The organism is Nocardioides sp. BGA-UO-ETr-FS32, from assembly GCF_059567905.1.
Map to the genome: position 1 here is coordinate 678758 of NZ_JCAQOX010000015.1, position 112608 is coordinate 791365.

110 protein-coding genes and 1 tRNA gene (2 of these 111 only partly in view) are annotated in these 112608 nt (G+C 69.9%); 58 read left to right on the forward strand and 53 right to left on the reverse strand.

The window, feature by feature from the left end; translation table 11 throughout:
* The 4 genes in view from AC57BS_RS16775 to AC57BS_RS16790 are tightly spaced (at most 5 nt apart) and all read left to right on the forward strand, a layout consistent with a single transcriptional unit that may run on beyond the window.
* A protein-coding gene (locus AC57BS_RS16775; RefSeq protein WP_496412576.1) for a DUF58 domain-containing protein crosses the window boundary here: on the forward strand, positions 1 to 360 show its 3' portion. It extends 915 nt beyond the left edge of the window; the window shows 360 of its 1275 coding nt (coding positions 916-1275); its start codon lies off the left edge, out of view; its stop codon occupies positions 358 to 360.
* The gene (locus tag AC57BS_RS16780) at positions 360 to 866 is read left to right on the forward strand and encodes a hypothetical protein (RefSeq protein WP_496412577.1); all 507 of its coding nucleotides are present in this window, start codon (positions 360 to 362) and stop codon (positions 864 to 866) included. The genes AC57BS_RS16775 and AC57BS_RS16780 overlap by 1 nt, the downstream gene beginning before the upstream one ends.
* Positions 863 to 1195 carry an MGMT family protein gene (locus AC57BS_RS16785; RefSeq protein ID WP_496412578.1) on the forward strand — a complete coding sequence of 111 codons (333 nt, stop codon included), beginning with the start codon at positions 863 to 865 and terminating at the stop codon, positions 1193 to 1195. Before AC57BS_RS16780 ends, AC57BS_RS16785 begins: the two co-directional genes overlap by 4 nt.
* Before the next feature lie 5 nt (positions 1196 to 1200).
* A complete protein-coding gene (locus tag AC57BS_RS16790) occupies positions 1201 to 1878 on the forward strand; it encodes a lysophospholipid acyltransferase family protein (RefSeq protein ID WP_496412579.1) in 678 nt (225 codons plus the stop codon).
* Between the two features lie 14 nt (positions 1879 to 1892).
* Here the strand turns inward: AC57BS_RS16790 and AC57BS_RS16795 are convergent, their stop codons facing one another.
* The 3 genes from AC57BS_RS16795 to AC57BS_RS16805 are packed head-to-tail and all read right to left on the reverse strand — an operon-like array spanning position 1893 to position 5562.
* Entirely contained in the window at positions 1893 to 3299 is a 1407-nt protein-coding gene (locus AC57BS_RS16795) for a YlbE family protein (protein ID WP_496412580.1), read from the reverse strand.
* A complete protein-coding gene (locus tag AC57BS_RS16800; RefSeq protein WP_496412581.1) occupies positions 3296 to 4807 on the reverse strand; it encodes an AllF/FdrA family protein in 1512 nt (503 codons plus the stop codon). Before AC57BS_RS16800 ends, AC57BS_RS16795 begins: the two co-directional genes overlap by 4 nt.
* The gene (locus AC57BS_RS16805) at positions 4804 to 5562 is read right to left on the reverse strand and encodes an oxamate carbamoyltransferase subunit AllH family protein (RefSeq protein ID WP_496412582.1); all 759 of its coding nucleotides are present in this window, start codon (positions 5560 to 5562) and stop codon (positions 4804 to 4806) included. Before AC57BS_RS16805 ends, AC57BS_RS16800 begins: the two co-directional genes overlap by 4 nt.
* An 81-nt stretch (positions 5563 to 5643) precedes the next feature.
* Here AC57BS_RS16805 and AC57BS_RS16810 point away from each other — a divergent pair, with 81 nt between their 5' ends.
* From AC57BS_RS16810 to AC57BS_RS16820, 3 genes are all read left to right on the forward strand, one after another.
* Complete coding sequence (locus tag AC57BS_RS16810) at positions 5644 to 6903, forward strand: PucR family transcriptional regulator (protein ID WP_496412583.1); 1260 nt, start codon at positions 5644 to 5646, stop codon at positions 6901 to 6903.
* A 74-nt stretch (positions 6904 to 6977) separates the two neighbouring features.
* Positions 6978 to 7994 (forward strand): MerR family transcriptional regulator, encoded by a 1017-nt coding sequence (locus tag AC57BS_RS16815; protein ID WP_496412584.1) that lies wholly within the window; start codon positions 6978 to 6980, stop codon positions 7992 to 7994.
* Between the two features lie 124 nt (positions 7995 to 8118).
* Positions 8119 to 8985 carry a glycerophosphodiester phosphodiesterase gene (locus tag AC57BS_RS16820; protein ID WP_496412585.1) on the forward strand — a complete coding sequence of 289 codons (867 nt, stop codon included), beginning with the start codon at positions 8119 to 8121 and terminating at the stop codon, positions 8983 to 8985.
* 124 nt (positions 8986 to 9109) lie between these two features.
* On the opposite strand, the gene AC57BS_RS16825 is transcribed toward AC57BS_RS16820, so the two are convergent.
* A complete protein-coding gene (locus tag AC57BS_RS16825) occupies positions 9110 to 9850 on the reverse strand; it encodes a GNAT family N-acetyltransferase (RefSeq protein WP_496412586.1) in 741 nt (246 codons plus the stop codon).
* On the opposite strand from AC57BS_RS16825, the gene AC57BS_RS16830 reads away from it, so the two are divergent.
* The 13 genes from AC57BS_RS16830 to AC57BS_RS16890 all read left to right on the forward strand — a co-directional run bounded on the left by AC57BS_RS16830 (position 9735) and on the right by AC57BS_RS16890 (position 26202).
* Positions 9735 to 11159 (forward strand): uracil-xanthine permease family protein, encoded by a 1425-nt coding sequence (locus tag AC57BS_RS16830; protein ID WP_496412587.1) that lies wholly within the window; start codon positions 9735 to 9737, stop codon positions 11157 to 11159. The two genes, AC57BS_RS16825 and AC57BS_RS16830, sit on opposite strands and share 116 nt — an antisense overlap.
* Positions 11156 to 12010 (forward strand): FAD binding domain-containing protein, encoded by an 855-nt coding sequence (locus AC57BS_RS16835; RefSeq protein ID WP_496412588.1) that lies wholly within the window; start codon positions 11156 to 11158, stop codon positions 12008 to 12010. The genes AC57BS_RS16830 and AC57BS_RS16835 overlap by 4 nt, the downstream gene beginning before the upstream one ends.
* A complete protein-coding gene (locus AC57BS_RS16840; protein ID WP_496412589.1) occupies positions 12007 to 12516 on the forward strand; it encodes a (2Fe-2S)-binding protein in 510 nt (169 codons plus the stop codon). The genes AC57BS_RS16835 and AC57BS_RS16840 overlap by 4 nt, the downstream gene beginning before the upstream one ends.
* Positions 12513 to 14921 (forward strand): aerobic carbon-monoxide dehydrogenase large subunit, encoded by a 2409-nt coding sequence (cutA, locus tag AC57BS_RS16845; RefSeq protein ID WP_496412590.1) that lies wholly within the window; start codon positions 12513 to 12515, stop codon positions 14919 to 14921. The genes AC57BS_RS16840 and cutA overlap by 4 nt, the downstream gene beginning before the upstream one ends.
* On the forward strand, positions 14918 to 15553 hold the full coding sequence (locus AC57BS_RS16850) for an SRPBCC family protein (RefSeq protein WP_496412591.1): 636 nt from the start codon (positions 14918 to 14920) through the stop codon (positions 15551 to 15553). The genes cutA and AC57BS_RS16850 overlap by 4 nt, the downstream gene beginning before the upstream one ends.
* Positions 15550 to 16944: an amidase gene (locus AC57BS_RS16855; RefSeq protein WP_496412592.1), complete on the forward strand. Its 1395-nt coding sequence runs from the start codon at positions 15550 to 15552 to the stop codon at positions 16942 to 16944. The genes AC57BS_RS16850 and AC57BS_RS16855 overlap by 4 nt, the downstream gene beginning before the upstream one ends.
* A 458-nt stretch (positions 16945 to 17402) precedes the next feature.
* On the forward strand, positions 17403 to 17960 hold the full coding sequence (locus AC57BS_RS16860; RefSeq protein WP_496412593.1) for a hypothetical protein: 558 nt from the start codon (positions 17403 to 17405) through the stop codon (positions 17958 to 17960).
* Positions 17961 to 18042: 82 nt separating this feature from the next.
* The gene (locus AC57BS_RS16865; protein WP_496412594.1) at positions 18043 to 20199 is read left to right on the forward strand and encodes a hydantoinase/oxoprolinase family protein; all 2157 of its coding nucleotides are present in this window, start codon (positions 18043 to 18045) and stop codon (positions 20197 to 20199) included.
* Positions 20196 to 22208: a hydantoinase B/oxoprolinase family protein gene (locus AC57BS_RS16870; protein ID WP_496412595.1), complete on the forward strand. Its 2013-nt coding sequence runs from the start codon at positions 20196 to 20198 to the stop codon at positions 22206 to 22208. The genes AC57BS_RS16865 and AC57BS_RS16870 overlap by 4 nt, the downstream gene beginning before the upstream one ends.
* A gap of 5 nt (positions 22209 to 22213) precedes the next feature.
* Positions 22214 to 22894, forward strand: coding sequence for an SDR family oxidoreductase (locus AC57BS_RS16875; RefSeq protein ID WP_496412596.1), 681 nt, complete (start codon positions 22214 to 22216; stop codon positions 22892 to 22894).
* 119 nt (positions 22895 to 23013) lie between these two features.
* Positions 23014 to 24345, forward strand: a complete 1332-nt coding sequence (locus tag AC57BS_RS16880; protein ID WP_496412597.1) for a lanthionine synthetase LanC family protein — start codon at positions 23014 to 23016, stop codon at positions 24343 to 24345.
* Between the two features lie 58 nt (positions 24346 to 24403).
* Positions 24404 to 25330 carry a hypothetical protein gene (locus tag AC57BS_RS16885; protein ID WP_496412598.1) on the forward strand — a complete coding sequence of 309 codons (927 nt, stop codon included), beginning with the start codon at positions 24404 to 24406 and terminating at the stop codon, positions 25328 to 25330.
* Between the two features lie 179 nt (positions 25331 to 25509).
* On the forward strand, positions 25510 to 26202 hold the full coding sequence (locus tag AC57BS_RS16890; protein WP_496412599.1) for an HNH endonuclease family protein: 693 nt from the start codon (positions 25510 to 25512) through the stop codon (positions 26200 to 26202).
* A gap of 25 nt (positions 26203 to 26227) precedes the next feature.
* Here AC57BS_RS16890 and AC57BS_RS16895 read toward each other — a convergent pair whose 3' ends face one another.
* Complete coding sequence (locus AC57BS_RS16895; protein ID WP_496412600.1) at positions 26228 to 26725, reverse strand: AAA family ATPase; 498 nt, start codon at positions 26723 to 26725, stop codon at positions 26228 to 26230.
* 90 nt (positions 26726 to 26815) lie between these two features.
* Here AC57BS_RS16895 and AC57BS_RS16900 point away from each other — a divergent pair, with 90 nt between their 5' ends.
* The 4 genes from AC57BS_RS16900 (at position 26816) to AC57BS_RS16915 (ending at position 35429) form a co-directional block, all read left to right on the forward strand.
* Positions 26816 to 27751, forward strand: a complete 936-nt coding sequence (locus AC57BS_RS16900) for a carbamate kinase (RefSeq protein ID WP_496412601.1) — start codon at positions 26816 to 26818, stop codon at positions 27749 to 27751.
* A 23-nt stretch (positions 27752 to 27774) separates the two neighbouring features.
* Positions 27775 to 28881 (forward strand): barbiturase, encoded by a 1107-nt coding sequence (gene bar, locus AC57BS_RS16905; protein ID WP_496412602.1) that lies wholly within the window; start codon positions 27775 to 27777, stop codon positions 28879 to 28881.
* A gap of 69 nt (positions 28882 to 28950) precedes the next feature.
* Positions 28951 to 32184, forward strand: coding sequence for an ATP-dependent helicase (locus AC57BS_RS16910; protein WP_496412603.1), 3234 nt, complete (start codon positions 28951 to 28953; stop codon positions 32182 to 32184).
* A complete protein-coding gene (locus AC57BS_RS16915; protein ID WP_496412604.1) occupies positions 32181 to 35429 on the forward strand; it encodes an ATP-dependent helicase in 3249 nt (1082 codons plus the stop codon). The genes AC57BS_RS16910 and AC57BS_RS16915 overlap by 4 nt, the downstream gene beginning before the upstream one ends.
* Before the next feature lie 261 nt (positions 35430 to 35690).
* Here the strand turns inward: AC57BS_RS16915 and deoD are convergent, their stop codons facing one another.
* Complete coding sequence (gene deoD, locus AC57BS_RS16920; protein ID WP_496412605.1) at positions 35691 to 36401, reverse strand: purine-nucleoside phosphorylase; 711 nt, start codon at positions 36399 to 36401, stop codon at positions 35691 to 35693.
* 33 nt (positions 36402 to 36434) lie between these two features.
* On the opposite strand from deoD, the gene nudC reads away from it, so the two are divergent.
* The gene (gene nudC, locus AC57BS_RS16925) at positions 36435 to 37358 is read left to right on the forward strand and encodes an NAD(+) diphosphatase (protein ID WP_496412606.1); all 924 of its coding nucleotides are present in this window, start codon (positions 36435 to 36437) and stop codon (positions 37356 to 37358) included.
* Positions 37359 to 37385: 27 nt separating this feature from the next.
* On the opposite strand, the gene AC57BS_RS16930 is transcribed toward nudC, so the two are convergent.
* From AC57BS_RS16930 to AC57BS_RS16940, 3 genes are read right to left on the reverse strand one after another with little or no spacing between them, the layout of a single operon-like run.
* Entirely contained in the window at positions 37386 to 37865 is a 480-nt protein-coding gene (locus AC57BS_RS16930; RefSeq protein ID WP_496412607.1) for an NUDIX hydrolase, read from the reverse strand.
* Between the two features lie 11 nt (positions 37866 to 37876).
* The gene (locus AC57BS_RS16935; protein ID WP_496412608.1) at positions 37877 to 38344 is read right to left on the reverse strand and encodes a ScoMcrA-related endonuclease; all 468 of its coding nucleotides are present in this window, start codon (positions 38342 to 38344) and stop codon (positions 37877 to 37879) included.
* 32 nt (positions 38345 to 38376) lie between these two features.
* On the reverse strand, positions 38377 to 38619 hold the full coding sequence (locus AC57BS_RS16940) for a mycoredoxin (protein ID WP_129456424.1): 243 nt from the start codon (positions 38617 to 38619) through the stop codon (positions 38377 to 38379).
* Between the two features lie 85 nt (positions 38620 to 38704).
* Between AC57BS_RS16940 and AC57BS_RS16945 the strand changes: the two genes are divergently transcribed.
* The 5 genes from AC57BS_RS16945 to AC57BS_RS16965 all read left to right on the forward strand — a co-directional run bounded on the left by AC57BS_RS16945 (position 38705) and on the right by AC57BS_RS16965 (position 42135).
* A complete protein-coding gene (locus AC57BS_RS16945) occupies positions 38705 to 40771 on the forward strand; it encodes an ATP-dependent DNA helicase UvrD2 (RefSeq protein ID WP_496412609.1) in 2067 nt (688 codons plus the stop codon).
* Positions 40772 to 40891: 120 nt separating this feature from the next.
* Positions 40892 to 41077 (forward strand): hypothetical protein, encoded by a 186-nt coding sequence (locus AC57BS_RS16950; protein ID WP_496412610.1) that lies wholly within the window; start codon positions 40892 to 40894, stop codon positions 41075 to 41077.
* A 122-nt stretch (positions 41078 to 41199) separates the two neighbouring features.
* A complete protein-coding gene (locus tag AC57BS_RS16955; RefSeq protein WP_496412611.1) occupies positions 41200 to 41550 on the forward strand; it encodes a WhiB family transcriptional regulator in 351 nt (116 codons plus the stop codon).
* The gene (locus AC57BS_RS16960; RefSeq protein ID WP_496412612.1) at positions 41445 to 41825 is read left to right on the forward strand and encodes a putative WhiB-interacting protein; all 381 of its coding nucleotides are present in this window, start codon (positions 41445 to 41447) and stop codon (positions 41823 to 41825) included. The genes AC57BS_RS16955 and AC57BS_RS16960 overlap by 106 nt, the downstream gene beginning before the upstream one ends.
* 142 nt (positions 41826 to 41967) lie before the next feature.
* Positions 41968 to 42135 carry a hypothetical protein gene (locus AC57BS_RS16965; RefSeq protein ID WP_496412613.1) on the forward strand — a complete coding sequence of 56 codons (168 nt, stop codon included), beginning with the start codon at positions 41968 to 41970 and terminating at the stop codon, positions 42133 to 42135.
* A gap of 7 nt (positions 42136 to 42142) precedes the next feature.
* Here AC57BS_RS16965 and AC57BS_RS16970 read toward each other — a convergent pair whose 3' ends face one another.
* A complete protein-coding gene (locus AC57BS_RS16970; protein ID WP_496412614.1) occupies positions 42143 to 42658 on the reverse strand; it encodes a hypothetical protein in 516 nt (171 codons plus the stop codon).
* Positions 42659 to 42772: 114 nt separating this feature from the next.
* The gene (locus AC57BS_RS16975) at positions 42773 to 42931 is read right to left on the reverse strand and encodes a DUF5679 domain-containing protein (RefSeq protein WP_090969683.1); all 159 of its coding nucleotides are present in this window, start codon (positions 42929 to 42931) and stop codon (positions 42773 to 42775) included.
* Positions 42932 to 43121: 190 nt separating this feature from the next.
* Here AC57BS_RS16975 and AC57BS_RS16980 point away from each other — a divergent pair, with 190 nt between their 5' ends.
* The 3 genes from AC57BS_RS16980 to AC57BS_RS16990 all read left to right on the forward strand — a co-directional run bounded on the left by AC57BS_RS16980 (position 43122) and on the right by AC57BS_RS16990 (position 45907).
* Positions 43122 to 43976 (forward strand): enoyl-CoA hydratase/isomerase family protein, encoded by an 855-nt coding sequence (locus AC57BS_RS16980; RefSeq protein ID WP_496412615.1) that lies wholly within the window; start codon positions 43122 to 43124, stop codon positions 43974 to 43976.
* Between the two features lie 280 nt (positions 43977 to 44256).
* On the forward strand, positions 44257 to 45318 hold the full coding sequence (locus AC57BS_RS16985) for a PHP domain-containing protein (protein ID WP_496412616.1): 1062 nt from the start codon (positions 44257 to 44259) through the stop codon (positions 45316 to 45318).
* 49 nt (positions 45319 to 45367) lie between these two features.
* The gene (locus tag AC57BS_RS16990) at positions 45368 to 45907 is read left to right on the forward strand and encodes a M48 metallopeptidase family protein (protein WP_496412617.1); all 540 of its coding nucleotides are present in this window, start codon (positions 45368 to 45370) and stop codon (positions 45905 to 45907) included.
* On the opposite strand, the gene AC57BS_RS16995 is transcribed toward AC57BS_RS16990, so the two are convergent.
* Complete coding sequence (locus AC57BS_RS16995; RefSeq protein WP_496412618.1) at positions 45844 to 46455, reverse strand: NUDIX hydrolase; 612 nt, start codon at positions 46453 to 46455, stop codon at positions 45844 to 45846. The genes AC57BS_RS16990 and AC57BS_RS16995 overlap by 64 nt on opposite strands.
* Positions 46452 to 47795, reverse strand: coding sequence for a zinc-dependent metalloprotease (locus AC57BS_RS17000; RefSeq protein WP_496412619.1), 1344 nt, complete (start codon positions 47793 to 47795; stop codon positions 46452 to 46454). Before AC57BS_RS17000 ends, AC57BS_RS16995 begins: the two co-directional genes overlap by 4 nt.
* 60 nt (positions 47796 to 47855) lie before the next feature.
* On the opposite strand from AC57BS_RS17000, the gene AC57BS_RS17005 reads away from it, so the two are divergent.
* The 8 genes from AC57BS_RS17005 (at position 47856) to AC57BS_RS17040 (ending at position 55181) form a co-directional block, all read left to right on the forward strand.
* The gene (locus tag AC57BS_RS17005; RefSeq protein ID WP_496412620.1) at positions 47856 to 48317 is read left to right on the forward strand and encodes a molybdenum cofactor biosynthesis protein MoaE; all 462 of its coding nucleotides are present in this window, start codon (positions 47856 to 47858) and stop codon (positions 48315 to 48317) included.
* A 42-nt stretch (positions 48318 to 48359) separates the two neighbouring features.
* Positions 48360 to 48620 (forward strand): hypothetical protein, encoded by a 261-nt coding sequence (locus tag AC57BS_RS17010; RefSeq protein WP_496412621.1) that lies wholly within the window; start codon positions 48360 to 48362, stop codon positions 48618 to 48620.
* A 69-nt stretch (positions 48621 to 48689) separates the two neighbouring features.
* Positions 48690 to 49742, forward strand: coding sequence for a YlbL family protein (locus AC57BS_RS17015; RefSeq protein ID WP_496412622.1), 1053 nt, complete (start codon positions 48690 to 48692; stop codon positions 49740 to 49742).
* Positions 49739 to 50326, forward strand: a complete 588-nt coding sequence (locus AC57BS_RS17020) for a PPA1309 family protein (protein ID WP_496412623.1) — start codon at positions 49739 to 49741, stop codon at positions 50324 to 50326. The genes AC57BS_RS17015 and AC57BS_RS17020 overlap by 4 nt, the downstream gene beginning before the upstream one ends.
* A complete protein-coding gene (locus AC57BS_RS17025; protein WP_496412624.1) occupies positions 50323 to 53355 on the forward strand; it encodes a UPF0182 family membrane protein in 3033 nt (1010 codons plus the stop codon). Before AC57BS_RS17020 ends, AC57BS_RS17025 begins: the two co-directional genes overlap by 4 nt.
* Positions 53356 to 53497: 142 nt before the next feature.
* A tRNA-Met gene (locus tag AC57BS_RS17030) sits at positions 53498 to 53571 on the forward strand.
* A gap of 182 nt (positions 53572 to 53753) precedes the next feature.
* A complete protein-coding gene (locus AC57BS_RS17035) occupies positions 53754 to 53978 on the forward strand; it encodes a helix-turn-helix transcriptional regulator (protein ID WP_496412625.1) in 225 nt (74 codons plus the stop codon).
* Positions 53979 to 53981: 3 nt separating this feature from the next.
* A complete protein-coding gene (locus tag AC57BS_RS17040) occupies positions 53982 to 55181 on the forward strand; it encodes a tyrosine-type recombinase/integrase (RefSeq protein ID WP_496412626.1) in 1200 nt (399 codons plus the stop codon).
* 38 nt (positions 55182 to 55219) lie between these two features.
* Here AC57BS_RS17040 and AC57BS_RS17045 read toward each other — a convergent pair whose 3' ends face one another.
* From AC57BS_RS17045 to AC57BS_RS17060, 4 genes are all read right to left on the reverse strand, one after another.
* On the reverse strand, positions 55220 to 56527 hold the full coding sequence (locus AC57BS_RS17045; RefSeq protein WP_496412627.1) for a hypothetical protein: 1308 nt from the start codon (positions 56525 to 56527) through the stop codon (positions 55220 to 55222).
* Positions 56527 to 56826, reverse strand: a complete 300-nt coding sequence (locus tag AC57BS_RS17050; protein ID WP_496412628.1) for a hypothetical protein — start codon at positions 56824 to 56826, stop codon at positions 56527 to 56529. The genes AC57BS_RS17045 and AC57BS_RS17050 overlap by 1 nt, the downstream gene beginning before the upstream one ends.
* Positions 56827 to 56942: 116 nt before the next feature.
* Positions 56943 to 57479 carry a hypothetical protein gene (locus AC57BS_RS17055; RefSeq protein WP_496412629.1) on the reverse strand — a complete coding sequence of 179 codons (537 nt, stop codon included), beginning with the start codon at positions 57477 to 57479 and terminating at the stop codon, positions 56943 to 56945.
* 12 nt (positions 57480 to 57491) lie between these two features.
* Entirely contained in the window at positions 57492 to 57905 is a 414-nt protein-coding gene (locus AC57BS_RS17060; RefSeq protein ID WP_496412630.1) for a single-stranded DNA-binding protein, read from the reverse strand.
* 163 nt (positions 57906 to 58068) lie between these two features.
* Between AC57BS_RS17060 and AC57BS_RS17065 the strand changes: the two genes are divergently transcribed.
* On the forward strand, positions 58069 to 58932 hold the full coding sequence (locus AC57BS_RS17065) for a hypothetical protein (protein WP_496412631.1): 864 nt from the start codon (positions 58069 to 58071) through the stop codon (positions 58930 to 58932).
* Positions 58933 to 58951: 19 nt separating this feature from the next.
* Here the strand turns inward: AC57BS_RS17065 and AC57BS_RS17070 are convergent, their stop codons facing one another.
* From AC57BS_RS17070 to AC57BS_RS17110, 9 genes are all read right to left on the reverse strand, one after another.
* Positions 58952 to 60670 (reverse strand): type IV secretory system conjugative DNA transfer family protein, encoded by a 1719-nt coding sequence (locus AC57BS_RS17070; protein ID WP_496412632.1) that lies wholly within the window; start codon positions 60668 to 60670, stop codon positions 58952 to 58954.
* The gene (locus AC57BS_RS17075) at positions 60667 to 61131 is read right to left on the reverse strand and encodes a hypothetical protein (protein WP_496412633.1); all 465 of its coding nucleotides are present in this window, start codon (positions 61129 to 61131) and stop codon (positions 60667 to 60669) included. Before AC57BS_RS17075 ends, AC57BS_RS17070 begins: the two co-directional genes overlap by 4 nt.
* Positions 61128 to 62207: an ArdC-like ssDNA-binding domain-containing protein gene (locus AC57BS_RS17080; RefSeq protein WP_496412634.1), complete on the reverse strand. Its 1080-nt coding sequence runs from the start codon at positions 62205 to 62207 to the stop codon at positions 61128 to 61130. Before AC57BS_RS17080 ends, AC57BS_RS17075 begins: the two co-directional genes overlap by 4 nt.
* Positions 62204 to 63517 (reverse strand): putative type IV secretion/conjugal transfer ATPase, encoded by a 1314-nt coding sequence (locus AC57BS_RS17085; RefSeq protein WP_496412635.1) that lies wholly within the window; start codon positions 63515 to 63517, stop codon positions 62204 to 62206. The genes AC57BS_RS17080 and AC57BS_RS17085 overlap by 4 nt, the downstream gene beginning before the upstream one ends.
* 179 nt (positions 63518 to 63696) lie before the next feature.
* Positions 63697 to 64104, reverse strand: a complete 408-nt coding sequence (locus AC57BS_RS17090; protein ID WP_496412636.1) for a hypothetical protein — start codon at positions 64102 to 64104, stop codon at positions 63697 to 63699.
* Between the two features lie 403 nt (positions 64105 to 64507).
* Positions 64508 to 65917, reverse strand: coding sequence for a chromate efflux transporter (chrA, locus tag AC57BS_RS17095; RefSeq protein WP_496412637.1), 1410 nt, complete (start codon positions 65915 to 65917; stop codon positions 64508 to 64510).
* On the reverse strand, positions 65914 to 66345 hold the full coding sequence (locus tag AC57BS_RS17100; protein WP_496412638.1) for a chromate resistance protein ChrB domain-containing protein: 432 nt from the start codon (positions 66343 to 66345) through the stop codon (positions 65914 to 65916). Before AC57BS_RS17100 ends, chrA begins: the two co-directional genes overlap by 4 nt.
* Entirely contained in the window at positions 66342 to 66851 is a 510-nt protein-coding gene (locus AC57BS_RS17105; RefSeq protein ID WP_496412639.1) for a Chromate resistance protein ChrB, read from the reverse strand. Before AC57BS_RS17105 ends, AC57BS_RS17100 begins: the two co-directional genes overlap by 4 nt.
* Before the next feature lie 57 nt (positions 66852 to 66908).
* A complete protein-coding gene (locus AC57BS_RS17110) occupies positions 66909 to 67337 on the reverse strand; it encodes a hypothetical protein (RefSeq protein WP_496412640.1) in 429 nt (142 codons plus the stop codon).
* Between the two features lie 49 nt (positions 67338 to 67386).
* Here AC57BS_RS17110 and AC57BS_RS17115 point away from each other — a divergent pair, with 49 nt between their 5' ends.
* From AC57BS_RS17115 to AC57BS_RS17130, 4 genes are all read left to right on the forward strand, one after another.
* On the forward strand, positions 67387 to 67755 hold the full coding sequence (locus tag AC57BS_RS17115) for an ArsR/SmtB family transcription factor (protein ID WP_496412641.1): 369 nt from the start codon (positions 67387 to 67389) through the stop codon (positions 67753 to 67755).
* A 116-nt stretch (positions 67756 to 67871) separates the two neighbouring features.
* Entirely contained in the window at positions 67872 to 68843 is a 972-nt protein-coding gene (locus AC57BS_RS17120) for a cation diffusion facilitator family transporter (RefSeq protein WP_496412642.1), read from the forward strand.
* A complete protein-coding gene (locus AC57BS_RS17125) occupies positions 68840 to 69043 on the forward strand; it encodes a hypothetical protein (protein ID WP_496412643.1) in 204 nt (67 codons plus the stop codon). Before AC57BS_RS17120 ends, AC57BS_RS17125 begins: the two co-directional genes overlap by 4 nt.
* A 49-nt stretch (positions 69044 to 69092) precedes the next feature.
* The gene (locus tag AC57BS_RS17130; protein WP_496412644.1) at positions 69093 to 70166 is read left to right on the forward strand and encodes a HupE/UreJ family protein; all 1074 of its coding nucleotides are present in this window, start codon (positions 69093 to 69095) and stop codon (positions 70164 to 70166) included.
* A gap of 26 nt (positions 70167 to 70192) precedes the next feature.
* Here AC57BS_RS17130 and AC57BS_RS17135 read toward each other — a convergent pair whose 3' ends face one another.
* The 10 genes from AC57BS_RS17135 to AC57BS_RS17180 are packed head-to-tail and all read right to left on the reverse strand — an operon-like array spanning position 70193 to position 78524.
* On the reverse strand, positions 70193 to 71644 hold the full coding sequence (locus tag AC57BS_RS17135) for an SCO6880 family protein (RefSeq protein ID WP_496412645.1): 1452 nt from the start codon (positions 71642 to 71644) through the stop codon (positions 70193 to 70195).
* 6 nt (positions 71645 to 71650) lie between these two features.
* A complete protein-coding gene (locus tag AC57BS_RS17140; RefSeq protein WP_496412646.1) occupies positions 71651 to 72961 on the reverse strand; it encodes a TrbL/VirB6 family protein in 1311 nt (436 codons plus the stop codon).
* A 10-nt stretch (positions 72962 to 72971) separates the two neighbouring features.
* On the reverse strand, positions 72972 to 73277 hold the full coding sequence (locus AC57BS_RS17145; protein WP_496412647.1) for a DUF6112 family protein: 306 nt from the start codon (positions 73275 to 73277) through the stop codon (positions 72972 to 72974).
* 34 nt (positions 73278 to 73311) lie between these two features.
* Positions 73312 to 73647, reverse strand: coding sequence for a DUF6112 family protein (locus AC57BS_RS17150; protein ID WP_496412648.1), 336 nt, complete (start codon positions 73645 to 73647; stop codon positions 73312 to 73314).
* Between the two features lie 32 nt (positions 73648 to 73679).
* On the reverse strand, positions 73680 to 74798 hold the full coding sequence (locus AC57BS_RS17155; RefSeq protein WP_496412649.1) for a C40 family peptidase: 1119 nt from the start codon (positions 74796 to 74798) through the stop codon (positions 73680 to 73682).
* Positions 74799 to 74804: 6 nt separating this feature from the next.
* The gene (locus AC57BS_RS17160; protein WP_496412650.1) at positions 74805 to 75470 is read right to left on the reverse strand and encodes a hypothetical protein; all 666 of its coding nucleotides are present in this window, start codon (positions 75468 to 75470) and stop codon (positions 74805 to 74807) included.
* Between the two features lie 46 nt (positions 75471 to 75516).
* Complete coding sequence (locus AC57BS_RS17165) at positions 75517 to 76476, reverse strand: ParB N-terminal domain-containing protein (protein ID WP_496412651.1); 960 nt, start codon at positions 76474 to 76476, stop codon at positions 75517 to 75519.
* Entirely contained in the window at positions 76469 to 77221 is a 753-nt protein-coding gene (locus AC57BS_RS17170) for a serine/arginine repetitive matrix protein 2 (RefSeq protein ID WP_496412652.1), read from the reverse strand. The genes AC57BS_RS17165 and AC57BS_RS17170 overlap by 8 nt, the downstream gene beginning before the upstream one ends.
* A gap of 53 nt (positions 77222 to 77274) precedes the next feature.
* Positions 77275 to 77619 (reverse strand): hypothetical protein, encoded by a 345-nt coding sequence (locus AC57BS_RS17175; RefSeq protein ID WP_496412653.1) that lies wholly within the window; start codon positions 77617 to 77619, stop codon positions 77275 to 77277.
* Positions 77616 to 78524: a bifunctional DNA primase/polymerase gene (locus AC57BS_RS17180; protein WP_496412654.1), complete on the reverse strand. Its 909-nt coding sequence runs from the start codon at positions 78522 to 78524 to the stop codon at positions 77616 to 77618. Before AC57BS_RS17180 ends, AC57BS_RS17175 begins: the two co-directional genes overlap by 4 nt.
* A gap of 401 nt (positions 78525 to 78925) precedes the next feature.
* Here AC57BS_RS17180 and AC57BS_RS17185 point away from each other — a divergent pair, with 401 nt between their 5' ends.
* From AC57BS_RS17185 to AC57BS_RS17195, 3 genes are all read left to right on the forward strand, one after another.
* A complete protein-coding gene (locus AC57BS_RS17185) occupies positions 78926 to 79057 on the forward strand; it encodes a hypothetical protein (RefSeq protein WP_496412655.1) in 132 nt (43 codons plus the stop codon).
* 69 nt (positions 79058 to 79126) lie between these two features.
* The gene (locus AC57BS_RS17190; RefSeq protein WP_496412656.1) at positions 79127 to 79810 is read left to right on the forward strand and encodes a TY-Chap2 family putative peptide chaperone; all 684 of its coding nucleotides are present in this window, start codon (positions 79127 to 79129) and stop codon (positions 79808 to 79810) included.
* Positions 79807 to 80805, forward strand: coding sequence for a PGN_0703 family putative restriction endonuclease (locus AC57BS_RS17195; RefSeq protein WP_496412657.1), 999 nt, complete (start codon positions 79807 to 79809; stop codon positions 80803 to 80805). Before AC57BS_RS17190 ends, AC57BS_RS17195 begins: the two co-directional genes overlap by 4 nt.
* Positions 80806 to 80845: 40 nt before the next feature.
* Here AC57BS_RS17195 and AC57BS_RS17200 read toward each other — a convergent pair whose 3' ends face one another.
* The 12 genes from AC57BS_RS17200 to AC57BS_RS17255 form a co-directional block, all read right to left on the reverse strand.
* Positions 80846 to 83233 (reverse strand): AfsR/SARP family transcriptional regulator, encoded by a 2388-nt coding sequence (locus tag AC57BS_RS17200; protein ID WP_496412658.1) that lies wholly within the window; start codon positions 83231 to 83233, stop codon positions 80846 to 80848.
* A gap of 629 nt (positions 83234 to 83862) precedes the next feature.
* Positions 83863 to 84285: a TadE/TadG family type IV pilus assembly protein gene (locus AC57BS_RS17205; protein ID WP_496412659.1), complete on the reverse strand. Its 423-nt coding sequence runs from the start codon at positions 84283 to 84285 to the stop codon at positions 83863 to 83865.
* Positions 84282 to 84704 carry a TadE/TadG family type IV pilus assembly protein gene (locus AC57BS_RS17210; protein WP_496412660.1) on the reverse strand — a complete coding sequence of 141 codons (423 nt, stop codon included), beginning with the start codon at positions 84702 to 84704 and terminating at the stop codon, positions 84282 to 84284. The genes AC57BS_RS17205 and AC57BS_RS17210 overlap by 4 nt, the downstream gene beginning before the upstream one ends.
* Positions 84701 to 85135, reverse strand: a complete 435-nt coding sequence (locus AC57BS_RS17215; protein WP_496412661.1) for a TadE family protein — start codon at positions 85133 to 85135, stop codon at positions 84701 to 84703. Before AC57BS_RS17215 ends, AC57BS_RS17210 begins: the two co-directional genes overlap by 4 nt.
* A complete protein-coding gene (locus tag AC57BS_RS17220; protein WP_496412662.1) occupies positions 85104 to 85298 on the reverse strand; it encodes a hypothetical protein in 195 nt (64 codons plus the stop codon). The genes AC57BS_RS17215 and AC57BS_RS17220 overlap by 32 nt, the downstream gene beginning before the upstream one ends.
* A gap of 29 nt (positions 85299 to 85327) precedes the next feature.
* Positions 85328 to 86230, reverse strand: coding sequence for a type II secretion system F family protein (locus AC57BS_RS17225; protein ID WP_496412663.1), 903 nt, complete (start codon positions 86228 to 86230; stop codon positions 85328 to 85330).
* Positions 86227 to 87087, reverse strand: a complete 861-nt coding sequence (locus AC57BS_RS17230) for a type II secretion system F family protein (RefSeq protein WP_496412664.1) — start codon at positions 87085 to 87087, stop codon at positions 86227 to 86229. The genes AC57BS_RS17225 and AC57BS_RS17230 overlap by 4 nt, the downstream gene beginning before the upstream one ends.
* Positions 87084 to 88556, reverse strand: coding sequence for a TadA family conjugal transfer-associated ATPase (locus tag AC57BS_RS17235; RefSeq protein WP_496412665.1), 1473 nt, complete (start codon positions 88554 to 88556; stop codon positions 87084 to 87086). Before AC57BS_RS17235 ends, AC57BS_RS17230 begins: the two co-directional genes overlap by 4 nt.
* Positions 88553 to 89176, reverse strand: a complete 624-nt coding sequence (locus AC57BS_RS17240; protein WP_496412666.1) for a MinD/ParA family ATP-binding protein — start codon at positions 89174 to 89176, stop codon at positions 88553 to 88555. The genes AC57BS_RS17235 and AC57BS_RS17240 overlap by 4 nt, the downstream gene beginning before the upstream one ends.
* A 140-nt stretch (positions 89177 to 89316) precedes the next feature.
* Positions 89317 to 89994 carry an SAF domain-containing protein gene (locus AC57BS_RS17245; protein WP_496412667.1) on the reverse strand — a complete coding sequence of 226 codons (678 nt, stop codon included), beginning with the start codon at positions 89992 to 89994 and terminating at the stop codon, positions 89317 to 89319.
* 26 nt (positions 89995 to 90020) lie between these two features.
* Positions 90021 to 90980 carry a hypothetical protein gene (locus AC57BS_RS17250; protein WP_496412668.1) on the reverse strand — a complete coding sequence of 320 codons (960 nt, stop codon included), beginning with the start codon at positions 90978 to 90980 and terminating at the stop codon, positions 90021 to 90023.
* Positions 90965 to 91375, reverse strand: coding sequence for a hypothetical protein (locus AC57BS_RS17255; protein ID WP_496412669.1), 411 nt, complete (start codon positions 91373 to 91375; stop codon positions 90965 to 90967). The genes AC57BS_RS17250 and AC57BS_RS17255 overlap by 16 nt, the downstream gene beginning before the upstream one ends.
* A gap of 578 nt (positions 91376 to 91953) precedes the next feature.
* Between AC57BS_RS17255 and mobF the strand changes: the two genes are divergently transcribed.
* Both mobF and AC57BS_RS17265 read left to right on the forward strand, forming a co-directional pair.
* A complete protein-coding gene (mobF, locus tag AC57BS_RS17260; RefSeq protein WP_496412670.1) occupies positions 91954 to 95478 on the forward strand; it encodes a MobF family relaxase in 3525 nt (1174 codons plus the stop codon).
* Between the two features lie 97 nt (positions 95479 to 95575).
* Positions 95576 to 95914 (forward strand): hypothetical protein, encoded by a 339-nt coding sequence (locus tag AC57BS_RS17265; RefSeq protein ID WP_496412671.1) that lies wholly within the window; start codon positions 95576 to 95578, stop codon positions 95912 to 95914.
* A 35-nt stretch (positions 95915 to 95949) separates the two neighbouring features.
* Here AC57BS_RS17265 and AC57BS_RS17270 read toward each other — a convergent pair whose 3' ends face one another.
* Together AC57BS_RS17270 and AC57BS_RS17275 are read right to left on the reverse strand one after the other, a co-directional pair.
* Positions 95950 to 96363, reverse strand: a complete 414-nt coding sequence (locus AC57BS_RS17270; RefSeq protein WP_496412672.1) for a very short patch repair endonuclease — start codon at positions 96361 to 96363, stop codon at positions 95950 to 95952.
* 2 nt (positions 96364 to 96365) lie between these two features.
* Entirely contained in the window at positions 96366 to 97241 is an 876-nt protein-coding gene (locus AC57BS_RS17275; RefSeq protein WP_496412673.1) for an NgoMIV family type II restriction endonuclease, read from the reverse strand.
* A 146-nt stretch (positions 97242 to 97387) separates the two neighbouring features.
* On the opposite strand from AC57BS_RS17275, the gene AC57BS_RS17280 reads away from it, so the two are divergent.
* Positions 97388 to 98521 carry a DNA cytosine methyltransferase gene (locus tag AC57BS_RS17280; protein WP_496412674.1) on the forward strand — a complete coding sequence of 378 codons (1134 nt, stop codon included), beginning with the start codon at positions 97388 to 97390 and terminating at the stop codon, positions 98519 to 98521.
* 38 nt (positions 98522 to 98559) lie between these two features.
* Here the strand turns inward: AC57BS_RS17280 and AC57BS_RS17285 are convergent, their stop codons facing one another.
* Positions 98560 to 99498, reverse strand: a complete 939-nt coding sequence (locus tag AC57BS_RS17285) for a NaeI family type II restriction endonuclease (protein WP_496412675.1) — start codon at positions 99496 to 99498, stop codon at positions 98560 to 98562.
* A 136-nt stretch (positions 99499 to 99634) separates the two neighbouring features.
* Between AC57BS_RS17285 and AC57BS_RS17290 the strand changes: the two genes are divergently transcribed.
* Positions 99635 to 99862 carry a hypothetical protein gene (locus AC57BS_RS17290; RefSeq protein ID WP_496412676.1) on the forward strand — a complete coding sequence of 76 codons (228 nt, stop codon included), beginning with the start codon at positions 99635 to 99637 and terminating at the stop codon, positions 99860 to 99862.
* Positions 99863 to 100049: 187 nt separating this feature from the next.
* On the opposite strand, the gene AC57BS_RS17295 is transcribed toward AC57BS_RS17290, so the two are convergent.
* Positions 100050 to 101342, reverse strand: a complete 1293-nt coding sequence (locus AC57BS_RS17295; protein WP_496412677.1) for a sigma-70 family RNA polymerase sigma factor — start codon at positions 101340 to 101342, stop codon at positions 100050 to 100052.
* Between the two features lie 91 nt (positions 101343 to 101433).
* On the opposite strand from AC57BS_RS17295, the gene AC57BS_RS17300 reads away from it, so the two are divergent.
* Genes AC57BS_RS17300 through AC57BS_RS17320 form a run of 5 tightly spaced genes read left to right on the forward strand, consistent with a single transcriptional unit; the run spans position 101434 to position 111047 of the window.
* Positions 101434 to 103050 (forward strand): nuclease-related domain-containing DEAD/DEAH box helicase, encoded by a 1617-nt coding sequence (locus AC57BS_RS17300; RefSeq protein WP_496412678.1) that lies wholly within the window; start codon positions 101434 to 101436, stop codon positions 103048 to 103050.
* Positions 103047 to 106289, forward strand: coding sequence for a helicase-related protein (locus tag AC57BS_RS17305; protein ID WP_496412679.1), 3243 nt, complete (start codon positions 103047 to 103049; stop codon positions 106287 to 106289). Before AC57BS_RS17300 ends, AC57BS_RS17305 begins: the two co-directional genes overlap by 4 nt.
* Complete coding sequence (drmB, locus tag AC57BS_RS17310) at positions 106289 to 108163, forward strand: DrmB family protein (protein WP_496412680.1); 1875 nt, start codon at positions 106289 to 106291, stop codon at positions 108161 to 108163. Before AC57BS_RS17305 ends, drmB begins: the two co-directional genes overlap by 1 nt.
* Positions 108160 to 109260, forward strand: coding sequence for a DEAD/DEAH box helicase (locus AC57BS_RS17315; RefSeq protein WP_496412681.1), 1101 nt, complete (start codon positions 108160 to 108162; stop codon positions 109258 to 109260). Before drmB ends, AC57BS_RS17315 begins: the two co-directional genes overlap by 4 nt.
* Positions 109257 to 111047 carry a hypothetical protein gene (locus AC57BS_RS17320; protein WP_496412682.1) on the forward strand — a complete coding sequence of 597 codons (1791 nt, stop codon included), beginning with the start codon at positions 109257 to 109259 and terminating at the stop codon, positions 111045 to 111047. Before AC57BS_RS17315 ends, AC57BS_RS17320 begins: the two co-directional genes overlap by 4 nt.
* 335 nt (positions 111048 to 111382) lie before the next feature.
* On the opposite strand, the gene AC57BS_RS17325 is transcribed toward AC57BS_RS17320, so the two are convergent.
* On the reverse strand, positions 111383 to 112608 hold the 3' portion of the coding sequence (locus AC57BS_RS17325; protein ID WP_496412683.1) for a ScoMcrA-related endonuclease. Its footprint extends 19 nt past the window's final position; only the last 1226 of its 1245 coding nucleotides appear in the window; its start codon lies off the right edge, out of view; its stop codon occupies positions 111383 to 111385.

The following is a 112608-nucleotide window of genomic DNA, read 5'->3' on the forward strand; positions in this document are numbered from 1 at the left end:
CGCACCGAGGCCCGCAGCGTGCCGCCCGAGCGGCTCGACCTCGGCGCGGGCGCCGGCAGCGTCGTCTACGTGCTGTCGCCGATGCTCTTCACGCCGCTGGTCACCGCGACCGCCAGTCTCCAGCGCAGGGGGGCCTCGGTGATCGTGGTCGACACCCTCGGCGAGGCCATGTCCGCGGGTGCCGACCGCCTCGCGCTGCCCTCCCTGGCCGCGCGGATGCAGCGCATCGAGCGCGACGACCGCCTGCAGCGGCTGGCCGGTCTCGGCACCCCGGTCGTGCCGTGGCGCGGTCCCGGCACGCTCGACACGGTGCTCCACCTGCTCGCGCGTCGCGCCCAGGTGCCCAAGGTGCGTGCCTGATGCGCCTCCTCCCGTCCGGTGTGGCCCCCTCGGCCCTGGCGCTGCGGGCACTGGTCCTCGCGCTGCCGTGCCTCGCCCTGGCGCTCGCGCTGCCGGAGGTGCCGCACTGGTTCGTGCTCCTCGGCGTGCCGGTGAGCGCGGCGGCGTGGGCGCGTACGCCCGACCACGCGGTCGGCGTCGTGCCGCTCGTGCTCGTCGGCGGGTGGTGGGCGGCCCACGACGTGCTGGACTGGCGGGTGCCGGTCGTGGCGGTGCTGCTGGTCGCGGCCCACCTGGCCGCGATCCTCGCGGCGTACGGACCCACGACGCTCGCCGTCGACCCGCGCCTGGCCCGCCTGTGGCTGGCGCGCTGGCTCCTGGCGCTCGTACCCGTCCCCCTCACGTGGCTGGCGCTGCGCGGCCTCGACCCCGCGTGGGCGCCACCGGGGACCTGGCTCGCCACCGGGGCCCTGCTCGTCGCGCTGCTGCTGGTGACCGCGCGCCTGACCCGGTCGGAGGCGCGGTGACCACCGAGAAGGAGCGCGAGCTGTACGCCGAGCTGGTGCTGCGGTGTGCCGAGTCGGTCCCGCGGGGCCGGGTGACGACGTACGGCGCCATCGCCGACGTGGTCGGGGAGCGGCTCGGCCGCGGCGGACCGCGCCTGGTCGGCAACGTGATGGCCACCCACGGCGCGGCCGTGCCGTGGTGGCGGGTGGTCCGTGCGGACGGCTCGCTGCCGCCCTCGCACGACGAGGAGGCGCGGCAGGCCTACCTGGAGGAGGGCACGCCGCTGCGGCCGAACGGGTCCGTGGATCTGACACGCGCGTTCTCGGCGCCGCGCCTCGGGGCACAATGATGCCCATGCTCTACACGGTCGCGCACGGCGTCATCCCTCCGCTCGTCCGTGCCGTGTGGCGCCCGACGGTCGAGGGCCTGCACCACGTGCCGAGGACCGGGCCGGTCATCGTGGCCAGCAACCACCTGTCGTTCTTCGACAGCGTGGTCATCCCGGTGGTCGTGCCGCGCAAGGTCGTCTTCCTCGCCAAGTCCGACTACTTCACGGGCACGGGCGTGAGAGGGGCCGCACAGCGGGCGTGGTTCGAGGGGCTCGGCATGCTCCCCGTCGACCGCGACGACACCAAGGCCGCGATCGCGAGCCTCGACACGGCGCTGGAGGTGCTGCGGCGCGGGGAGGCGTTCGGCATCTATCCCGAGGGCACCCGCTCGCGCGACGGCCGGCTCTACCGCGGTCGCACCGGCGTCGCGCACCTCGCGATGACCGCCGGCTGCCCGGTCCTGCCGGTGGGGCTGCAGGGCACCGAGGACATCCAGCCCGTCGGCTCGAACCGGCCTCGGCTGCGCGGCGTCGACGTGACCGTGCGCTTCGGCGAGCCGATCACCGTCGCCGGCGAGTACGACGGCGTCCCGACCGGCCGCGCCCGGCGCGACCTCACCGACCGGATCATGACGGCGATCGCCGGCCTGACCGGCCAGGAGCAGGCCGGCACCTACAACGAGCGCGCCGCCTCCTCGACCTGAAGCGCGGGCACCGCTCAGCGAGGGACCCGAGCCGCGAGCGCGGCCAGCGCCTTCGGGAAGATCTCCGCCGGCGGGGTCACCAGGCCGGCGCCCACCTGACCCACACCGGCGACCGCGCCGGCCATGCCGGTGTTGATCTGCGGCAGGATCCCCGTACGGCACACCTTGGTCACGTCGATGCCGGTGGGCGTGCCCTGGAACTCCAGCACGGGCACCGACCAGCGCGGGTTCTCCGCGAGGGTGATCTCGTGCATCCGGCGCGTGGTGGCGAGCGCGTCGGGCACCGAGCCGCCGACGAGGCGGACGATCGCCGGCGCGGTCGCCATCGCGAACCCGCCGATGCCCGCCGTCTCGGTGATTGCGGAGTCGCCGATGTCGGGGTTGGCGTCGTCGGGGCCGAAGTCGCCGAGGAAGAGGCCCTCGGCGACCTGCGCCGGGCCGGTGAACCACTCGTCGCCGGTGCCGGAGACCTGGATGCCGAAGTCGGTGCCGTTGCGCGCCATCGCCACGACCATGGTCGAGCCCGGGACGTCGCGCCCGGCGTCGAGGGCGAGCTTGCAGGCGGGCATCGCGAGGTTGAGGAAGAAGTGGTCGTTGCCGCCGACGAAGCGCAGCACGTCCGCGACGTCCTTGGCGGCGAAGCCGCCGTCCTCGGCACTGGTGACCATCGCGGGGGAGAGGTCGCGCAGCAGCATCAGCGTGCCGGCACGGTTGCGGTTGTGCGCCTCGTCGCCCATCTGGAGCATCTGGGTGAGGATGCCGGTGACGTCGGTGGCCTCCGGGGTGCCGCGCACGGCCGCCTGCAGGAGCGGGCCGAGCACGTCGCCCATCCAGCGCAGCCGGGTCAGCACCTCGTCGTTGTAGGCGCCGTAGCGCAGCACCTTGCCGAGGCCCTCGTTGAGGGAGCAGTACGTCCGGCGGCCGGTCGTGCGGTCCTCGAGGACCCACATCCACATCGACGGCGTGACCACGCCCGCCATCGGACCGACGGCGCTGCGGTGGTGGCACGGCTCGAGGCTGACGTTGCGGCCGGACTCGAACAGCGCGACGGCGTCCTCGGGGTCGTCGACGAGGCCCTCCAGGGCGGCACCACCCATCAGTGCGCCGCGCAGGGGACCGGAGGCCCGCTCCCACCCGATCGGCGGACCGGCGTGGAGGAACTGGCCCTTCTCGAGGCCGAGGACCTCGCTCGCCGGTGCGACGTCGACGAGGTGGGCGGTGACGCCGAGCATCGCCTCGACGGCCGTGCGGTTGGCCTCGACGCGGCGCGGGTCGGTGGCGACCGCGGCGAGGTCGGCCTCGGTGCCCGGCATCGGGGGGCGCCAGTCGACGCGCTCGACGTCGACGGCCTGACCGGCCACGGCATCGGCGAACATGTCGGCGCCGCAGGTGACGACGGTGGGGGCGGTGGTCTGGCTCATCGGGTGCTCCCAGCGGATCGGTTCAGCAGGTCGAGGGCGCGGCGGGTGGCGCTCGCGTTGGACAGGTGCACCTCGGCGCCCGCGGCGACGAGGGCGTCGCGCTGGGCGACGAGGCCCTGCGGGTCGAGGTCGGTGCCGACGAGGCTGACGACGACCGGGATCGGCCGGTCCGCGCGGGCCGCCTCGATGGCGGGGGCCAGGAGGGAGGCCGGGTCGGGCTCGGCGCCGTGGCCGAGCACGAGGTCGAGGAGGATCACCCCGGTCGACGGGTCGGCGGCGGCACGGGCGACCTGCTCGTTGCGCAGGGTCGGGTCGATCATCGGGTGGGCGCGGCCCTGGGTGAGCGCGTCGTCGCCGAAGTCGACGAACGTGTGGGTGTCGGCGAGCAGGTCCCCGGGGTCGAGGGCGAGGTCGTCGGACAGCGGGATGTTGCTGCGCACCGGGCCGAGCGCCTCGGTCGCCAGCAGCATCGACTCGTCGCAGAGCGTCCCGCCGACGAAGAGGCCGCGCAGCAGCGGTCCGGTGGCAACGGCCGTGTCGTCGGCTCCGTGCACCGGCCAGGCGGGTGCGTCGTGCCCGAGCCGCGCGAGCACGGCCTCGGCGACGGCGGTGAGGTCGCGCTGGCCGCGGCCGAGCAGGCCGAGCTCGACCGGCGTCGCGAGTGCGGCGGTGTCGCGCGCGAGGGCCTCGGCCACCTCGGGTGCGGGCGGCTTGGAGACCACGACGACGAGGTCCACGTCCGGGTCGGCGTCGAGGCGGCGCAGTGCCTCGCGGGTCGCGAGGCCCCCGACCGACGCGGACAGGTCGCGTCCGCCGACGCCGAGCGCCTGGCGTACGCCGACCCCCTCCGTGCCCTGCGCGGCCAGGTGCTCGCCCGCGTGGTGCAGCAGCGCGAGCAGCTGCTGGCAGCCGGTGCCGGACGCGGCGACGATGCCGATCCGGCCGGGGCGAACCGTGTTGGCGAAGCCCAGCCCGATGCCGTCGATGACCGCGGTGCCGCAGTCGGGACCCATCACGAGCGCACCGCGGGAGGCGGCGTACGTCTTGAGCGCCACCTCCTCGGTGAGCGGCACGTTGTCGCTGAAGACCATCACGTCGTGGCCGGACTCGAGCGCGTCCATCGCCTCGACGGTGGCGCTGGCCCCGGGCACCGACACCAGTGCGAGGGCGTCGGGGCTCGTCCGCCGCAGCGCGCTCCCGGTGGTCCGGGGCGGCGCCTCGGTGGTGTCGCCGGAGGAAGGCCGGGTGGGGGCGAGCGCCGCGTCGACGGCCTGCAGCGCCTGAGCGACGTCGGCGTCGTCGTCGAGGCGCAGCGCCACGACCATGTCGTTGGGGGAGGAGGCGGGCACGTCGAAGCCCATCGACTCGAGCACCTCGAGGTTGAGCCCGGTGGCCATCGCGACCTGCGCGGCGACGACGCCCGGCGTGGCCTGCACGGCCCGGCTCACCTGGAGCAGGGTCACCGAGTCGGCGTACGCGCCGCTGCGGAGCTCGACGTGGTCCTTCATGCTGCCCTCCCGGGGCGGTCGGTGGAGTGGTCGTGGGGGTTGTCCTGGTCGGTCAGCGAGGCCAGCGCGAGCTGCGCGCCGGTGAGCAGGCCCGCTCCCGAGGTGGCGCCGACGGCCAGCAGCGCGTCGGTGGCCGCTGTCGTCGGACCGGCGAGCCAGTCCGCGAGCTGGGGCAGCACCTCGCCGCGCAGGGCGCAGTCCAGCAGGGTCGCGGACAGCAGGGTGGTGACGCCCAGCCGGCGGCGTACGGCCGAGGCCAGCACGGGCTCCGGCCGACCGGCGGCCGCGCGGGTGGCGAGCCAGCCCGCCAGCACGTCGTCACCGAGCGGGGTCAGGCCGGGGCCGCGGCCGAGCAGGCCGTCGAGGTGGGCCGTGGTCAGGCGGCCGTCGGCGGGCAGGTCGAGCCCGGACGTCGCCGGGTGGGGTGCGGTCGCCCGGCTGCCGGGACGGGGCGTGGGGGCGGTGACGTCGACGAGCCGTCCGATGCGCGTCTCGCGGCCGCCGACGACGAGGGTGCCGTTGCGCACCTCGACGCGCGGGTCGCGCCCGGCGACCTCCGTGAGGTCGGGCAGCCTCGACCAGAGCGCGCAGGGCACCCGGGTGGCGGTGGCGGAGACCAGACCGAGGCACCAGCCGTCGAGGTCGACGTAGATCGCCGTGCCGCTGGCGTGGAGGACGGACCGGGGACCGTCGGCGGCGGCGAGCAGCCGCTCGCGGACCCGCTGTGGTGCCGCAACGGGAAGTGGTCCGGACATCACTCCCCAGACGCTAGCGGGCCGTGGGAGACTCGCGAATGTGAGAACTTGTCGGAGCAAGGGGCTGATGTGCGCCAAGACTTGATAAGCGACCCTGAGGCGGTCGCCGCTCTCGAGCGGGCCGACGCGCTGCACACCGCGCTGACACACATCGTCCTCGAGGGCGGGGACCTGGCGGCGATCGCGGAGGCGGTGGGTGCGTCCATGGGCTGCGGCGTCGTCTTCACCTCGACCGACGGGCGCGAGCGCGCGGCCCACCTCGACGAGGCCCAGCGCGAGTCGCTGGCCGCCGCCGACCTGCTCGACCCGAGCGGCCGGGTGCGCGTCGAGCGGATCGACGCAGACGGCACCGCGGTGGGCGAGGGCGAGGCGCTCGTACGCCGGGTGGTGGCCGCGGGCGTCGACCTGGCGCGGCTCGTGGCGCTGCGCCCGGACGGGAAGATCCACTCGTCCGACGCGCACGCGCTGGAGCGCGCGGCCATCGTCGCGGCGCTGCTCGTCACGCGCGTCGAGGCGATCACCGCCGTGGAGAACAAGTACCGCGGCGACTTCCTCCGCGACGTCTTCCTCGGCCGCGCGGGCGAGGAGGAGTACGTCGCCGAGCACGCGCAGGCCTTCGGCTGGCACCTCGACCGGCCGGTGATGGTGGTGGTCGCGGTGCTCGACCCGGACGCGATGGCAGCCCTCGGTCCCGACCCGGAGGACAGGCGCGCCTGGCAGGACCGCTTCGCCAACGCGTGGCGGCAGGTCTCGGCGACGGTGGACCCGAGCATCGCCTCGGTGGCGTTCAGCCGCGAGGTGGTGACGCTCGTGCCCGTCGACCTCGAGGCGGGTGCCGCCGATCCGCACGTCGCGGTCGACCGGATCATCGCGGCCGTGCGGGGCGACCGCGGCGGCGGCCGGATCGCGTTCTCGGCCGGCGTGAGCCGCGTGTCCCACGGTCTCGGTGACCTGCCGGAGGCGTTCCGGCAGGCCCAGCGGGCCGTCGAGATCGGCCGGCGGGTCCACGGCGGCGGCTCGGTGACCCGCTTCGACCAGCTCGGCCTGCACCGGCTGCTCGCCCTCGTGCCGGACGGCGCCGAGCTGACCTCGTTCGCCGCCGACGTGCTCGGTCCGCTCGCGGAGCGCACGCCCGAGGCGGCCGACCTGCGCGAGACGCTCCAGGTGCTGCTCGACACCAACTTCAACGTGGCCGAGGCGGCGCGCGCCCAGTTCTTCCACTACAACACGATGCGCTACCGCGTCGGCAAGCTGCAGAGGATCCTCGGGCCGGTCGCGACCGACCCGCACCTGCGCCTCGACGTCGCGGTCGCGCTGCGGGCGCTCGAGATCGTCGGCTGACCCGCTTGACCTTGTCCCCACGGGAGGGCCCACGGTCGTCGGACCGGTGAGAGTCACCGGAGAGGATGGCGACGATGACCAGCACCCGTGACCTGATGACGATCGGCGACTTCGCCCGCGCCGCGGGCCTGACGCCGAAGGCGTTGCGGCTCTACGACGAGCTCGGGCTGTTGCGCCCGGTCGAGGTCGACGAGCACTCGGGCTACCGCCGGTACGCCCCTTCCCAGCTCGAGCGTGCCCGCCTGGTGGCGACGCTGCGACTGGTGGGCATGCCGCTGGCCCGGATCGAGCAGGTGCTGGACGGCTCCCGGGCCGAGGCGGCGCAGGCCGTCTCGGCGTACTGGGTCCAGGTCGAGGCCGACACCGCGACCCGCCGCGACATCGTCACCGCCCTCGTCCACCACCTGAGGAACGAGGCACCCGCCATGACCACATCCACCCACACCCTGCACGCGACCTTCGGCACCAGCCACCAGCGGGGCGGCCGCGACCGCCAGCAGGACGCGTACGTCGCGACACCCGAGCTGGTGGCCGTCGCCGACGGCTTCGGCGACCGCGACGACCTGGCCGCCCTTGCGCTGACGGCGTTCGGGGCGGGCGGGCTCGAGGGCGCCGTCGGAGAGGTCGCCGCCGACGTCACGGCCGGCCTGCCCGACGCGCCGTCCTCCGGCACCACCCTGACCGCGGTCGTCCTCGACGGCGACACCGCACGGGTCACGCACGTCGGCGACGGGCGGGTGTGGCTGGTGCGCGACGACACGCTGCGGCAGGTCACGCACGACCACACGGTGGTCGCGGCGCTGATCGAGGCGGGCCAGCTCAGCGCCGACGAGGCCTGGTCGCACGAGCACCGCAGCCTGCTCAACCGGGCCCTGACGCCGGGGGTCGTGGCCGACGAGGTCATCGTCGACCTGCGGCCCGGCGACCGGCTGGTGCTCACCACCGACGGCGTGCACTCGTACGTCGACGACCTCGCCCCGCTGCTCCTCACGGACGACGGGCCGCAGGACGTCGCCGACGCCGTGGCAGCGGCCGTCGTCGCGGCCGGTGAGCCGGACAACCACACCGTCGTGGTGGTCGACCTGTCCTGAGCGGGCATCCGTCCGACACGGTCGGTTGGGCCTCCCGTCACCGAGTGTTGGCATCGGCCGCGCACGGTGGGCGGGAGCGCCCGGCCGCCCCGGCCGGGCCCGTCACCCCTCGGGAGAACACCAGATGCGCCGTACGACGCGACTCCTCGCAGCACCCGCCCTCGCTCTCGCCCTGCTTGGCTCCGCGGCCGCCCTCGCGGCGCCCGGCGCCTCGGCCGCCCCGGCGCCGTCGATCGACGTGACCGCCCACCGCGGCTCCTCGGGCGCGGCGCCCGAGAACACGCTCGCCGCGATCCGGCTCGCCCTCGCGCAGAAGTCCGACGTGGTCGAGAACGACATCCAGCGCACCCTCGACGGCGAGCTGGTGATCATGCACGACGTCACCCTCACCCGGACGACCGACGTCGAGCAGGTCTTCCCGGACCGCGCGCCGTGGAACGTCCGCGACTTCACGCTCGCCGATATCAAGCAGCTGGACGCCGGCTCGTGGTTCGCGCCGGAGTTCGCGGGGGAGCGGGTGCCGACGCTGGCCGAGTGGGTCGGCGCGGTCGGGGACCGGGCCGGCATGCTGCTCGAGCCCAAGGCGCCCGAGCTCTACCCCGGCATCGAGATCGACCTCGACAAGGAGCTGCGCTCCCTCCCGGCGTTCAACCGCGCGCTGCAGCGCGACCAGGTCGTCGTCCAGTCCTTCAACCACCCGTGGCTGCGGACCTACAAGGACCGGGCGCCCGACGTCACCGTCGGGCTGCTGTACGGCAGCCGGCCGACCGAGGCCGCCATCGCCGACGCGGCGACCTGGGCGGAGCAGGTGAACCCCGCGCTCGGCGCGATCGACGAAGCCACCGTCGACCAGATCCACGCCCAGGGCATGGAGGCGCACGTCTGGACCGTGAACGCCGGCCGGGACATGCGCCGCGCGATCAGCTGGGACGTCGACGGCATCATCACCAACTACCCGCAGGTGCTGCGCGACATCCTGCGCAGGGGCTGAGCGCTCAGCCGGACGGCGTACGGCTGCCGGCCCGCCGGGGTGGCGGCGGGTTGCGTGGCGGAGGGGTTCGGGGCTGCGATGTGCCGCCACCTCGGACGGCGTACGCGGCTGGCCGGCTGCAGATTCAGAGGCGCTTCTCGTAGAACACCCGCGTGAAGCCGTGCTCGCTGGTCCGGGCGGTCTCGACGTAGCCGATCCGCTCGTAGAGCGCCTGGTTCTCCATCATCGTCACGTGGGTGTAGAGCCTGATGCGGTCGCGCCCGAGCTCCACCGCCCGCCGTTCGGCCAGCTCCAGGAGCAGGCGCCCGATGCCATGTCCGTGGTGCGCGGGAAGGACGGCGACGTTCTCGAGGAGCAGACAGTCGTCCTCCTCGGCCAGGAGCACGAAACCGACGACGTCGCCGTCGAGCAGGGCGACCCACGCCTCGGTCTCCTCCACCGCAGCGGCGTAGTCGGTGTCCATCGGGCCGGGCCGGAGGCCGCCCATGCGCTCGAGGTAGGGGGCGTACGCCGCTGCGGCGAGGTCGGCCATGACCGGGGCGTCGGCACGGGTCGCGCGGCGGAGATCCACGGCGGGGAGCGTACGAGCGCTGCCCCGACGGCGACAGGGCTCTGCCCGACCCGCTGAAGAACTTGTCATCGACTGCGGCGTTCCTTCGGCAGATGTCGCCAGTGAGGGTGTGAGATGGGCCGCACTAGTTTGTGGCTTCTCGGGTACACACCCCCCTTGCGAATCTGGAGGCCTGCACATGTCGATGTTCAAGTGGGACGTGGTCGATCCCGCACCGGGGCAGGCGGTACTGCCGATGCAGCGCCTGCCGTGGGGCAAGACGATCGGGCTCGGTGCCCAGCACGTGGTCGCCATGTTCGGCGCCACCTTCGTCTTCCCCCTGGTGATGGGGCTCGACGCCAACCTCGCCATCATGTTCTCGGGCTTCTGCACGATCCTGTTCCTGCTGATCGTCCAGAACCGCGTGCCGAGCTACCTCGGCACGAGCGCCTCGTTCGTGGCCTCCGTCGCGGCGATCCGCGCGCTCGACGAGGGCAACGACTCGTCGTACGTCACCGGCGCCATCCTCGTCGGCGGCCTCGTGCTCGCGGCCGTGGGTGTGCTCATCCACTTCGCCGGCGCCGAGCTCATCCACCGGATCCTGCCGCCCGCGGTGACCGGCGCGGTCGTCATGCTCATCGGCTTCAACCTGGCCCCGGTCGTGGCCGGCATCTACTGGCCCCAGGACCAGTGGGTGGCGCTGGCCACCGCGGCGTTCATGGTGTTCGCCGCGGTCGCCCTGCCGGGCTTCTGGTCGCGCATCGCGGTCTTCCTCGCGCTGGTCTTCGGCTACCTGCTGTCGTGGGTCCTCGACGTGGTCTTCGGTCCCATCACGTCCGTCCTCGGCGGTGCCACCGAGGCCACCGAGCACGACCGCGTCTCGTGGGCCGGCGTCCAGGCCGCCGACTGGATCGGCCTGCCGAGCGGCACGCTGGCCGACGGCGTCTCCGTCGTCCACGGCCCGTCGTTCTCGCTGACCGCGATCCTGCTCGTCCTGCCCGGCGTCATCGCGCTCGTCGCGGAGAACACCGGGCACGTCAAGGCCGTGGCCGAGATGACCGGCGAGGACCTCGACCCCTACATGGGTCGCGCGATCGGCGCCGACGGCATCGCGACCGCCTTCGCCAGCGCGTTCGGCGGCTCGCCGACCACGACGTACGCCGAGAACATCGGCGTCATGGGTGCCACGCGGGTCTACTCCTCGGCGGCCTACTACGTCGCCGCGTTCGTGGCCATCCTGCTCGGCCTCTGCCCGAAGTTCGGTGCGGTCGTGAACGCGACCCCGGGAGGCGTCCTGGGCGGCATCACGGTTGTGCTCTACGGAATGATCGGACTGGTGGGCGCGAAGATCTGGGTCGAGAACAACATCGACTTCGGCAACCCCGTCAACATGGTCGGCCTCGCCGCCGGCATCATCGCCGGCATCGGCGGCGTGACGCTCACCTTCGGCGACGACTTCGAGCTCGGCGGCATCGCCCTCGGCACGATCCTGGTCATCGTCTTCTTCCACATGGTCAAGGGCCGTGGCGGCGACGGCGCCGGCACCGTCACCCGCAACCTCAGCCACCCCGACTACGACGGCGGCGTCGACGACGCGGCCTCCGGAGGCACGCACAACCGATGAAGCCCGCACCCTTCGCCTACCTGCGCCCGGCCACCCTGGAGGACGCCCTCGCGGCGCTCGCGGGGCAGCAGGGGGCGAAGGTGCTGGCCGGCGGCCAGTCGCTCGTCCCGCTGCTCTCGATGCGACTGGCCGCACCCTCGATGCTCGTCGACATCAACGCCCTGCCGGACCTCGGCCACGTCCGCGTGGCAGGGGACGGCGTACGGATCGGCGCCCTCGCCCGGCACGCCGAGGTGCTCGCCTCGGCCGAGGCGGCCGCGAGCCAGCCGCTCCTCGCGATGGCGCTCGGCCACGTCGCGCACCCGACGATCCGCAACCGGGGGACCACCGTCGGCTCCCTGGTGCACGCCGACGCGGCGGCCGAGATGCCGATGGTGCTGCGCCTGCTGGAGGGATCGGTCGACGTCGCGTCGGTGCGCGGGCGCCGTACGATCCCCGCCGCCGAGCTCTTCGCGGGGCCGCTGGAGTCCACGCTGGCCCACGACGAGATCGCCGTCGAGGCGTTCTTCCCGGCCCTCGCGCCGGGCGCGGGCGTCGCGTTCCAGGAGATCGCCCGCCGCCACGGCGACTACGCCCTGGTCGGGGTCGCGGCGCACGTCGAGACCGACGGGGGAGAGGTCACCCGCGCCCGGGTCGGCTTCGTGTCGGTGAGCGACGTCCCCGTCGTCGTCGACGTCACCGATGCCGCCCAGGACCCAGGAGGCGACCCGGCCGGTGCTGCGCTCGCCGAGCTCGAGCCGGCCGGAGACATCCACGCCACCGCCGCCTACCGCGCCCACCTGGTCACGGTGCTGACGCCGCGGGTCCTGGCGGACGCGGTCCACCACGCCCGGGAGAGGAAGCCCGCATGAGCACCAACGCCGAGGAGCTCCACGACGTACGTCTGCACGTCAACGGGTCCGTCCACGAGGTCCGGGTGCCCGCGCGCCGGCTGCTGTCCGACGCGCTGCGCCACGACTGCGGCCTCACCGGCACCCACGTCGGCTGCGAGCACGGCGTGTGCGGTGCCTGCACGATCCTCGTCGACGGCAAGCCGATGCGCTCGTGCCTGATGCTCGCCGTGTCGGCCGTCGACGCGGAGATCACCACCGTCGAGGGTCTCACCGAGGACGACGGGACGCCGCAGGGCCGGCTCAGCCCGGTGCAGCAGGCGTTCTCCGACTGCCACGGCCTCCAGTGCGGCTTCTGCACCCCGGGCTTCCTGACCACCATCACCGCCGGCCTCGCCGAGAACCCCGAGCCCACCGAGGAGGAGGCCCGCGAGATGATCGGCGGCAACCTCTGCCGCTGCACGGGCTACCAGAACATCGTGAAGTCGGTGCTGCGGGCGGCCGAGATCGAGCGGGAGCGCGCATGACCACCAAGCTCTTCGGCACCAAGGTGTCGCGCGTGGAGGACCAGCGCTTCCTGCGCGGTCAGGGCCGCTACGTCGACGACCTCCTCACCGACGACCCGCGGCTGCTGCACGCTGCGGTGCTGCGCTCGCCGCACGCCCACGCCCGCATCGTCGACATCGACGTCGCCGACGTGCTCGACCTCGACGGCGTGGTCGCGGTGTGGACCTGGGAGGACCTGACCGGTCCGATGGCCGAGCCGCTGCCGCTGCTCATCCCGCACCCGACGCTCACCCACGGCCGCACCCAGTACGCCCTGGCGCGCGAGGAGGTCAACTACGTCGGCGAGGCGATCGCCTTCGTGGTGGCCGTCGACCGCTACGTCGCCGAGGACGCGGTGGCGCGCATCCGCGTCGACTACGAGTACCTCGAGCCGGTCGTCGGGATCGACGCGGCGCGCGCGGCGGAGCGTACGGTCCACGACGACGTGCCCGACAACGTCGGCGCCCGGATGGAGCAGGAGAACGGCGACGCCCGCGCAGCCATCGCGACGGCGCCGCACACGCTCACCCTCGAGCTCGACATCGAGCGCTCGGCCTGCACACCCATGGAGGGGCGCGGCACCGTGGCGCGGTGGGACCCCGACACCTCACGCCTGACGGTGTGGTCCTCGACGCAGACGTCGACCGGCGTGCGCGGCTGCGTGGCCGCCAAGCTCGGCCTCGACCTCGCCAAGGTCGACGTGATCACCCCCGACGTCGGCGGCGGGTTCGGCGTCAAGGTGGTGCACCCGTGGCCCGAGGAGCTGCTGGTCCCGCTGGCGGCGAAGACGCTCGGGCGACCGGTGAAGTACACCGAGGACCGGCGCGAGCACTTCATCTCGTCCGCCCACGAACGCGCCCAGCAGCACCACGTCGAGGTCGGCTTCGACGACGAGGGCCGGGTGCTCGGCCTCAACGTCGAGTTCTGGCACGACCACGGCGCCTACACGCCGTACGGGCTCATCGTCCCGATCATCACCTCGACGCAGCTGCTCGGCCCCTACAAGCCGCAGAACTACCGCGTCGTCTTCGAGTCGCTCTACACCAACACCGTCATCGTCACCCCCTACCGCGGCGCCGGCCGACCCCAGGGCTGCTTCGTGATGGAGCGGACGATGGACGCGATCGCGGCCTACCTCGGCAAGGACCGCACCGAGGTCCGCTCGGCCAACTTCATCCAGCCCGACGAGTTCCCCTACGAGCACGGCCTGATCTTCCAGGACGGTCGCGAGCTGACCTACGACTCCGGCGACTACCCGGCGTCGCTGGCCAAGCTCAAGGAGCTGGTCGGCTGGGACGAGTTCGAGGAGCTCCGCGCCGAGATGGCCGCCCAGGGACGCCGTGTCGGCATCGGCCTGGCCTGCTACGTCGAGGGCACCGGCGTCGGCCCCTACGAGGGCGCGCACGTGCACATCGAGACCTCCGGCAAGGTCAAGGTGGCCACCGGCCTCACCACCCAGGGCCAGGGCCACCAGACGGCCTTCGCGCAGATCGTCGCCGACACCCTCGGCGTGCGCTTCGAGGACGTCGAGGTGACCACCGGCGACACCCGCAGGATGCCCTACGCCGTGGGCACCTTCGCCTCGCGTGCGGCCGTCATGAGCGGCTCCGCCATCCACCTCGCGTCGCTGCGCGCCAGGGAGAAGGCGTTGCGCATCGCGGCCGAGGCGCTCGAGGCCTCCGAGGACGACCTCGAGATCAGCGACGGCGTGGTGTCGGTGAAGGGCACCGACGCGAGCATCGACCTCGGCACGGTCGCCGTGCTGTCCAACCCGCTGCGCTACGCCTTCGACGAGGCCTCCAAGGCCGCCACCCAGTTCTCCGTCGGCGACCCCGGCAAGCCGCCGGTCGCCGAGGACGACGAGCCCGGCCTCGAGGGCAAGGACTTCTACTCCCCGCCGCGCTCGACCTTCGCCAACGGCATGCACGCCGTGATCGTCGAGACCGACCCCGACACCGCCGAGATCACGATCCTCAAGTACGCCGTGGTGCACGACTGCGGCCACCTGATCAACCCGATGATCGTCGAGGGCCAGATCCACGGCGGCGTCGCGCAGGGCGTGGGCGGTGCGCTCTACGAGCGGATGGTCTACGACGAGTCCGGGCAGCTGCTCAACGCCTCGTTCATGGACTTCCTCATGCCCTACGTCACCGAGGTCCCGACCTCGATCGACATCGACCACCTCGAGACGCCGTCGCCGCTCAACCCGCTCGGCATCAAGGGCGCGGGCGAGGCGGGCGTCATCCCGTCGGCGGCGGTCTTCGCGGCCGCGATCGAGGACGCCGAGGGCTTCCCGATCACGGCGATGCCGATCTCGCCGTCCGAGCTCTTCGAGCTGCGCCTCGCGCACGCCGACGACCACACCGAACTGGAGACCCTGACATGAAGTTCACCGGAGAGAACACGCTGGCCGCGCCCGTCGAGCAGGCGTGGGACGCGCTGCTCGACCCGGCCGTCCTGGTCCGCACGATCCCGGGCTGCGAGCGCCTGGAGGCGACGGGGGACAACGCGTACGCCATGACGGTCACCGCGGGCGTCGCGTCGATCAAGGGGACGTACGCCGGCTCGTGCCTGCTCACCGACCTCGTCGAGCACGAGTCGCTGGTGATGAAGCTCGACGGTGCCGGCGCACCGGGCACCATCGGCGCCACGGTCAACGTGCGGTTCGCCCCCGAGGGGTCCTCGACGCGCATCTCCTACGACGCCGACGCGGTCGTCGGCGGGATGATCGGCGGCGTCGGCCAGCGGATGCTGACCAGCGTCTCGCGGCGGATGGCGGGCGAGTTCTTCGGCAACGTCGACGGCGTGCTGGCCGGCGGTGGGGCCGCTGCCGCCGAGCCGGGTCACGTGACGGGCGCTGCTGCGCCCCCCTCGACCAGCGAAGGCACGGTCTTCACCGCCCCAGCGAAGGTGTCCGCCGCGGGCTCGCGCCAGGACTTCCTCACCGGCGTGGCCGTCGGTGCGGGCCTCGTGGTGCTCGGCGTCATCGTCGGAGGCGTCTTCGGTCGTCGGCGATGAGCGAGCTGACGGTCGACTCCACCGCCCGGGACCAGGCCGCCGCCGTGCGCGCCCGGGAGATCTCGGCGACCGAGCTCCTCGAGCTGCACCTCGACCGGATCGAGGAGCGCAACCCCGAGCTCAACGCGATCGTCTCCCTCGACGCCGAGCGCGCGCGGGCGTGGGCGGCCGTCGCCGACCAGGCGTACGCCTCGGGCGAGGAGGTGGGCCCGCTGCACGGCCTGCCGTTCGCGGTGAAGGACACCCACGCGCTCAAGGGGTGGCGCACGACGTACGGCTCCCCGATCTTCGCCGACGCGGTGGCCGACCACGACGACCTCCTCGTGGAGCGGGTCCGCGCGGCCGGGGCGGTGTTCGTCGGCAAGACCAACGTGCCGGAGTTCGCGGCCGGCTCGCACACGTTCAACACCGTCTTCGGCGTCACCCGCAACCCGGTCGACCCGACGCGATCCGCGGGCGGGTCCAGCGGGGGAGCGGCGTGCGCGCTGGCCTCCGGGATGGTGCCCCTGGCAGACGGGTCCGACATGGGCGGGTCGCTGCGCAACCCCGCGTCGTTCTGCGGTGTGGTCGGGATGCGGCCGTCGCTGGGCCGGGTGCCGGAGTGGCCGCTCTACAACCAGTGGGAGTCGACGTCCGTCGGCGGCCCGATGGCCCGCAACGTGGGCGACCTCGCGCTGCTGCTGTCTGTCATCGCCGGTCCCGACCCCCGCACCCCCCAGGCGCTCGGCGACCCGGGCGCCTCGTTCGCGCCCCCGCTGGTCCCTGCTCCGCTCGCCGGGCTGCGGGTCGCGACGTCGGTGGACCTCGGCGGCGCCCTCGTCGTCGACCACGAGGTCGCAGGCGTCGTACGCGCCACCGCCGCGCGCCTGTCCGACGCCGGTGCGGCCGTCACGGAGGCCCACCCCGACCTCGCGCTGGCCGACGACACCTTCCGCACGCTCCGGGCGTGGCACTTCCAGGCCAAGCTCGGCCGCCTCCTCGCCGAACACCCGACCTCCTTCAAGCCGTCCCTCGAGGCCAACATCCGCGCCGGCGAGCCGCTGACGGGCGCCGACGTCGCCCGGGCGTACGCCCAGCGCACGTCGCTGTCGGAGACGATGCGGCTGTTCTTCGGCGACCACGACGTGCTGCTGCTGCCGACCTCGCAGGTGCCGCCGTTCCCGGTGGAGCAGGAGTTCCCCGAGACGATCAACGGCCAGGAGATGCCCGACTACCTCGCGTGGATGCGCTCGGCCTACTTCATCACCGTCACCGGGTGTCCGGCGATCTCGGTCCCGGCCGGGCGCACGGCCGACGGCCTGCCGGTCGGGGTCCAGCTCGTCGCCCGACACGGCGCCGACCGCCGGCTGCTCGAGGTCGCCGCGGCCGTGGAGCAGCTGCTCGCCGGCTGACGCCTGTGCACACACCTGTGGACAGACCTGTGCAGGAAGCCGTTCTGCTGGGGACGACGGGCGCTCTCCTGTGCACGACACGCCGAGTGCGCAGAACCCGCGGAAACCAGTGCCGAAGGTCCCTTGCGGACGGTGTGGCCGAGGGCATAGAACTGGTACTACGCAGCCCCGCAAGGGGAGGCGGGATGGCTCCGACAAGGAGGGTCCACACGACGCGAACCGGTCCGCCGGGGACCGTTGCGGGCACCGGGTGATGCGGTGACCGGGACCCCGAAGGGCGGAGCGATCGACCGGGACATCACCTGATCGGTCACCCCGAGGATCTGGTCGCTACGGCGACCTACCTCAACCAGAAGGGCCCTTGGCGCTCATACCGCCGAGGGCCCTTCGCCTTTCCCGGGGGCCCTCCGGGCGTGTCCGCACGGCGAGGGCGCGGCGGCGCCTGCCAGCATGCGCGCATGACCGAGATCTCGGAGCGGGGCGTGGACCACGCGACCGCGTTGCCCGCCAGCGCGTGGATGTTCGCCTGGTCGTGCGTCGCCGTGCAGGTCCTCGAGCTCGCGCGGCGAGGTGCCCAGTCCCCGGACGACTGGCCGCTGTCGATGCTCCTGGGCGTGGCCCTGGTGACCTTCTTCTCCCACGGTGTGCTGCGGGCCAGATGGGTGCGGTTCTGGCTGGTCGTCGTGCTCGTCGCCGTGGCGCTCGTCGCGGAGCTCGTCGCGTTCGTCGACACCCCGAGCGGCTGGACGGCCGCCGCCCTCGCGCTGTCGGTCGTCCAGGCGGTCCTGCTGCACCGCTACACCCGCAGCACGTGGTTCGAGCAGCAGCGTGCGCGCGTGCCCGGTGGGCCGTCCCTCACTCCGATCCTCCTCGTCGCCGCACTGGTCGGGGCCCTCGGCGGCGTCCTGGGCGCGGAGGAGAGCATGGCGCCGACCCAGGAGATGTACCAGGACCCGTTCTCCGACCCGTTCACCGACCCGTTCACCGGTCCGGCCGGCGACCTCGGATTCGAGTGAGACATGTCTTGCCGATGAATCGCTGATTCGTCGGCAATCTCTGCCGTGGTCGCTCGTGCGGCCACTCGGTTGAATCTCCTCCATGAGCAATCGGCGGATCAGGATCGGGATCGACACCGGCGGCACCTTCACCGACGTCGTGGCCTTCGACGAGGACTCGGGCGAGCTGGTCACGACCAAGACCCCCAGCACCCCGGGCAACCCCGCCGACGGCTTCATCGCCGGCATCGAGAAGATCCTCGGCATCGTCGGGGCCGGGGGAGCCGACATCACCGCCGTGTCCCACGGCACCACCGTGGCGACCAACAAGCTCCTCGAGGGCAAGGTCGAGGCGCTCGGCTTCATCACGACCGAGGGCTACGAGTTCATGCTCGAGATCGCCCGGCAGTCGGTGCCCGACGGCTACGGCAACTCCTACTTCTGGGTCAAGCCGGACCGCATCGTCCCGGCCGACCGGGTCCGTACGGTCGGGGGCCGCCTCGACTTCACGGGAGCCGAGATCAGGCCCTTCGACGAGGAGTCCGCGGTCGCCGCCGCGCGGTGGTTCCGCGACCAGGGGATCACCACCCTCGGCGTGTGCCTGCTGCACGCCTACGCCAACGACGAGCACGAGCTCCGCATGCGCGACATCCTGCGCCGCGAGCACCCCGAGGCGGTCGTCTCCATCTCCAGCGAGGTGCTGCGCGAGTACCGCGAGTACGAGCGGGCGATGACGACGCTGGTCGACGCGGCCGTGAAGCCCAACGTCAGCCGCTACGTCACCAACATCTCCGAGCGGTTGCTGAACTTCACCGGCAGCGCTGATGCTCTCGGGGGGTCGACGGGGGGCGGAGCCCCCCGCTCCGTCCCGTTCTACGTCATGAAGTCCAACGGCGGCGTGCTCTCGGCCGACGAGGTCGTCCACCAGCCGATCACCACGGTGCTCTCCGGCCCGGCCGCCGGCGCCCTCGGTGCGGCGCTGATCGCCAAGGTCGCCGGCTTCCCACGGATCCTCACCTGCGACGGCGGCGGCACCTCGACCGACGTCTCCGTCGTGCTCGACGGCGAGCCGACCCTCACCACCGAGGGCACCGTCGGCGCCTACCCCAGCAAGATCCCGATGATCGACGTCGTCACCGTCGGCGCGGGCGGCGGCTCCATCGCCTGGCTCTCACCCGAGGGCACCCTCAAGGTCGGTCCCCACTCGGCGGGCGCCGACCCCGGCCCGCTCTGCTACGCCAAGGGCGGCACCCAGCCGACGATCACCGACGCCCACGTCACCCTCGGCCGGATCCCACCCCACCTGCTCGGCGGCGAGATCCCGCTCGACGTGGAGGCTGCACGCGCGGGCATCGCCGACCTCGCCGACCAGCTCGGTGTCGACTTCGAGCGCTGCGCCACCGGCATCCTCGAGATCTCCGCCTGGAACCAGGCCAACGCGCTGCGCCAGGTCAGCGTCAAGCGCGGCCTCGACGTGCGCGACTTCATGCTGACGACCTTCGGCGGCTCGGGCTCGCTGCTCGCCTGCCGGCTCGTCGACATCCTCGACCTCGCCGGCGTGGTCGTGCCCCCCAACCCCGGCAACGTGAGCGCCTTCGGGCTGCTGACCGTCGACGTCAAGAACGACTACGTCCAGACCCACGTCGCCAAGGAGTCCGCGCTCGACCACGCGGCCGTCCAGTCGATCCTCGACACCCTCACCGACCGGGCCCGCGAGGCGCTCGGCAAGGAGGGCTTCACCGCGGACCAGCACGAGTTCCACCGCACGATCGACGTGCGCTACGTCGGCCAGGCCTACGAGGTGCGCGTCGCCGCACCCGAGGGCGTCGTCGACGAGGCGTACGTCGCCCGTGTGGCCGACACCTTCCACGCCGAGCACCGCCAGCTCTACGGCTACGACTTCCGCGGCGACGCGACCCAGCAGGTCGAGTGGGTCAACCTGCGCGTCACCGGCATCGGCCCCATCACCCGCCCGGAGATCCCGACGCTCGAGAAGTCGGGTCTCGACACGGACCTCGTTCCTCGGTCCTGCTCGACCACGGAGAGGAAGGTCTGCTTCGACGCCGACCAGGGCTACGTCGACACCCCGATCATCTGGCGCGGCGACCTCGGCGCCGGCGACACCTTCAGCGGCCCCGCCATCGTGGAGGAGTTCGGCTCCACCATCCCCGTCCACCCCGGATTCGAGGTCGTGGTCGACGACTGGGCCAACCTCGTCATCCGCAAGACCGGCACCACCACCCAGGAGGGGGCTCGATGAGCACCGACGTCAGCACCCGACCCGTGGACCCGGCGTACGTCACCGCGAAGCCGGTCAACCCGGCCGGCCTGCCCACGGCGTACGAGCACGGCGGGCGCCTCACGCCCGAGGGCTCGAGCGTCGACCCGATCCTCGTCGAGATCGTCCAGGGAACCCTGGCCAGCGTCGAGATGGAGGTCGAGACCGCCATCGGCCGGACGAGCCGCTCGCCGATGATCCGCGACGCCCACGACTTCCGCGCCGGCATCCACGACCGCCAGCTGCGCAAGCTCACCGGCCGCTCCTACAGCGCGCTCGTGCACCCGATCGTGCGCGACTTCCCGCTGGAGGAGATGCGTGAGGGCGACGTCTTCTTCCACAACGACGTCTACGAGTCCGAGGGCGGCATCGGCCACCTGCCCGACCTCTGCGTCACCGTGCCGGTCTTCCACGAGGGCGAGGTCGTCGCGTTCGTGCAGGCCTTCGGCCACCACGACGACATCGGCGGCGCGTGCCCCGGCTCGATGCCGAGCGGTGCGACCAGCGTCTACGAGGAGGGCCTCGCGGTCCCGCCGATCAAGCTGTGGGACGCGGGCGTGCCCAACAAGGCGGCGCTGCGCATCATGACCCGCAACTCGCGGATGCCCGACAGCCTCGCCGCCGACCTCGACGCCGAGTGCTCGGCCTGCCTGATGGGCGCGCGCCGGCTCAGCGAGCTGTTCGAGCGCTACGGCCGCGAGGCGATCGAGACGTCGTTCGACGCGATCCTCGACGCGACCACCGAGACCTACCGCCGCGAGATCCTCTCGAAGATCCCCGACGGCACCTACGTCTGGGAGGACTACGCCGAGCACGACGGCGTCGACGAGCCGCAGCTGCACACGCAGCGGATCACCCTCACCAAGGTCAGCGACGCCCCGGCCGACCCCGACAACGGTCGCCCTGCCGGCCCGCGGCTGATCATCGACTTCACCGGCACCAGCGCGCAGGCCAAGGGCCCGATCAACCACTGCGGCGACTACGTCGGCGGCAACTTCCTCAAGAAGTGGCTCGCCCCGATCCTGCGCAACCTCGCCGACACCCCCGAGCGGATGGCCGAGCTCGACGTCAACGAGGGCATCGTGCCGCTGATCGAGATGCGGTTCCCCGAGAAAGGCACGCTGCTCACCCCGATCCACCCGGGCCCGACCAACGCCCGCACGTTCGTGATCCTGCGGCTGCTCGGCGTGCTCGCCGGCGTCGTGGCCAAGGCCGTCGACGGCAAGATGCCGGCCGACCAGGAGACGATCCGCTACACCGGCGTCTACGGCAAGGACCTCGAGGGCAACGACTACCTCATGCGCGAGGTGCTCGGCGGTGGCTCCGGCGGTCGCTACTACGCCGACGGCGAGGACACCATCCACGTGGTGCCCGACTCCCGCAACCTCCCGACCGAGTTCACCGAGTCGCGCTTCCCGTTCATCGTCGAGCGCCTCGGCCTCGCGGTCGACTCCGGCGGCGCGGGGCAGTTCCGCGGCGGACTCGGCTATGAGAAGCAGATCCGGATGCTCAAGGACGGGCACTTCATGTCCATCGCCGACCGCTCGATCCTGGCCTGCTGGGGCGTACGCGGTGGCAAGGCGGGTGCCCCCTTCCAGGTCGTCATCGACCCGGGCGGTCCCGACGAGCGCGAGGTCGACGCCCTCGCCGACGCCGAGGTCGTCAAGGCCGGCCAGCTCATCCGGATCCGTACGACCGGTGGTGGCGGCTGGGGCGACCCGCTGGCCCGCGACCCCGAGCTCGTCGTGCGCGACGTGGTGTGGGGCAAGGTCTCGGCCGAGGCAGCGCTGCGCGACTACGGCGTGGTGCTGACCGGGCTCTCCAGTTCGGGGGGCGACGGGGGAGACCTCGGCTTCGACGCGGCGGCGACCGAGTCGGAGCGCACGGGCCGGGCGGCGTGGAGCCGTGAGGACGACGCGTTCTTCGACCGGGGACCGGGCTACGCCGCCCTCGCCGACGGTGCCGCGTTCGCCGAGGTCGACAGGATCTGAGCCGGATGACGGTGCAGCGCATCGCAGTCCTCGGCGGCCACGGCAAGACCGGCCGGGCGGTCTGCGGCGCGCTCACCGACCGGGGCGTCGACGCCCTGCCGCTCGGGCGGGCCGACTGGTCGGACCTCGCATCGGCGGTCGCGGGCTGCGACGCGGCGTACGTCATCGCGCCCAACCTGCACCCCGACGAGCCGGCGTACGTCGCCTCCGCGCTGACGGCCCTCGCGGCTGCGGGCGTCGGTCGCGTGGTCTACCACTCCGTCGCCTCGCCCTACGCGCCCGCGATGCCGCACCACGTCGGCAAGGCCGTCTCCGAGGACCTGGTCCGCCGCAGCGGACCGGCGTGGACGATCCTGCAGCCCGGGGCGTACCTCCAGAACCTCGACCTCACCGGTCCGCTCGACCTGCCCTACTCGCCCGACGTGCGCTTCGGCTTCCTCGACCTCGCCGACCTCGGCCGGGCCGCCGCGGTCGTGCTCACCGAGGACGGGCACGAGGGAGCGACGTACGAGGTCGCGACCCGCGTCGCGACGGTCCGCGAGCTGGCCGACGAGGCGGGCGTGCCGGTGCGTCGGGTGGCCGACCCGGGCACGCATCCCTGGATGTCGGCGATGTTCGCCTACTACGACGAGCACGGGCTGCCGGTGGGCACACGGGTCCTCCAGGACCTGCTCAGGCGGACCTGACCCTCCGTTGTTGCGACCACCGGTCAACCGGTGGTCGCGTGGGTTACCGGCCGTTGCAACGGGCTGGAACCCGATGAAAAGGACAGGAACCTGCGCCGCCGCGCTGCCATGATCGCCCCATGACGACTCCCGGGACGTACGCCGACCTCGGCGAGGCCGCCTGGCGCTGGGTCCTCGACCAGGTCCGGTGGGACGACGCCGGCCCGTGGATCCCGGAGTCCGTGCCCCACGAGGGTGGCCCGCCCGAGGACCGCGACGGCATGCACAGCGGAATCGGCGGCCTCGCGCACGTGCTGGCGGAGGTCCGCGAGACCCGCGCGTGGACGGACGAGGAGCAACGCCTCGCCGACGGCATCGCCGTGCGGATCAGCCGCCACCTGACCACCACGACGGAGTACTCCTACTTCGACGGGCTGGTCAGCGACCTCGGTGTCCTGTCCGCACTCGGTGTCGACGGGGCGGAGGAGGCGATCGGACGGCTTGACGAGCTCGCGACCGACGACGGCTGGGAGCAGCCGTGGCTGGAGTCGCCGCCGTTCGCTCCCCACAGCCGGATCAACGACGCCACGCTCGGCACTGCCGGCAACCTGCTCGGCGCGGTCTGGGCGCACCGGCACGGCGTCGCGGGCGCTGACGCCCTAGCCACCAGGGCAGCACACATCCTGCTGGCCGAGGCCGAGCCCACGGAGGCGGGCACCAACTGGCGGTTCTTCCCGCGACGCTTCGCCACCGACGTCCCTCCCGCGCGACGCGATCGCCAGATGCCGAACTGGTCGCACGGACTCGCTGGCATCGCCGCCGCCCTCGCGGTCGCCGGCACCGAGCTCGACCGCCCCGACCTCGTCGAGGCCGCCCGCAGCGGGGCCGAGCACCTGGTCACCCTGGGCGACACCCGTGCGGGCGGCTTCGTCGTGCCGCACGTGATCCCGCGCCAGCCCGACATGGACGAGGTCACGTTCACGTGGTGCCACGGCCCGACCGGCACGTCGCTGCTGTTCACCGCGCTCGAGCACGCCGGGGTCGCCGAGGTCGCGGGGGAGACGCCGGAGCGGTGGCATCGCAGGTGCCTCCACAGCATCCGCACGTCCGGGATCCCGGAGCGACTACGGCCGGGCTTCTGGGACAACGACGGCCGGTGCTGCGGCACCGCCGGTGTCGGCGACGTGTTCCTCGACGCGTGGCAGCGGCTCGGCGTCGACGACGACCTCGCCTTCGCACAGGTGCTCGGTGACGCCCTGGTCGGGCGCGCGGTCGTGGACGACGACGGCGCCCGCTGGCGCTTCACCGAGCACCGCAACGAGGACCCGCTGCTCCCGCCCGGCGTCGGCTGGATGCAGGGCGCCGCCGGCATCGCCGCGTACCTCCTGCGGCTCGGACGCGTGCTCCGCGAGGGACGTACGACGCCCGCAGTCGCGCGGCTCGACACCTGGTGGAACCTGCCCGGAGCGTGAGCGTCACGATCCGGCAACAGCCGTTGCGCGGCACGGCGGGTCGTCCGATGCTTCCGGGATGGGACGGGGGATCGTGCTGGGGCTGCTGCTCGCGGGTGCGCTGTCGGGGTGCGGTGACGCCGCGACTGGTGACGGCGTCGCGGACGGACCGGCACCGCCGGCCGCCTCGCCGACGGCGGCGCTCCCGGCGTACGGGCCGGTCCGCACCGTCACGACCGTGCTGGACGACGGCGACGGCCCGGTGATGTGCCTGGCCGGCATGCTGTGGTCGACCCCTCCGCAGTGCGACGGTCCCGCCGTCGGTGGCTGGGACTGGGCCGACCACCCGGAGCACGAGTCAGCGGGTGGTGCCCGCTGGGGCGAGTTCGTGCTGGTGGGCGACTGGGACGGGACGACGCTCACGCCGACCGAGGTGCGGGTCGCCGGCCCGCAAGACGGACCGGGCATCGAGGACCACCCGTTCCTCACCTCGTGCGAGGAGCCCGAGGGTGGCTGGGTGGTGGTGGATCCTGCGATCACGAACAATGCCGCCAAGGGAGCTGCCAACCGGGTGGCGGAGGCGCTCCCCGACTACGGGCTGGTCTGGGGCGACCAGTCGATCAACCCGTACTGGCAGGAGCTGGAGGACCTGCAGGACTCCGGCGGGACGCCGTCGCTGGAGGCGCAGCAGGCCATGAACGACCCGGCTCTCACGATCCTCAACGTCGGCGTCACCGACGACCTGGCCGGCGCCGAGGCTGCGATCCGCGAGGTCTGGGGCGGACCGCTCTGCGTCTCTCGCGTGGCCAACACGTTCGAGCGGCTGCGGGAGGTCGCGCTGGAGCTGCAGGACCTTCCGGGCAGCCTCGGCGCGCAGTTCGGCTCGATCAGCAACCGTGTCGATCTCCCTGTGCTCCACGACGACGGATCGATCCAGGCGTGGGTCGACGAGGAGTACGGCGACGGTGTGGTCGAGGTGACCTCGGCGCTCACCCCCGTCGGCTGACCCGGCCTGTCGGACAGGACGAACCTCGCGTCGACCCGCCGCACCCGGCGTACGACTGCGACCCGTCGCGACTTCCTCCTGTTCGACATGCCGCAGCGCGTCGTACCCCTGCCGGACAGGTGGTGGCAGTAGGAAGTGCGCAGCGCAGGCATCGGGCCTGCCACTCGCAGGAGATCACCATGTCTCGTTCTCGGATGCACCCCACCCTGCCCGCCGCCGTACGTCGGTGGTCCGCCATGCTCGCGGCCACGGTCGTGGGCACCCTGGTGCTGCTCGTCCCGGCGCCCGCCCAGGCGGCCACCTTCAGCGGCACGCTCGTCCAGGCCGTCGCGGCCGTCCCGACCGCGGCGGAGGCCAACACCGGCTACGACCGCACCCTCTTCCGCCACTGGGTCGACGCCAACGGCGACTGCCAGAACGCGCGAGCCGAGGTCCTGGTCAGCGAGGCCGAGTCCGACACCCCGCTCACCTACACGACCTCGAGCAAGTGCACGGTGTCGACCGGCCGGTGGTTCTCCTACTACGACCGCGTGTCGTGGACCCTGGCGTCCGACGTCGACATCGACCACATGGTGCCCCTGGCCGAGGCCTGGGGCTCCGGCGCGAGCGGCTGGACCGCTGCCCGGCGCGAGGCGTACGCCAACGACCTCGGCGACTACCGGACGCTCGTCGGCGTCACCGACAACGTCAACCAGTCCAAGAGCGACCAGGACCCGGCCACCTGGCTGCCGACCTACGACAAGTGCCGCTACGTCGCGGAGTGGGTCGCGGTGAAGATCCGCTGGGGTCTCTCGGCCGACTCGGCGGAGAAGAGCGTGCTCAACAGCTACGCGTCGAGCTGCTCGACGACCGTCACGGTCACCACCGCGTAGACCACCGCACGTGCGGCGGATGCGCCTACGGCTCGACCAACCCCGCCCTGCGCTCGATCTCGTCGACCACCTCGGCGAGCGGGCGGGTCGCGTCGACCGGCGTGCCCGCCGGTACGTCCTCCCCGGTGCGGTGCACGCGCAGGACCAGGTCCCGCTCGTCCGGCCGCGCGCCCCACTCGTCCGCCGGTCGAGCGTCCAGGCGGGAGAGGAGGGTCGCGCGGTCCACCTCGAGCACCAGGACCTCGTCGAAGAGGTCCACGAACAGCGGGAAGTTCCGCGACCCGCCGCAGAAGAACGTCACGGGTGCCGTCCGGTCGGCGACGAGCTCGCGGACGCGGTCGACGTCCCACACGTGGTGCTCGTGCCGCACCCCGGGGAGCGGCACCCCGGTGACCGGATCACCCTGGTAGGCCAGCTCGCGGTCCCCGTGGACGACGTGGTGGCCGCGGCGCTCGAGCTCGGTGGCCACGGTGGTCTTGCCGGTGCAGGAGACCCCCTCGACGAGGTAGTTGCGCACGCCCACGGAGCCAGTATCAACTATTGCCATCGATACCGGCCGTCGTTGGCCGAATCTGCCGTGGGGGCGTGTGAGTGCCGACACTAGGTTTGCGCCATGAGGGTCCTGCTCGCACTCGGCGGCAACGCCATGACGAATGCCGACGGTCGTGCGCGCCCCGAGGACCAGATCGAGGCGGCCGGCGTGGCGATGGCGGCGGTCGCGGGCCTGCTCGAGCACGACCACGACGTCGTCATCACCCACGGCAACGGTCCCCAGGTCGGCAACCTGCTCGTCAAGAACGAGCTCGCGGCAGCGGTCGTGCCCCCCGTCCCGCTCGACTGGTGCGGTGCGCAGACGCAGGCCACGCTCGGCTTCGTCCTGCTCGACGCCCTCGACCGGGAGCTGGCGGCGCGATCGGTCGACCGACGCTGCGCCGCCCTCGTGACCCGGACGCTCGTCGACGCCGACGACGAGGGGTTCACCACCCCCACCAAGCCGATCGGCCGCCACCTGCCCGAGGCCGAGGCCCGCGTGCTGATGGACCACGGCGAGACCTGGGAGGACCGCGGCGAGAAGGGCTGGCGTCGGGTCGTCGCCTCGCCCGAGCCGCGCGAGATCATCGACGCCCCGGCCGTGCTCGCCCTGATCGAGGCCGGCTTCGTGGTCGTCGCCAACGGTGGCGGAGGCATCCCGCACGTACGCCGCCCAGACGGCTCCCTGGCCGGGGTGGAGGCCGTCATCGACAAGGACCTCGGCGCTGCCCTGCTCGCGCAGACCACCGAGGCCGACGTCCTGGTGATCGCCACCGACGTGCCCAACGCGGTGATCCGCTGGGGCGAGCCCGACGCCGAGCCCCTCGGCACCGTCACCGTCGACCAGCTCCGCGCGTACGCCGCCGAGGGCCACTTCGCCTCCGGCTCGATGGGCCCCAAGGTCGACGCGGTGTGCCGCTTCGTCGAGGCCACCGGCAAGCGCGGCGTCATCACCAGCCTCGACCAGATCACCGCCGCCGTCGCCGGTGACGCCGGCACCGTCGTCGTACCCGCCTGACACCCACCCCGAAAGGAACCCAGATGCCCAGCGCCATTGAGGTCCGCAAGGTCCCCATCCACTCCGTGGCCGACGCCTCGGAGCTGACGAAGCTCATCGACGAGGGCGTCATCGCCGCCGACCGGGTCTTCGCGATCATCGGCAAGACCGAGGGCAACGGCGGTGTCAACGACTACACCCGCATCATCGCCGACCGCGCCTTCCGCGAGGCGCTGGTGGCCAAGGGCGCCGACCCCGAGCAGGTCAAGGGTGTGCCGATCGTCTGGTCGGGCGGCACCGACGGCGTGATCAGCCCGCACGCCACGATCTTCGCCACCACCGACGTCCCCGAGGACGACCCGTCGCGCGAGGAGATGCGGCTCACCGCCGGCTTCGCGATGAGCGAGGCGATCCTGCCCGAGGAGATCGGCTACACCGCGATGATCGAGAAGGTCGCCGCCGGAGTGAAGGTCGCGATGGAGCGCGCCGGCATCACCGACCCCGCCGACGTGCACTACGTGCAGACCAAGACCCCGCTGCTGACCATCCACACCATCCGCGACGCCAAGTCGCGTGGCAAGAAGGTGTGGACCGAGCACACCCACGAGTCGATGGACCTCTCCAACGGCGTCACGGGCCTTGGCATCGCCGTCGCGCTCGGTGAGATCGAGATGCCGACCGACGCCGACGTCATGCACAACCGCGAGCTCTTCTCCTCGGTGGCCTCGTGCTCGTCCGGCGTCGAGCTCGACCAGGCCCAGATCGTCGTGGTCGGCAACGCCAAGGGTGTCGGTGGCCGCTACCGCATCGGCCACTCGGTGATGAAGGACGCCCTCGACGCCGACGGCATCTGGGAGGCCATCCGCTCCGCCGGCCTCGACCTGCCCGAGCGCCCGCGCACCAGCGACCTCGACGGCAAGCTGGTCAACGTCTTCCTCAAGTGCGAGGCCAGCCAGGACGGCATGGTCCGCGGCCGGCGCAACGCGATGCTCGACGACTCCGACGTGCACTGGCACCGCCAGATCAAGGCCTGCGTCGGCGGCGTGACCGCGGCCGTCACCGGCGACCCGGCGGTCTTCGTGTCGGTCTCCGCGGCCCACCAGGGCCCCGAGGGCGGCGGCCCGGTCGCCGCGATCGTCGACCTCGGCTGACGACACGCCCGTACGCTCCCGCGCGAGGCCGGCAGACGACTGTCGGTCCCGCGTGATGGGGTTGGCCCCGTGAGCACGCCGACCACCCGCTACCGCCTGGTGCAGCCCGACCGTGAGGTCGTGGTGCCCGAGCTCGACGAGCACCAGCAGCGCGTCGTCGACCACGAGGGCGGTCCACTGCTCGTGCTCGCCGGTCCCGGGACCGGCAAGACCACGACCCTCGTCGAGGCGATCGTCGACCGCATCGAGCGGCGCGGCGCCTCGCCCGACGCGGTGCTCGCGCTCACCTTCTCCCGCAAGGCCGCCGAGCAGCTGCGCGACCGGGTCACGGCCCGGGTCGCGCGCACGACGTCGGCGGCGTCGTGCTCCACCTTCCACTCCTTCGCCTACGCCCTGGTGAGGAAGTACGCCCCCGCCGAGCTCTACGAGGGGGCGATCCGGCTGCTGTCGGCGCCCGAGGCCGACGTCGTCCTGCGCGAGCTGCTGCGCGACAACCCCGAGTCGGTGGTCTGGCCCGAGCAGCTGCGCCGCGCCGCCGGCACCCGCGGCTTCGTCCGCGAGGTGCAGGCCGTGCTGGCGCGGGCCCGGGAGAAGGGCCTCGACCCGGCCGGCCTCCGTGCCCTCGGCATCGAGCACGACCTCCCCGAGCTGGTCGCCGCCGGCCTCTTCCTCGAGCAGTACCTCACCGTCCTCGACAACCTCGGCGCCACCGACTACTCCGACCTGATCCGTCGCGCCGTCATCGAGGCGGAGACCCACCGCGACGAGCTGCGTGCCCGCTGGAGCCATGTCTTCGTGGACGAATACCAGGACACCGACCCCGGTCAGGTGGCCCTGCTCCGCGCGCTCGCGGGCGACGGGCGCAACCTCACCGTCGTGGGCGACCCCCACCAGTCGATCTACGGCTTCCGTGGCGCCGACGTGCGCGGCATCCTCGACTTCCCCGCGAGCTTCCCCACGGCCGCCGGCTCGCCCGCTCCGGTCGTGGTCCTGCAGCGCACCCGTCGCTTCGGTCCGCGGATCCTGCTGGCCGCGGGCCGGGTGGCGAGCCGCCTCACCCTCACCGGCAGCATCACCCCCGACGCCCGCGAGGCGTTCCTCGCGCCCGAGGCGGTGCCCGGTCCGCAGGGCGAGGGTCGCGTCGAGGTCGTCACCTACGACACCGAGCGCGCCGAGGCCGAGCGGCTGGCCGACCTGCTGCGCCGTGCCCACCTCGAGGACGGCATCGCGTGGGACCGGATGGCGGTCCTGGTGCGCTCCGGCCGCGCCAGCATCCCGCCGTTGCGCCGCGCGCTGGCCGCCGCGGGCGTCCCGGTCGAGGTGGCCTCCGACGACCTGCCGCTGGTCCGCGACCCCGCCGTGGTGCCGCTCCTCGACGGCCTGCGCGCGGTGGTCAACCTCGACAACGACGACCCCGACTCGCCCGACTTCCTCGACCCCGGGCGCGTCGAGTCGCTGCTGCTGTCGCCGCTCGGCGGGCTCGACGCGTCCGACCTGCGCGCCCTCGTACGCCGCCTCCGCACGCGCGAGAAGGGCGCCGCCGACGCCTCCGACCGCCGGACCTCGCGCGAGCTGCTCCGCCTCGCCGTCGTCGAGCCGGGCTTCCTCGAGGGCCTCGACGGGCCCGATGTCGAGCGCGCGGCCGCCCTCGCCACCCTGCTGGGCGAGGGTGCGCGGATGCTGGCCGAGCGGGCCGGTGTCGAGGACGTCCTCTGGCACCTGTGGTCCGGCACGACGTGGCCCCAGCGACTGCGACGCCAGGTCGACGGCGGGGGAGCGGGTGCCCGGCGCGCCCACCGCGACCTCGACGCGATCGTGGCGCTGTTCGACCTCGCGTCCCGCGCGGTCGACCAGCGCGACCACGTCGGCGTCGCCGCCTTCTTCGCCAGCGTCGTCGCCCAGCAGCTGCCCGCCGACACCCTCGCCGAGCAAGGGGTGCGGGGCGCCGCCGTACGCCTCCTGACCGCACACCGCTCCAAGGGGCTCGAGTGGGACCTCGTGGTGGTCGCCCACGCGCAGCAGGAGGGCTGGCCCGACCTGCGCCGCCGGACCACCCTGCTCGGCGCCGACCGCATCGGGGTGGACGCCTCCGGGCACCCCGACCTCGTCCCGCCCGTGACCACGCGGGCGCTGCTGATGGAGGAGCGCCGGCTCTTCTACGTCGCGTGCACCCGCGCCCGACGGCGCCTCGTCGTCAGCGCGGTGCGCTCGCCCGACGACGACGGCGAGCAACCCTCGCGCTTCCTCGAGGAGCTCGGCGTCACCATCGACCACCAGGACGGCCGGCCGCCGCGCCCGCTGTCGCTGGGTGGACTGGTCGCCGAGATGCGCCGCACGGCGGCCGACCCCGCGACCTCGCCGGCCCTGCGCGAGGCGGCCGCCCGTCGGCTCGCCGCGCTGGCCGCCGAGGAGGTCGACGGCCGCCCGCTCGTCCCGGCGGCCGACCCCTCCAGCTGGTGGGGCACCCGCAGCACCACCCGCTCCGTGGAGCCGATCCGCGACCCTGACGGCCCCGTGCCGATCTCGGCCAGCATGCTCGAGTCGATCCTCGTGTGCCCCGCGCAGTGGTTCTTCGAGCGCGAGGCCGGCGGGGTCTCGGCGGTCCACCAGTCCGCCAACCTCGGCCAGGTCCTCCACGCCCTCGCCGAGCGCGTCGCGATCGGCGAGCTGCCGGCCGAGGTCGAGCCCCTCATGGCCGAGGTCGAGGCCGTGTGGGACCGGCTCGCCTTCCGTACGCCGTGGTCCCGCCAGCGTGAGCTCGCCCGCATCCGCAAGGCCGTGGCCCGCTTCGTGCAGTGGCACCTCGACAACCCGCGGGAGTTCCTCGGAGCCGAGCAGCGCTTCCAGAGCGTCGTCGACGTCGACGGGCGACCGGTGCGGCTCACCGGGTTCGCCGACCGCCTCGAGATCGACGACGCCGGTCGCGTGGTCGTCGTCGACTTCAAGAGCGCACGCACCGCCCCCACCGGCCCCGCCGTCGCCGGCAACCTCCAGCTCGCCCTCTACCAGTACGCCGTCGACTCTGGTGCTCTCGACGACCCGGCCGACCGGTCGTTCACCTCCGGGGGTGCCGAGCTGGTCCAGCTCGGCATCGACGACGACTCCGCGACGGCCAAGGTCCAGGCCCAACCGCCCCACGCCGACGACGGTGCCGAGCGGCTCGCACTCCGCGCCGGACTGGCGCGGGCCGCCGACCTCGTCCGCGCCGAGACCTTCCCCGCCACGACGGGGGCCCACTGCCGGGACTGCCCGTTCACGGCGATCTGCCCGGCCAAGGGCGCAGGGAGCGTGACCGTCCAGTGACCCAGCCAGCCCAGCCCACGCAGTCGGCCCCGCGGTTCCGGCCGGTCCGGCTCGACACCCCCGAGGACCTCCGCGCCCTCATGGGCGCCACGCACGCCGCCAGCGACGAGCAGTGGGCCGCGATCACCTCCCCGCTGCGACCCACGGTGGTGGTGGCCGGCGCCGGCAGCGGCAAGACCACCCTGATGGCGCAGCGCGTCGTGTGGCTCGTCGCCACCGGCAAGGTGCGGCCCGAGGAGGTCCTCGGCCTGACCTTCACGACCAAGGCCGCGGCCGAGCTCCGCCAGCGCGTCACCGCGGCGCTGGGCGCGGCCGGGCTGCTCGACCGGTCGGTCGTCGCCGAGGGCGAGGACGTGCTCGAGCCCACCGTCGCCACCTACCACGCCTACGCCGCCAACCTCCTCACCGACCACGGCCTCCGGATCGGCCACGAGCCCGACACCCGCGTCGTCTCCGACGCCTCGCGCTACCAGCTCGGCGCCCGGGTCATCGAGCGGTTCACCGGCCACATCGAGCTGCTGACCGACCACCCGGCGACCGCGATCCAGAACCTCCTGGCCCTCGACGGCGCGATGAGCGAGCACCTCGTCGACGCCGACGACGTGCGGCGCGTGGACGAGGAGGCTCGTCGTGGCTTCGAGCGGGCCGTCGCCGAGGAGCAGGCCGGCAAGGCCCGCAAGACCTACCTCGAGCCGCCGGCCAAGGCGATCAACGCGATCGACCGGCGCGCCGAGCTGCTGCAGCTCGTCACCGGCTACCGGCGCCTCAAGGCCGACCTGGGGCTGATGGACTTCGGCGACCAGATCGCGCTCGCGGCCCGGCTCGTGGAGGACCAGCCCGAGGTCGGCGAGCTCGAGCGGGCGCGCTTCAAGGTGGTCCTCCTGGATGAATACCAGGACACCTCCGTCGCGCAGGCCACGATGCTGGCGCGACTCTTCTCCGGTCCCGACCCCGACCACGGGCTCGGCCACCCGGTGATGGCCGTCGGCGACCCCAACCAGGCGATCTACGGCTGGCGCGGAGCGTCGGTCTCCAACATCCTCAACTTCGCCGACACGTTCCCGGCCGCCGACGGCGAGCCGGGGCGGCTGCCGCTCACGGTCAACCGCCGCTCCGACCGCCACATCCTCGACGTCGCCAACCGGCTCGCCGAGCCGCTGCTCGCTGCCTACGGCGACAAGGTGGCCCGGCTGCGCGCCGCCGACGGTGCCGCCGACGGGCACGTCGAGGCCCACGTCTTCGAGCGCTCGGCCGACGAGCTGGCGTGGCTGGCGACCGAGGTGCAGCGGGTCCACGAGGCTGGGACCGCGTGGTCCGAGATCGGGGTGCTGAGCCGCGACAACGCGCAGGCCGAGGAGGTCTACGACGCGCTCACCGCCGCGGGGGTCCCCGTCGAGATCGTGGGCCTCTCAGGACTCATCAGGCTGCCCGAGGTCGCCGAGGTCGTGGCGACCCTGACACTGATGCACGACGTGACGGCCAACTCCTCGATGCTCACCCTGCTGACCGGTCCGCGCTGGGCGATCGGTCCGCGCGACCTGCGCCTGCTGGCCGAGCGCGCCGCCGAGATCGCCGGCGTGCGCGGCCGCAAGGAGACCGCCTCGATCGCCGACCAGCTGCTCCAGATCGCCGACGGCATCGACGCCTCCGAGCTGCCGGCGCTCAGCGACGCCGTCGAGTCGCCGGGCGAGGCGGCCTACTCGCCCGAGGCGCTCGACCGGTTCGGCCTGCTCGGCGCCGAGCTGCGCCGGCTGCGCGCCCACGTGGGCGACCCGCTCCTCGACGTCGTACGCCGCATCATCGACACCACCGGCGTCGACGTCGAGCTCGCCTCGGCGACCTCGCCTGCCGCCGCCGCGCGCCGCGACAACCTCGACCGCTTCGTCAAGGCGGTCGCGGAGTTCCAGTCGGTCGATGGCGACGTCACCCTGCCCGCGCTGCTGGCCTACCTCACCGCCGAGGACGACCAGGGCAACGGCCTCGACGTGGCCACCCCCACTGCCGCCGACTCGGTCAAGCTGCTCACCGTCCACCGCGCGAAGGGCCTCGAGTGGTCGTCGGTCTTCTGCGTGGGAGTGGGGGAGACCCGGTTCCCGAGCAACCGCTCCCGCACCCTTTGGACGTCCTCCCCGGCGGTGCTGCCGGCTCCGCTGCGCGGCGACCGGGCCGACCAGCCGCAGCTCGCCGGTCACGACAAGTCAGCCCTCGACGCCTACCGCGCCGCGACCAAGGCGCACGACGCCGAGGAGGAGCTCCGGCTCGGCTACGTCGCCTTCACCCGGGCGGCACACCACCTCAGCGTGACGTCCTACGTCTGGGGCCAGCGCTCCACGCCCTTCGGCGCCTCCGACTACCAGGGAGTGGTGCGCGACCAGCTCGAGGACTGGGGCCGGCCGGTGGAAAGGTGGCTGGAGAAGCCGCCGCCCAAGTCGCCCAACCCCAACGACGACGTCGACACCTCACGCCCGTGGCCCGTGCCCGGCACCGGCGAGGAGGCGCGCCGACGCCTGGCCGCCGCCGACCTCGTACGCTCCGTCGATCCCACCGCTCCCGACGACGAGCTCGACGTGGTCGAGGCCGCCCGGGTGGCCGAGTGGGACGACGACCTGGCCCAGCTGCTCGCCGAGGCCCGTGCCGAGCGAGCCACCACCCTCGACCTCCCGCTGCCCGGCAGCCTGTCCGTCACGTCGCTGGCCCGGCTGCGTGACGACCCTGACGGGTTCGCCGCCGAGCTCGCCCGGCCGATGCCGCGACCGCCCGCGCCGGCCGCCCGCTTCGGCACCGCGTTCCACGCCTGGGTCGAGCACCGGTTCGGCCAGCAGGCCCTGATCGAGCCCGACGAGCTCCCCGGTCGCGCCGACGCGGGCATCGACGACGAGGCCGACCTCGGCGAGGTGGTCAAGCGGTTCGAGGACGGCCCCTTCGGCGACCGTGCCCCCCACGCGGTCGAGGCACCGTTCGCGCTCGTGCTCGCCGGCCAGGTCGTCCGCGGCCGCATCGACGCGGTCTACGCCGAGCCGGAGTCCGCGGGCGGGGGCTTCCTCGTGGTCGACTGGAAGACCAGCCGCCACGAGACCGCCGACCCGCTCCAGCTCGCCCTCTACCGCCTCGCCTGGTCCGAGCTCACCGGCACGCCCCTGGAGCACGTACGCGCCGCGTTCCACTACGTCCGCACCGGCCGCACCGTCGAGCCGGCCGACCTTCCCGACCGCGCCGAGCTCGAGCGGTTGCTCTCCGAGGTCTGAGCCCCCGGTCCTGGTTCGCCGGGCGGTGCCCCAGCCACGTTCCGTACGCCGCGAAGGTGGCTCCCGCACCGCCCGGGGGCGTGTCGTACGCCGGCTCGCGCGCCAGCGGTGGGTGAGACATGTTCCGAGCCCGCAGAACCTGCGCCACTCACCGCCGGGAGCGTGTCGTACGCCGGCGCGCGGGCCAGCGGTGCCCAGCCACGTTCCGTACGCGCGAACGTGGCTCCCGCACCGCCCGCAGGCGCAGCGCCTCTCGGTCGATCAGCCCAGCGCGGCGGCGAGCGCGATCTCGACCATCTCGCCGAAGGTCTGCTCGCGCTCCTGCGAGGTCGTCTCCGCGCCGGCGACGATGTGGTCGGAGACCGTGCAGATCGCCAGTGCGCGCCGGCCGTGCTTGGCGGCGAGGGTGTAGAGCGCGCTCGCCTCCATCTCCACGGCCAGCACGCCGTACTTCACCATCTCGCCCAGCAGCTCGGGGCGGGAGGGGTAGAACGAGTCGCTCGAGAAGATCAGCCCGACGTGGAACGGCGAGCCGCCCTCCCGCGCCTCGGCGGCCTCGACGGCACCGCGCAGGAGGCCGAAGTCGGCGACGGGCGCGTAATCGATGCCGTGGAAGGTGATCCGGTTCATCGAGGAGTCGGTGCACGCACCGGAGGCGATGATGACGTCTCGCACGCCGACCGAATCGGTGACCGTCCCGCACGACCCGACCCGTACGACCGACCGCACGTCGTAGTCGGTGAACAGCTCGTTGACGTAGATCGCCATCGACGGCTGGCCCATGCCGGAGCCCTGCACGGAGACGGGATGCCCGTTCCAGGTGCCGGTGAAGCCGTACATCCCCCGGACCTCGCTGTAGCAGCGGGCGTCGGTGAGGAAGGTCTCCGCGATCCACCTCGCCCGGAGCGGGTCGCCGGGCAGCAGGACGGTGGGGGCGATGTCGCCGGGCTGGGCGCCGATGTGCGTGCTCACGGGGCGCGACGCTACCGGCTAGCGTTGCGCGTCGTGAGCACCGAGCGCCCCCTCCCGCACGTCGCCCTCTCCGCCCACGCCCACAACCGGATGGGCCTGCGGCGCACCGACGAGGCCTGGCTGGCGGCCTGCATGGCCGACCCGGCGACCCGGGTGCTGGTGGTGGCTGGCAACCGGCTGCGCCCGGTCGACGGCGCCGTCGAGTGGGTCGCCCCGGACCAGGCCCCTGACGGGACGCTCGTCCTGCTCGGGGAGGCGGACGACGTCGTGCACCTCGCCGTCATCGTGGCTCCCGGGAAGGCAGCGGGTGCTCCCGAGGAGTGGGTCCCGCTGCGCTCGGTGCTGGCGGTGCTGGCGGAGCACGCTCCGCACCAGGCGCCGCTGCTGATGCACGCCATCGGGCTGGCGGAGTGGCACCACGCCACCCGCTTCTGCCCGCGCTGCGGCGGCACCCTCGTCAGCCGCGCCGCCGGCCACGAGCTGCGCTGCACGCAGTGCGACCGCGCCCAGTTCCCGCGCACGGATCCGGCGGTGATCATGGCGATCACCCACGGCGAGGGCGACGACGAGGCCATCCTGCTGGGTCGCAACACGGCGTGGCCAGCCGGCCGCTGGTCCACGCTCGCCGGGTTCTGCGAGCCGGGGGAGACCCTCGAGGACGCCGTGCGCCGCGAGGTCCAGGAGGAGGTCGGCGTACGGGTGGGCGAGGTCCGTTATTTCGGCAGCCAGCCGTGGCCGCTCCCGGCGAGCCTGATGCTCGGCTTCACCGGCCGGGCCCTGACGACGGAGATCGACGTCGACGGCGCCGAGATCGAGGAGGCCCGCTGGTGGACGCGCTCCGACCTCGAGGCGGCCGCCCGCGCCGGTGAGCTCGTCGTGCCGCGCGGCATCTCGATCTCGTCCTCGCTCATCGAGACCTGGTACGGCCGGCCCCTCGACGGTCCCGGCTGGGACTGAGCGGGGCCACTCCGAGCCAGCTCAGAGTCAGGGTGCGGTCGGGTCGCTGATGTCGACCGGCGCGGACGGGAGCCCGTCGCGCAGGAGCGCCGCGAGCAGGTCGCCCAGCGTCGGGGGGAAGACGGTCTCCGTCGTGGAGCGCAGGTCGTCCACGCTCCACCACCGGAACCCCAGCAAGCTACGGACCTCGTAGTCGGTCAGCTGCGCCGGCTCGGCGTCGAAGTGCGCCACCCGGTGCAGGAGCCAGTCCTCGTGGACCTCCACGGTCCGGCCGTCGAAGCGGTAGGTGTGCTCGCGCGTCCACACGTGGTCCCCGGGCGGCAGCACGGCCAGGCCCGTCTCCTCGTACGCCTCGCGTCGCGCCGCCTCGTCCGGCGACTCGCCGGGGTCGACGCCCCCGCCGACGGGGTACCAGCTGCGCAGACCCGTGCGCGGGTCCGCCGCGTGGACCAGGAGCACGCGGTCGTGCTCGTCGAGCAGCAGGAGCTTGACGCTGGCCCGGGGCACGCGGCAGCAGGTCAGTCGCAGCTGTCGCAGATGCCCGTGGCGGGCACCGCGATGAAGCAGCGCGGGCACAGCGTGTCCGGCTTGTCGCTGGCGGCGACGCGCGTCGGCCGCGGGGTACCCGTGCTGCGGGCCGTCGTGCTGCGCGTCGAGGTCGAGCGCGTACGCGGGGTGCTGGCCCGCGTGCCGGGCACCCGCTCGCTCGGGGGCGAGTCGTCGCGGATGTCGAAGCCCAGCCGCGTCAGCGCCTTGCTCGCGCCCGCGGAGCCGCCGGGGATGTCGGCCGGCGTGAGCGTACGACCGGTCGCGAGGCCGTGGGCGATGCCGGCGATCGCCGCGGCGTCGTACTCCCTGCCGCGGTGGAGCAGGACGTGCGTGGAGACGCCGCCGCGCACCAGCATGTAGTTGGCCCCGCCTGCCGCGTCCCAGGTCTCGATGGCGGTGAGGACGTGGTCGCGGTCGATCGAGTTCAGCAGTGACACGACGTCAGGCTAACCCCGGAGCATCCAGCCGCTCACGCGAGGGCGGCCAGCTTGTCCTTGACCTGCGCCACGGACGGGTTGGTGAGCGTGCTCCCGTCGGCGAACAGCAGCGTCGGCACGGTCTGGTTGCCGCCGTTGGCCTGCTCGACGGTGAACGCCGCCTCCGGCTCCTGCTCGATGTCGACCATCGAGAACGCGATGCCCTCGCGGTCGAGCTGGCTCTTGAGGCGGTGGCAGTAACCGCACCAGGGCGTGGTGAACATCGTGAAGGTCATGGGATGGAGTGTCCCCTCCGGCGTCTAGGGTGAAGAACAAGGGTCAGACAGCCCTCTCAACCACGATCCCCCAGGAGTTGTTCCGTTGCTCGAAGCGCTGGACCCCGAGCAGCGACAGGTCGCCGAGGCGCTGCGCGGACCGGTGCGCGTCCTGGCCGGGGCGGGCACCGGCAAGACCCGTGCCATCACCCACCGCATCGCCCACGGGGTGGCGCAGGGCGTCTACGCGCCGACCGAGGTCCTCGCGCTCTCCTTCACGACCCGGGCAGCGGGCGAGATGCGCGAGCGGCTGCGCTCCCTCGGCGCCCCCGGCGTGCAGGCCCGTACGTTCCACTCCGCCGCCCTGCGCCAGCTGCGGTTCTTCTGGCCCCGGGTGCACCAGCGCGAGCTGCCCGAGCTCACCGAGTCCAAGCTCGGCATGCTCGCCCTCGCCGCCCGGCGCCAGCGCCTCGGCGTCGACCAGGCCACGCTGCGCGACCTCGCGAGCGAGATCGAGTGGGCCAAGGTCTCCAACGTCAGCCCCGACTCCTACGCCGCGATCGCGCGCACCCGCGGTCGGGCCGTCTCCGGGATGGATCCGGAGGTCGTCGCCCGCGCCTTCGACGCCTACGAGGAGGTCAAGCGCGGACAGGGCCGCATGGACATGGAGGACGTGCTGCTCTTCGGTGCCGGCCTCCTCGCCGACAACGAGGCCGTCGCCGCCCAGGTCCGCCGACAGTACAAGTGGTTCGTCGTCGACGAGTTCCAGGACGTCTCCCCGCTCCAGCAGGCGCTGCTCGACCTCTGGCTCGGCGGTCGCGACGAGCTGTGCGTCGTCGGCGACCCCGCCCAGACGATCTACTCCTTCGCCGGCGCCGACGCCCGCTACCTGCGTGAGTTCACCCAACGCTTCCCGGCCGCGACCAGCGTCGAGCTCGTCCGCAACTACCGCTCGACCCCCGAGGTCGTCGCCGCGGCCAACCAGCTGCTCGCCGGCACCCCCAGCAAGGGCGTCGACCTCGTCGCCCAGCGTCCCTCCGGCGCCCGGATCACCTGGCGCGAGGCTCCCGACGAGGTCGCGGAGGCCGACGCCGTCGCCGAGCGGGTGGCCGCACTGCGCGCCTCCGGCACCCCCGCGAGCCGGATGGCGGTGCTGCTGCGCATCAACGCCCAGTCCGAGCGCTTCGAGGAGGCGCTGGCGGCCCGCGGCCTGCCCTACGTCGTACGCGGCGCCAAGCGCTTCTTCGACCGCGCCGAGGTGCGGCAGGCGATCACCCTCGTCCGCGGCGCCGCGCGCAGCGGCGAGGCGTCGGGCGCCGTCGCGGACGCGGTCGTGGCGGTGCTGTCACAGATGGGCCACTCGACCGAGCCCCCGGAGGGCAGGGGAGAGGTCCGCAACCGATGGGAGTCGCTGCAGGCGCTCGTCGACCTTGCGACCGAGTTCGGCCGCGAGCGACCCGAGGCGGGTGTCGGCGACTTCGTCGACGACCTCGACCGTCGGGCGAGCGAGCAGCACGCACCGGTGGCCGACGCGGTCACCCTCGCCACCATCCACTCCGCCAAGGGCCTGGAGTGGGACGCCGTGTTCGTCGCTGGCATGCACGAGAAGATGATGCCGATCTCGCAGGCGCAGACGCCGGCCGAGATCGAGGAGGAGCGTCGTCTGCTCTACGTCGCGATGACCCGGGCCCGCGACGAGCTCGCCGTGTCGTGGGCGACGGCCCGCGAGCCCGGTGGTCGGTCCAACCGCGGCAGCTCGCCCTTCGTCGCGCCCCTGCTCGACGGGGTGCCGGGGGTGTCCGGCCAGCGTCGCGAGCGCAGCCGCCGCAACCGCGCCGCCATGCACTGCCGCGAGTGCGGCACGGCGCTGTCCACGGCCGTCGAGAAGAAGACCGGCCGGTGCGCCGACTGCCCGGCCTCCTACGACGAGGCACTCTTCGAGCGCCTGCGCGCGTGGCGGCTCGCCCGCGCCACCGAGGACAGCGTCCCCGCCTTCGTGGTGTTCACCGACGCCACCCTCCAGCTCATCGCCGAGCACGTCCCCAGCGACGAGAAGGGCCTGCGCGCGATCAGCGGCGTGGGTCCCGGGAAGATCGCGAAGTACGGCGACGACGTGCTCGCGCTGGTCGCCGGGGAGGCCGTCGGAGCCGTCTCCGAGAAGAATTCTCCGTAATACCCATAAAATGGTTTGCCCCTGACGATGTGAGGGGTCTAACGTTCCCTTCACAACAACCCATGCGCATGGGATCGCTGACAACGATCCGCGCCCGATGCCCCGAAGGAGGTGGCCCCCATGGAGAACTACACGAAGACGATGACGGCTTGGACGCCGTCCTTCGGCATGTCCACGCTCGGCCGCCCCTGCGCGCACACGCGCGCCTTCGGTGCCGGTGTGGTGGCTGTCCAGGGCGACGCCGCCGCCATCGTTCGCATCAAGGGCGATTTCCCGGGTCCTCCCGCCTGGAGTCCGTCGACATAGGTCACGCACCTACACCGGCAGCCTCCAGGCCGCGGAACCCGAACCCCGGGATCCGCGGCCTTTCTGTTTGTCCCAAGCGTCATCACACCCGCGATCAGGTCAACGAGAAGGAGGTGAAACACATGACCATCAGCGTTCTCGACCGCACCCGAGCTGCCGACAAGACCGAGGTGGAGCCCCGGGCCCCGCTCGGAGCACTGCACGACGCAGCTGCCGGAGTGGATGAGGAGTTGCTGCCCTGCCGCGTCAACGACGCAGAGCTGTGGTTTGCCGAGTCCCCCGCGGACGTGGAGGCCGCCAAGGCCCTCTGCATCGACTGCCCCGTGCAGGCGATGTGCCTCGACGGAGCCCTCGAACGGCGTGAGCCGTGGGGCGTCTGGGGAGGCGAGCTCTTCCTCCAGGGCGTGGTGATCCCGCGCAAGCGGCCGCGAGGCCGGCCCCGCAAGTCCGACCAGACCGTCCAGGTCGCCTAGACCGGACAGCACCCAGTCGAACGGGGCCCGCGCAGGCGCCACCGCTCAGTCAACTCCGAGGAAACACAGGAAATACACCGATGAAGACCTACCGAAATGGACGCAACGACATGAATCTCATGCATGAAGAACTCGCTCGCGCGCAAATGTCCGCGCGCCTGGGAGAGGCGCACGAACTACGGCGCGGCCACCACTTGGCCATGGCCCGCCGGATGAGCCGCAAGGCCGAGCAGGCCGCGCAGCAGGCGCGTCTCGCCCTCGCTCGCGCGATCTGATCCACCCCTCGGGGGAGGCTCTCACCCTGATCGCGGGTGAGCACACAACAGTGAGCCGGTACGACGTCACGATGACGACGTACCGGCTCACTGTTGTTCCGGGACCACTGCCGGCTGCCTGCGGGCGGAGTAGCCTCGAGGGGTGAGCGAGCTCGTGACCTGCGACTTCTGCGGCACCGAGGCGCCGGAGGACCGGACGCTGACCTGGAGCACCGCGGTCGAGCGTGGGCGCAAGCAGGTGTTCTGCGACACCTGCTCGCGCGACAACCTGCGAGCGATGGAGGGCAAGCTCGACAGCGAGTGGTGGTGACCCGCGCTCAGGCGGTCTCGAACCACGCGCACCCGCAGTAGGGGTGCCGCTCCCACCGGCGGGCGGTCGGCAGGGGATCGTGGTCGTAGCGCCACGACATGAGCCAGGAGTGCGGCGGCTCACTGCGCGCCCAGGCGCCCAGGTCGCGGGCCGCGGCGCCCGCCGCCAGGGCGAGCAGTGGTCGCGGCGGCTCGCCCGGGCAGGCCGGCGGACCCGCGTCCAGGACCGCCGCGGCGACACATCGCGCGCACGGCCCGACGCCCGGCAGGGACCACGGGCCCACCTCGACGGCGTACGGCTGCACCGCCACCAGCAGGTGGGGGAGCGAGGCGACGCTCCAGTCGTCCACGACCGGGGACACCAGTCGGCCGGGGCTGACGGCGACGCCCACGGGAGCCGCGTCGTCGACGACGACACCTGCCGCCGCGAGCGACGCGACGACGACGTCGTGCCAGGCGGCGGGGCAGTCGAGCTGCGCCCGGACCGGGGCGCGGTCGGAGGTGGCGTACGCGGGAGGTCTCACGCCTCCGACGGTGCCACGGGCGGTGCCGCGGTCGAGCGTCGTCCACAGGACAAATGCGAGCGGCGGCGCCACCCGGGTGGGTGACGCCGCCGCTCGGTGCTCACGGGGTGAGGCTCACGCCTTGCCGAGGATGCGGTTCAGGTTGGTACCACAGACCGGGCAGACGCCCTTGGCCATCTTGGTGCCCTTGTCGTTGACCTTGATCTCGCCCTCCGCCTCGCGCTTCTCCTTGCACTTGACGCAGTAGAACTCGCCGCTCCAGGTCTCCGCCATGACGGCCTCCTTGCTTGTTTCTTCGTGGTCGTCGCGACGGGGTAGTCGAAGGGGAAGCCCGCCGGGGAACCCTGGCCTGCCAGCGCTCCATCCGCGACCCTACGCCACGCTCGGCCCACGCTCACGCACCACACGCGCTGAGCGTGAAACCGCCTGACGCCACGCTCAGCCGCCTCAGTACCCTCGGGCCATGCCCGACCACACCTCAGACCACACTGCAGAGCCCACCCCGGCGCCCACCCCGGCGCCCACCCCGGAGCTCCGTCACCTCCGTCTCGAGCGCCCGTCCGAGGGGGTCGTCCTGCTCACGCTCGACAACCCCGGGATGCGCAACGCGATGAGCGACGAGATGACCGCGTCGTGGGTCGCGGCCATCGACGAGCTGGCCGCCGACCGAACGGTGCGCGCCGTCGTCGTGACCGGCGAGGGGAGCGCCTTCTGCTCCGGGGGCAACACCTCGTGGATCGCCAGCGAGCCCGACGCGAGCGTCGACCACCTGCGCTCGCGGATGCTGCCGTTCTACCGCGCCTGGCTCTCGATCCGTCGCCTCGAGGTGCCGACGATCGCGGCGGTCAACGGGCACGCCATCGGAGCGGGCCTGTGCCTGGCGCTCGCGTGCGACATCCGGTACGCCGAGGCCGGGGCGAAGCTCGGCCTGCCGTTCAACAAGCTCGGCATGCACGCCGGCATGGCCGGGACGTGGCTGCTGCCCGACGTGGTCGGCCCCGCGCACGCGCGCGACCTGCTGCTCACCGGGCGCGTGGTGGAGGCCGACGAGGCCCTGCGCCTGGGCCTCGTCTCGCGTGTCATCGACCCCGACGCGTTCCTCGACGAGGTGCTCGACACCGCGGCCGGCATCGCGGCGACCGCACCCATCGCGGCCCGCCTCACCAAGGTCGCGCTCGCGGACGGCGGTCACGCCGACTTCGAGTCGGCCCTGCAGTGGGAGGCGCTGGCACAGCCGATGACGCTCGCGACCGCCGACCTCCAGGAGGGCATCGCCGCCGCCCGCGACAAGCGGGCGCCGCGGTTCCGCGGGGAGTGAGACGAGGAATGAGAAGGGGCCCCGCAGCCTTCGACGCCTGCCTTCCCCTGCTGACGTCGAGGAGCCGTGGGGCCCTTCTGCTGCGCAACGCTAGGGCCGACGCGGGGAGCGGTCAACGAATCGGCGTCCACCCCTGTGGACAGGGCTGTGGACAGCATGTGCACGCCGCCGCGGTGGTCGTGGAGGACGACGCCCGGTGTGGGGAGGGTCCTGTGGGCGACACGCCCGGCCGCAGCGACGTACTGTGCGGGTGACCAGCGGGTTCGACGACCCTCAGGGTGTGGAGGAGAAGAAGTTGGGTGAGGAGTCGGCATCCGCGGCGCGCGGACCGGTCGCCACGCTGCGGCGCATCGCGTTCCTGATGGAGCGCCAGCGCGAGGAGACTCGCCGGATCGAGGCGTTCCGCAACGCTGCGCGCACCATCCTGCCGCTGCCCGAGGACGAGGTACGCCGCCGTGCGGAGGCCGGCACGCTGACCGAGCTGCCCGGCATCGGGCCCAGCACCGCCGCCGTGATCACCGACGCCTGCAACGGCGTCGTCCCGGACCGCCTGGTCAGGCTCGAGGCGACGTCCGGACCCCTCGCCCGCGGCGGCGAGCAGCTGCGGTCGCTGCTGCGCGGCGACCTCCACTCGCACTCAGACTGGTCCGACGGCGGCTCGCCGCTGGAGGAGATGGCGATGACCGCCGTGGAGCTCGGCCACGACTACCTCGTGCTGACCGACCACAGCCCGCGACTGCGGGTGGCCAACGGCCTGAGCGCCGAGCGGCTGGCCCGCCAGCTCGGGGTCGTGGACGCGGTCAACGAGCACCTGGGCGGGTCCTTCACCCTGCTCAAGGGGATCGAGGTCGACATCCTCGACGACGGCTCGCTCGACCAGACCCCGGAGATGCTCGGCAGGCTCGACGTCCGCGTGGCCTCGGTGCACTCCAAGCTCAAGATGGACGAGGGTCCGATGACGAGGCGGATGGTCGGCGCGGTGCGCAACCCGCACACCAACGTGCTCGGCCACTGCACGGGCCGCCTCGTCACCGGCAACCGGGGCACCCGCCCGCAGAGCCGCTTCGACGCGAGGGCGGTCTTCACGGCGTGCGCCGAGGAGGGCGTCGCGGTGGAGATCAACTCGCGTCCGGAGCGTCGCGACCCACCCACCCGGCTGCTCGAGCTCGCCCGCGACCTCGGCTGCCTGTTCTCCATCGACTCCGACGCCCACGCTCCGGGGCAGCTCGACATGCTCGACCACGGCGCCGCGCGCGCCACCGAGGCCGGCATCGACCCCGACCGGATCGTCAACACGTGGGAGCGGGACCGCCTGCTGGAGTGGGCCTCGGCCCGGCTCTGACCCGCGCGTCCCGCTGCCGCCGTCGGTGGGGGCGGCTAGGTTCGAGCACATGAGCACGCCGGCCGCCCCGCCCGAGGTGGAGGTGCGCCGCTCGCGCCGTCGCCGGCGTACGGTCTCGGCCTATCGCGACGGAGACCGGATCGTGGTGCTCATCCCCGCGACCATGAGCAAGCGCGACGAGGCGACCTGGGTCGCCGACATGGTCGCGCGCGTCCAGCGGCAGGAGAAGCGCAAGCTGCGCTCGGACGACGACCTGGTGGCCCGCGCCGCCAAGCTCAACGACCTCTACTTCGGCGGGCTGGCCGTGCCGGCGTCGGTGCGCTGGGTGACCAACCAGAACGCCCGCTGGGGGTCCTGCACGCCTGGCGACCGCACGATCCGCCTGAGCGACCGGCTGCAGCAGGTGCCGGCCTGGGTCGTCGACTACGTCCTCGTCCACGAGCTCGCCCACCTGCTGGAGGCCGGGCACACCCCGGCCTTCTGGGCGTGGGTCGACCGCTATCCCCGGGCCGAGAAGGCCAAGGGCTACCTCGAGGGATACTCCGCCGGCGCCCGCCTCGAGCCGCCACCCGGGGTGGAGCCCGACTGACGGCTCCGCACCCGCGCCACCGCGGCGTCGATGAGGACGTACATGTCGTCGAAGGTCGCCGGCAGCGCGTCGACGGGCCACCAGCGCACGTCGAGCGACTCCTCGCTCGTGGTGTGAGCCGTGTCGGGCTCGGCCGTGGCCAGGAAGCGTACGTCGAGGTGGTGGACCGTGCCGCGGTCGGAGCAGAACTCCACGGCGTGCTCGTCGAGCGACAGGGGCTCCTCGTCGAAGTCGAACGACGTCAGGCCCGACTCCTCGACGAGCTCGCGCCGTGCCCCCGCGGCCAGCGACCGGTCGCCGGGCTCGAGGTGGCCGCCGAAGGCCAGCCAGGCGTCGGCCTTGCGGTGGTGGTTGAGGAGCACCGCGCGTGCGTCGGGGGAGACGACGATCGCACCGGCCGTGAGGTGGTCGGGGAAGCACGCCTTGGCCAGGCCGTCCGCGTGCGCGGCGAGGTGGGCGACGTAGCGGTCGCGTAGCGCGGCCTGCTGGGGCGTCGGTGCGACCCAGCTGGACAACGCGGCGACCGCGCTCGCGTGGAGGGCGCTCACTCCGTCGGAGGTGAGTCGGGGCCGGGGTCGGAGCCACCGTCGAGCAGGTCGCGCAGACCGGCGTCGAACTCCTCGTCCGACAGCTCCCCGGGGGCCACCGAGTCCTCGCGGAAGCCCAGCGGGTCGTCGAGGTCGGCGGCGGTCGGGAGCAGCTGCGGCGACATCCACACGCCGTCGCGGGCCTCCGTGCCCTGGCGGGTGCGCAGCGAGCCCCACAGGGTGGCGGCGTCGCGCAGTCGCCGCGGCCGCAGCTCGAGACCGACCAGCGTGGCGAAGGTCTGCTCGGCCGGGCCGCCCGCCGCGCGCCGGCGGCGTACGGTCTCCTGCAGCTTGGCCGCGGCCGGCATCCGCTCGGCAGTGGCCTGGCTGACCACCTCGTCGACCCAGCCCTCGACCAGCGCCAGCGTGACCTCGAGCTTCTCCAGCGCGGCCTTCTGCGCGGCGGAGGGCTCGGGGTCGAAGAGGCCGCCGGCGAGGGCGTCCTGCATCGCAGCCGGGTTGGTCATGTCGACCTCGCGCAGCTTGGCCTCCATGCCGGAGGTGTCGAAGTCCATGCCCGCGCCGTACTCGGCGACCGCCCCGATGAGGTGGTCGCGCAGCCACGGCACGCCCGCGAAGAGGCGCTGGTGGGCGGCCTCGCGCAGCGCGAGGTAGAGGAGCACGTCGTCGGTGGAGACGTCGGGGAGCTCGTCGGCGAAGGCGGTGACGTTGGTGGGCAGCAGCGCCGCCTTGCCGATCGGGCCGAGCGGCAGGCCGATGTCGGAGGCGCTGAGCACGTCACCGGCGAGCGCGCCGAGGCCGCTGCCCACCTGGGAGGCGACCATCGCGCCGCTGGCCTTGCCGAGCATCGCCATCAGCGGGCCGGCGAGCTGCCGCATCTCCTCGGGCATCGCCTGGCCGAGGGCGTCGGTGGCGGACCCGGCGATCGGCTCGACGAGCACCTTCCAGACCGGGATGGTCTCCACGATCCACTCGGCACGCGACCACGCGGCCGTGGTCGTCACGCCGGAGGGGAACTCGGTGGTGGTGTCGAGCCAGTGGTCGGCGAGGCGTACGGCGTCGGCGACGGCGCTCGACTGCGCCGGGCTGACGGCCGGGTCCGGCTCCTGCGCGGCGGAGCGGCGGGCCAGGTCGGTCACGGAGTCCCAGTTGACGGGCCCGTCGTGGGGCGCGAACAGCGACTGCATCTGCGCCATCAGCGCGTTGAGGTCGGGCATGCCGCCGCCGGCACCGAACCCGCCCATCTGGGAGAAGATCTGCTCGAAGGGCGTGCCCTTGAAGGGGTTGTTGTCATCCGGACCCTGACCGGACTGTCCGGGGCTTCCGGGGGTGTCACTCATGCCACCAACCGTACTCAGTCCGCCCAGCACCGGCACCCCTGCTCTCCTAGACTCGTCGGTGTGACCGATCCCGTCCCCGACTCCTCCTCCGAGCCCGCCCCGGATCCCGTACGCCTCGTCGCCATCCGGGACACCCCGCTCGACGTCACCGAGGTCGTCGAGGCGCTCGGCGACGACGGGGCCGGCGGCCTGACCCTGTTCATCGGCCAGGTCCGCGACCACGACGGCGGCAAGGGCGTGACCGCGCTGGACTACTCCGCCCACCCGACCGCGCTCGCGCGCCTCGAGGAGGTCTGCCGGCGCGTGGCGCAGGAGCACGACGTACGCGGGGTGGCGGCGGTGCACCGCGTCGGCGAGCTGCGGATCGGTGACCTCGCGGTCATCGTCGCCACGACGGCCGCGCACCGCGGTGACGCGTTCACCGCCTCCCGCGCGCTGATCGACACGCTCAAGGCCGAGGTGCCCATCTGGAAGCACCAGGTCTTCGACGACCGGACCGAGGAGTGGGTCGGCACGCCGTAGGGCCTCCCCGCTCCGGCGCACGGGGGCGCCTACGCTCGCCGGGTGGAGATCCTGCTCTGGCTCGTCCCCTCCGCCGTCGTGACGGCGGCGGCGATGGTGTGGGTGTCGTGGGCCGGGCGCGACGGCCGCGGCGAGGTCGACCGCGACGTCGCCGTCCAACGTCTCGGCAAGGCCCTCGGCAAGGACCTGCCGGCCGGCACGCGGCGTACGTCCGCTCCGGTCCGCGACCGCAGCACGGGCATCGCCGTACGCCCCAGCCACGGCGGCGGCGCCGACCGCGGTGCGTCCCGACGCGCCGGCTGAGGACCGGGACGACAGGTCGGGGGTCGGCTGGGTGCCGGCGAGTTGCCGTCGTTTGAGAGAGTTGCGCCCATGAGTCAGCGGACCAGGGCGGGGTTGCTCGCACTGTGCCTGCTGGCAGTGCTGTGGGCGACCGCCGTGTTCGTGCCGCTGCCCTACGTGACCTACTACCCCGGACCGACCGTCGACATCCTCGCCGAGTCCGACGGTGGCGAGATCGTCCAGGTCAGCGGACGCGAGGCCTTCTACGACGACGGCGAGCTGCGGATGACGACGGTCTACGTCAGCACCCCGCAGGAGGACGTCACCCTTCCCGAGCTGCTGCGCGCCTACTTCGACCCCGACGCGGCCGTGTGGCCACGGTCCTCGATCTATGCGCCCGACGAGACCGACGAGTCGAGCGACCGCGAGTCCGAGGCCGCGATGGTCTCCTCCCAGGACACCGCGGTGGCGGCCGCCCTGACGGAGCTCGGCGAGGAGGTCGACCCCGTCGTGGAGGTCGTCAGCGTCACGCCCGGGCTCCCGGCCGACGGCCGGCTCGAGGTGCGCGACCGGCTGCTCCGGGTCGGCGACACCGAGATCACCGACGCCCAGGACGTCGTCGACGCCGTGGACGCGACCGACGAGGGCGAGGCGCTCACCTTCCTCGTACGCCGTGGCAAGAAGGACCTGAGCGTCGACATCACGCCCGAGGAGGTCGACGGGGACCTCCGCATCGGCATCTCCCCGGGGATCGGCTTCGACTTCCCCTTCCGGGTCAGCGTCGACATCTCCGACAACATCGGCGGCCCGAGCGCCGGTCTGATGATGTCGCTGGCCATCTACGACACGCTGACCCCCGGATCGATCACGGGCGGCGCCGACATCGCCGGCACCGGCACGATCACCCCGGCGGGGGAGGTCGGCCCGATCGGCGGCATCCAGCAGAAGATCGCGGCCGCGCGCGACGCCGGCGCCGGGCTGTTCTTCGTGCCCGCCGACAACTGCGACGGCATCGGGGGAGTGGACCCCGGAGACATGCGACTGGCGAAGGCCACCACGATGCACCGTGCGGTCGAGACCCTGGCCGACTGGGTCGCCGACCCCGACACCGAGATCCCGACCTGTGAGGACGCCGCGTCATGACCGAGCTGCCCGACCAGCCGCTGCCCGAGGACCCGGCCCTGGCCGCGGCCGTCCTCGAGATCGAGGCGCACGTGGCCCGGGACGGCTGGGACCAGCCGGCCCGCCTCTATGCCCTCGTCGACACCGCGACCCTCGTCGCGCAGGAGCCGGCGCTCGCGGCGGTGATGTCGATCGACGGCCCCGGCGACGAGGGGTCGTTCACGCCGATCGAGCAGGACGGGCTGCCGCCCGGGCAGGCCCTCGAGGAGGCGCTCCACACGATCGCCTGGCCCGACAGCGTCTCCGGGTGCGCGGCCGTCATCGAGCGCCTGGTGCTGCCGCCCGGCACCGACGACGACATCCCGGACGACCCGACCGCCGCCGAGCTCTATGCCCGCGAGCACCCCGACCGCCAGGAGGTACGCATGGTCGCCGGCGTGACCCGCGCCGGGGCGTCCTACTGCGCCCTCCGGCTGCGCGCCCACGACGACGAGCAGTCGGTGGTCAACGGCACCGAGCTGGTGCCCGGCCTGCTCGAGCTCCTCCATGCGACGTTGCACGACACCCAGACCAGCCCCGACGAGAACCCCTTGAGCAGGCGATGAGCAATCCCTTCGATCGACCCAGCGGACCCGACGGACCGAGCGGTCCCCAGCGCCCCGGCGGTCCCCGCGGTCCCGGTGGCCCCGGTGGCGGCGGTGCCCGACCCGTCGTCGCCTCGCGCCGACCGGGCGCGCTGGTCATCACCGCGATCATCCTGGTGGTCGCCTTCATGCTGCTCAGCGGGTTCGCGTCCTTCTGGACCGAGCGCCTGTGGTTCGACTCGGTCGGCTTCCAGGATGTCTTCACCACCCTCCTCCTCACGCGCATCGGCCTGTTCCTCGTCTTCGCCGGCCTGATGATCGCCACGGTCGCGACGTCGATGTCGCTGGCCTACCGCTTCCGGCCGGTGCTGTGGCCCGGCATGCCCGGGATGCCCGACGACGGGATGGACCGCTACCGCGAGCTCCTCGCGCCCCGCATGGGGTGGGTCATCGCGGGCGCGTCGCTGCTGATGGGCCTGTTCGCGGGTGCGTCGGCGTCTGGCCAGTGGCGCAGCTACTCCCTGTGGCGCCACTCGCAGTCCTTCGGCACCACCGACCCCTACTTCGAGATGGATGCCGGGTTCTACGTCTTCGAGCTGCCGTTCTGGCACTACATCGTCGACTACGTCATGGCGCTCGCCGTGGTCGGTCTCATCGCCTCGATCCTGATGCACTACCTCTTCGGCGGGATCCGGCTCTCGGCGCGCCCCGGTGAGCGCCTCACCAGCGCCGCCCAGGTCCAGGTCTCGGCGCTGCTGGCGGTCTTCGTGCTCGCCAAGGCCGTCGACTACTGGCTCGACCGCTTCGACCTGGTCACCAACTCCGGCTCGATCTTCACCGGCATGGGCTACACCGACGAGAAGGCGGTGCTCCCGGCCAAGGAGATCCTCGCCGGCATCGCCATCGTGTGCGCCCTGCTCTTCCTCGCCAACATCTGGCGACGCACCTGGCTGCTGCCGTCGGTGGGCGTCGCGCTCTTCGCGCTCTCGGCGATCATCCTCGGGCTGATCGTGCCGACCGTCGTCCAGGCGATCCGCGTCAACCCCAACGTCCCGGACCGCGAGGGCGACTACATCAAGGCCAACATCGACGCCACGCGTGCGGCCTACCAGCTCGACCAGATCGACGTCCGCAACGTCGGCGGCACGGCCGTGGCCAACGACGGCCGCCTCGAGGCGCTCGACGGGTTGACCGACGGCATCCCGCTCGTCGACCCGCAGATCGTCAGCGAGATCTTCGAGCAGCAGCAGCAGGTCCGCGCCTACTACTCGGTGCCCAACGTGCTCGACGTCGACCGCTACGAGATCGACGGCACCGACCGCGCCGTCGTGCTCGGCGTGCGCGAGCTCGACCAGAGCGGACTCGCGGAGAACGACCAGAACTGGTCCAACCTCCACACCGCCTACACGCACGGCAACGGCGTCATCGCGGCCTTCGCCAACCAGCGTCCCGAGGACGACTCCACCCAGCAGACCGGCATCCAGTGGGCCGAGGGCGCGGAGGCCGACGAGGACACCCTGTCCCGTCTCGCCGGCGAGGACGGCTACGAGACGAGGGTCTACTTCGGCGAGCAGAGCCCGTCCTACAGCATCGTCGGACTCGACCCCGACGGCGGGCCCGTGGAGTTCGACCTGCCGCAGGGCGACCGCAGCGAGGAGGACGTCGCCACGACGTACAACGGCGACGCGGGCGTGGAGATCGGCAACGTGTTCACGCAGCTGCTCTACGCCGTGCGCTTCGGCGAGCCCAACCTGCTCCTGTCGAGCCGCGTGCACGAGAACTCCAAGATCCTCTACGACCGCAACCCGCGCCAGATGGTGGAGAAGGTCGCCCCGTGGCTGACCGTCGACTCCGACCCCTACCCCGCCGTGGTCGACGGCCGGATCCAGTGGATCCTCGACGGCTACACCGTCACCGACAAGTACCCCCTGTCGCAGCGCGAGTCGCTGGAGGAGATGACCGACGACTCCCTTCAGGAGAACACCGGCTTCCAGACGCTGCCGACCGACGAGGTCAACTACCTCCGCAACTCGGTCAAGGCGACGGTCGACGCCTACGACGGCACCGTCTCGCTGTACGAGTGGGACGAGGAGGACCCGATCCTCAAGGCGTGGAGGCAGGTCTTCCCCGGCGTCGTGCAGCCCAAGGGCGACATCCCCGAGGCGCTCGCGGAGCACCTCCGTTATCCGGAGGACCTGTTCAAGGCGCAGCGCTTCCAGTTCCAGCGCTACCACGAGACCTCGGCGTCGGCCTGGTTCGAGGGGTCGAGCCGCTGGGAGGTGCCCAGCGACCCGCAGCGCACGACCCGGCTCCAGCCGCCGTACCGACTCTTCACCGACACCGGTGACGGTGACACGTGGTCGCTGACCTCGGTCTACGTGCCGCGCGACAAGGAGAACAACCTGGCGGCCTACATGGCGGTCAACAGCGACGCGACGAGTCCCGACTACGGCAAGGTCTCGGTGCTGGAGCTGCCCAACGAGCCCACGGGTGGACCGCTGCAGATCGCCAACACGTTCGCCACCAACGAGGACGTCAGCCAGGCGCTGCTGCCCTACACCACGGGCGACGCGGACCGGGTGCCGGGCAACCTGCTGACGGTGCCGATCGGCGACTCGTTCATGTACGTCCAGCCGGTCTACACGCGACGCGCGGGCGAGTCGAACTTCCCGATCCTGCGCTTCGTGCTCGTGTCCTACGAGAACCGCGTCGGCATCGGCACCACGCTGGTGGGCGCCATCGAGGACGCGCTGACGGCCGACGGGTCGACGGACGGCACGGGCGAGACGCCCACCGAGACGCCCACCGAGACGCCCACCGAGACGCCCACGGAGACGCCGACGGAGGAGCCGACCGAGGAGCCGACGAACACCCCGGGCGAGAACCCGACGCCCGGCGGTGACGCCGACGTCAGCGAGCTGCTCCGCCAGGCCGAGGCCAAGTTCGCCGAGGCCGACGAGGCCCAGCAGGCCGGCGACACGGTGCGGTGGGCCCGCCTGATGGAGGAGGGGCGCGAGCTCGTCGAGCAGGCGGTGCGCCAGCTCGGCTGACCACAGCTCAACGAACTGCGGCCGTACGACGCACCGGGACAGTCCGGAGCCGTCGTACGGCCGCAGTTCTTCTGCGACGGGGCTGCCGGGGCACCCCGATTTGGGCTCTGCCGACCCACCCCTGTAATGTTCTGTTCACCGACGCGGGGTGGAGCAGCTCGGTAGCTCGCTGGGCTCATAACCCAGAGGTCGCAGGTTCAAATCCTGCCCCCGCTACAAAGTTCAGGCGTGGGATCCAGTCGGATCCCACGCCTGAAAGCATTTCGATTTGATCCACCCTCCAGGAACCCTCCACTTTCGGTGCGGGGATGTGGCTCCGCGCCGCGTCCGTCTGAGCCGGTCCCGACTGCTGCCGGTCCTTGCCGATGCCTGCGGTGCCGGATGCGCACCTGAAGTGCATGAGCACCCATCACCTCGAAGGTCTCGACCAGCTCATCAGCATCGACGAGCTGTCCGACTACCTCGGCGTGCCGGTCAAGACGATCTACGACTGGCGGCTGACGGGTCACGGCCCCTGCGCGATCCGGGTCGGTCGGCACCTGAAGTACGCGATCCCGGACGTTCGCGAGTGGCTGGCAACCCAGCGCGAGAGCGCGCCAGGACGGGCTGCGTCCGGGGAGTGACCAATGGCTAGGCCCCGCACGCCGATCGGAACCTTCGGCGACATCGACTTCACGACGCTCGGGCCCGGGCGGGTGCGAGCGCGGACCCGGGTACGCGACTTCGACGGCCAGGTCCGTCGCGTCGAGGCGACGGCGTCGAGCAGGAAGCTCGCTGAGCATCGGCTCAAGGAGAAGCTCGCGCAGAGGGCAACCCATGGCGGCGGCAGCCGCCAACTGACCCCAGACAGCTCGTTCAAGGAGCTCGTGGAGGTCTGGCTCGCCGACTTGGACCTCGAAGGTGGGTTGGCGCCGAGCACCAGGGCCCTCTACGAACGGAACATGCGCCAACTGGTGATGCCGGCGTTCGAGCACTACACCCTCCGCGAGGTCACCATCGGCCGGATCGAGCCGTTCCTCAAGTCGTTGGCCGCGAACAAGAGTTACAGCTATGCGAAGCAAGCGAAGACCGTCCTGAACCTCGCGCTCGGGCTGGCCGCCCGTTACGAGGCGATTCCGAAGAACCCCGTCCGAGAGGCGAAGCGAATGAAGAAGCCGCCGTCTGAGGCGGTCTCGCTCACGCACGACCAGGTCGAGGCGATACGGGCGGCGGCCCGGACCTGGCGTCGCGGCCCCGGTGTTCCCGGCCCACCGCCTGACGGTCAGCTCGAGCAGATCATCGAAGTCATGCTGGGGACGTCCGCCCGCATCGGTGAAGTGCTCGCCATCCGGAAGTGCGACATCGACGTCACCCGCACACCGGCGACGGTCCTCATCTGCGGCACCATCGTCTCTCCGAAGGGACGGCCGACCGTGCGCCAGCCGCACCCGAAGACGACTACCTCGACCAGACTCGTTTCCGTCCCGAGCTTCACGGCGGCTGTTCTGCGGGAGCGGCTCGTCGTCGTTGCTGACGAACCGCCCGACCACCTTCTCTTCTTCAGCCGCAACCGCACGCCTTTGACGACGAACAACGTCCGTAGGCGGCTGCGCAGCGTCCTGAGCGAGGTCGGCATCACGGGCGTCACGCCGCACGCGTTCCGCCGAACCGTCGCCACGGTGGTCGATCGCGCTGGGGGAGCCGAACTGGCTGCGGAGATGCTCGGTCACAGCTCGTCGGAGATCACGAAGAAGCACTACATCGAGCCTGACCGGACCGTGAATCCGCTGACCGCGGAGATTCTCGAATCGCTGGCGCCCCGGCGACGCGTTGACGAGCTGGAGTAGGGCCTTCCGTCGTCGCGGCTGACGCCGGAACGGTCGGCTCACATCCGGGGAACGTCTGGCGCGTTCCCTTTGGTCGGCCGGTGGATGAGCGCGGCATGGAGATTTACTCGGCTCGAGCCCGGCGACGCCACCGCAGGCTCTGCCCGAGGCCGCAGATGTTCACGTGCGGTTCTGATGACCTCGAGGTCGGTGGCGCGGGCGACGGGCACGAAGCGCTCGCGAACCGGGTGGACCAGCCGCCCCTCGCCGCTCACCAGGCGAGGCACCGTCACCCGTTCGACGAAAGCGCCGCGCTCGACACCGGCTTCGAGGACGTCGCTGATGCGTTCGTCGATGCGACGGAACAGTGTCTGGAAGCCACCGAGCATCCTCGGCTCGATCACGGTGTCGGCCGGTAACGCCTTCATGCGGCTGACCGCGTTCGCGCCCTCCGCCGTGGCCCCTGCGCCATTGCCGAGTCTTCCACCGAGGTTGCGGAGCTCGCGCTGGATTCGCGAGTACGTCGCAGTGCGGGCTCGCCATCGCTCGGCGAGTTCGGGATCGACCCGCTCTGCGTACGGGATGAGTTGTGAGGTGAGCAGGCGCTGAGAGTCGACGATCAGGCGCAGGTTCATGGCGTTCGGGAACGACTTCATCCGGACCAGGAGGTTGTGCTCGGCCTGGAGCACTCCGAGGACTCCCGGCTTGGCCGGTCCACGGATCGGCTTGGTCCGCGGGCGCCAGCCGATCTGGTCGACGCTGTAGTCGGGCTGCCCCAGGCTGACGTCGAGCGCCGTAGCGAGTGCTGCCCACCCCAGCCGATCGCAGCCAGCGAGCGACTCCCAGTCGGGCGTGTTCCGGTAGCGACGATCGAGCACGACCAGTGCCTGGCTGATCGCCGCGACGTCGCCCGCGATGGTTCGGGCCTGGGCTGCCGTGAGGCGAACCGCAACGTCGGGCGCCGTGTCGTGCTCGGCGAGTGCCGCGGCCCGTGCCGCCAAGCGCCAGTGCTCGACCACGTCGTTCGAGCTCGGCGTCGCCAGTTCGGTACTGGAAGCGGCCGAAATCGTTGCCTGATCGCGAGCGAGTTCGAGGGCGCGTGCCAGCTCGCTCACCGCTGCGCCGTGCTCGCTCGTCGCCCGGAAGGGGTCCGCCGGCTTCTGCGGGATGTTCAGGAACGTGAGCGGCTGTGCCACACGGATGGCTTGCGCGCACCAGACGACGAGCGCACGCCGGAAGCGCAGGATCTGTTGCCCGACCTCAGCCCGCTCGGCGGATGAGTCTGCGGCGAGCCGGTGCATCACCCGGTGCTGGCGCAGGAGCGCTGCCAACTCCGTACGCATCTGGGCACCGTTCTCGCCGTACATCAGCCGATGTCCAGGTCGTGCGCGTCGACGAGCATCGCCAGGATGAGCTCGACCGACAGGGGGTCGACTCCGTAGTTCTCGAGCTCCTCGACGGCGTTGCTCGCGACGGCGAGCAGGATGTCGCGGTCGTCGGTGAGGTCCTCGGTGTCAAGTGCCGGGCAGTCGTCGCCGTGGACGCGGTCGAGTTCCAGGAGCACGCGCTCGTACGCAGACGACGCAGCGATAGTCAGAGCCTGGTCGGCGAGTGCGGCGACGTACGACCTGGCTTGGGCGAGGGTCTGTGCGTGGGGGAGAAGCATGTTCCCTCCTTCAGGGGTCGGGAATCGACCGTGTGCCGGTGAGCGCTCTTAGGCGCCTTGCGGCGCGAATGCTGTGGACGGACGGGGGCGCGACTTGGCCATGGGAGGGTTCCGGCTCACCCAACGAGCTGCTGATTCGTGATGGCCTCGATCCGGCGACGGCGCAGAACGTCTTCGCGGACGAAGTCGGCGAAGTCCTTGTCGCGGTCGCGGATCTCGATCTCTCCTCCGGCGTCAGCCGGGAGCTCGCCGGGCCACGTGGTCTGCCTAGTCGGGCGGTCGCGGTCGAGCCGAGTGCCGCAGATCGAGACCCAGTCCCGCAGTCGGCTGCGAGCTTCAGCGAACTCCCGCATCCAGCTGATGGGTGCCGACGGCGACGCCGACTCGTGGTAGCAGCTGAGCCAGTGGCAGTGCAGTGCCGAGAGTTCCCAGACGAGCTCGTCGTGGCGGTGCCAGGACGGCGGCACGATGTTCGGCGGGAGCCCGAACGTGCTCTTGAGCCACTGGACCCACTGATCCAGGTCGTGCCACTCGATCTCGGCCTGCTCCGCGTCCAGCAGGTTCCAGTTGATCGGAACCGGCGGTCGCTCCAGGAGATCGTTCACACTGCGGTAGCCGTCAGGGTCGTCGGGCTCGTCCAGGTACGGACTCATGGCCGAGTCCGGTCAGAGGCCGACGGCGGGCGGCTGCGGCACGGCTGTCAGGGACCGGTCGGCAGCGTGCCGGCCGCGCTGGACGAGGTAGTCGGTCTTGTTGACGTTGTGGCCGATCTTGCGGGCGACGAACTCCTCCTTGATGACGCTGCCCTCCCGGCCGTCCACCTCGTACTCGTGGACGTAGCCGCTGGCCACGAACGAGTCGCCCTTGCGGAAGCGGGCGTAGGTCTCGCGGGCGGTGCTCTCGAAGGCGACCATGTCGTGGAAGGTCGGGTCGAGCTTCGTGAAGCTCCCGTCGACCTCCTTGCGCCACTGTTCGATGCCGACGCGCATGCGACAGCACTCGGCTCCGGCCTTGGTGAAGTGCAGTTCGGGTGCTGAGGCGATGAAGCCGACCAGGCTCATCTGGGTGGGAATGGACATTTCCTCTCCTTCCGTCGTTACGGGCGCGGGCGGACCGCCTTCGACGACTAGGTGCTCGGCGGGCGCCGATGCCCTGCCTGGTCGCGAGCGGGGGAGAGGCCGGACGCCAGCTGGCTGCCTAGACTCGCGGCGTGCACAGAGATCTGGATTTGGGGCTGGCGGCGTGATGCCAGGTCGCTGGAACTACCTGGTTTCCGAGACGCTATTCGCGTCCGAATTGGTGACCACGGGTGTTCGCCGGCTCTGCACTGTGCCCGTTCGTGACGACGAATGGCCTGTCGGCCACGACCAGATGTACCCGCTTCACGTTGGCATGCACTCATACGCCAGCGGACTGGAACGCCTGTGCAAGTTGACTATTGCGTGTCACGGGTTCGCCGCTACGGGCGTATTCCCGCCGCTGAGGGGCTTCGGTCACCGCATCGGCGAGCTGCTGGACGCGGTAGAAGGCTTGGACTTCAGCGCCGTCCCTGGCGACCACAAGGCACCGCCCCGCAGTCCGCTCGATGATCTTGATCCTGCCTTGACCGAGACGCTTGAGCGGTTCGCCAATGGCGCCGGGCGATATGAGCATCTGGACTCGCTCTGGAACAGCGAAGCGGACGTGGCAACGCTGGACGCGTGGAAAGACCTGTGCGTTGCGGCGGCACCGTCAGAGCGCGTGCGGCACGTCTTGTCGCTTCGGCAGGCTGTCATGACGGCCGTTCGCGCGGAATGTACGCGCGCCAACCTTGAAGCATCAGGGTTCGCGATCCTCGATCCGATCGATTCATTCATCTCCGAACGGTCGACGGCTGTGGCGCTCAAGCTGCTTGAGAAGGCGAGTTGGGTCGCGATGACGCTTGACGCTGTTACCTATTACACGCGTCAGGAGCTGCCGCTACTTGGCGAGGCGGTGCAGGACCTGCGTACGTCCCCGGAATCCTTCTTCCAGTATTCGGTCGCCCAGATCGAGGACGAGCAAGCGACGTTGGAGGAGCTCGAGGCCTACTTCGCGAGCCACGAAGAGCCGGACGACGACTGGTAGGGCGCGGCTCACCACGAGCTCACGTGCGGTCGGTCCAGGCGCGCAGGCGCGTCACGATGGGAGGCGCGCTGCGGAGGAGAATCAAACCGGTTCCGAAGGGCAACGTCCTGATCCGTTCCGGCGGCAGGACCGCCACCCGACGCGCTGAGCGTTGGAGCGAGCGACTGCCGTAGTCGCTGATCGTGACGGTGTCTGAGCGCTCGTCGCGTTCGCCGATGAGTACGGAGAGCTCTTGGAGATCCTTCGACGCGGACGCCCCGCCGAGGATGACCTTCACGATCGAGGCGTCCCAGATCGTGCTGGCGGCGTGGTCACCCCATTTGCTGCGCGCCTGTGAGAGCGACTGGAGGACGGGCATCGTCGTGATGCCGGTGCCGCCGCCCTCCGCCATCAGAACTGGCAGGGAGGGGAGCGGGGCGAGGTTGCCGATCTCGTCGAGCGCCAGAAGAAGCGGGGGATCAACCCGGGCGCCGGTGGAGCCGGCCGCGAGGTGCCGAGCGACTTCAGTGAGATCCTCCAAGAAGGCCGCCACAAGGGGCCACGAAGCTCCAGCACCTGCGCCGGTCGCCAGCAAGTACAGGGTCCCGTTCTGCAGGAGGAAGTCGCGCGGATCGAAGGCGTCGTCTGGGCCGGGACTGACGGCTTTGAGCACGGCCGGATCGGCCAGGCACGCGAGAGCTTGGCTCACCGCCATCCAGATCGAGTCTCGGGTACGCGGGTCAGCGTTGATCATCCCGTCGAGTGCATCCGCCCAACCGGGCGCAGCTTGGGGTCGGCTGGCGAGGACGCCGACCGCATCGGTCGCGGCCGAGGGGGACAGTGACCAATCGAAGAGAGCGCGGGTAGGTAGGTGCTCGATGGCAGCCGCGTGGAGCAATGACTGGAGTGCTGACCGGGCCTTGCCTTCCCAGAAGCCACCGGACTCGACGCCGCCGGCAGAGAGTCCGGTCGTCGATGCGAGACCGGCTGCTCGGATCATCGCCGTGAGTGGCTGCTCGCAGCCGCGGATGGGGGACCAGCGGACCCCGCTCCCGTCGACGATCGGGAGTCCTGCGGTCAGGTGCTGCGGGTCGAAGACCGCTACGGGTCCACGTTCCTTGCGGGCGCTGATGGTGGCGATGATGTTGTCGGGACGGGTGGACGTCGTGACGACGGCACCCGGTGCGTCGAGGATCGCGTTGATGACGAGGTGCAAGCCCTTGCCGGAGCGGGGCGGTCCGATGACCAGGATCGAGTCCTCGACCGACGCCCAGATCTCTCGGCCGCAGCTGCGCCCGAGCAGGTAGCCCACATCCTCCGGCCGCGGCCGGTTGATCGAGGGACGGAGGGTCTCGCCTCGGCGTACGAGCGCTCGCTTCGACGCGACAAGGTCGATGTCGTGGCGGGTGGCGATGCCCTCGGTCTTGTGAGGATCGTTCTTGGCGCGGTGGCGTAGTCGCGCGACGACGGTCCAGGCAAGCCACGCAGCGCTACCGACCAGCGTGAGCAGGGCTGCGACGACGAGCCAGTAGGCCGAGGCCGACAGGTCGGGCGTACCCAGCGCGGAACCGGGGTGTCCAGGGTCAGTGAGGACCCGAAGCCCGCTGGCCATACCTCCGCGGGGACCCGGCTCTCCGGCCAGGATCGTGGCGACCTCTCCGGCGACTCCGAGGGCGAGCCCAAAGCCGAAGAGCGCGATCAGACCCATCAGTGCAAGGTTGACGAGTTCGTCGTTCGCGCCGCGAGCACTCGGGTTCATGCCTCCGCCTCGACTGGCGCGATTGTCAGCGAGGTAAGACCCAGGAGAACCAGCCCGTGGCGTGTTGCGGACACCAGCGCCGGTGGGAGGTTGATGGCTGCATTGCCGTTGGCGTCGGCTTCCTGGTGTGCCACGACGTAGGCGAGAGCGACCTGTTCACCTGGGCGGAAACCGGCGCCGGCAAGTGCCGGTGATGCTGGCTCCGGTTCGGCCTCCAAAGCATCCGGCGCCGCGTCATCTCTGGGAGTCTCGATGTCCGAGTACGTCGTGCCGTCAGCCTCGTGGACTTCGACACGCACCGCAGAGCCGAGGCTCGCAGTGATCTCATCGAGGACCGAGCGGAGGTCGACGCGAGACAACTTTCGATCTTCGGCATGCGGCTGGCCGTCGACTGTGACGTCGAGCCGACCCTCCGTGTCGATGTCGAAGCGGACGGTGGTGAGGACGACTGGGACGTTCATAGTCCGAGGACCGATCCGTCGCGGCGCGCGCCGGTGATGATAGGCGCCGTCCTACCTCGGTGACTGAGTGCCTCTCGATAGAGACCGGGAGGGTTGCCGTCGCCCACCTTCTGGGTGTCGAGCTTGTCGAGGATCCCGAGTGCGGTGGTCCTCACCCGTTCGGCCGTCGACTGGACGACCTCGATCGGCGTCTTGCCGGGGACGCTCGCCGCCCATGTCGAGACGTAGGGGACGGTGTACGACGAGGTGTCGAGCCCGTGCGCTGCACCGACCATCAGGGCGATCGACTCCGCTTCGACCTCAGCAGTTCCGCGGTGCATGGTTGCGTCAGCGGCGAGGTCCGTGGAGATCACGTTCTCCCGAGGAGCGTGCAGGAGGACGTGTCCGAGCTCGTGGGCGAGGGTCTTCACCTGGGCGGCGTCGTCCATGTCCATGCGAATCGAGACTTCGCGGGCGAGGAAGTCGGTCAGGCCATTGGCGCCACCGATCGCAGCCGCGGACGAGACGAGCCGAAGCTCGAACCCGAGCGCGGTGATCTGATCGGCGAGACCGTCCCAGAGGCCCACTGGCGCCTGGCCGTGCAACAGGTTCGGGCGGGGTAGCTCGGGCACGGGATCGCCAACCGTCTGCGAGACGTCCCAGACGTGGGTGTGCTTGAGGCCGACGAGTTTCGATCTCACCGTCTCCCCGGAACCTGGCTCTTCTCCGCGCGACAGACGACGCCACGACGCCGCATCCGACGGGTTCGCGGAGGCGAACCTGGCGGTGACCGGCGCGAGGATCCCGTACCCGTGCTGGCCCTTCTCGACGTGGCGTCCGAGCGAGAGCCACTGGTGGAAACCGGCCACGTACGTCGGCGTCGGTTCGGGCACGCGTCCCTCTTGGAACGCGGAGTAGTGCTGGGCGTAGATCAGCATCGTGTTGTTGAAGCTGCGGGAGCGGAACTGCGCGGCGAAGGTCAGCGCTCGCTTCCAGTCTTCGCCAGTGACCAGCGCGGCGACGGACTCTGTCAGCTGCTGTTGTAGCGCTTCGAGCTTGGCCTCGCGGGCTGCTCGGGCGCGGACCTGAGTGGTCATGACGACGGCCCTCCTGTCATCCGTCCGGTCGTGTCGAAGAGCTCGAGCTCGGCGGGATGCATCTGGTGCTGCACAACGAACGAGCGGTGCTTGATCCGCCACAAGCCTTGGCCGGTGCCGAGCGTGGGGATGAGGGACTGTTCGGTGCCAGTGAGCCCGAGTGCGGCGGCGGTGGCGCCGAGTTGGTCCGACTCTTGGCGGTAGACGATCCGGGTCTCGGCGTTAGCCAGCAGGGAGGACGCGAGGGCACGCATTGCTGAGCCTTGGTCGCCGACGGTGTCCAGGTCGGTGAGCTTGTGGAAGATCAGCATGTTCGCGATGCCGTAGTGGCGTGCCAGCCGCCAGTGTGCGTCCATCCGTCGGAGCAGGGCGGGGTGCGACATGAGCCGCCAGGCCTCGTCGTACACGACCCAGCGCTGGCCGCCGGCGGGGTCCAGGAGCGCTGACTCCATCCACGCCGACGCGCAGGTCATCAGGACCGAGATCAGGGTCGCGTTCTCGGTGACGCGGGAGAGGTCGAGGGAGATCATCGGGAGCGTCGGGTCGAAGGTGACCGTGGACGGCCCGTCGAAGAGCCCAGCGAGGTCGCCGGCGACGAGCCGACGGAGGGCGTGCCCGACGAGTCGCCCGTCCTCGGTGAGGCGGCCATCCGGGTCATCGGCGCGGTCGGGTGTGAGCAGTCTCTCGACGACCATCGGGAGGACGGGTACCTCGGCGTTCTTAACCGTGCGGTCGATCGCGATGTCGACTGCGGTGTGTTCCAGCGGGGTGAGGCGTCGGTCGAGCACGGTTTCGGTGAGCGCACCGACGAGGTCTCGACGGCGCGAGGCGATCTGGCTGGCCCATTGCGCGTCGTCGAGACCGGAGGGGCGGTGACCCTCGTCGAGCGGGTTGAGCCGGTTGGGCATCCCGTGGCCGAGCGCGATGGCACGGCCACCCACGGCTTCCGCTACCGCCGTGTGCTCGCCCTTGGGGTCACCGGGCACGTATACGCGGCGGCCGAACGGGATGGATCGCGTGTAAAGACTCTTGGCGAGGCAGGATTTCCCGGAGCCGACGATGCCGGCGAGGACGAGGTTCGGTGCGGTGATGAGACCGCGGGCGTAGAGGATCCAGGGGTCGTAGACGAAGGAGCTGCCCGAGTACAGGTCCTGGCCGACGAAGACGCCCTCGCTGCCCAGACCGCCTTCGGCGAGGAACGGGTAGGCGCCCGCCAGGGTTGCTGACGTGTCCTGATGGCGTGGTACGCGGAATCGGCCCGGCGTCCGGAGGGCGGCGGGTCCCGCTTCGCCGGCGCGGGGGAGTGTCACCGTTGCCCGCTTCTCGGCGGAGAGCTGCTCAGCCTTGCGCTTCGCTTCGGTACGCCGAGCTTCGCGATCGGCGGACAGGAGCTCTCGCGCGGCCGCCTTGCGAAGCTTGCGATCGTGACGCCGTTCCCGGCCTGGCGAGACGAGGACAGCGGAATGCAGGCGCCCGTCCTGCCACGCGGTCACAGCGACATCCCTGGCTGACTCGATGAGCGCTGGACCGGCGCGAGCGACGGGTAGTCGTGGATGTCGTACGCGATTGTCGCCTCGATCTCGTGCGCCCGGTCCACGCATTCAGCAACCTGATGGATCATCTCGGCGGCGCGGTGAAGCTCCCAGGACTCTCGGTACGACGCTGCGCGCCCGGCGTTGGCATCGCCGTTCATCCACGCCTGCTTGCGAGTTGGCCCGTCGTGGAACTGACCGAGCTGGTGTAGCGACTGGCTCAGCGATGCGAGCGCGGAGCTGACGGCGCCGAGTACGGGATAGATCGACGCCGGGTCCTTGATTGAGCGCGTCGCGTGGGCGAGGCCACGGACTGCTTCCCGGAGCTCGTCAGCGTCGGCGGCCGGGTCGTTGAAGGTCGGCATCGGTGGCTCCTCGTCGATGGTTTGTCATCGATGAGGTGCGCGTGGTGGTCCGCCGTGTCGCCGCGGCTGCTGTCGCCAGCCGACCTACCCTGTCGTAGTGGCCGACCTGACTGTGCCCTGCCCGAACTGCGACACCCTGATGCGCTGGGAGACCTCGCACGAGCGCTGTGACGGCTGCGGCTACATCCGGCCCTGTTGTGAGGGCGCTCCCTCCAACTGAGCCATTGGCTGATCGGGCGACGGATCCTGCTGTCGTGTGTGCCGTAGTCGTGCTGGGGAAATGAGCAGATCCCGCAGGCGTCTCGGGTCACCTGCGGGATCTGGAGCAGATCGTGCCAACGCGCCCGCGTCGCTGTCAGCCGAATTCGGAAATCGTTGCTCCGAAATCTCAACCCTCGCCGGGTCAGAACGCTGCCTGGGCCCCGAAGACGACCAGACCCAGGGCAGCGCAGAGTCCGAGAGTGCGTAGCGGGCTCCACTTGAGCCGGAACATCACGATGAGTGCAACCGCGGTGATCGCGAATGCCAGCGGGTCCCAGGAACTCAGCACCGGCACGTCCAGGTGCAGCGGTCCTGCGTTGATGTCCTGGGTGCGGTCGAAGAGGTTGTGGAGGGCGAAGAAGACCGCCAGGTTCGCGATCACCCCGACGACCGCGGCGGTGATGCCCGTCAATGCTGCCGACAGCGCGCGGTTGCCGCGGAGTCGCTCGACGTACGGCGCGCCGAGGAGCACGAACAGAAAGCAGGGTACGAACGTGACCCAGGTGACCAGGAGGGAGGCGAGGATGGCGGCAACCCAGGGGTCGAAGCTGCCGGGGTTGCGGTAGGCGCCGACGAATGCGACGAACTGCACCACCATGATCAGTGGCCCGGGGGTGGTCTCGGCGAGCGCGAGGCCGCGGACCATCTCGCCCGGGGCCAGCCAGCCGTAGACGTTGACCGCCTGCTGGGCGACGTAGGCGAGGACGGCGTACGCGCCACCGAAGGTGACCACTGCGGCGCCGGAGAAGAACAGGCCCTGGTCGACGAACACGCTCGTCGAGCTGACGAACACCGCGACGGCCGCGACGGGGGCGAACCAGAGCACCAGGCCGAGGGCGATGATGCCGAACGAGCGGCGCTTGGTGGGCAGCTCGTGGTGCAGCATCTCGTCGCTGATCAGTGGCGCCGGACCGTCGTCCGCGCTGCCGTGGCCCTGGGTGGCGGCGAGCTCGGGGATGCGCCGACTCAACAGCCAGCCGAGGAAGCCGGCGGCGAAGACCACGATCGGGAAGGGCACCGCGAAGAACGTCAGCGCGACGAAGGCACTGACCGCCAGGGTCAGGAGCGCGGCATGGTTGAGGGCGCGTTTCGCGACACGGTGCACAGCTTGTACGACGATCGCGATGACCGCGGGCGCGACGCCGGCGAACAGCGCGGAGACCAGGTCTGTCTCGCCGAACTTCACATAGATCGCCGACAGGATGCCCAGGGCGAGCACGCCGGGCAGCACGAACAGGCTGCCGGCGATGAGGCCGCCGCGGGTGCCGTTGAGCAGCCAGCCGGTGTAGATGGCCAGTTGTTGGGCCTCGGGGCCGGGCAGCAGCATGCAGTAGTTCAACGCGTGGAGGAATCGCTGCTGGCCGATCCAGCGCTTCTCGTCGACGAGCTTGTGTTGCATCACCGCGATCTGGCCGGCAGGGCCGCCGAAGGTCTGCAGCGAGATCGAGAACCACGCCTTCGTGGCGTCGCCGAGCGGGATGACGTCGCCGCCGGTGGGGTGGGGGGCGGGGGTCGACGGCACCGGCTCGGCGGTGGGGTCGGGTCTGGTCATGAGGGTTCCTTTCCCAGGAGGAGCTCGCGGCGGAAGAACTCGTAGAGGCCGTCGAACAGCGGCCCGGTGATCTCGAGGACCCGAGGGTCGTCGGCGACCATGGACAGTCCGCGCAGGACGGTGTCCAGGCCGGGTGCCTCGGGGGCGTCGAAGCGGGAGTCGTCGATGTCGGCCTCGTGCACGATCTCGGCGATCCGCCACAGCACCGGGTCGGCGAGGTCGTGGCGTCGCAGCAGGGTCTCGAAGGTGCAGTCGTTGCCGTGGTGGCCGAACTCGACCCCGCGCATGTCGAAAGGAATCGCATCGGCCGGTACGTCGTCGGGGCCGGCGACGAAGGCGAACTCGGCCTCGGGGTCGATGAACCGGCGGATCAGCCAGGCGGAAGCCGACCGGTCGATGTGAATGCTGGCCCGGGTTGCCCACCTCATCGGCTCACCCCCGCCTCGGCTTCGGCGTTCGCGGCAACGCTGAGAGCGAGGGCGTCGATCGCAGCCACCGCGGCCTCGCGCCCGGGAGCCCGGAAGTAGTCCCGGCGCCGAACGCCGCGCAGTTCTGCCCGGAGGCTCTTGAGTGCTCGGCGCTGCTCGACGGGGGAGCCGGAGATCGCGGTCGCGGCGCGGGCCGCGAGTTCGGCGTACTCGCGGTTGCGTTCCTCGGACATCGCCCGAGCGATCTGTCGCTCGTCACCGGGCGCGGTGGGCTGGGCGTGCCAGAGCATCGCCGTGCCGCCGGCGCCGAGTACCTCCTCGGTGATCCACTCCAGCTGCTCGCGGGTGCGGGCGTCCTCGGGAAGCGCGACCAGCCCGTCCGAAAGCTGGGCAACTCCCAGGCGCCGGAGCTTGCGCCAGACGGACGCCCTCGGAGTGGAGGGTTCGCGGGGGAGCCGGTAGGTCAGGAGCACCCAGCGCCCGGGCGACTCCTTCGATGCAACCATGGTTGCAATGGAATCATGCGCGCTCGGCTGGTTGTCCAGTGGGCAGCCTGATCTGGGCTAGCGAACCGTCAGCACGGCCAGGACGGCGCCCGAATCGCGTTCCTTGATCTCCACGCGACCTGGTCTGTCGATGACCAACTGCGTATGGGCGGTCCCGGTCGAGAAGTCGATTCGCTGCGCGGGGGAAGAGTGCACGCGCAACTGTCCGGGCCGGTCGGATGTGATCTCGATGAGCAGGGGCTCGCCGACATCGAGGTCGATGGCCTCCGCTTCGGGAAGAAGCTCGTGACCACTGATGGTCACCGTCAACAGCGGGCTGACGGTGATGGGTTCCGAGGTGGTTGGCGTCGCGTCGTTCGGGGCGGAGGGTGTGACGGCGCTGGTGCCCGCGCTGGCGGGGGGCGCCGTCGGGCTCTCGCTCTCATCGGCGGCGCAGCCGGCGAGCGCCGCGCTCACGGCCAGCAGGAGGAGAGCTGAACGGACCATCCTCCGATTGTTGCGCGGTCGTCCTTCGCGCATATGTCAAGATATGCGTATGCGCGCATATCTGGGTGAGCTGCCCGCCCAGGAGCAGGTCGATCTGGCGGTCGAGGTGTTCCGGATGCTGGCCGACGCCACCCGGCTGCGCCTGCTCTGGGCACTGCTCGACGGTGAGGCTCCGGTGCTGCGGTTGGCCGAGCAGGTCGGCAAGCCGCAGGCGGCGGTCTCTCAGCACCTGGGCAAGTTGCGGATGGCGCGGCTGGTCACCACACGACGGCAGGGATCGCAGGTCTTCTACCAACTGGCCAACGATCACGTCCGCCACCTCGTCGTTGATGGCATCCACCACGCCGAGCACGCGGGTCCCGGAACGCCGGCCCACCACGCCGCCGCGCAGGCCGCTGCAACGGAGCACGTCTCATGAGCGAGCGCCGACCGTACAGCGATGGTCACGGGCACGAGCACGGACATGGGCGCGGGCATGCCCCCGCGGGGCACGATCACGGGCATGCCTCCGGGGTCCGCGGATGGGTGCGGGAGGTGTTCAGCCCCCATAGCCACGACGCTGCGGACTCGGTCGACTCCGCGCTCGAGGCGAGCGCCGAGGGGATTCGAGCGGTCAAGATCAGCCTGGTCGTCCTCGCCGTGACCGCGCTGGCGCAGGCCTTGCTGGTGACGGTGACCGGGTCGGTGGCGCTGCTGGCCGACACCATCCACAACTTCGCTGACGCGCTCACCGCGGTGCCGCTGTGGATCGCCTTCGTGATCGGTCGTCGCAAGCCGACCCGCACCTACACCTACGGTTACGGCCGTGCCGAAGACCTCGCCGGCATCTTCATCGTCGTGATGATCGCCATCTCCGCCGTGGTTGCCGGCTACGAGGCGATCCACCGGCTGATCGACCCCGCGGACGTCGACTATCCCTGGGTCGTCGCCGCAGCGGGGCTGGTCGGCTTCCTCGGCAACGAGACCGTGGCCGCCTACCGGATCCGGGTCGGTCACCGCATCGGCTCCGCCGCGCTGGTAGCGGATGGCCATCACGCCCGCACCGACGGATTCACCTCACTCGCCGTACTGATCGGCGCGCTCGGCGTGATCGCCGGTTTCCCGCTCGCGGACCCGATCATCGCGCTGCTGATCACAATCGCGATCCTGATGGTGCTGCGCACCGCAGCGCGCGACATTTACCGCCGGCTCATGGACGCCGTGGACCCGGCACTCACCGAGACCGCCCTGTCCACACTGCAGGAGACCCCGGGGGTTGCCGCCATCGAGTCCGTCCGGCTCCGCTGGGTCGGCCACCAGATCCGAGCCGAGGCCGGCATCGTCGTCGATCACCAGCTCGACCTGCTCACCGCGCACCAGATCGCCCACGAGGCGCAGCACCGACTGATCCACCGTGTGCCCAAGCTCGTTGACGCCACAGTGCACGTGAGCCCCGCACCCGCCCACGGGCGAGACCACCACGAGCTGGTCGACCATCACCCACGACCTGAAGCGGTGACCCAGTGAACGCAGCCCACCTCATCGCCTGGCACATGGGCGGCCTCCACCCGATCGAGACCGTCCTCGTCCTGCTGCTGGCCGTCGGCCCGTTCCTGATCATCGGGGTCGTTGTCCTGCTACGACGGCGCAGGGACTCGAGCCAATCGCACGAGGCAGACGACGGATCGGGCGGCGCCGTTCACCAGCCCGACGACGCAAGGCGGTGAACTCGCGGTTACCCTTCCCGCGCACCCACCTACCCCGCCGGAGACACCTGTGCCTGCCCGACGCGCCCTGCTGACCCGCGCCGTCCCGCTCCTCGCCCTTCCCGCGATCCTCGCGTCCGCCTCGCCGGCGTACGCCCACGGCATCGGGGATGACGCTTCTGACAAGTCCATCCTCGAGTTCGTGCCGATCGGCATCGAGCACATGCTTCTCGGCTGGGACCACCTGCTGTTCGTCGCCGGCGTGGTTCTCATTGCCGCCGAAGCCAGGCTGGCCGCCAAGCTGATCACCCTCTTCGTCCTTGGCCACTCGACGACGCTCATCGTGGCCACGCTCGCCGGATGGCGCGTCAGCCCCGAAGCCGTCGACGTGGTCATCGCGCTCAGCGTTGTCTTCGTGGCCGGGGTCGGCATCTTCGGTCGACCGAAGAACTTCCGCTGGTTCGGCGCCGCCGTACTCGGCTTCGGACTGATCCACGGACTCGGCCTGTCGACACGGTTCCAGGACCTCGGCATCCCCGAGGACGGCGAACTCTGGCGCGTCATCGCGTTCAACGTAGGCATCGAGATCGGCCAGCTCGCTGCCATCGCCGTCCTGGCCGGCGTGCTTTTCCTCGCCACCAAGTTCATCGAAGCGGACAAGCAGCCGCGCGCGGCTCAGCTCGCCTGCGCCCCGATCTTCATCGGCGGTTCGGTCGCCGCCAGCCTCATCGCACTCAACGCCTTCACCGACGTCGATGTTGACGAGACCAAGCTGGCGGCCGAGTACGCCGGCACCACAGGATCCTGCACCGTCGACGACCGCAACGAACCACTCCCTGGAGCCGGTGGGCACACCTCGAAGGACTTCTACGAGCCCGACGAGGAGACCCCGCTCGGCGACTTCGGCCACTCCATCGGCGACGGCTACATCGCCCTGATCTACCCCACGACTCTGCAGGACCCTGCCCTCGAGGAACTCCGCACCTTCGTCACCGGACCCGACGGCGAGGGAGTGCTCGCCGGCTCCGCACCCCAGGCCGGCGAAAAGATCATCGCCATCACCGCGAAGAAGCAGCTCACCTGCAGCGACGTCGACGTGGCGGCACTGGCCGAGTTCAAGGCCGACTGGTTCGCCTCGCTCTAGAGAACTACCTGGCTGACGGCCTTGCCCTACAGCGGCCGGGACAGCGGGAGTGCTGCAGCCGCAAACGCCTGCGCCTGCTGACCCCACAATCGCCGGGTTTCGCATGACGCCTGGATCGCGGCCTGCTCGATCGAAGCGACAGCACGCTCGAGGTCGTCGGGATCGCTCGCGCTCACGGTGACGAAGCCAGTTGCCCGCAGCAGGCCATGACCAGCTGTCAGGTCCGCCTCCTGTTGAAGAACGTCCTGATACTCAGCCGTCTGCTGGGCGTCCTCGATCTGGCCGACCTTCTGGCGCTGGGCGGCGTCTGAGATGTACTCGGTTTTCTTCTTCCGAATGTCCCGCGCGGCGCGGTCGGTTCGCATCGGGGTGTAGAGCAGCGTGAACGTCCTGCGAATCCCGGACGACAACAGCAGCGGTGCGAGGAATCCCGGGAAGACCAGCGAGCGAGGCCATTCGCTGATCCAGAGGACGCAGTGGTGCGCTGAGTCACTGCGCAGGCTGCCCCAGGACTCGGTGACGGCGACCGGGCCGGCGGTTGCCAGGTCGCGGCCGACGGCGCCGTGCCGCTCCAGGGCGCCCGCCACAGCTGGGTCGTACGCCGATCGAAGGATCAGGGCGACGTCGCCAGGGGTGAGCCAGTCACAGGGGGAGAGGTCAGCGGACCGAAGGGCAGCGAGCATCGTTGCCATCTCCTGGCGGAGTACGGCGGCAGCGCCGCGGTTCCCGCCACCTGCGGCCCGGATTGCGCGGCCAGCGGTCTTGATGTCGAGCGAGATCGAGATGGTGCTGGCGTGGCGCTCGCCGGCCGGGCCGGCGCGGTCGACGAGCTCCCCGTACGTCGTCGATGCCCACGTCTCGGCGCGGTTTCCATGCTGCTCCCACCAGTCCGCCAGTCCCTTGCCGGAGTCGGGGAGCGTGCGCTCCATGACCTGGACCGAGGCCAGGCGTCCGGATCGGCAGGCGGTCGCGAGCACGCGTCCCCAGCTGACCACCCGACGTTCCTGCTCAGCAGGGTCGAGCAGCACGAAGGCGGGGTGGGAGACACCCACGATTGCGGTCACGGTGGCCGCGTGGGGGTCGTGGACCATGACTGCCCCGGTCTCCGGATCGACCCACTGCCTGAGCCGTGCGGCGTCGCCCGGGAGCGCTAGCGTTCCCGCCGGGCGCGGCTTGACCACCCGGCGGCGATACAACAGTTGACCTCCGGCGGAGCGCCAGAGCCAGCGTGCTCCGATGGGTCCCCATTCGATGATCTTTCGGCCACCGACGCCGACGAATCCGAGTACGACGAAGACGAGGATGATCGGGAAGGTCATCACGACCTCGCCCAGATAGAGGCCCAGGATCAGGGTGCCGGCGGCAAGGCTCGCCATCACCAGCTGCGGACCTGACAATCCGAGGAGGATCCCGCGCTTGGTGAGCCGGGAGAACTTGATGGGTGTCAGCGACGGTTCGGCACTGCTCGACGTACTCACTGCCGATCACTTCCGTCCTGCGGACTCGGCAAGCGTCGAGTCCGCGACCGGCGGCGGGACCGTGGACGCCGCCGCCGAATCGTGGGCCTGGGCTTGGTCGGTCGCCTGGGCGGCAACGAAGCCTCCGAGACGCGGCCCGGCCGCCGCCGCTTCCTTCGCCACGACCGCGCCAGCAGCGACCGCACCGCCTGCGGCTGCCGCGCCACTCGAGCCGCCCGCAGCGGCCCCGCCACCGGAACCGCCACCAGCGGTGCCGCCGCCTGCGGGGGCTGCGGACGCCCCGCCATCACCGCCGACAGTGGGTGTGACCGCGGGCGAGCCACCCGTCGCCGTACCTCCGCCGTTGTCGCCGAGGATCTTGGTGGGCTCGCTGCTGGTGCGGCGCGAGAGCGGGATCGGCATCGGTCGGTTGAGCGACGCCTTGGCCTCCTGTTCGGCTGACATCGCGTGGTACATGTCGAAGCCCATGAATGCGATGGCCTTGTAGGTCAGGTACGGCGCAAACCCTGCCATCAGCATGAGTACGACGCCGGCCATCGGCTGGCTGACGGACTCCAGGTCAGCGTCGATCGGAGCTGAGACCTGGGCGGTGGCGAGCAGGAAGATCACCACCAGGACGACCTTCGACAGGATCATCGCGATCACGAACGTCGCCCAGCGGCTCAGCCAAGTGCGGGTGTGGTCCCAGCTGGATCCGGCGAGCGCGATGGGCGCGAAGACGATCGCGATTAGCAGGAGGGCCTTGCGAATGAGGAGGCTGATCCAGACCACCATCGCACCGACGATGGCGAGGCTCGAGAGGAAGATCGTCAGGATCGCGCCCGCGCCGGGTGCGCTGAGGTTGATCGCTCCGAGTCCGGCGGCGAGAACGGCGACCTTGTCGCCCATCTCGTTCATGTTCGTGCCGGCGGCGTTCACGATGCCGATGCAGAGCTGGTCGGTGATCTCGAGCGCGGTCGCGAGCAGGGCGAGAGCGACGAAGGACCCGAGGATCGACTTCGCGAGTCCGAGCGCGGCTCTGGAGAGGGCTGCTGGTTCGCGGCGGATCATGGCGCCGATGACTTGGAGCATGAAGAAGCCGAGCATCACGAAGACGCCGACGCCGAACATGATGTTGTAGACCTTCGTGTACTCACCGCTGGTCACGTCGACGAAGGTCGTGGTGTCGATGACCTTCCAGACTGAAATGAACATCCACTCGGCCGCGCCGCCCATGCCCTGAGCAAGCCAGTCGAATGGCGCGGTCACAACCGCGCCGGCCGCGTCGCCGGCGGCGTTGCAGACCTCGTGGATTACCGGCACATCGCAGACACCCATGACGGATTCCTCAGACCTGCTGGCCGACGTTCCAGAAGAAGTTCACCAGCGTCACCGAGGCGCCGCAGACGATCGCGGCCCCGAGCGCGACGAGTACCCCGAGCTTGCCGCGACCCGCGAGATGCGGGTTGGACGAGTTGGCCCCCAGCGCCCACACGATTGCGGAGATGATCAGCGCGAGCACGGCAAGGACCAGCCCGACGGTCATCGACGCTCCGACGATCTTCTTGAGCTGGCCGATCCCGGGTAGGCCGTTTGAGTTCGGGTCGATCTCGATGTCGAGCGGCAGCGAGAGGACTGCGGTGAGAAGGTCCATCGGGAGGGCTCCTGACGTCGAATGGGCGGACGTCTTACAGGTGTGCGCCGATGTCCAGCAACCAGTTCGCCCAGGCGAGCGCGGCACCGGTCAGGGCTGCGCCGCCGATGGCGACGAAACAGCCGACCTTCGCCTTCTGCGCGGTGTGCCAGCTACCGGAGTTGGACGCGATGGCCCAGGTCGTTGCCGAGATGACGAGCATGAGTACGGCGATGATCAGGCCGTATGTCAGCAGAGCGCCGACGATGGCACGGAGGTCACCGGCGCCGCCGACGGCTCCGAAGTCCGGCCCGACATCGGCGCGGATCAAGTGGGTTGGGGCCATGGTGATCAGGTGCGTCGCGGCGACCGGGCGGAACTGGCGGGTCAACTGCTCAAACAGGGTGGCCTTGACGCCGGCTGTTAACCAAGTCGACGAACGGTCATGACCTCACCGGCGAATTCGCCGATCGTCCCGTAGCGGACGACGTCGCCCGTGCGAGGGGCGTGCAGGATCCTTTCGTTGCCGACGTAGATCGCCACGTGGTGCGGCCCACCGGCTCCGGGATAGCTGAAGAAGATCAGGTCTCCGGGCCGTTTGTCGTTCCACGCGATGCCCTGACCTGCGTGGATCTGCGAGCCGCTGTAGTGAGGCAGTCGGATCCGTCCCCCAGAGGCTTGGTAGGCGGCATAGAGCACGAGGCCGGAGCAGTCGAACCCTCCGCCGGTGGGCCCATCGAAGTTGCCTCCGCCCCAGACGTACGGCTTGCCGAGTTGTGTAGCTGCCGCCGTAACGAAGGCTCCAGGGAAACCGGGTGGGAGGTTCGCCGGTAGGTCTTCGGCGGGCTGGGCGCAGTCCAGGTCGCTGGCGAGCGAGACGCCGCTGAGAGCGCTCAGTACCTTCTCGGCGATCGGCTGGTTGACGGCGTACCGATCCGGATACGCGGAGACCTGCACCGCCTGCGCCGCCGCGCCCGGGTCCATTGACTGCCAGGCGTCGATGTCGAGCAGCCCACGGGGAGATCCGTGGTTCGGTCCGTCGGGCCCGCCGTAGAAGGCGCGGGACGACCAGACCGGATCCATCAGGTTGTCGACCGTGCCCCATCCTGCTGCGGGTCGCTGTTGGAAAAGACCAACGGAGTCGTGGTCGCTGCCGTTACCGTCGTTCGGGATGTTCGCGGACTCGGGGTAGGCGCTCGTGTTCGACAGAACTCGAAGGGACGACTCGGTCAGGGCCGTCATGATCGCGATCAGCTGACCGCGGGCCGGGATCCGCTGCTGGTTGCCGACGGCGATGATCGTCGCGGCCCGCGTGAGCTGCTGCTTGTTGAGGGTGACTGTCTCGCCGTGCGTGTTGGCGGCGGAAAGCGCCTCTGGGACGGGGCCAGCAACGCCGAGGCTCGAGGTCGCCTGACCGTCCCACATGCAGCTGCCTGATCCTGCGGCCGCCGGGCTCACGAGCGTCGCCACGCCGAGGACCGCGGCTCCAGGCGCAAGTAGGACTGCGGCTGCGGCGCCGACGGCGAGAACCTTCAGACCCATCCGGGCTCACCTCAGCGGATTGTCGAGCTCGGAGAGGCGCAGGACGTGGCAGCGCTCGAAGGACGGCTGGCAGGCGACGAAGATCGTGAAGGAGACCGGGTACGACGACTCGGCCACCTCGCCGTTCCAAACTCCGGTGCGGTGACGGGTGCCCGTGATCGTCACGGCTGTCGACCCAGGGCGCAGATGCCCGTGTGCTTGCTCGACGGCGTCGGACCAGGAGTCGGGAACGTACGCCTCGTCGATCTCGATGGTCTGCTCCACCTCCATCGCACCGAGGTCGAGCCATTGCTCCACGGTCGGGAGGTACGTCGCGACATCGGCGAGCAGGCCGGGGGTCTCCTCACCGGAGGGATCGGCGTCGGCCAGGACTGCCGAGGTGTAGTCGGTCGGAAGGAACCCTGCCGTTGTGTCCCAGTCGAACAGAGAGACCGCGACGGCACGCGCGTAAGCAACGGGGTCGGTCGTGTGCGGGAGCGTCCGGTTCTCCAGGGTGAGGGCATCGTCGGTCGGATCAGCAACAGCCTGGACCTTTGTCGGTCGGGCATCAGGTGCCCCGCCGGTACTTCCGCCCGGTCCTCGCACGAGCCCGTAGATCCCGATGACCGCAGTCATCACGGCAAGTGCGCAGCCCAGGAGAAGCATGATCTGGCGGCCGGTCAGGTTCGACATCGGAACTCCGAGCGTCGTGTTCAGGGACGTCCGTTAGGTGCGCCGACTATGCCGATGTCGCGGCGTGACGTCGGGCGGCAACGAGCTGGTCGCGGAACGCGATCGTCGCTGTCACGACGCGGTCGAACCGCTCCCAATCGCTGAGTGTGAGCTGGGCAGCAAGGGCGGCGACGTCGTACAGCTCGGTCCAGCCATCGAGCTCTGTCCAGGTGAGGTTGAACGAACGAACGCTGCGGAAGTGGCTGCCCGGCCCGTGGCTGCGCTTGAGGTTCTTCCGGCCCTTGTCGCGCACCTCCCGCTCGGCACGCTCGCGCGCCTCACGAGCCAGCCGAGCGAGATCCGTCTCCTCCTCAGGCTGAGGCTGTTGCGCCTGGTCGAAGGCTTCCTTGACCTGGAGGTAGAGCGGCTTCACCGGCTCGCCCTGCTCGATCCTCTTCAGCGCGTCGTTCGCCATGGCGCGGATCTCCGGTGGCGTGGCCTTTCGGGAGGCCCAGTCCATGAGCGCGCAGACCCGCTCGTGAGTGTTGTACGACGCCTTGCCGGTGATCGCCATGGCCGCGTGTGACCGGGCGTCACCGGTCTCGCCCGGCTCCGCACCGGGTGCGGACCCGGAGCCCCCGAACTGGGTCGCCTGCATCCGCCGCTCCGCGTCCTCGGCTCGAAGCGCCTTCAGTTCTCGGTAGAGCGACGCCTTCTCGAGCTCGTTGAGCGGCTTGTGCAGCTGATTCTCATCCTGCTCGGCGAGCAGCAGCGAGAGTTTGTCGGAGATCCCGGAGCGCACCCAGACCTTCATGGTGCGCCAGCCGAGCCGGCGTACGGCCTCCAGGCGCCGCGACCCGCACACGAGGAGACCCTCAGGGGTGATGGTGACGGGCTGGAGCAGGCCGAGCCGTTCGATCGACTCCATGAGTGGCTTGAGGTCGCCGGGGTCCTTGCGGTGACGGACGCCGACGGTGATCGAGTCGAGCGCTCGGTCGAGTTCGATGTGGCCGCGGGTGTCACGCATGGATCCGAGCCTTAGGTCGGGGAGCGGTCTCGCTGATCTCGAAGACCAGCAGGTCATCGTCCAGGAGTTCGGTGACCGGGTGGCCGATGAGCAGCCGCAGGAGTACGCCGTGCCCGTCCGACGTACATGCCTCGTCGGGGTTCGGATTGCCAAGCATGATCCGCAGCACCGTCGACCATGCCTCTTGCTCGATGTCGAGGAGTGCCCGCGCGGTGTGGTCGCGCCGCAAGGCCGCGTGGGCCTTGGGACGTGATCCGGATTCGACGAGGCGGGCGGAGATGTAGTCGAGCGTGCAGGTGGCTGTGTCCCGCGGCCAGCCCAGCGCGGTGAAGAGGTCGATCGTCGCGTCGACCGCTTCGTACGCGCCAGTCGGCGGGGTCTCGTCTGGGTTGAACGGTTCGAAGGCGAGCGCGGGAAGGAAGTTGGGCAGGTCGGCTTCCGTGTCGCAGAACCGGCGTACGTCGTGGTGCCTGGAGATCTCCGGCCGCCTGGCCTGGTCGACGGAGCATAGGAGTCCGTCGGCGCGCTCCTCAGCAATGAGGGTGACCTTGACCGCCATGGTGACGACGGCCCACGGGTCGTCAGCTGTGCGGACGGCGTAGGTCCGCATGGCCTCAAAGGCTGCCGCGGCTCCGGCGGTCGGGTCGCAGCGGTGCTTGATCGCGAGCGCCTCGTACTTCCGTGCGGCGTAAAGCATGAGGTCGTGGGCCTCGGCGTCGTGCTCCCAGGCGTTCGGTCCGGACACCCGCAGACGGACGAGAAGCCGGCGCAGGCCAGTCGCGGTTTCGAATGAATGCTTCACAGCGACAGTCCCTCCGTCCGGTTCGCCGCCGGTGTCGGCGCGGGGGAGTGGACGCCTCGCTGGAGGGCCCGCCGCGTCGTGACAGGAGTACGCCCTGCACGGCGGAGCAACTCGGCATGGAGGTCGATGCCGCGCCCGAGCATCGGAGTGACGTACGACGCGAGTTCGGTCGGCCGAATCCAGGCGATGCCCTTGTGTGCCTTCGCCGGTGCCTGCGCTTCAGTCAGGGTCAGCGACGGATCACGCTGGCGAGCGAGGGCGCTCGCGGCCGCTTCGGTGTTCGGGACCGGCGGCTCCGGCAGACGGTAGCGGTGACGGCGGTATTCGGCGTGGGTGTTCACAGCTGGATCGCCTCATTCTTATGGGTAGGGCCCAGGCGGCTCCCGGGGCCGAGCCGGGACGCGATCCGGAAGGCGGAGTCGATGGTCGACTCGATCTCGCGATCGGGAAGGCCGGCGTACTGGGCGGCGGGCATCAAGTACCTGACAGCGTTCGCGCGGCTCTGGCCGTCCTCGGCCATGCGGCATGACGCCCAGAAGAGGGCGCGGTTACGACCGCCTTCCGGAGTCAGCGCCACCACTCTGGCCAGCGCCTCAGGGCGGCAGCCCTTCGGAGGCAGCGCTGAGGGTGGTGCTATCGGTCGCGGCCGGGGCGGTTCCAGGAACTGGCGAAGTTCGACCGCGTCCAGCGGCTTCGCTGGCTGGGTCGCGACCGCGATGACGTCGTACGCCCTGATCGCGCCGTCAACCTCGAGCCGCGACGGGGGAGCGATGACGTAACCGCCATCGCCCCGAAAGTCGACGTGCGCGGACGGGACCTGCCACGGCCGCTGCTCCTGGTCGGGCACGCTCGGGTAGTAGGCGTGGACCCCGCCCGACGGCGTGCGAACAAGCCAGCCCCAGTGCGTGGCAAGCCCTTCGGAGCGAGCACGCTCGAACGCCGCGAATCCACTGCCGCCCGCGTGAACGTCGATGTCGACGACGAGAATGCGGGTGCGGGCGCCGGTAGGCAGACCGATGTTCGCGTCGGGTGTTCGCTGCCACCAACTGTGCACGACACGGGCCGAGGACGTCGCGTCGTGGAAGCCGTTCGCTGTGAGCGGCTGCTTCCCGCCGGGCACGCATGGGAACACCGGGATGCCGAGGTTGGCGTAGCTCAGCGCGGCGGCGGCGAGCGTCGATTCCGCAGCGACGCGCTGCATCGTCGAGACCGACCACCGCGGGATCGGGTTGTTGGGGTCGAACATGCCACGACGATGCGCCGTCAGGTATCCACGATTTCGGGATACCTGCCCGGATTCGAGAGGGGGATACCTGCGTTTGTGCAGGTCAACAGGTATCCCTAAGTCGTTGCGCTCGGCCGCGCCGAGGGCGTGAACGGACTACCATCGGACCCGTGCCCCATGGGATCAGCGACTACGTGGAGTCGGTCTACGACCACCTGCGCAGCAACGCGGGCAGGGACGCGGAGACTGGCACGCTCGTGACGCACGCACCTCTGCATCCGTGGCTGATGGATCGGTTCGGGATGACGGCCGCCCAGGCGAAGTCGGTGCGGACTCGCGCCGTGAAGGAACTTGAGTCGCAAGGCAGGGTTCGCCGGGATCACCCTCGCAGCACGAAGGTCTGGATCCTCAAGTAGTCGACCATGGGGAAGTTCGACGACGACGGCCTCGAACCCGTGGAAGACGACCCATACGCGGACTTGTTCGCTGACTGCTCCACCCCGGAAGACGTGCTCGCACTTCAACGCGAGATCGAGGCAGCCGAGCGCGAGTGAGTCATCCAGCCTCCGCGTCAGAACCTGGTTCAACGGAATGTGTCGCGCCTGTGCCCTAGCGTTGCTCCGGTGATCGAACGGACTGTGGTCGAGGCAGCATCGTGGAGGTTGGCTGTCTCGCTGGCACGCCGGCATCCCGAACTCGTCGTCCGACGTGAGCATCCTGGCGGCGGCCAGTACGACGTACTCGCCCTCCGCAGCGGACGCGGCTGCGTCATCATGCTCAACCGCGAGGGCACCATCCAGGTGCACGGCCGCGACGATGGAGCGGATATTCGCTGGGAGTCACTGCCGTGGGATGAGGTCATCCGGCGCGACATTCGGAGCCTCGTCGAAGCCATCGAGGAAGCCGCTGGTCTCCCGCCGGTCGACCGGGCAGCGGAATCCACCCCGCGTTTACTCGTGTACCGGATCCTTTCTGCACTCGCAGGCCTCTACATGTTCGCGGATCCGATGGAGATCACCATGGGAGCGCTGGATACCTCTGGCTACGGGGCGGGTCCCGCCGACTGGCTCGAGGCCTATCCCGAGATCCGGGAGCGCACCGCCAGAGCCGACAGTTCGCACGGTGAGCCGCGGTTCGCGTACTGGCGTGCAGCGACCCGCGGCCTGCAGGCCGCGTTCGACACGAACACGGGCGACGTCTGGTCGATCAGCGGCGACCGAATCAACATGGCGACCACCTACGAGAAGGTTGGACGACGGCTGCCGCCGCTGCTCGCAGTCGTCCTCGAACTAGGAGCCCAGCCGTGAACTATCCCGCCGAGCAGGACCTCCGCGACGCAGGATGCTGGTTCAACACCGACAAGGTCGGCGGCCTCGCGATGACTGCCTTCAAACGCGAGGCACGCTGGCGCCAGCACCGGTGGGCCGCCGACGAGTTGTCCATCCAGTCCTTCGGCACGCACAAGGGCCGCGGAACCCACCCCGACATTCCGCCCGAGGACATCTCCAACGGGACCAAGCTCACCGGCGTCGACGCGGATACTGGAGCCAACTTCCTTTCGCCGGCCATCCGGGAGGTCGCCGAGGCTCGGCTGCGGGAGAAGGAGGACCACGAGACGCTCGATGCGCAGCGACTGAGGCGCGACCTGCTCTCCTCGATGCCGATGGCGTTCAACCTTTTCGGAGAGGCCGCACTGGAGGAGAACGAGGTCTCCCGCGCCCGGCTCGCCGAACTGTTCGGGGTTCCGGCCGACGGACCGTCGGACATCGCCTTCGAATGGTCCCCAGCGAGGCGCTCCGACAAGTACACGCGCGACCGCACCGCATTCGATGTCGCGCTTCGCCTCGGGCAAGCCGGGCGTCCTCGCACGGTCGTCGGGATCGAGACGAAGTACCACGAGCACTCCGCAAAGGAGTCAATCCCGAGCGCAGCCAACGCGACGTCGTACTCGCGCTACCAGGAACAGACGGCGTTCCTGGTAGCTATCGCGGAGGCCTCGGGAGCCTTCCTGGCCGGGTGGCAAGACACAGTACTCACTACCGACCTCCGTCAAATCTGGCGCGACCATCTGCTCGCGCTATCAATGCGCACGCAAGCCGACGAGTGGACGGTCCAGACCAGCTACGCACTGATCTACCCCCGCCGCAACGTGAGTTTCGCTGACGCCGCCCGACGTTACGAGGGCGTCCTTGCAGATGGGGACGCCTCGTTCGGCGCCCACACAATCGAGGACGTCGTAGATGCCGCGTTCGCCCATGGCGGGCAGTCAAAGGAACGGTTCATCGGGCGCTACCTGTGGTGACGGCTTGGGTCACGGCCAAGGCTGGCGGGAGTGACGCAGGTCAACCGGTGCGCCGTCGGCCAGTGGTGGTTGAACGCTTGGCATCGACGACTTCCGCGGTTCGGGGCGGAATCTGGATGGGCCCGTAGTCGTCATCGCTCCGGTTGGAGACCGCGCTCCGCAGCCGCGCTTCGGCTCCCTCGACGTCCCCCATGGCCCGGTCGACCGCGACGCGGTCCAGGGTGGCGATCTCGTCGTACGGCGACGCGGCGAGGGCGACGTTCGACGCGAAGTCGGCGAGGTCGAGGTCGCCGACAGCCAGAGCATGGGTAGTGACGATGTGCCCCACGTCGACGATCGCGGCGGTCATGATGTGGTCGAGCCGGTCGCCCTCGAGGAGCCAGCCCCACCCGTCCTTGCGCAGGTCGGTGAACGGCTCGCCGCTGACGAGGTGCAGTGCGGAGACGAGGTCAGCCATCCCCTCGGCGCCGCGGCTCTGGCCGCGAGCACGGAGACGTCTGAACAGGTCGAGATCGCAGAGAACCCCGTCGAGGGCGTACGTCGCGGGGATGCCGTCCTGGTGGGTCTGCTGGGCCCTCGGGAGGTAAGGCTTGCCTGCCCGGCTCTGCCCGAGCCACTTCCGGATGATGCTCAAGTCGGAGCGCGCCTTCTGGGGGCGGATGCAGAGGTCCTCGGCGAGCTTCTCGGCGGTGACTCCGTTCGGGTGGAGCGCGAGGTAGGCGAGGAACTCGACGTAGTAGGGCCGCCGGTGGGCAGTAGCTGTCGCGTCGCCCAGAGTCCTGACCGTGACCGGACCCAGCAGTGCGACCTTCGGCACGACAGGCACCGGCGAATCCCAGCGGGCAAGGTCTTCGTCGAGGTCCGGGTCGGCGGCTTGCACGGCTGGCGCGGCTTCATCGGTTGCGTTGGGAGCAAGAGCCTCGACGTCATCGACGGTTGTGGCCGCCCGGTCGGCGTACACGTGGGTGTCGAGCGGTAGCAGCGACGAGGCGCCCGCCGGTTGTTCCTCTGGGCGCGGTTCGGTCAGTTCGTCGACGAGCGCACCAGCGCAATCCGTCACGGTTCCTTCGTCGGCGGAACGGGGGATAGGCACCACCTGGGCCTCCGTGGTGAGGTCGATCAGCGCCGCACACGCCTCTGCCTCCGTGGCAGTGAGCCCCGAGGAAGCGACATCCAGGTTGAGCGAGGGGATCCGCAGACGGCCTTCGGCACTCAGGTTGACGTCGACGAACGGCGGGGACGGTTCTCTTCCAATGGACACGAGAGCCAGGCCGGAGCGTCCCGGGAAGCCGACGATGGCTCCGGCCAAGCGCGTCAGATCAGGACCGCTGTTGCCGCCCGCGATGATCGCCGCGTGGAACTCGTCTGGCTCGCCGGTCGGACTGGCGGCCCCGAGGTCGTCGGCCAGAGCCTCAAGGAACGCGTCGTCCTCGGGGTCGTGGACGTGGACGAAGTCGCGGTTGATCGCGGTGAGCTCTCCGCCGATGCCCAGCGCCTCGATGTGCACGGGCGAGGCCCAAGGGTTGACGACCAGTTCAGCCATGAGATGGCGAGCCAGTGCGGCGCTGCAATCGCCGTCCCCGGTCAGCGCCAGCGCACGGAGCTCCTCGAGGTTGAGCAGGACGAGCGCTCCGTCGTCTGCCTGCCCGACGCTGACCAGCATCGGGTACGGCGACAGCGCGTCCGGGGGTGGAATCGTGACCGCGTCGACGGAGAGCTGCCATGTATCGCCTTCCCCAGTCCATGGCGTGGGGAGTTCAGCCGGCTCCGCGAGCGTCAGCACGATCCGGCTCGTTGAGAGTCGGGCGGATACCAGGCGCGGTGCGGGATCCAGGCCGCGGACGGCCGCATCGAGCTCTTCGATCGGGTGGGCGATGACGGATCCCGACACCTGCACCGACTTCTCGGCCGCGAGCAACTCGTCTGGCGGTGGCGCGATGATCCTGCCGGGCCGGCGATAGCGCAGCTGGGTTCGCTGGTGCTGTCGGAGCACCAGCCAAAGCGACCCGGCCAGGAGCGCTCCGGCGCCGGCCAGTCCCGGGAGCAGCCAGCTCGGGGTGGTCTCGTCCTCGGCAGATTCGGGGGCATCCTGCGCGGGTGCCGGATCGGCTAGTTCGGGGGTGTGGGGAGTCGCGCCATCGGTGGGAGGAGTCGTCTCGTGGAGAGGTGGGTCCTGAACGTGCTTCGGCTCCTGCGGCTCGGCTGGATGTGACTGTCCAGGGATGGTGAGCTTCCAGCCGGGGAGGATGAGATCCGGGTCGGAGAGGTGGGCACCGTTTGGCTGAACGGTGTCGCGCGACGCTCGGAAGATCGACGGGTAGGCATCGGCGTCGCCCAACTGGTCCTCGGAGATCTCGGAGAGGGTGTCACCCGGCTGGACGACGTACGAGCCGTCGGAAGAGCCGTCTGTGCTGGGGACCTTGAGCACGGTTCCGGGAAGTAGGAAGTCGGGACGCCCGTCGAGGACGGCCTCGTTGAGCGCGACGAGTTCGATGTACCGCGTGCCGTCGCCGAGGCGGTCTTGGGCGATCTTCCAGAGGCTGTCGCCACGCTTGACGGTGTACCGCTCGACCTCTGGCTCCTTCTCCTTCTCATGCTCGACCGTCGGCGCAGGTGCAGCGGCGGAGGCGGGCTCCATCACGAGTCGGGAGTCGTCGGGCAAGGGTGCAGCTGTTGCGGCGGCCTCGGCCCTCGGCTGGGGCAGAAGCGCGGTCGCCGACGGCAGGGCGACGAACAGCAGGGCAGCTGCTGCGACGAGTCGATCTGCGGCGAGTTGCGGCATGGCCAATCCAGGCAACCGCGGGGTGCGGATGCCCCGGACCTGGGAGACGATCGATGCGACGACCTGGCAGGTGAACACTGCCCAGGCGATCCAGCAGACCGCGGCGATCAGGTCGACCACGAGCGTGCCGTCGTCCGGTGCCGTGAGTCTCGACCACGAGAACGCCGCCAGATCCGGGACTGCGCCGATCGCGACCAGGACGGCCGGTACGCCGAGCATGAAAGCGACAAGGGCCAGCGTGGCTGCAAGTCCACGCAGGCGGGAGTTGAGGGTGCTCATCGCTGGCTACCTCCGAGGGTGCGAATCAGACGAGCGGTCGCGGTCCCCGACACGTCAAGACGATGGATGCCGATCAAGCCCAGGAACTGCGGGTCGTACGAGTCGTGGACGGTGACCGTGATCGTGTCGCCATTGGTGATCTCGACCGTCCCGGTGACGCCCGCGGCATCGAGGTAGCGCTGAGCCGCAGCACGAGCCGCAGCTGGGCTGATGGTGAGCTCGTGCCCTTGGATGGCCGCACTGCCCTCGACCTCCTCGCCGCCGGCGCGAGCCGCTTGGGCTGCCACATCATGGGCTCGTTCGTGGGCGTGCACCTGGCCGCCGAGATCGACGGCCAATCCGACAAGGAACATCATCACGAAGCTGGCCAGAGCCAGCCAGACGGTGATCGAGCCGCGCTCGTCCCGCCGCCGGGTCATCGTTCCCGCCAGGTGTCGATCGGGCTGGACATGGTCGCGCGCATGACCCGCGAGCCGGGGACGCCCGGGACCGCCAGGTCGGAGAGGTTCAGGCGGCAGGAGACTGTGACGTCGACCGAGCCGGGTACACCGGGCTGCTTGTTGAAGTCGTCGGTGTCGACGCTGACGTCGACGTCGGAGCAGCCGATCTTCTGGTTCGCGATGCTCGCTACGGCAGCCGCGTGAGCGTCGGCGCGTGCAGTCTGCGAGTCCCGCGCGAGCGAGGCCGACCTCGCGCCGTCCGCGGCAGCCGACTGGAGCGCCTCGTGGGTGGTCGCCGTACGGCCGCCGAAGATGATCAGGCCGACAAACAGCGCGAACGCAGGTACGCCGATCGCCGCCTCGATCGCCGCTGATCCGCGCTCGTCTCGCCGCTTCATGGTGTTCCCGCCGCGTTCGGAGCAGTCAGCCGCTCAACGGGGACCGACGCGCTCTGCGTGATCCGGACGTTCCATCCGGGAATGACGCTCAGGCTGAAGCCCGTGACCGTGACAGTCGCGGTCGTGGTCGTGCGATTGGCCGTGGTCGAGCTCCGGGTGAGCACGTCGTCACCGCCGGCTTCAGCGAGGAAGTCGTTGGCCGCGCCGACGCCGTCGGCCTCCCGACCGTGTTCTGCGCCGGCCGCTCGTGCGCCCTCCTGCGCCGCGGCGATGGCCACCGTCCGCGCGTGGTAGAAGAGTGCCGCCTGCATCCCAAGGAACATGACCGCGAAGAGCGCGGGCAGCAGGATGACGAGCTCGATCGAGACCGAGCCCCGGTCGTCGCGCCGCCGGCGGCGGCTACTTGATGTTGCCGGCCTGACTTTTGACATAGGTCGTCACAGCCGCGACCACAATCCCGACGATGGCGATCACGGCGACAGCCCAGAGGACGTGCTCCGTGGTCACCGAGCCCCGCTCGTCTCGCCGGGCGGCTCGCAGGTCGTCGTACGCGGTCAGGACCGCCAGCTGAAGCTGGATCAGGACTTTCAACATGAGTTCCTCCTTGGATCCGTCCTTCCGTGTCACGAGGTCGTGAACATGCGAAGCAATGAAGGGGCTACGAGCAGGGCCATGAAGATGACGCCGAGCAGCGAGCCGGGGATGGTCATCCGCTCGCCGACGGCGTTCGCCTGGGCGATCTCTTCGTTGAGCATCGCCGTGCGCATGGCGGCGGACCGGGCACGCAGGGTGGCGTACACGCTCGCTCCCTCCTCGCCGGAGAGCCGCATGATGTCGGCGAAGTCGTCGAGCTCGGGGAGTCCGAGCTCCTCTGCCAAGGTGTGCAATGCGTCCCAAGGCGGGAGTCCCGACCAGCGCGACCGCGTCAGCTCCTCGGAGAGCCGGGTGAAGACCCAGGAGTCGCCGACTTCAGCCGCTGCTTCCATGGCCTGTCGGACACCGATGCCGTTGTGGCGCTCGAGGGCGACCAGGTCGATATAGGCGCCGAGGGCGCGGGCGAATTCGACGCGTGCTTTCCGCGCCTCGTCGAGCGCGTTGTAGTTCGGGATGAAGAACATGAGGGCTGCGAGGCCGATCGAGGCGAGGGCCGGGATCTGGAGCGGAAGGCCGAGCCCGAGGGAGTTGAAGAGCAGCGTCAGGCCAGGCGGGATGAGGAGGCCGAGGGTGGCGAAGGTGAGCTTCTCGCCGTAGAACTGCGCGCCCGAGATCCGCAGCAGGGCAAGCTCGCGGGTCGGCGTCCGCACCCACACGCCCGGCGGTAGCACGCGCATGCCCCAGAGCCCGAGTCGTTCCTTGCCAGTCCGCACCGTCGTAGCACTCGTGTTCGCGCGATTGCGCGTGGTGGAGACCCTTTCCAGCGCGTCCGCGAGGTCCGGCTCGGCGGGCAGGAGCCGCGCGACGACCAGAGCGAGTCCGAGGCCGATGAGGCCGCCGGACAGGACCGCCATCTGGAGACCCGTGATCATGGCGTCGCCACCGCATCGCGTCGGGTCTCGAGGAAGCGCGGCAGCGGTTTGCCGGTGGCCATGCGCCGCATCCAGATCAGGGTGCCGACGTACGCCGAGAGAAGCACGACGAGGATCACCTGGCCGATGGCGGTCGCGTACGGCTCGACGTACTTGCCGGACAGGGCCAGGACGACCAGGACGCTGGCGCTGATGAGTGTCACCCATCGAGCGGTCGCGCGGGGCTTGGCTCGGTCGGCCTCCACCTGGCGGCGAGCCCGTACGTCGGCCGCGACCGACTCCGCGAGGCCTTCGAGAACGCTCGCGAGCCCGGCGCCGCGGCGCCGCGCTCCGAGGATGAGGTTCGCGGCGATCAGGTCGCCGGTCGCATCGTCAAGCTCGTCCGCGAAGGCCCGGAGTGCGGTCTCGGTGTTCCACCTGGCACGAAGGCGAGCCACGAGCCGGCTGACTTCAGGGCTGATCGGCGCCGGCGTGGAGCGCAGTGTCGCGACCAGCGCCTGCTCGAGGCCGATCCCGACGGTGAGGACGCCGGAGAGGGAGCGCGTCCACTCCTCCATCGCCTCGAGCCGGTTGATCTGGGTGGCGGCGGGCGGAGCGCCCAGCAGAGACGGCAGTCCGATGACGCCGACCGGTGCAATGACCAGAGCGAGTACCCATCCGGTGATGACCCAGCCGAGAATGCCCAGCCCGACACCGATCAGGAGAAGCATCCGGGCGCGTGACGTCAGGGCGACGTGGCGGCCTCGCGCTGTGCGCTTGTCGCGCGGTGGTTCGGCTGTCGGTCGTAGGCCGAGGACCATCCCGAGGACGCCGATGGCGACCAGCCCACCTGCCAAGGCGGGAATCAGGGGGCTCACGGCTGGGCTCCGTACGGCTGGGTCGAGAGGTACGCCGCGAGGTCGAAGCCGTAGTGGGCCAGCGCGCGGTACTCGTCGGGGAGCACGTCCGGTACGCCGATACCTGATGCATCGGCACGGAAGACGTGCGTGGTGGCGTACCCGACCTCCTTCTCGCCGGGCGCGAGGGCGATGATCTCGGCGACCCTTCTCGTCCGCTGCGAGCCACTGGGAACGGCTCTGGTCTCCATGCTCAGCTGGACGATCAGGTCCACCGTGGCCGCGAGCTTGCTTGTCGCGAGTCCCTGGGTGACGTGAGGACCGGCCTCCATCGCGCACGTGACGAGCTTGCGGACGGCTGACACGGCGTCAGCCGCGTGGGTCGTCGAGATGGAGCCGGTGCCGGACTCCATCGCCTTGATCATGGCCCAGATCTCCTTGCCTCGTACCTCGCCGACGATCTGGCGGGAGAGGTTGAACCGGAAGGAGTCGACGAGCGCCTCGTCGAGGGTGAACTCGCCCGCCTGGCGGCCATCAGGCCCGCGCTCACCGGACCCCGGCCGTGCCTCCCACGCGTGGACGACCTTGTGGCGGCCGAGCTCGTGGAGGTGGAGCTCGTACTCCGTCTCGAAGGTGCCGATCGCCTCCATAGCGTCGATCTCGGCACAGAGCGCGCGGACCAGGGTTGTCTTGCCCGCTCCCTGGGCGCCGGCTACCACGATCGAGCGTCGTGCCCGGACCGCGGCGCGCAGGAACGATGCCGCGGTCGGCGTCATCATCTCTCTGGCGACGAGGTCGTCGAGGGTTACCTGCATCAGCCGGTGCCGTCGGATCACGACCGATGGGCGGGGCGTGACCCAGGCCGCGGCGGCCAGGCGGGATCCGCCGTCCAACCGCAGATGCAGCCGTGGTTGGGCCTCGGAGAAGGAGCGAGCGTTGACCTCGCTGCGCGAGGCAAGGAAGACCAGGAAGTCGATGAGCTCCTGGTCTGAGTCAGCGACCGGCGGGCCATCGATCAGGGTGCCGTCGACCAGTTCGAGAAGGACGTTGTCGTGGCCGACGATCACGATGTTCTCGATGTCGTCGTTGTCGACCAGGGGCTGCAGACGGCCCAGGCGGAAGAGCGAGTCGAAAACAGCCTGCGCCGTGCCCTGCTGTCGCGCGGGGCTCCATGCGCCGCGGCCGGCGTCGACATCGTCCGCCATCGCGGACTCGATGAGGTCCAGCACGATCGAACGCCCGAGCTCCTGCTGAGCTGCCTTGTCGAGTCGGCTTCGGTCTGAGGCGACGGCCTGACTCAGCTGCTCGGACGCTCGAGCGCGCAACTCCGCCACGATCGGCCAATCGACATCAGGGCCCGACGGCGGAGGAGCGGTGACCGGAGCGCCCAGCTTGGCGGCTGCTGGCGTCGCCCCGTTGGTCGGCTGGCTGAACAGCGGCAGGCGCGACAGGTCGCCGTACTCGCTCAGGTAGCGGGAAGCCTCAGTCATCGCCGGGCCTCCTCGACGATCGCGAACCGACCACGTGCGACGTGCGCCTGGACCGACTGGGCTGCTGCTTGTAGCCCCCGGACGTAGGCGCCTGTCTCGAAATGGCGGGGCGGGGGCGAGCCACGGTGATAGACGGAGGCCGCCGCCGGATCATCGGGGAGGTCGGCGACCACGGGCAGGCCGAGCACCTTGGAGACCTCTGTGTCGCGGTACGGCTGACCTTCGCCGATGAGGAGCAGGCCCGGGTGTCTCCATCCGGTCCCGGGCTCGCGGACGGTCTCGGCCCATGAGCGTGCCGCAGAGATCGCCGGCAGGTTGGCGCGAGTGACCAGCAGGGTCGCCTCAGCCGAGTCCAGGAGTGGCTGCGGCGACCCCGTCAGCCCGAGCCTGCCCGCATCGACGATGACGTCCTGCCCGCTCGCTTCGAGTTCGCGCAGGGCCGAGCCGAGTGGTTCCCACACGTCGCGTAGTGCTGCCGCCTGAGCGTGTGCCCGCGTTCCCGCGACGAGGGAGACGTTCGGACTCAGTGGCCGGACGACGTCCCGCAGCGCATCCGCCGTGCTCAGCGGCGAGAGCGCCAGTTCGACGAGTCCGGCGTCGTACGGCGTCGTGCCCTTCATGAACCCGGCGAGGATGCCGGAGCCTCCGGTGGGGTCGGCCTCGACGAGAAGCACTGGGCGCGGCCAGCAGAACGCGAGCCCAACGGCCGTCGTGGTGACGCCGGGCGAGCCGGAGGCAGAGGTCAGGCAGATGACGGCCATCATTCGGCTCCGGAGTCCAGCACCAGGGCGACGTTCCCGGTGGCGGCTCGCGCGGCAAGGACGCCTGCATCGGCATGAGGCACCAGGACGTTGACGACCGTGTTGCCTGTCGTCTCGTCCAGGTAGGTGTCGACGACCTCGGCGACCGTGAACTGCGGAGAGTTGGCGGGTGCCTCTCCGTTGTCGCCCGGCGTGACGATGATGCGGACTTTGTCGCCGCCGTACAGAGGCATCCCGGGAACCTGCGCGGGTGTCAGGGAGATCCCGACGATCGACTGGCCCTGAGGCGGTAGCGGCTCGTCGGCCGTCGACTCGCTGGTGAGTAGGCCGCCAGCCGCGATGTCGAGCGCTGCTCGCTGCCCGACGATGTCGTCGAACGCCGAAGCGGGCAGCGGCGACAGCGCCGGGTCGACGCTGATCCGGATCCGCTGGATGTTCTCGGCCTCGATCACCTCGCCGCGGTGGATCGTGTCGCGGGCAGCGAGCACCTCCTGCGTGTTCGTCGTCGCGCTCCAGGCCCACGCGCCGAGCAGGCAGCCGAGCGCGGTCACGATGACCGCGGCCACTACCAGCGCAGGGCGTCTCCGGAGCTTGGGCGGGGGAGTGATGCTGGCGGCGGTCTCCGGCGCGGCGGGGCGCGGGCCGGTCCGCCGGTCCTCTCGGGCAGTTGTGGACACTTTCGTCGTACCTCCCGCGCAGCTCGTCAGTTCACGAGCACCTGCGCCTCGCCGATCCGGATCTGTGTCGAGCGGTTGAGGCCGTCGAGCCGAATCGTCCCCGTCTGGCCGGCGCCCGACCACGTGATGACCCAGCTCGACGTGGCCGTGACGGTGTAGGCGTCATCGGCTTCGTGCGCGCTCGACTTCGTGTAGGTGTGGCCGCAGTCGGGGGAGTCCTTCCTCCCGTACGACGGCTTGTACGGCGTGCCCGCCGTGTCGCAGACGACTTCGGTGCCGTCGCCCATGCCCCAGGTGATGTGGAGGACCTTCGCGGTCGCCGCGACGGTGATGCCCCCGGCGGAGGCGCTCTCGGTGATGGGGCCGACGGTGTGGGCGTTCGGGTCCTTGGCCCACATCCAGACCGGCATCCCGACCAGGCCGACGCTGTCCGGACCCGGCTCGGGTGCGATGCCGATGGTGATGGCCGACAGGCGCATCCGCTCGATGGCGATCTGCGCCACCTCGCGTGGTGTCGGTCCCGTGCCGGAGTTCGGCGGTGGATCCTGCGACCAGATGGTGATGAGCAGCCCCGTCTGTGGCTGGTAGCAGTTGTAGACCGCGCCGTCCCCCGGCTCGTGACCCTGCCAGCTCGGGTCACCCGCCGGCGGCTGCGGCTGCACCGGACTGATGTAGCAGTGGTAGCTGTTCGACCAGTAGCCCGCGGGAGATGAGCAGGGCACTGGCCCGGGCGGAGGCTTGGTAATCCCTTGGCTGGTGCCGTCCCAGTAGCAGGCGGCCCCGCTGCCGGTGTCCTGTGGGCCGTCGTCACCAGGCTCACCGGGTGTACCCGGGGTGCCCGGCACCTCGATCCAGATGAGGCACTCGCCGGTCGCCGGGTCGGTCTGCGAGCACACGGTGTCGGCGTACGACGGGACGTGGGCGAGGACGGAGAGGCTGGCGGCCGTCAGCGCAGTCAGGAGGAGGCGAGTCAGGATGCCGCGCATGGCGTCTGCTTGAGGTCCTGGCCGGTCGCCACGCGCCAGTCGCCGGTCGGGTCGGCGGCGTAGTGGTAGTTCGCGACGGTGTAACGCGTCCACCCGGTGTCCGGGCGGTCGGGGGAGACGATCGACTTGCCGCTCTTGTCGAGCACGTCGACCTTGCTGACGTCCCAGCAGACGTCGATGACGACTGTCGGAGCCTTGCCTGCCTTCGGGTCGGAGTTGTCGAGATTGACCGACTGAACCTTCAGTTCGTTGATGGCTGTCGTGCCGGTCTGCCGCTGGCCCTGGTCGCGCTGTCGGTCGATGAGGGTAGTGACGGCGTTGAGTTGCGCGCTCGTCGCGACTGACTTCAGCTTCTTGAGGTCGGCCGCAGGATTGCTGCGGAGCTGGTCGACCACCGTGAAGTAGCTCCGGACCGCCTCCGTCGCATCGGCGGTCGCCGCGTCGGACGGGGAACTCGGCGAGGAGCTCGTCGTCGGTGAGCTCGGCGACATCGACGAAGGCTCGGCGGTTGCTGGGGGATCGGTGTCGCTGCCGCCACAGGCAGCGACCGCGGCCAACATCACTGTGCCGGTCGCCCAGGAGATCAGCCCGAGTCGAATCTTCATTGGTGTGTCCTATTTCCTCTCGCCTTTCGGCGTGAGGCGCAGACGACCCCGCGTGGCGGTGCGTGCATCGTCTGCGCCTCATCGTAAGCGCCGAATTTGGATTTCGCACCCGGTCGTTTTCGCCTTTCCGGGCCACTGCTCAGGTGCTCTCCGTCGTCCAACAATCCCGATCCAACTCATCCCCTTTTCGCCTTCCCGCTCCTCGTCCTCCTGCCTCCACGCCCTCTACCTCGCCACCTGCTCTTCCTCACCTTCGCCCTGCCCGCCCTGTGTCCTGCACCTCAGCCCTCCTCGGCTTCACACGGATTGCAGATCGAGGGGTCTGTGGATGGAGAAGCGCACCTGAGGGCTGTGGAAGGGAATCGGCCGTGACGGTCTCGCTGCGCAGGATGTCCGCTGGCAGCGGCTACCAGTACCTGCTGCGCAGCGTCGCCGCCGGTGACAGCAGCAGGGCACTGTCTACGCCGCTCACTCGGTACTACTCGGAGGTCGGTACGCCGCCAGGCCGCTGGCTCGGCTCCGGAGTCCGGGCTTTGGGGAGCGGTCAGCTCGAAGCGGGGATGCAGGTGACCGAGGAGCAGCTCGCGCTGCTGATCGGTATGGGGCGGGACCCGATCACGGGGGAGCAGTTGGGCCGGGCCTATCCGACATACAAGCGCCTGACGGACCGTATCGACGAGCGAGTGGCGGCCCTGGATCCGGAGATGACGCAGGAAGACTGCGCGGCTGAGACGAGCAGGATCGAAGCCGAGGAGACGGCTGCCGGCATGCGCCACGCAGTGGCGGGCTTCGACCTCACCTTCAGCGTTCCAAAGTCGGTGTCGATACTGTGGGGAGTTGCCGACGCCGCCACCCAGGAGCGGATCGCAGACGCGCACCACAAAGCCGTCGCCGACATCATCGACTTCTTCGAGCGCGAGGTGGCGGCCACCCGTGCAGGTATCTCAGACAGCGACGGCGCCGTGGCTCAGGTCAGCGTCGCCGGGGTCGCCGCCGTCGCCTACGACCACTTCGACTCGCGGGCCGGAGATCCACAGCTCCACACCCACGTGGTTGTGTCCAACAAGGTTCTGACCGTGATGGACGAGCGGTGGCGCAGCCTCGACGGCCGCCCGGTGTTCTCCTCCATCACGGGCCTGTCAGCGCACTACAACGCACTGCTGGCCGATCGTCTCAGCCGCGACCTCGGGATCGAGTGGGAAATCCGCGAACGGGGCGCCGACCGCAATCCGCAGTGGGAGATCGTCAGCGTCAGCGATGAACTCATCGCCGAGTTCTCGAGCCGCACTCGCGAGATCGAGCTCAAGAAGGAGGAACTCGTCCGGGAGTACGTCGCGAGGCACGGGCGGATGCCGTCGCCCAAGACCATCGTGGAGCTTCGCGCCCAGGCAACGCTAGCAACCCGGCCTCCGAAGGCGACGCGCTCGCTCGCGGACCTCACCGCCGGGTGGCGACACCGGGCATCCGACCAGCTTGGCACCGAGGCGACCGCGTGGGCGGCGGCGCTCCTTGGTGTGGGTAGCGCTCCGCTCACCGTCGACGACGTTCCTCTGGCAGCGATCGGGGCGATCGGCGCTGACGTCGTGGCCGCGGTCGAGGTGAAGAGGGCAGTGTGGAACCACTGGAACCTCATGGCCGAGGCGTCGAAGCAGACGATGGACCTCCGGTTCGCAACCACCTCGGACCGCGAGGCGGTCGTGTCCATGGTGGTCGATGCAGCTCAGTGTCAGTCGGTGTCGCTGACTCCGCCGGAGTTGGCGATCACGCCAGTTCGCTTTCAGCGCGAGGATGGCACAAGCCTCTTTCGACCGCGGCACTCGGCCAAGTACTCCTCGACGGCGATCATCGAGGCAGAAGCACGACTCCTGAACCGGTCGGAAGCCACAACCGCACCGACCGTGCGCCCCAGCGCGCTGGGACGGGTTCTGTCGCACTCGAGGGCTCGACTCAGTTCTCAGCAGCGCGCTGCCCTCGAGAGCATCACCGCGGCAGGTCGTCAGGTGGAGCTGCTCGTCGGTCCCGCGGGTGCTGGCAAGACCACAACGATGCGCGCCCTTCGTTCCGCGTGGATCGTCGAGCACGGGCAGGGCAGCGTCATCGGTCTGGCGCCCTCCGCGACAGCTGCGCAGGCACTGGCCGACGACCTGGGGGTCGCCTGTGACAACACGGCGAAGTGGCTGTATGAGTACAACCACGGACGCACGGATCTCCGCGCCGGGCAACTGGTGATCATCGACGAGGCCACGCTCGCGGGAACGACCACGCTTGACCGGATCAGTGACATCGCAGAGGCGGCCGGAGCCAAGGTCCTGCTCGTCGGTGACCCCTGTCAGCTTCAGTCCGTCGAAGCCGGGGGCGCCTTCGCGCTCCTGGTCGACCGCCGCACCGACGCCCCTGAACTGACCGACATCCATCGCTTCGTCAACGAGTGGGAGAAGCACGCCTCCCTCGCCCTTCGCCGCGGTGAGGTCGAGGTCATCTCGACGTACGGCCGCCAGAAGCGAATCCGCGAAGGACAGACCGACGAGATGCTCGACCGGGCCTACGAGGCGTGGCGCGCGGACTGCAGCGCCGGCAAGGCCAGCATCCTCGTGACCGAGTCATCCCACGCCGTGCGAGCTCTGAACGAGCGGGCCCGCGCCGAGCGTCTCCTGTTCGACGGCGCTGTCGATGGTCGAGAGATCCGGCTGGCAGCCGGCATCAGCGCCTCGGTCGGAGATGTGGTCATCACCCGGCGCAACGAGCGCACCCTCCGGACCTCTTGCGGCGGCTGGGTCAAGAACGGTGACCGCTGGCGCATCGTCGATATCCGGAGGGACGGCTCCGTACTCGTCGACCGGCTCGATCCGCGTCGTCGGGGCAGGACTGTGCTGCCCGCCGAGTACGTCCGGGAGGACGTCGACCTCGGCTACGCCATCACCGCACATCGGGCCCAGGGCATCACTGTTGACACCTCCCACGTCGTCGTCACAGCGTCCACAACCCGGGAGAACCTCTACGTCTCCATGAGCCGTGGTCGCGAGTCGAACATCGCATATGTCGCGCTCGACCAGCCGGATGAAAGTCACTCGATTCCTGGACAGGATGACGTCACCGCGCGCACGGTGCTGTTCGGGGTCCTCCAGCACAGCGGCACGAGCATGTCCGCTCACCAGACGATGGAAGCCGAGTACGCAATCCACGGCGGTATCGACCGCCTCGCGTCCGAACTCGAGACGCTTGCGGCAGACGCCCAACGCGAGCGCTTCGTCGAACTTCTGCGGCGATCCGGCCTTACGGCTGAGCAGCACGAAGCGGTCGTCGAGTCACACGGCTTCGGCCCGCTCACCGCGTCCCTCCGCCGAGCGGAGGCCTACCACCACGATCTCGATCGCCTCCTCCCTCGGATCGTGAAGCAGCACGAGCTCGACGACGCTGAAGATATTGCCGCGGTGCTCCGGTACCGGGTCGAGCAGGCAGCGGCGTCCCAGCCGCACGGCTGCAGGCTCCGCCCGCGTCTGATCGCAGGTCTCATTCCGGAGCCGTTGGGGGAGATGTCCGCCGAGGACCGCCGGTCGATCGATGAGCGAGCCGAGCTCATCGAGACCCGCGCCCTCGCGCTGGCTACCGCAGCCGTCGACGCCGGCGCCCCCTGGACTCGCCGACTGGGGACCGCGCCTACCGAGGCGAAGGCCAACGAACTCTGGCTCCTCGCGGCAGCGACTGTCGCCGCGTACCGCGACCGTTACAAGATCACCTCCGAACTCCCGGTTGGTGGGGGAGCGAAGCATGACGCTCAGCGCGCCGATCGACAGCGTGCTCTCGCCGCCGTTCGCTGCCTCGGGGCAGCGGGCGCGCCCGAGCGTTCCGCGACCTTCCAGCCGATCGCAGCTCGGGCCGTTTCAGCTCCATAGGTAGCCGTAAGGCGTCGTCTTCCACAGGCATGCCCGGCACAACGGGGGCCAGCCTCGAATGGCCTTATGGAGGAGGTCCCCACCCAGGAGGAACGCCATGTTGCTACTGCTCGCACTCCCCGTCATGGCCGCAGTTGCGGCCGCACATCGCTACCTCCAGGTCTATGCGCCCACCAACCTGTTGGTCCGCCGCCTGAGCGCTAAGGAGCCACGATGGCGCACCGCTGCTGTGCTCGTCGTGGTCAGTGCGAGCCTGTTGATGGCAATGCACGCCGCCGCCAGCGCCGTCGCGAACGGCGCCACCGGGTGGCTCAACCTTCTGGTTCTGGTCCTCGCCTGGGACGCGATCAAGCTCGGACTGGCCGCGCTGGAGTTCGTGGTTCGGGGCCTATGGTCCGCTCGGCCGGGTCTGCGATCCACGACCTTGGCCAGTTGACCGTGTCTGCCCACGGACCCCCCGAAGGCTGGCAGTCATGCGCGTCGAACAGAGGCGACGATGCGGGCTACGACATCGTCGGCAGGCTCGTGTTCCCACGCTCGAATGACGGTCCAGCCGGCATCGCGGAGCAATCGCTCCGTCTCGGCGTCGCGCTCTCGGTTACGAGTCACCTTCTGCGCCCAGAAATCGGCATTCGACTTCGCGACGGTGTGGTGGGTGGGACACCCGTGCCAGAAGCACCCGTCCACGAACACAGCGACCTTCGCGCGCGTGAACACCAGGTCAGCCCTGCGATTGAGCTCTGGGATCGGACGGTAATCGACGCGGAAACGCAGTCCGGCTGCATGCGCAGCGCGCCTTACGGCAATCTCGGGCTTCGTGTCTCGTCCGCGGTTCGCCTGCATGCCACGTCGCACCGCCGGAGAGGACGCCCATGACTCGTTCATACTTACAGTGTCGCGGCGTACTCCACCAGTTCGTCCCAGTCGCGCAGCCGCCGCTGCGCGACGAGCCGGTTGAAGGTCTCGAGCGTCGCGCGGCGGCGCGGGTTCCCGACGCACGTCTCCTCGATGGCTTTGGCCAGAGCAGGGAGGTCAAGGTGATAGACGCAGTCGACCTCACCGGAGCCGCCACCGAGGAGATTGAGCATGTACGGGCGCGGTTCCATCGTGACAACGGCGAAGTGGGGCATCCGGCCGCGCCTGAGCGCGGCCATCTTCGCTCCTTGCGACCGGCAGTCCTGTGCCCGGTCGGTGCGGAGCGACCACTTGAGCGAGAGGCCGATCTCCAACGTCGGCGTTTTTGGGCCTGGCCTCTGCTGGGCGGCTGTCACATCGAGTTTCAGGAGGGACTCCTGGCCAACCTCTTCAAGAAGCAGGCGCCGCGTCTCGGTCTCGCTGGTCGTGGCCGCTTCAACTGCCTCGGCCAGATAGTCGAAGCGTGCGATGTCCTTCGGGTTGGTGAGCTTCCCACGTACGAAGCGACTGACGGCGCGCCAAGCCTTCTCATACTCGCGCGACGGCTCGGGCCGCATGTCACGCAGCGCGCCGACGTGTCGAAACTGCTCGAACGCGTTGAGCGCCCGCTCTGGTTCGACAGTCAATTGGCTGTCGCGTGTCTGCAGCTCCGACTTCAGTGCGGCAGCAACTTCCCGCGAGAAGGGATCGCCGGTGGGCTCACCTCCTCGTGCGCCTGGGTCGACGCCAAGGGCTCGAAAGAGCGCCTCACCAAGTTCGACGGAGAAGGCCTCGCTTGCGTCAGACGTGTTCGGCTTACCGTTCGACGAACGGAAGACGCACAGGTCCTTGGCGAATGTGGCAGGCACGGACGGATCCCTTCGTGTCAGTCGGGCATGAACCTACCTCGCGCGGACAGCATGGGCTGTCGGTCAGGTACGCCACACCAGCCACACGGGCAACGCGGCGGCGAGGCTGCGAGAAATGTCGGTGCCGAGACCTACCATCTGATGCCATGACCAAGCCCACCGTGATCGATCTCTTCGCCGGCTGCGGTGGCATGACGGTCGGCTTCGCGAGCGAGGGCTTCGAGCCCGTGCTCGCCGTCGAGTGGGACCGCTTCGCTGCCGCCACCTACGCGGCCAACTGGGGTGAGGACCACGTCATCCCTGGTGACATTGCAGAGGTGAAGGAGAGTCAGATCCCGACCGCGGATCTGATGATCGGCGGCCCTCCGTGTCAAGGATTCTCAAACCTGGGTCTCAAGGCGCTCGACGACCCGAGAAATCAGCTCTGGCGTGAGTACATGCGATTCATCCGAACTGCCCGCCCGCAGGTATTCGTGGTCGAGAATGTCGATCGCTTCGCAAAGTCGCCCGAGTTCCAGATGCTTGTCGGGGAGGTCGAGCACGGCCTACTGAAGGACTACGAGATCTCGTACGGCGTGTTGAATGCGGCCGACTACGGCGTGTCCCAGCGCAGGCGTCGCACGATCGTCATCGGCTCGAGAGTCGGCAAGATCGAGCTGCCGGCACCCACCCACGCTCGAGACGGTGCCAATGGGTTGAAGCCTTGGCAGACGGTGCGGGATGTCATCGAGGGACTTCCGACCCGACCGGACTCAACCGAACTGCCTGACTCGCTCACAGAGTTCTTCGGTGAGGCGATGCCCGGAGTGTTCAAAGGGCTCGACGTCCACTTCCGGCGGAACCCGAATCCGCTGTCGCTTGAGCGATACTCGTACGTTCCGCCGGGCGGCGGCAGGTTCGACGTGCCGACGGAGCTCCTTCCTCGCTGCTGGCGAGAGAAGCCGACCGGCACCACAGACGTCATGGGCCGCATGCGCTGGGACTTCCCGTCGCACACGATCCGTACCGAGTTCTTCAAGCCTGAGAAGGGTGCCTATCTGCACCCGCAGTGGGTGCCGGGCAAACAACGTCGCGGTGACGACTTGAGGTTCATTAAGGGAGACCCGAAGTTGTCGGTCAATCGGGTCGTGACGCACTACGAGGCATCACTGATCCAGGACTTCCCGCGGGACTATCTGTGGGTCGGATCGAAGATCGCCATCGCGAAACAGATCGGCAACGCCGTCCCGTCGGGCCTTGCCCGCGCGATCGCACGTCACGTCAAGCCCTACATCTCCTGAATGACAAGGCGGAACAATCCGCGGTGCCTACCGCTCGATCAGTTGCCTGTCCGCTCCATCATCGCTTTGGCTGCTTCGTAGTCGGCCCCAAGCGTCTCCGGGCGAATCGCAACCCACGCGTCTCCTGACAAGTCGAAGCCGCGGCGCGCAGCGAGTTCGCGCTGAGGTGTCCAGGTCCCCATCAGGACCACGAGCTCGTGGCTGAAGAAGACGTCCGGTTTGGCTTGTCGCGCGCGCCGAAGGGGGTCCTTCGCCATGGCGGCGACGGTCTCGATCGCGAAGCGAGGGATGACCACTTCGGGAAGAAAGCCGAAGAGCGCGGTCACGCGTCGTTTGATGCCGACTCGTGGTTCGAAGACGACGGCGAGTTGTTCCGGCGTCAGATCCTTCAGCGGATTGCGTGGGAGGGGCGTCCAGTCGAGTACGACGGTTGCGAAGGTGTCGCGAGCGTCTGCGCGGATCGTGCGCTTGGCGTCCTGGTTCTTGCCCTCGTTCAGCCACCGCCGGTGGGTGCGCATGAGGAACACCCGGAAGCGGTCGTTCTTGGGGTCGACCTGCGTTAACAGGCAGATCTCGCATTGGCCTTCCCGTGGAATGGCCCAGTTCCCGCCGATTGTGGCTTTCAACTCGACGGGAATGCCGACAATGGTGGTGTCGAGCGGCCGCTCCTTCGGAAGTCCGAAAGCCTCGAGTATCCGGTACTGGAGCTTGACTCCGACCGTGCGTCTTTCGTCGGAATCCACCTCCGGCGAATCAAGGTCGAACCGAAATGTCCTGGCACCGTCCAACACGTACTCGATCGCCTCGACGACTGCACCGGTCATCAACTGGTCGACGGGTGTGCTCTGGAGCCACGCGAGAACCTGCTGGATCTCGACGTCGTCGTCGGGATGGGCGATCTTGTGGGGCTCGCCCGATCGATCAGAGACACACTCGTCCCCTGGCTGGGCGAGTGGTGGCTGCGGAACTCGGGGCACGACCGAAACCTATCGATCGAGACCCTGGGGTGACGGCGAATGCCGGAACGAGCCGTCTGAGGCCTGTCGGGACGTGATCTCCACAGCGGACGCACCAGTGGTTGGCCGTACACGCGCGCGCGGGGACACTTGCTCCATGGAGCGGTCAGAACCCATCGGCACGTTCAGAGCGCGTGTCACCCGTGACGCAGCCGCGCTCGAACGGGACGGTGATCAGTACTTCGCCATGAACCGCCTGGAGGAGCTACACGGCCGTCCCGACGATCGTCCCCTTTACGAGATCCAGTTCGCGGACGGGGTGTGGATGCTTGTGCGGGAGAACGACCTTGTCGCCGGGACTATCGGTTCGGTGAACTGCGAATAGCTGCTGACGTGCCAGCGTCAGCGCTGGTCACAGTAACGGACGAGCGACTGCGCCGGGGCGACAAAGATTCGGACGAAATTAGTGCGCGCCTACAACCGTGACGACAAGTATCGCCTCAACACCGACGCTGGTCGGACATCTCCTGGCTGTGGGGTGGGCTGTCGTCGCCGTCCCCTGCCGAAGACGCTCACGCCGTAGCGGAGACGAGTTCACCCTCCGCGTCAGCGGCCTCGCCATCCGCCGGCTTTGGCTTCGGACGCGGTCGCTTACCCCCGCCGTAGAAGTAGGGCTCCAACACCTGGCTGCGAGAGCGGTGCTTGAGCTTATCGAGGGTCTTGGACTCGATCTGGCGTATGCGCTCCCGCGTGACGCCATAGACCTTGCCGATCTCGTCCAGGGTCATCTGTTCGCCTGTGGTCAGCCCGAAGCGCATCGAGATGACGCCGGCTTCGCGCTCACTGAGCGTGTCGAGGACAGCGCTCAGCTGCTCCTGCAGCAGCAGGTACTCGACCTGGTGTGAGGGGTCGAGCTCCGGGTCGGCCATGTCGAGCACGTCCGCCAGCGTCGCCTCGCCATCGCCGATCTTCATGTCGAGCGACGGCAGATCCGGTGGGCCGAGCCGGAGGCACTCGAGCACCTGCTTCTCGTCGAGTTCGCAGGCTCGCGCCAGCTGGTACAGGGTCGGCGGTTCGCCGCCGACCATCAGGCGCGCCCGAACGCCCCACACCTTATTGAGCTTCTCGACCATATGGACCGGCAGTCGGATCAGCCTCGCCTCGTTGGCGATGCCTCGCGTGATCGACTGCCGGATCCACCACATGGCGTAGGTCGAGAACTTGTTGCCCTGCGCGGGGTCGAACAGCTCGACGGCGCGGATGAGGCCGGTCATGCCGTGCTGGACGAGGTCGTCGTAGCTCATGCCGGTCTGCGGGTACTTCTTCGCCACCGAGTGCACCAGGCGCTGGTTGTGCAGGAACAGGCACTCAGCCGCTTCGCGCGACTCGCCTGTCAGGGAGGCGAACTCACCCTGCTCCAGCGGTCGACCCTCACGGCCCCGGATGAGGATGGCGAGGCCCACCTCCTGCTGGGCCGTCAGCAGGATCGACGCGTGGTTGGCGACATGGCGATCCGCCGTGATGCGGTTCCAGGCAGCCTTCACCGCCAACTGGCGCTCGCTCCAGTCGAGGGGCTCGCTCCGCCCCGCCTCAGGGACGGGAGGACCGTCGACTGAGTCCTCTTCGGGCTCCGCCTGGCGGGGCTGCTCAGGAGCTGGTGGCGCGACCGGGGCCGGCGCCTGGACCTGCTCCTCGTCGATCCGGATCTTCGCCTTGGCAAGCAGGCGCTCCACCTCTGGCCGGATTACGTCGGAGGGTGTCTCTAGGGTTCCGAGCACTCGCTCAAGGCGCGTGCGGCGGATGACTCCGTCGCGCACGAAGGGGCGGAGGCGCATGAGGACACGGGACAGGTACTCGATGTCCATATTGGCCCCACCTCCTTCCGAAACGCCCCAGCAGCGGACTCACACCGGCATTATTGGCGTCACACGAACGTTACGGAGCAGATCATTGCGGATGGTGCCGACAGAACTCGGGACGGAGGAGATCACCACCTCCGAGCGCCGGGTATTTGAGGCCTTGGCGGGCAGCCCGCTCAGTGGTGCTGCATTGCACTCGCTGAACCTGCCGGACCACGAATACAAGCTGACGGCCGAGCTCGACTTCGTGCTGATCCTCGACGACCTGATCCTCGCGGTCGAGGTCAAGGGCGGGCAGGTCTCCTGCCGTGATGGTTTGTGGACGTACAGCGATCGAGCCGGTCACCGGCGGACGTCGCGCGAGGGCCCGTTCAAGCAGGTTCAGACCGCGATGTATGCCCTGCGGGAGCGCCTGAAGGAGCGTCTTGGCGTCGAGATCGACGACGTGGCGTTCGGCTATCTCGTCGTCACGCCCGACGTGGATCTTGCGAGCAGCTTCGAGTGGGACGACGAGACCTACTGCGGCAGAGGTCCGTTCAACCGTGGCATCGGGAAGGCGATCGACCGAGCGCGCAAGTACTGGCTCGGCAAGCAGGCGAACAAGTTCCCGATCGGCAAGGAACTGCACGCTCGGCTCATGCAGGATCTGCGGCCGTCGTTCGACCGCTCACCGCTTCTCGACGCTCGGGCGAACCTGCTCGACGCGGCGATGGTTCGCCTGACCGATGAGCAGTACGCCCGGCTCGACCTGATCAGCGATGAGCCTAGGGTCATCTGCAGCGGCGGTGCCGGTACCGGCAAGACCTTCCTCGCGGCCGAGGTGGCTCGCCGGCAGGCGCTCCTCGGTCAGCGAGTGCTCTTTACCTGCCGCAGCGAGGTGCTGGCGGCCTATGCCACGCGGACGCTTGAGGGCACAGCGGTCGAGGTCAGGGCGGCCTCGCAGTTGGGCAACGTGACGCCGTATGAGGTGCTAGTGGTCGACGAGGCGCAAGACCTCATGACCTTCGACATCTTGGAGGATCTGGAGCAGGCGGTTGTCGGCGGCTGGGCCGACGGCCGCTGGACGATGTTCCTCGATCAGAACAGCCAGGCGCACCTGTACGGCGACTTCGACCCGGACGCGCTGGCCTACGTCCAGTCGTTCGGACCGGTGAAGCCGTCGCTCAAGTTCAACTGCCGGAACACTCGTGAGATTGCCTTCCAGACCCGGGCGTACACCGGCGCCGACACCGGAGTGGCAACCGCTGGCACCGGTCCTGAGGTCGCCTTTGTCGCGGTCGATGACCAGCAAGCCGAGCTGGCGGCCCTTGAGAAGCACCTGCGCTCCCTCGCGGAGCAAGAGGTAGCCCCCGAGCACATCACGATCGTGTCGCTGCGTGGTGAGTGGGGGACCTCGGTCGCCAAGGGTCTGCGCGCTGCTCGGAAGGGACGACTCACACAGATGTCGCCCGCACTCGCGTCGGTGTGGCCAGGGGGCGGCATGACTTGGTCGTCGGCGATGGACATCAAGGGGATGGAGAACCGCTTCGTCTGCGTGATCGACATCGAATCAGTCACCACCGAGACCGAGCTGGACCTGCTCTACGTCGCCCTCAGCCGACCGCGGGCCGGACTCTGGGTGGCGACCTCGCCACACGTAAAGGAACAGCTCGGCGAGCTGTTCAAGCAGCACCTCGATGGTGCGATGGATGCATACAAGAAGGCAGCCGTATGACCGACCTGACTCAGACCAGAGACGACTTCGTGGCCTACGTCAGGCGCCAACTGGTCGGCCCCTTTGATGGCCCGGCGGAGATCATTTTCGATCCCCCGAACCGTCGCTACCTCATGGGCATCCTGTTCCCGCGTCAGGTCGCCTTCGAGGGCTACGTCGAGGCAGAGGGAGAGGAGCGCGACGAGACCTCAGCCACCGACACCGGCGAAGAGAGTCAGTTCAGCGACGACCCGGTCTCGGCGGCAAACGACTTCCTGCCTGCCTCTCAGGGGCTGTCGTTCTTCACGACGGCGCCTGAGCTCAGCGTGCGGGCCCGCGCCGCCGAGTACGAGACGCTCAGTGGCGCCGTCGCCGAGGAAGCGCTCAAGGAGCTGTCGGTTCAGGGTCGGGCGACGGAGGAGCTCGAGGAAGAGGATCCACGCCAGAAGGTCAAGGGCTCCTCGAAGATCTGGCGTCGTCACCAGTTGGATGAGGCCACCGTCAAGGTGAGCGCCACCGACAAGGAGCCCACCAAGGTCTGGGGCGACAAGGCAGAGGTGCACGTCCGCTGGCGCAGCTACCCGCATGGCTCGCTGGTCACGATCACGCTGGTCAACGCGCGCAAGGCGGATGACGAGCGGCCGGAGCGTCACTGGAACGAGATGCTCATGCAGGTCGAGTTCGACGTGACGGTGCCAGCTGGGTTCCAGGTGCTGGAATACCCGAGCGTTGCACTGGCGTCTCATGACCCGGAGGAGGACGAGCTCCGCCTCATCCACCGCGACGCCAAGGTCTACGCGATTGGGCATGGTTGCTCCCCGGAGTGGTCGACCACTGACGGCGTCGTGTCCTCGGTGCGCTCCGAGGTGATGCCGTCGCACGTCGTGCCGCGGGTCAGTGCCGACGGTGACGCCGCGCAGGCGTTAGACGTCGCCTGGCTGGCCGACGAGGCGATCTCGGCGGATGTCTTGCACGCCGAGCTGAATGCGTTCATCGATCCGTACGAAGACTGGATCGGCAAGGTCAAGAAGAAAGCGGCCGGACTCGACGATCGCTACCAGGGAGCCACCGCCCCGATCATCAAGCGCTTGGAGCGTGCGCTGGAGCGCATGCGCGACGGGGCTCGCGTCTTCACGGACCATCCGGATCGGGTCAAGGTTCTGCAGGCCTTCCGGTTGGCCAACCGCGCCATGCTGATCCAGATGCGCCACAGCCAGAAGGACATGGCGGGCTCCCGCCGACCGCTTGGCGCGGCTCCCGACATGCCCACGACCTACGGGCCGGGCGCGAGCTGGCGACCTTTCCAGCTCGGCTTCTTCCTGACGACGCTGCGTGGGCTGGTCGACGACCAACACGACGATCGCGAGGTCGTCGACCTGATCTGGTTCCCGACTGGTGGAGGCAAGACCGAGGCGTATCTGCTCGTCGCGGCGTTCGAGATCTTCCGCCGCCGCTTGGTGCTCGGTGACACGGGCGGTGGCACTGCTGTCGTCAGTCGGTACACGCTGTCGCTGTTGACCGCCGACCAGTTCAAGCGCACCGCTTCCACCACGGCTGCGTGCGAGTACCTGCGCCGCCAGCGCTCCGATCTGGGCGACGAGCCGATCTCGGTCGGACTCTGGGTCGGCGAAGCGACATCGCCCAACCGGTACGCCAAGGCACGTGAGCGCTTCGAGGAATTACGGGATGCCGGCGAGACGGACGAGCGGTTCCTGCTCGACCGCTGTCCCTGGTGCGGCACTGAGATCATCCCGCGCGAGCACCATGAGAACGACGCCCTCTACGGAGTCACGTCGACCGACCGCTCGTTCGCGTTCAACTGCCCGTCGACCAAGTGCGAGTTCCACGAGCAGATCCCAGTGCAGGTCATCGACGACGGGCTCTACGACGCGCCCCCGACGTTCCTGCTGGGGACGGTCGACAAGTTCGCGCAGCTCGCGTGGGTGCCCGAGTCCGGGGTGCTGTTCGGTCGCAGCGCAGGCAACCGCCCACCGACCCTGATCATCCAGGACGAGTTGCACCTGTTGACCGGACCGCTCGGCACCACCGTCGGTCTGTACGAGGCGGCGATCAATCTGCTGTGCGAGGTCGATGACCGTCCGCCGAAGGTCATCTCCAGTACGGCGACGATCCGCCGCGCCTCCGCGCAGATCTTGGGCCTCTTCGGGCGGCGGGTCGACCTGTTCCCGCCGTCGGGCATCGACGCCGACGACTCCTACTTCGCCCGTGCCGACGAGAAGACACCGGGGCGGCTCTACGTCGGCATGATGGCGCAGGGTCACACATCTGACACTGCCGTCGTGCACACCGGCACGGCGCTGCTGCAGGCGCCGGTGGATCTCGGTCTGACAGGGGACGCCCAAGACGCCTACTGGACGGTGGTGGCCTACCACAGCTCGCTCCGCGAGCTCGGCCGTACCGTCACCATCGCGCGCGACGACATCAATGCCCGGCTGGGCAGCCTGGTCGTCGGCCGGCCCCGCCGCGAGTACGACGTCGAAGAGTTGTCGTCGTCTGTACCGCGTGCCTTGCAGCCCCGCCTGTTGGAGCGCCTCAATCTGCCGGTTTCGAGCGGCTCGGTGATCGACTTCCTTGCCAGCACCAACATGTTGTCGGTCGGTGTCGACGTGCCGCGTCTCGGTCTGATGCTCGTGAACGGGCAACCCAAGGCGACAGCCGAGTACATCCAGGCCACCAGCCGAGTCGGTCGCTCGACGGCCCCGGGTCTGGTCTTCGGGCTGTTCCGCTCAACCAAGCCGCGCGATCGCTCGCACTACGAGAACTTCCGTGCCTTCCACTCGGCGCTGTATCGCCACGTGGAGCCCACGAGCGTGACGCCGTACTCGCCGCCGTCGCGTGACCGCGCTCTCCACGCCGCACTGGTCATCCTGGTCCGCCATCGCCTGGGCATGCAGTCGGACGGGAGCGCGGGCAAGATCCTGGACCGACGGCCCGAGGTCGAGGACATGGCCGCCAAGCTGGTCGACGTCGTCGAACGCGTCGAGCCGCGTGAGAAGCAGGGCGCCAAGCAGTACCTCGACCACTTCATCGAGGACTGGGTCGAGCGCGCTGAACGGGCTGACGAGGAGAGCAAGCTCCTGTACTACAAGCCCAACGGCAAGGGTCAGATCAACCTGATCCGTCAGTTCAACACCAAGGCGGTCGGCTGGCAGACGCTCGGATCGATGCGCAACGTGGACATGGAGTCGCTCATCGAGGTCGCGCGCAGCGGCGGCGGCGCGGCCGCCAAGGGGGCTTGATGCAACGCAAGATTCGGCAGTCGCAGACCATCGTCCCGTTCGGTGTCGGCGCCATCTTCGATCTCCAGGGTGAGTCGCTCGTCGCGTGTGACACCTTCCGCTGGGGTCCGCGCGGTGAACGGATTCAGAGTGATCGGCTGGCCGCTGTCCTCGGTGTCTCGGAGTTCCGCGCTGCCCCGGCCGTCGCTAGTAATGCCTGGGCTGCTCCATCCGCAGGTGTGCCTTACGCCCGCTTCCCAGCGTGGCTGTTCTGCCAGAAGTGCCGACGCATGACTCGCTGGACGCGGGCGCTCGAGCAATCGGACAAGGCGCCGACTTGCGGAAGCTGTCCCGGCAAGAAGCAGCTGGTGCCCATGCGCTGGATCCAGATCTGTCCGAACGGGCACATGGACGATCTGGACTGGAAGCGATGGGCTCACTCACGCAACACCAACCCCGAAGCGCGGCAGTGTCAGAAGGACAACCTCTTCTTCGAGTCCGTCTCGGGCAAGGGAGCCGGTGGTCTCGACACGCTCCAGGTCCACTGCCACAGCTGCCACAGCCGACGGAACCTGATGGGCATCACGAGCAAGGGATCGCTCAAGTCGATCGGCGTGACCTGTATTGGCCGGCAGCCCTGGCAGCGCTGGGACGAGCGCGCGGACTGCGACGAGGTGCCGCTGGCAGTTCAGCGAGGCGCCTCCAACGTCTACTTCCCACTGGTGCACTCGTCGATCGAGATCCCCAACGCCTCACGGGCAGACTCCCAGAGCGAGAAGGCCCTCGCGATCAAGGCGGACGACTTCTTCCGGCCGCTGCTGGGCGTCAACGAGGACGCCCCGATGTTCGACATGATGGTCGAGACCCTGGTCAAGGCGCACGACGTCACGCCTGAGTACGTCAAGGGCCTGGTCCGTGACGAGAAACAGCGTGAGGCCGGCAAGGCCACCACGGTCGAGGCGACGCCGGGTGATCTCCTGGGAGAGGAATGGGCGGCCTTCCTGACGGAGCTCGACAACTCCGACGACCCGAACTTCCGTACCCGGCACGTCGACCTGGTGCAGACGACCAAGACCAAGGTCACCTCGCTCCTGGCTGACCGAGTCGACAAGGTGGTGCTGGCCGACCGCCTCCGCGAAGTGCGAGCCCTCGAAGGGTTCCACCGGGTCACCCCGGCGGGTAGCGACAAGCTGGTGCCCGTAGCGCTCAACCACAAGGCCACGGTCGACTGGCTGCCCGCCATCGACGTGCGCGGCGAGGGCATCTTCCTCTCGCTGGACGAGGGGCGCCTGGCTGTCTGGGAGGAGCAGGGCGCGGTTCGTGATCGCGTCCTGGAGCTGGAGAAGCGGCTGAACGCGTCGTTCATGGAGCCGCGACTGCGTGAGCGCACCGGTCCGGTCCTGGCGCCTCGGTACGTCCTCCTCCACACGTTCGCGCACCTTCTGATTCGTCGGCTCGCATTCGAGTCCGGCTATGCCGCCACGAGCCTCCGTGAGCGTGTCTACGCCCGAAGTGCATCGGATCCCGGCGGCGCCTCCAAGCAGGCGGGCATCTTGATCTACACCGCCGCGGGAGACTCGGAAGGAACGCTGGGCGGTTTGGTGCGCCAAGGCGAGCCGCCGCAGTTGCAGGGCACTGTGCTGGAGGCCCTCCAGGACGCCATGTGGTGTTCGTCCGATCCTCTCTGCAGCGAGAACCTTGCCTCGACCTTCGCCAGCCTCAACTTCGCGGCGTGTCACGCCTGCACCCTGGTCGCAGAGACGAGTTGCGAAAGCGGCAACTACCTACTCGACCGGGTCCTCGTCGTCGGGAGTGACAAGGTGCCCGGCTTCTTCCAGGACGTGCTCGACGCAGCTGTCGAAGCAGCCGGCGAAGGGATCCGAGGAATCTCGTGAGACTGCCGGCCTTCGAGGATCTCTCCAAAGAGCAAGACCTCATCTACAACCTCGACCTGGATGGCAACTATCTCGTCTCCGGTCCGCCTGGCACGGGCAAGTCGGTCATGGCGCTCTACCGAGCGCAGGTGTTGACGTTCGACGACCGTGAGCCGGCCCTGCTCATGTACAACAACGTCCTGCAGCAGTACACCGCGCAGGCAGCCGACACGCTCGAAGTCGCTGGCTTCGTCCGGACCTTCCACAGCTGGATCTGGAGGTTTTGGCGCGAGCACTTCAAGCAGCAGCCACCGACGTTGGAGGGCAACTCCTACGCCCTCGACTGGGCGGAGGTGACCAGCCAGTTCTTCGCGGCGCCACCAGACCCCGGCGCTCTTGCCGACCTACTGGTCGACGAGGGACAGGATCTGTCGCTCGGGTTCTTCAGGCTGACGCGATTCTTCACCAAGAACATCACCGTCTTCGCCGACGAGAACCAGCAGTTGTCCGACCAGAACACGACTCTCGACGAGATCGCGAAGGCCATCAGTGCGGACGAGCAGCTCGAGTTGAAGCGGAACTACCGCAACACTGCTGAGATTGCCGCCGTGGCGGCCAAGTTCTACTCGGGCACACCCACGGGCATCCCGGAGATGCCGACCCGGCACGGCGAGAAGCCGACCCTGCGTCGCTACGAGTCGGATGCCGACCTGGCCGACTTCGTCGCCCGCTACGCCAAGGCGCGCAGCAACCTGACCATCGGCATCGCCTGCGAGAACAAGCGGATGCAGTACCGACTCCTGCGCCTCCTCGAGGAGCGCAAGCTTCCGGTGCCGGTGCAGATGTACGCCTCGGGCAACAAGCAGCACAAGACGCTCGATTTCGATGTCCCCGCCGTCACCATCGTGAACTTCCGTTCGCTCAAGGGTCTGGAGTTCGACACGCTCTTCGTGCCGGAGCTGCAGCAGCACTCCGCTGATCCGACGTCGGCGGCAACGAGGATGATGTTCTACGTGGTGATGTCCCGCGCCCGGGACGAACTGCATCTCTCTTACAGCGGGAGTGGGGGACTCCCGCCGATCCTGAGCGACGTGAAAGGCCTGGTGCGCGAACTGTGACCGAGGACGATCAGCTTCCATTCGACGGTCCGAGCGACGACCAGCAGAGCCAGGCCACGCTCGACGCCGCGAAGACGCCCGACGCCGCGGAGGCTACGTCGAGCGCCAGCGATGGTGACGACTCCGTCGATGACTCGTCGGACCCAACGGCCCGGGTGCTCGCAGAGCCGGTCGCTGAGCAACGCGATGAACCGCTCACGGTCGAGGAGCGCGAAGTCGCAGCGGAGCCATCAGCGCTCGCGGCTGGCCTGGTTGAAACGAGCGAGTCATCGCCTGCTGGGGCCGCCCCCGCAAGCGAACCTGTCGCCCCTGCTCCGACGCTGTACTTCCTGACCAACCGCATGAACCTCAACGGCATCTTGAGTTCTCGGCTCGTCGCGCCCCGTGAGTCGTTCCAGAAGTACTACACCGACCTGCTGCAGCAGACCCCCGGCTGGGTTCCGCTACTTCGTGAGGCGCCGACCTCCGCGCAGATTGAAGTGGTAACCACCGAACGCGGCGCGGGAGCCCCGGTCATAGTCGAGTTCCCGCTCGACGTGGCCGGAAAGTTGAAGCCGGACGCCCCGGTCGTCTTCGTGCCCGCGGTCGCCCTCTCAATGGCTGTTGCGATTCACCTCCCGTCCGAGCGCGACCTACGCGAACACCGAGCCCGGGGCTATAGCAACGTTCACGCGCACGACGAGCTGCTGCGGGTGACTCCTGAGCTGTTTGACTCGGAGGCAGCAGACCCGCACGCTTTGATTCCGCCCGGGGCTGCTCCCGACGTGGATTGGCGCCGCATTGATCGAATCCGTGGAGCCGTTAGCGCTGCGGTTAGGTCAGCCAGTTCCGGCGAGCAGTTGGCCCTGGTGGCGGCGCTGGTCGGCGCCCCCAAGTTGCCGGCCGCAATGACTGTGCCGCCGTGGCTCGCGTGGTCCGATGTCGATGATCACGCCGCTCGTGATACTCGCCCCCAGCCCGACAGCGCGGTGCCGGACCATGTTGTTTTCCGAGCTGCCTATGAGGTACTGGGCGAACGAGACGTAACCGAGGCATGGAGCCCCAATGCGGTGCTCGACGCATTAGAGGCGCGAGTCCGCAAGGCTGGCTTGACCGACGACGCAGCCGACGCAATGATCCGGAATCTCGGCCGAGTCCGTTCGATCGTCAATGTCGAGGTCGACTTCGAGCCGTTCCGCCCATCGGCTCGTGCGCTTGTCAGTGCCAAGGCGCTACTCCTCGTACTGCTCCGTCAGGAACTCGATCAACTGCTCGCGTGGTCGGACGAGGAGACCGGCGCCGACGATGCCACCCAAGTCGTGGCAGCTGTGCTGGCTGGCCGGCTTCGCGGTCTGGCGCGAGAGTCGACCGAGCTCCGCTCGCTGGAGCTGGACGACCTGACCGCAGCCTGGGCCGTACGCGTCGCTCGCGGAGGATCCGCGTTACTCGGAAAGGCCCAGTTCGTCGCCAACAGCCGCGGGACGTGGTTGAAGATCGATGGCGTCGAGGTGGCCACGCAGAGCGCCCTGCTGCCGGACCTGCTGTCCAAGTATCAGAAGACCGCCGATGCAAAGAAGGAAGCAACCCGCATCAAGGTCTCGCGGGCGATGGGTTGGCCTGTCGAGCACCGCGTTCAGATGCCCCCAGGCGCGTCGATTGAGACGGGCGACGAGTTCATCACCATCTCTTCTTCCGAAGAGATTGAAATGGAGGTTGCCGTGGACGAGCACGGTTTCGTTCGCCGCCTGGAGTCGCTGACAGGTGGGGAGCGTCGGCGCGCCACCGAGGCATTCGCAGCTCGACGGTGAGTCACTGGACCGGCGATCTCTGCAACGTCTCGGCCTTGTCGCGGGGCTGCTCACCGACCCGACGCAGGGCGCCAGACCTGGTGGCTGGGTCCCGCCGCGATCGATCGCCATCCGGGAGCCGAATCTCATCCTTCCGTGGACTGAGAGCCTCAATCAGGCCCGGCATGCGATAGACGAACGCGTGCGGGACGCCGGTTGGGTAGTCCTTCGTTTTCCGGAGCATCAGGATGCGCTCGCCGCTGCCCAAGAGATTGCGACGGCCGTTCGCTCCCGGTCAATGCTGCGACCGTACATCCGCCGGAGGGGGCGCGGCTGGGCGTGGCGATGCCCGCCCGTCAGCCGTGGTGCCGAAGTCGATGGGCCTCGAAGTAGACAGCGCGATTCGAGGACCAACCCGGCGCCCGAGACCCAAGCAGTGGATCCATGAGATCCTGTAGCGCTGCGGGGACCGTTGCCCGAGGACGCAGTCCGATGATCCGGCCCTCATCGTCCACCCCCAGGTAGCCCTGCTCGAACAGTGCGTCGCAGCCAGCGACGCAGAGGGCCCAGCCGACGTGCGGCAGGTCCAGGCGCTCCGCGTCCGAGCACATGTGCCGAGGCTTTATGTGCGCCGCGACCAAGAAGCCCTGGGGGAATGTCCGTGTACACATTCCGCACGAGGCGACGGCGTTCGGATCACTGGTAGCGATGCCGAGCGCCCCTCGCAGGAATCGTTGCTCCCGTCTGCCCATGCGTCGGACGGCCACATCGGTGCCACCAAGTCTCTCCGCCATCCCGACGTAGTTCTCCGGGTCTGGTCCGAGTGGGCCTTCTGTCGGGCGACCGAGGTCCTCGACTCCGAATCCGAGCCGACGCAACGGGTCAGCGACGTTCTCACGGTCGCCGCGCCAAGGCCCTTCCAGGTCGAGACCGGCAATGACGCGGGCCCCGAGGATCAGGGCCATCGCATCCATCTCATCGTCGCCGTCGACCACTACGTACTTTCGTGCCGATGGGGCCTGGTAGTGCGCGAGGAAGGGATCCCTTCCCAGTCGCCTCCAGTCGGCTATCGCTGCTTCGAGGTGAGTTACCGACAGCCCGGCCGCGATCCCACTCCTTCGCTCCCGGGCACTCGGCTCAGTGGCGCCGAGAGCCTTCACGAGCTCCGATCGCGTCGTGGGAGTCGGGGACCGGAAGGCGAGCGTTGCTCGTTTGCGCTGGTTTCCGCCACCGACCGACCGAGCACTGCCGATGTCGCCCTGGGGTCGCGTGAGACCCCGGCGGAGTAATCCGAAGTCCTCCACCCCCGTGAGCCTGATTGGAAAGGGCTGCCCGTCGACATGGATCCTGCGTTCTGCTGTGGAGAGCTGCGCCACGCGTCGACTGTCGACGAACGCGTCGATCAGTTCGACATCCAGGGAGCTGAGGCGGCGCAATGCCTCCTCCAGGAGCAGTGGGTATTCGGGGTTTCGAACGTTGCCGGAGCCGGTCGCTCCACCTGAGCTGTCGATCGTCAGGCTGAAGGTGTGGGACCCATGGATCACGCTGATCTCGAAGTCGGCATCGATATCGTCAGTCGTAT

Bases quoted from the DNA above. Each gene is read 5' to 3' on its own strand.
- AC57BS_RS17115 (WP_496412641.1), top strand. From the start codon at position 67,387: ATGCGCGCATATCTGGGTGAGCTGCCCGCCCAGGAGCAGGTCGATCTG.
- AC57BS_RS17210 (WP_496412660.1), bottom strand. From the start codon at position 84,704: ATGAAGCGGCGAGACGAGCGCGGATCAGCGGCGATCGAGGCGGCGATC.
- AC57BS_RS17110 (WP_496412640.1), bottom strand. From the start codon at position 67,337: ATGGTCCGTTCAGCTCTCCTCCTGCTGGCCGTGAGCGCGGCGCTCGCC.
- AC57BS_RS17080 (WP_496412634.1), bottom strand. From the start codon at position 62,207: ATGACCACTCAGGTCCGCGCCCGAGCAGCCCGCGAGGCCAAGCTCGAA.
- AC57BS_RS17155 (WP_496412649.1), bottom strand. From the start codon at position 74,798: ATGGGTCTGAAGGTTCTCGCCGTCGGCGCCGCAGCCGCAGTCCTACTT.
- AC57BS_RS16790 (WP_496412579.1), top strand. From the start codon at position 1,201: ATGCTCTACACGGTCGCGCACGGCGTCATCCCTCCGCTCGTCCGTGCC.
- AC57BS_RS16800 (WP_496412581.1), bottom strand. From the start codon at position 4,807: ATGAAGGACCACGTCGAGCTCCGCAGCGGCGCGTACGCCGACTCGGTG.
- AC57BS_RS16980 (WP_496412615.1), top strand. From the start codon at position 43,122: ATGCCCGACCACACCTCAGACCACACTGCAGAGCCCACCCCGGCGCCC.
- AC57BS_RS16805 (WP_496412582.1), bottom strand. From the start codon at position 5,562: ATGTCCGGACCACTTCCCGTTGCGGCACCACAGCGGGTCCGCGAGCGG.
- AC57BS_RS17215 (WP_496412661.1), bottom strand. From the start codon at position 85,135: ATGTCAAAAGTCAGGCCGGCAACATCAAGTAGCCGCCGCCGGCGGCGC.
- AC57BS_RS17105 (WP_496412639.1), bottom strand. From the start codon at position 66,851: ATGGTTGCATCGAAGGAGTCGCCCGGGCGCTGGGTGCTCCTGACCTAC.
- AC57BS_RS17270 (WP_496412672.1), bottom strand. From the start codon at position 96,363: ATGAACGAGTCATGGGCGTCCTCTCCGGCGGTGCGACGTGGCATGCAG.
- AC57BS_RS17040 (WP_496412626.1), top strand. From the start codon at position 53,982: ATGGCTAGGCCCCGCACGCCGATCGGAACCTTCGGCGACATCGACTTC.
- AC57BS_RS16815 (WP_496412584.1), top strand. From the start codon at position 6,978: ATGACCAGCACCCGTGACCTGATGACGATCGGCGACTTCGCCCGCGCC.
- AC57BS_RS16835 (WP_496412588.1), top strand. From the start codon at position 11,156: ATGAAGCCCGCACCCTTCGCCTACCTGCGCCCGGCCACCCTGGAGGAC.
- AC57BS_RS16955 (WP_496412611.1), top strand. From the start codon at position 41,200: ATGACCATCAGCGTTCTCGACCGCACCCGAGCTGCCGACAAGACCGAG.
- AC57BS_RS16990 (WP_496412617.1), top strand. From the start codon at position 45,368: ATGAGCACGCCGGCCGCCCCGCCCGAGGTGGAGGTGCGCCGCTCGCGC.
- cutA (WP_496412590.1), top strand. From the start codon at position 12,513: ATGACCACCAAGCTCTTCGGCACCAAGGTGTCGCGCGTGGAGGACCAG.
- AC57BS_RS16795 (WP_496412580.1), bottom strand. From the start codon at position 3,299: ATGAGCCAGACCACCGCCCCCACCGTCGTCACCTGCGGCGCCGACATG.
- AC57BS_RS17100 (WP_496412638.1), bottom strand. From the start codon at position 66,345: ATGAGGTGGGCAACCCGGGCCAGCATTCACATCGACCGGTCGGCTTCC.
- chrA (WP_496412637.1), bottom strand. From the start codon at position 65,917: ATGACCAGACCCGACCCCACCGCCGAGCCGGTGCCGTCGACCCCCGCC.
- AC57BS_RS16840 (WP_496412589.1), top strand. From the start codon at position 12,007: ATGAGCACCAACGCCGAGGAGCTCCACGACGTACGTCTGCACGTCAAC.
- AC57BS_RS17290 (WP_496412676.1), top strand. From the start codon at position 99,635: ATGGAGCGGTCAGAACCCATCGGCACGTTCAGAGCGCGTGTCACCCGT.
- bar (WP_496412602.1), top strand. From the start codon at position 27,775: ATGCCCAGCGCCATTGAGGTCCGCAAGGTCCCCATCCACTCCGTGGCC.
- AC57BS_RS17280 (WP_496412674.1), top strand. From the start codon at position 97,388: ATGACCAAGCCCACCGTGATCGATCTCTTCGCCGGCTGCGGTGGCATG.
- AC57BS_RS17145 (WP_496412647.1), bottom strand. From the start codon at position 73,277: ATGGACCTTCTCACCGCAGTCCTCTCGCTGCCGCTCGACATCGAGATC.
- AC57BS_RS17000 (WP_496412619.1), bottom strand. From the start codon at position 47,795: ATGAGTGACACCCCCGGAAGCCCCGGACAGTCCGGTCAGGGTCCGGAT.
- AC57BS_RS17035 (WP_496412625.1), top strand. From the start codon at position 53,754: ATGAGCACCCATCACCTCGAAGGTCTCGACCAGCTCATCAGCATCGAC.
- AC57BS_RS17220 (WP_496412662.1), bottom strand. From the start codon at position 85,298: ATGTTGAAAGTCCTGATCCAGCTTCAGCTGGCGGTCCTGACCGCGTAC.
- AC57BS_RS16830 (WP_496412587.1), top strand. From the start codon at position 9,735: ATGTCGATGTTCAAGTGGGACGTGGTCGATCCCGCACCGGGGCAGGCG.
- AC57BS_RS16975 (WP_090969683.1), bottom strand. From the start codon at position 42,931: ATGGCGGAGACCTGGAGCGGCGAGTTCTACTGCGTCAAGTGCAAGGAG.
- AC57BS_RS16900 (WP_496412601.1), top strand. From the start codon at position 26,816: ATGAGGGTCCTGCTCGCACTCGGCGGCAACGCCATGACGAATGCCGAC.
- AC57BS_RS17050 (WP_496412628.1), bottom strand. From the start codon at position 56,826: ATGCTTCTCCCCCACGCACAGACCCTCGCCCAAGCCAGGTCGTACGTC.
- AC57BS_RS16825 (WP_496412586.1), bottom strand. From the start codon at position 9,850: ATGGCGACCACGTGCTGGGCACCGAGCCCGATCGTCTTGCCCCACGGC.
- AC57BS_RS16780 (WP_496412577.1), top strand. From the start codon at position 360: ATGCGCCTCCTCCCGTCCGGTGTGGCCCCCTCGGCCCTGGCGCTGCGG.
- AC57BS_RS17165 (WP_496412651.1), bottom strand. From the start codon at position 76,476: ATGCGTGACACCCGCGGCCACATCGAACTCGACCGAGCGCTCGACTCG.
- AC57BS_RS17020 (WP_496412623.1), top strand. From the start codon at position 49,739: ATGACCGAGCTGCCCGACCAGCCGCTGCCCGAGGACCCGGCCCTGGCC.
- AC57BS_RS17140 (WP_496412646.1), bottom strand. From the start codon at position 72,961: ATGGGTGTCTGCGATGTGCCGGTAATCCACGAGGTCTGCAACGCCGCC.
- AC57BS_RS17205 (WP_496412659.1), bottom strand. From the start codon at position 84,285: ATGACCCGGCGGCGGGACGAGCGCGGCTCGATCACCGTCTGGCTGGCT.
- AC57BS_RS16940 (WP_129456424.1), bottom strand. From the start codon at position 38,619: ATGACCTTCACGATGTTCACCACGCCCTGGTGCGGTTACTGCCACCGC.
- AC57BS_RS17265 (WP_496412671.1), top strand. From the start codon at position 95,576: ATGTTGCTACTGCTCGCACTCCCCGTCATGGCCGCAGTTGCGGCCGCA.
- AC57BS_RS16865 (WP_496412594.1), top strand. From the start codon at position 18,043: ATGAGCAATCGGCGGATCAGGATCGGGATCGACACCGGCGGCACCTTC.
- AC57BS_RS17060 (WP_496412630.1), bottom strand. From the start codon at position 57,905: ATGTCCATTCCCACCCAGATGAGCCTGGTCGGCTTCATCGCCTCAGCA.
- AC57BS_RS17185 (WP_496412655.1), top strand. From the start codon at position 78,926: ATGGGGAAGTTCGACGACGACGGCCTCGAACCCGTGGAAGACGACCCA.
- AC57BS_RS16890 (WP_496412599.1), top strand. From the start codon at position 25,510: ATGTCTCGTTCTCGGATGCACCCCACCCTGCCCGCCGCCGTACGTCGG.
- AC57BS_RS17075 (WP_496412633.1), bottom strand. From the start codon at position 61,131: ATGAACGTCCCAGTCGTCCTCACCACCGTCCGCTTCGACATCGACACG.
- AC57BS_RS16820 (WP_496412585.1), top strand. From the start codon at position 8,119: ATGCGCCGTACGACGCGACTCCTCGCAGCACCCGCCCTCGCTCTCGCC.
- AC57BS_RS17160 (WP_496412650.1), bottom strand. From the start codon at position 75,470: ATGTCGAACCTGACCGGCCGCCAGATCATGCTTCTCCTGGGCTGCGCA.
- AC57BS_RS17015 (WP_496412622.1), top strand. From the start codon at position 48,690: ATGAGTCAGCGGACCAGGGCGGGGTTGCTCGCACTGTGCCTGCTGGCA.
- AC57BS_RS16870 (WP_496412595.1), top strand. From the start codon at position 20,196: ATGAGCACCGACGTCAGCACCCGACCCGTGGACCCGGCGTACGTCACC.
- AC57BS_RS17240 (WP_496412666.1), bottom strand. From the start codon at position 89,176: ATGAAGGGCACGACGCCGTACGACGCCGGACTCGTCGAACTGGCGCTC.
- AC57BS_RS16880 (WP_496412597.1), top strand. From the start codon at position 23,014: ATGACGACTCCCGGGACGTACGCCGACCTCGGCGAGGCCGCCTGGCGC.
- AC57BS_RS17235 (WP_496412665.1), bottom strand. From the start codon at position 88,556: ATGACTGAGGCTTCCCGCTACCTGAGCGAGTACGGCGACCTGTCGCGC.
- AC57BS_RS17225 (WP_496412663.1), bottom strand. From the start codon at position 86,230: ATGATCACGGGTCTCCAGATGGCGGTCCTGTCCGGCGGCCTCATCGGC.
- AC57BS_RS16950 (WP_496412610.1), top strand. From the start codon at position 40,892: ATGGAGAACTACACGAAGACGATGACGGCTTGGACGCCGTCCTTCGGC.
- AC57BS_RS16855 (WP_496412592.1), top strand. From the start codon at position 15,550: ATGAGCGAGCTGACGGTCGACTCCACCGCCCGGGACCAGGCCGCCGCC.
- AC57BS_RS17295 (WP_496412677.1), bottom strand. From the start codon at position 101,342: ATGGACATCGAGTACCTGTCCCGTGTCCTCATGCGCCTCCGCCCCTTC.
- AC57BS_RS17045 (WP_496412627.1), bottom strand. From the start codon at position 56,527: ATGTACGGCGAGAACGGTGCCCAGATGCGTACGGAGTTGGCAGCGCTC.
- AC57BS_RS17090 (WP_496412636.1), bottom strand. From the start codon at position 64,104: ATGCCGACCTTCAACGACCCGGCCGCCGACGCTGACGAGCTCCGGGAA.
- AC57BS_RS17250 (WP_496412668.1), bottom strand. From the start codon at position 90,980: ATGCGCGGCATCCTGACTCGCCTCCTCCTGACTGCGCTGACGGCCGCC.
- AC57BS_RS17025 (WP_496412624.1), top strand. From the start codon at position 50,323: ATGAGCAATCCCTTCGATCGACCCAGCGGACCCGACGGACCGAGCGGT.
- AC57BS_RS17055 (WP_496412629.1), bottom strand. From the start codon at position 57,479: ATGAGTCCGTACCTGGACGAGCCCGACGACCCTGACGGCTACCGCAGT.
- AC57BS_RS16850 (WP_496412591.1), top strand. From the start codon at position 14,918: ATGAAGTTCACCGGAGAGAACACGCTGGCCGCGCCCGTCGAGCAGGCG.
- AC57BS_RS17070 (WP_496412632.1), bottom strand. From the start codon at position 60,670: ATGAACCCGAGTGCTCGCGGCGCGAACGACGAACTCGTCAACCTTGCA.
- drmB (WP_496412680.1), top strand. From the start codon at position 106,289: ATGCAACGCAAGATTCGGCAGTCGCAGACCATCGTCCCGTTCGGTGTC.
- AC57BS_RS17305 (WP_496412679.1), top strand. From the start codon at position 103,047: ATGACCGACCTGACTCAGACCAGAGACGACTTCGTGGCCTACGTCAGG.
- AC57BS_RS17180 (WP_496412654.1), bottom strand. From the start codon at position 78,524: ATGTTCGACCCCAACAACCCGATCCCGCGGTGGTCGGTCTCGACGATG.
- AC57BS_RS17300 (WP_496412678.1), top strand. From the start codon at position 101,434: ATGGTGCCGACAGAACTCGGGACGGAGGAGATCACCACCTCCGAGCGC.
- AC57BS_RS16860 (WP_496412593.1), top strand. From the start codon at position 17,403: ATGACCGAGATCTCGGAGCGGGGCGTGGACCACGCGACCGCGTTGCCC.
- AC57BS_RS16885 (WP_496412598.1), top strand. From the start codon at position 24,404: ATGGGACGGGGGATCGTGCTGGGGCTGCTGCTCGCGGGTGCGCTGTCG.
- AC57BS_RS16875 (WP_496412596.1), top strand. From the start codon at position 22,214: ATGACGGTGCAGCGCATCGCAGTCCTCGGCGGCCACGGCAAGACCGGC.